This is a genomic window from Bacillus sp. CFBP9009 (genome assembly GCF_036541465.1).
In the GTDB taxonomy this organism is placed as follows: domain Bacteria; phylum Bacillota; class Bacilli; order Bacillales; family DSM-1321; genus Peribacillus.
Map to the genome: position 1 here is coordinate 1 of NZ_JAZHFU010000011.1, position 115,343 is coordinate 115,343.

Annotated in this window: 106 protein-coding genes and 3 pseudogenes; 29 read left to right on the top strand and 80 right to left on the bottom strand. The window is 40.8% G+C overall.

The annotated features are described in order from the left end of the window. Positions 1–123 precede the first annotated feature (123 nt). Positions 124–1,725 carry a bifunctional metallophosphatase/5'-nucleotidase gene (locus tag V3595_RS20795; protein WP_485909230.1) on the bottom strand — a complete coding sequence of 534 codons (1,602 nt, stop codon included), beginning with the start codon at positions 1,723–1,725 and terminating at the stop codon, positions 124–126. A gap of 380 nt (positions 1,726–2,105) precedes the next feature. Here V3595_RS20795 and V3595_RS20800 point away from each other — a divergent pair, with 380 nt between their 5' ends. Beyond that, complete coding sequence (locus tag V3595_RS20800) at positions 2,106–3,518, top strand: PQQ-dependent sugar dehydrogenase (protein ID WP_485909232.1); 1,413 nt, start codon at positions 2,106–2,108, stop codon at positions 3,516–3,518. A gap of 67 nt (positions 3,519–3,585) precedes the next feature. On the opposite strand, the gene V3595_RS20805 is transcribed toward V3595_RS20800, so the two are convergent. The 3 genes from V3595_RS20805 to V3595_RS20815 all read right to left on the bottom strand — a co-directional run bounded on the left by V3595_RS20805 (position 3,586) and on the right by V3595_RS20815 (position 5,165). Continuing rightward, positions 3,586–4,140, bottom strand: coding sequence for a hypothetical protein (locus V3595_RS20805; RefSeq protein ID WP_485909234.1), 555 nt, complete (start codon positions 4,138–4,140; stop codon positions 3,586–3,588). Positions 4,141–4,294: 154 nt separating this feature from the next. Next, positions 4,295–4,678: a cupredoxin domain-containing protein gene (locus V3595_RS20810; protein ID WP_485909236.1), complete on the bottom strand. Its 384-nt coding sequence runs from the start codon at positions 4,676–4,678 to the stop codon at positions 4,295–4,297. 124 nt (positions 4,679–4,802) lie between these two features. Then, entirely contained in the window at positions 4,803–5,165 is a 363-nt protein-coding gene (locus V3595_RS20815; RefSeq protein ID WP_241593607.1) for a group I truncated hemoglobin, read from the bottom strand. A gap of 306 nt (positions 5,166–5,471) precedes the next feature. On the opposite strand from V3595_RS20815, the gene V3595_RS20820 reads away from it, so the two are divergent. Further along, a complete protein-coding gene (locus V3595_RS20820; RefSeq protein WP_485909238.1) occupies positions 5,472–6,218 on the top strand; it encodes an ABC transporter ATP-binding protein in 747 nt (248 codons plus the stop codon). Then, positions 6,215–8,179: an ABC transporter permease gene (locus tag V3595_RS20825; RefSeq protein ID WP_485909240.1), complete on the top strand. Its 1,965-nt coding sequence runs from the start codon at positions 6,215–6,217 to the stop codon at positions 8,177–8,179. Before V3595_RS20820 ends, V3595_RS20825 begins: the two co-directional genes overlap by 4 nt. A 22-nt stretch (positions 8,180–8,201) precedes the next feature. Here the strand turns inward: V3595_RS20825 and V3595_RS20830 are convergent, their stop codons facing one another. Together V3595_RS20830 and V3595_RS20835 are read right to left on the bottom strand one after the other, a co-directional pair. Next, the gene (locus V3595_RS20830) at positions 8,202–9,200 is read right to left on the bottom strand and encodes a sensor histidine kinase (protein WP_485909242.1); all 999 of its coding nucleotides are present in this window, start codon (positions 9,198–9,200) and stop codon (positions 8,202–8,204) included. Beyond that, positions 9,197–9,871 (bottom strand): response regulator transcription factor, encoded by a 675-nt coding sequence (locus V3595_RS20835; protein WP_350301570.1) that lies wholly within the window; start codon positions 9,869–9,871, stop codon positions 9,197–9,199. Before V3595_RS20835 ends, V3595_RS20830 begins: the two co-directional genes overlap by 4 nt. A gap of 547 nt (positions 9,872–10,418) precedes the next feature. Here V3595_RS20835 and V3595_RS20840 point away from each other — a divergent pair. Both V3595_RS20840 and V3595_RS20845 read left to right on the top strand, forming a co-directional pair. Beyond that, positions 10,419–10,631 (top strand): hypothetical protein, encoded by a 213-nt coding sequence (locus V3595_RS20840; RefSeq protein WP_101224302.1) that lies wholly within the window; start codon positions 10,419–10,421, stop codon positions 10,629–10,631. Between the two features lie 591 nt (positions 10,632–11,222). Further along, positions 11,223–12,095, top strand: coding sequence for a DMT family transporter (locus tag V3595_RS20845; RefSeq protein WP_485909245.1), 873 nt, complete (start codon positions 11,223–11,225; stop codon positions 12,093–12,095). 175 nt (positions 12,096–12,270) lie between these two features. Here the strand turns inward: V3595_RS20845 and ggt are convergent, their stop codons facing one another. Further along, positions 12,271–13,848, bottom strand: a complete 1,578-nt coding sequence (gene ggt, locus V3595_RS20850; RefSeq protein ID WP_485909246.1) for a gamma-glutamyltransferase — start codon at positions 13,846–13,848, stop codon at positions 12,271–12,273. Positions 13,849–14,120: 272 nt separating this feature from the next. On the opposite strand from ggt, the gene chrB reads away from it, so the two are divergent. Both chrB and chrA read left to right on the top strand, forming a co-directional pair. Then, complete coding sequence (gene chrB, locus V3595_RS20855; RefSeq protein ID WP_485909248.1) at positions 14,121–14,708, top strand: chromate efflux transporter ChrB; 588 nt, start codon at positions 14,121–14,123, stop codon at positions 14,706–14,708. Continuing rightward, on the top strand, positions 14,708–15,259 hold the full coding sequence (chrA, locus tag V3595_RS20860; protein WP_485909250.1) for a chromate efflux transporter ChrA: 552 nt from the start codon (positions 14,708–14,710) through the stop codon (positions 15,257–15,259). The genes chrB and chrA overlap by 1 nt, the downstream gene beginning before the upstream one ends. Before the next feature lie 35 nt (positions 15,260–15,294). Here chrA and chrS read toward each other — a convergent pair whose 3' ends face one another. Continuing rightward, positions 15,295–15,771, bottom strand: a complete 477-nt coding sequence (gene chrS / locus V3595_RS20865; protein ID WP_034315019.1) for a chromate efflux transcriptional regulator ChrS — start codon at positions 15,769–15,771, stop codon at positions 15,295–15,297. 903 nt (positions 15,772–16,674) lie between these two features. On the opposite strand from chrS, the gene V3595_RS20870 reads away from it, so the two are divergent. Genes V3595_RS20870 through V3595_RS20880 form a run of 3 tightly spaced genes read left to right on the top strand, consistent with a single transcriptional unit; the run spans position 16,675 to position 19,265 of the window. Next, the gene (locus V3595_RS20870) at positions 16,675–18,066 is read left to right on the top strand and encodes a HAMP domain-containing sensor histidine kinase (protein ID WP_485909252.1); all 1,392 of its coding nucleotides are present in this window, start codon (positions 16,675–16,677) and stop codon (positions 18,064–18,066) included. Further along, the gene (locus tag V3595_RS20875; RefSeq protein WP_485909254.1) at positions 18,044–18,721 is read left to right on the top strand and encodes a response regulator transcription factor; all 678 of its coding nucleotides are present in this window, start codon (positions 18,044–18,046) and stop codon (positions 18,719–18,721) included. Before V3595_RS20870 ends, V3595_RS20875 begins: the two co-directional genes overlap by 23 nt. Before the next feature lies 1 nt (position 18,722). After that, positions 18,723–19,265, top strand: a complete 543-nt coding sequence (locus V3595_RS20880) for a TVP38/TMEM64 family protein (protein WP_485909256.1) — start codon at positions 18,723–18,725, stop codon at positions 19,263–19,265. 233 nt (positions 19,266–19,498) lie between these two features. Here V3595_RS20880 and V3595_RS20885 read toward each other — a convergent pair whose 3' ends face one another. The 14 genes from V3595_RS20885 to V3595_RS20950 all read right to left on the bottom strand — a co-directional run bounded on the left by V3595_RS20885 (position 19,499) and on the right by V3595_RS20950 (position 36,565). Next, a complete protein-coding gene (locus V3595_RS20885; protein WP_485909258.1) occupies positions 19,499–20,056 on the bottom strand; it encodes a hypothetical protein in 558 nt (185 codons plus the stop codon). A gap of 68 nt (positions 20,057–20,124) precedes the next feature. Next, complete coding sequence (locus V3595_RS20890) at positions 20,125–21,354, bottom strand: FAD-dependent oxidoreductase (RefSeq protein WP_485909260.1); 1,230 nt, start codon at positions 21,352–21,354, stop codon at positions 20,125–20,127. An 85-nt stretch (positions 21,355–21,439) separates the two neighbouring features. Continuing rightward, the gene (locus V3595_RS20895; protein ID WP_336863083.1) at positions 21,440–22,288 is read right to left on the bottom strand and encodes a fumarylacetoacetate hydrolase family protein; all 849 of its coding nucleotides are present in this window, start codon (positions 22,286–22,288) and stop codon (positions 21,440–21,442) included. Between the two features lie 20 nt (positions 22,289–22,308). Next, entirely contained in the window at positions 22,309–23,427 is a 1,119-nt protein-coding gene (locus V3595_RS20900) for a cupin domain-containing protein (RefSeq protein ID WP_485909262.1), read from the bottom strand. Positions 23,428–23,550: 123 nt separating this feature from the next. After that, positions 23,551–25,257 (bottom strand): acyl-CoA dehydrogenase family protein, encoded by a 1,707-nt coding sequence (locus tag V3595_RS20905; RefSeq protein WP_485909264.1) that lies wholly within the window; start codon positions 25,255–25,257, stop codon positions 23,551–23,553. Positions 25,258–25,261: 4 nt separating this feature from the next. Beyond that, entirely contained in the window at positions 25,262–25,681 is a 420-nt protein-coding gene (locus V3595_RS20910) for an acyl-CoA thioesterase (protein ID WP_230177431.1), read from the bottom strand. A 25-nt stretch (positions 25,682–25,706) separates the two neighbouring features. Beyond that, on the bottom strand, positions 25,707–27,254 hold the full coding sequence (locus V3595_RS20915; protein WP_485909266.1) for a class I adenylate-forming enzyme family protein: 1,548 nt from the start codon (positions 27,252–27,254) through the stop codon (positions 25,707–25,709). 272 nt (positions 27,255–27,526) lie between these two features. Continuing rightward, on the bottom strand, positions 27,527–28,702 hold the full coding sequence (locus V3595_RS20920; protein WP_485909268.1) for an acetyl-CoA C-acetyltransferase: 1,176 nt from the start codon (positions 28,700–28,702) through the stop codon (positions 27,527–27,529). A gap of 186 nt (positions 28,703–28,888) precedes the next feature. After that, the gene (locus tag V3595_RS20925; RefSeq protein WP_230177216.1) at positions 28,889–29,665 is read right to left on the bottom strand and encodes an enoyl-CoA hydratase/isomerase family protein; all 777 of its coding nucleotides are present in this window, start codon (positions 29,663–29,665) and stop codon (positions 28,889–28,891) included. Positions 29,666–29,685: 20 nt separating this feature from the next. Beyond that, on the bottom strand, positions 29,686–30,540 hold the full coding sequence (locus tag V3595_RS20930) for a 3-hydroxyacyl-CoA dehydrogenase family protein (protein ID WP_260356811.1): 855 nt from the start codon (positions 30,538–30,540) through the stop codon (positions 29,686–29,688). A 150-nt stretch (positions 30,541–30,690) separates the two neighbouring features. Then, positions 30,691–32,901, bottom strand: a complete 2,211-nt coding sequence (locus V3595_RS20935) for a helix-turn-helix domain-containing protein (protein WP_485909271.1) — start codon at positions 32,899–32,901, stop codon at positions 30,691–30,693. A gap of 78 nt (positions 32,902–32,979) precedes the next feature. Next, on the bottom strand, positions 32,980–33,435 hold the full coding sequence (locus V3595_RS20940) for a DUF3237 domain-containing protein (RefSeq protein WP_485909273.1): 456 nt from the start codon (positions 33,433–33,435) through the stop codon (positions 32,980–32,982). A gap of 64 nt (positions 33,436–33,499) precedes the next feature. Further along, entirely contained in the window at positions 33,500–34,858 is a 1,359-nt protein-coding gene (locus V3595_RS20945) for an MFS transporter (protein ID WP_485909275.1), read from the bottom strand. Positions 34,859–35,572: 714 nt separating this feature from the next. Beyond that, on the bottom strand, positions 35,573–36,565 hold the full coding sequence (locus V3595_RS20950) for an alpha/beta hydrolase fold domain-containing protein (RefSeq protein WP_485909277.1): 993 nt from the start codon (positions 36,563–36,565) through the stop codon (positions 35,573–35,575). Between the two features lie 837 nt (positions 36,566–37,402). On the opposite strand from V3595_RS20950, the gene V3595_RS20955 reads away from it, so the two are divergent. Then, complete coding sequence (locus V3595_RS20955; RefSeq protein WP_137019316.1) at positions 37,403–38,179, top strand: SurA N-terminal domain-containing protein; 777 nt, start codon at positions 37,403–37,405, stop codon at positions 38,177–38,179. A gap of 57 nt (positions 38,180–38,236) precedes the next feature. Here V3595_RS20955 and V3595_RS20960 read toward each other — a convergent pair. From V3595_RS20960 to V3595_RS21000, 9 genes and pseudogenes are all read right to left on the bottom strand, one after another. Further along, positions 38,237–38,502 (bottom strand): annotated as a pseudogene (locus tag V3595_RS20960) (IS3 family transposase); the annotation flags it as partial. Then, positions 38,459–38,758, bottom strand: coding sequence for a helix-turn-helix domain-containing protein (locus V3595_RS20965; protein WP_485909279.1), 300 nt, complete (start codon positions 38,756–38,758; stop codon positions 38,459–38,461). The pseudogene V3595_RS20960 and the gene V3595_RS20965, both read right to left, overlap by 44 nt. Positions 38,759–39,112: 354 nt before the next feature. Then, complete coding sequence (locus V3595_RS20970) at positions 39,113–39,388, bottom strand: iron-sulfur cluster assembly accessory protein (protein WP_137018076.1); 276 nt, start codon at positions 39,386–39,388, stop codon at positions 39,113–39,115. 24 nt (positions 39,389–39,412) lie between these two features. After that, positions 39,413–39,838 carry a protein-tyrosine phosphatase family protein gene (locus V3595_RS20975; protein WP_485909281.1) on the bottom strand — a complete coding sequence of 142 codons (426 nt, stop codon included), beginning with the start codon at positions 39,836–39,838 and terminating at the stop codon, positions 39,413–39,415. A gap of 51 nt (positions 39,839–39,889) precedes the next feature. Then, complete coding sequence (arsA, locus tag V3595_RS20980) at positions 39,890–41,659, bottom strand: arsenical pump-driving ATPase (protein WP_485909283.1); 1,770 nt, start codon at positions 41,657–41,659, stop codon at positions 39,890–39,892. Between the two features lie 26 nt (positions 41,660–41,685). Then, positions 41,686–42,051 carry an arsenite efflux transporter metallochaperone ArsD gene (gene arsD, locus V3595_RS20985; RefSeq protein ID WP_485909285.1) on the bottom strand — a complete coding sequence of 122 codons (366 nt, stop codon included), beginning with the start codon at positions 42,049–42,051 and terminating at the stop codon, positions 41,686–41,688. 85 nt (positions 42,052–42,136) lie between these two features. Beyond that, positions 42,137–42,556, bottom strand: a complete 420-nt coding sequence (arsC, locus tag V3595_RS20990; protein ID WP_063593232.1) for an arsenate reductase (thioredoxin) — start codon at positions 42,554–42,556, stop codon at positions 42,137–42,139. A 32-nt stretch (positions 42,557–42,588) separates the two neighbouring features. Next, entirely contained in the window at positions 42,589–43,887 is a 1,299-nt protein-coding gene (locus V3595_RS20995; protein ID WP_485909287.1) for an arsenic transporter, read from the bottom strand. An 18-nt stretch (positions 43,888–43,905) separates the two neighbouring features. Next, on the bottom strand, positions 43,906–44,247 hold the full coding sequence (locus V3595_RS21000) for an ArsR/SmtB family transcription factor (RefSeq protein ID WP_485909289.1): 342 nt from the start codon (positions 44,245–44,247) through the stop codon (positions 43,906–43,908). 413 nt (positions 44,248–44,660) lie between these two features. Between V3595_RS21000 and V3595_RS21005 the strand changes: the two are divergent. Then, positions 44,661–45,064, top strand: a pseudogene (locus V3595_RS21005) (DUF1259 domain-containing protein). A 168-nt stretch (positions 45,065–45,232) separates the two neighbouring features. Here the strand turns inward: V3595_RS21005 and V3595_RS21010 are convergent. The 13 genes from V3595_RS21010 to V3595_RS21070 form a co-directional block, all read right to left on the bottom strand. Continuing rightward, on the bottom strand, positions 45,233–46,621 hold the full coding sequence (locus V3595_RS21010) for an FAD-dependent oxidoreductase (RefSeq protein WP_485909291.1): 1,389 nt from the start codon (positions 46,619–46,621) through the stop codon (positions 45,233–45,235). Between the two features lie 67 nt (positions 46,622–46,688). Next, a complete protein-coding gene (locus tag V3595_RS21015) occupies positions 46,689–47,144 on the bottom strand; it encodes a MarR family winged helix-turn-helix transcriptional regulator (protein WP_137018069.1) in 456 nt (151 codons plus the stop codon). 72 nt (positions 47,145–47,216) lie between these two features. Beyond that, complete coding sequence (locus V3595_RS21020; RefSeq protein ID WP_137018068.1) at positions 47,217–47,414, bottom strand: hypothetical protein; 198 nt, start codon at positions 47,412–47,414, stop codon at positions 47,217–47,219. 23 nt (positions 47,415–47,437) lie between these two features. Beyond that, complete coding sequence (locus V3595_RS21025; RefSeq protein ID WP_485909293.1) at positions 47,438–47,923, bottom strand: arsinothricin resistance N-acetyltransferase ArsN1 family A; 486 nt, start codon at positions 47,921–47,923, stop codon at positions 47,438–47,440. 169 nt (positions 47,924–48,092) lie between these two features. Beyond that, positions 48,093–49,508 (bottom strand): SpoVR family protein, encoded by a 1,416-nt coding sequence (locus tag V3595_RS21030; RefSeq protein WP_485909295.1) that lies wholly within the window; start codon positions 49,506–49,508, stop codon positions 48,093–48,095. A gap of 162 nt (positions 49,509–49,670) precedes the next feature. Then, entirely contained in the window at positions 49,671–50,750 is a 1,080-nt protein-coding gene (locus tag V3595_RS21035; protein WP_485909297.1) for a YkvI family membrane protein, read from the bottom strand. Positions 50,751–50,902: 152 nt separating this feature from the next. After that, the gene (gene menC / locus V3595_RS21040; protein WP_485909299.1) at positions 50,903–52,015 is read right to left on the bottom strand and encodes an o-succinylbenzoate synthase; all 1,113 of its coding nucleotides are present in this window, start codon (positions 52,013–52,015) and stop codon (positions 50,903–50,905) included. 13 nt (positions 52,016–52,028) lie between these two features. Next, a complete protein-coding gene (locus V3595_RS21045) occupies positions 52,029–52,823 on the bottom strand; it encodes a GNAT family N-acetyltransferase (protein ID WP_402901688.1) in 795 nt (264 codons plus the stop codon). Next, positions 52,816–53,964 (bottom strand): M20 peptidase aminoacylase family protein, encoded by a 1,149-nt coding sequence (locus V3595_RS21050; protein ID WP_485909393.1) that lies wholly within the window; start codon positions 53,962–53,964, stop codon positions 52,816–52,818. Before V3595_RS21050 ends, V3595_RS21045 begins: the two co-directional genes overlap by 8 nt. Before the next feature lie 69 nt (positions 53,965–54,033). Further along, the gene (locus V3595_RS21055; RefSeq protein WP_485909302.1) at positions 54,034–54,876 is read right to left on the bottom strand and encodes a MurR/RpiR family transcriptional regulator; all 843 of its coding nucleotides are present in this window, start codon (positions 54,874–54,876) and stop codon (positions 54,034–54,036) included. Between the two features lie 511 nt (positions 54,877–55,387). Then, positions 55,388–56,269 (bottom strand): radical SAM/SPASM domain-containing protein, encoded by an 882-nt coding sequence (locus tag V3595_RS21060; protein WP_101224318.1) that lies wholly within the window; start codon positions 56,267–56,269, stop codon positions 55,388–55,390. A gap of 239 nt (positions 56,270–56,508) precedes the next feature. Next, positions 56,509–56,829, bottom strand: a complete 321-nt coding sequence (locus V3595_RS21065; RefSeq protein WP_485909304.1) for a DUF3889 domain-containing protein — start codon at positions 56,827–56,829, stop codon at positions 56,509–56,511. Positions 56,830–56,878: 49 nt separating this feature from the next. Further along, positions 56,879–57,847: a M14 family zinc carboxypeptidase gene (locus V3595_RS21070; RefSeq protein WP_485909306.1), complete on the bottom strand. Its 969-nt coding sequence runs from the start codon at positions 57,845–57,847 to the stop codon at positions 56,879–56,881. 132 nt (positions 57,848–57,979) lie between these two features. Here V3595_RS21070 and V3595_RS21075 point away from each other — a divergent pair, with 132 nt between their 5' ends. Continuing rightward, the gene (locus V3595_RS21075) at positions 57,980–58,222 is read left to right on the top strand and encodes a YhdB family protein (protein WP_048689737.1); all 243 of its coding nucleotides are present in this window, start codon (positions 57,980–57,982) and stop codon (positions 58,220–58,222) included. 129 nt (positions 58,223–58,351) lie between these two features. Here the strand turns inward: V3595_RS21075 and V3595_RS21080 are convergent, their stop codons facing one another. From V3595_RS21080 to V3595_RS21090, 3 genes are all read right to left on the bottom strand, one after another. After that, positions 58,352–58,879, bottom strand: coding sequence for an NADPH-dependent FMN reductase (locus V3595_RS21080; protein WP_485909308.1), 528 nt, complete (start codon positions 58,877–58,879; stop codon positions 58,352–58,354). A 156-nt stretch (positions 58,880–59,035) separates the two neighbouring features. Next, complete coding sequence (locus V3595_RS21085; protein ID WP_485909310.1) at positions 59,036–60,766, bottom strand: phospho-sugar mutase; 1,731 nt, start codon at positions 60,764–60,766, stop codon at positions 59,036–59,038. 156 nt (positions 60,767–60,922) lie between these two features. After that, the gene (locus tag V3595_RS21090; RefSeq protein WP_350301542.1) at positions 60,923–62,470 is read right to left on the bottom strand and encodes a GNAT family N-acetyltransferase; all 1,548 of its coding nucleotides are present in this window, start codon (positions 62,468–62,470) and stop codon (positions 60,923–60,925) included. A 190-nt stretch (positions 62,471–62,660) separates the two neighbouring features. On the opposite strand from V3595_RS21090, the gene V3595_RS21095 reads away from it, so the two are divergent. Together V3595_RS21095 and V3595_RS21100 are read left to right on the top strand one after the other, a co-directional pair. Then, a complete protein-coding gene (locus tag V3595_RS21095; protein WP_485909312.1) occupies positions 62,661–63,098 on the top strand; it encodes a disulfide oxidoreductase in 438 nt (145 codons plus the stop codon). Then, entirely contained in the window at positions 63,098–63,568 is a 471-nt protein-coding gene (locus V3595_RS21100; RefSeq protein WP_485909314.1) for a thioredoxin family protein, read from the top strand. The genes V3595_RS21095 and V3595_RS21100 overlap by 1 nt, the downstream gene beginning before the upstream one ends. 68 nt (positions 63,569–63,636) lie before the next feature. Here the strand turns inward: V3595_RS21100 and V3595_RS21105 are convergent, their stop codons facing one another. Next, entirely contained in the window at positions 63,637–64,056 is a 420-nt protein-coding gene (locus tag V3595_RS21105; protein ID WP_485909316.1) for a DUF5365 family protein, read from the bottom strand. A gap of 232 nt (positions 64,057–64,288) precedes the next feature. Between V3595_RS21105 and V3595_RS21110 the strand changes: the two genes are divergently transcribed. Continuing rightward, complete coding sequence (locus tag V3595_RS21110) at positions 64,289–65,200, top strand: RluA family pseudouridine synthase (protein WP_485909318.1); 912 nt, start codon at positions 64,289–64,291, stop codon at positions 65,198–65,200. Between the two features lie 345 nt (positions 65,201–65,545). Here V3595_RS21110 and V3595_RS21115 read toward each other — a convergent pair whose 3' ends face one another. After that, positions 65,546–65,800 (bottom strand): GlsB/YeaQ/YmgE family stress response membrane protein, encoded by a 255-nt coding sequence (locus tag V3595_RS21115; RefSeq protein ID WP_170946860.1) that lies wholly within the window; start codon positions 65,798–65,800, stop codon positions 65,546–65,548. Positions 65,801–66,276: 476 nt separating this feature from the next. Next, the gene (locus tag V3595_RS21120; RefSeq protein WP_350301537.1) at positions 66,277–67,107 is read right to left on the bottom strand and encodes an aldo/keto reductase; all 831 of its coding nucleotides are present in this window, start codon (positions 67,105–67,107) and stop codon (positions 66,277–66,279) included. A 384-nt stretch (positions 67,108–67,491) separates the two neighbouring features. Here V3595_RS21120 and V3595_RS21125 point away from each other — a divergent pair, with 384 nt between their 5' ends. From V3595_RS21125 to ald, 6 genes are all read left to right on the top strand, one after another. Beyond that, the gene (locus V3595_RS21125) at positions 67,492–68,490 is read left to right on the top strand and encodes an anion permease (RefSeq protein ID WP_485909320.1); all 999 of its coding nucleotides are present in this window, start codon (positions 67,492–67,494) and stop codon (positions 68,488–68,490) included. 238 nt (positions 68,491–68,728) lie between these two features. Next, positions 68,729–69,349 carry a DUF47 domain-containing protein gene (locus tag V3595_RS21130; RefSeq protein WP_350301535.1) on the top strand — a complete coding sequence of 207 codons (621 nt, stop codon included), beginning with the start codon at positions 68,729–68,731 and terminating at the stop codon, positions 69,347–69,349. Between the two features lie 15 nt (positions 69,350–69,364). Continuing rightward, positions 69,365–70,363 carry an inorganic phosphate transporter gene (locus V3595_RS21135; RefSeq protein WP_048689777.1) on the top strand — a complete coding sequence of 333 codons (999 nt, stop codon included), beginning with the start codon at positions 69,365–69,367 and terminating at the stop codon, positions 70,361–70,363. Positions 70,364–70,492: 129 nt separating this feature from the next. After that, complete coding sequence (locus V3595_RS21140; protein WP_241663382.1) at positions 70,493–71,749, top strand: PucR family transcriptional regulator; 1,257 nt, start codon at positions 70,493–70,495, stop codon at positions 71,747–71,749. A 49-nt stretch (positions 71,750–71,798) separates the two neighbouring features. Further along, positions 71,799–72,620, top strand: coding sequence for an EcsC family protein (locus tag V3595_RS21145; protein ID WP_485909323.1), 822 nt, complete (start codon positions 71,799–71,801; stop codon positions 72,618–72,620). A 170-nt stretch (positions 72,621–72,790) separates the two neighbouring features. Beyond that, positions 72,791–73,924, top strand: coding sequence for an alanine dehydrogenase (gene ald / locus V3595_RS21150; RefSeq protein WP_053533925.1), 1,134 nt, complete (start codon positions 72,791–72,793; stop codon positions 73,922–73,924). A gap of 294 nt (positions 73,925–74,218) precedes the next feature. On the opposite strand, the gene V3595_RS21155 is transcribed toward ald, so the two are convergent. Together V3595_RS21155 and proC are read right to left on the bottom strand one after the other, a co-directional pair. Further along, entirely contained in the window at positions 74,219–75,586 is a 1,368-nt protein-coding gene (locus V3595_RS21155; RefSeq protein ID WP_485909325.1) for an FAD-binding oxidoreductase, read from the bottom strand. An 83-nt stretch (positions 75,587–75,669) separates the two neighbouring features. After that, positions 75,670–76,476: a pyrroline-5-carboxylate reductase gene (gene proC, locus V3595_RS21160; RefSeq protein ID WP_485909327.1), complete on the bottom strand. Its 807-nt coding sequence runs from the start codon at positions 76,474–76,476 to the stop codon at positions 75,670–75,672. Between the two features lie 287 nt (positions 76,477–76,763). On the opposite strand from proC, the gene V3595_RS21165 reads away from it, so the two are divergent. The 4 genes and pseudogenes from V3595_RS21165 to V3595_RS21180 all read left to right on the top strand — a co-directional run bounded on the left by V3595_RS21165 (position 76,764) and on the right by V3595_RS21180 (position 81,025). Then, positions 76,764–78,329, top strand: a complete 1,566-nt coding sequence (locus tag V3595_RS21165) for an MDR family MFS transporter (RefSeq protein WP_485909329.1) — start codon at positions 76,764–76,766, stop codon at positions 78,327–78,329. Between the two features lie 109 nt (positions 78,330–78,438). Further along, positions 78,439–79,065 (top strand): DNA-3-methyladenine glycosylase, encoded by a 627-nt coding sequence (locus V3595_RS21170; RefSeq protein WP_485909331.1) that lies wholly within the window; start codon positions 78,439–78,441, stop codon positions 79,063–79,065. A 278-nt stretch (positions 79,066–79,343) separates the two neighbouring features. Beyond that, positions 79,344–79,421: pseudogene (locus V3595_RS21175) on the top strand (hypothetical protein); the annotation flags it as partial. 428 nt (positions 79,422–79,849) lie between these two features. Further along, positions 79,850–81,025 carry a C40 family peptidase gene (locus V3595_RS21180; protein ID WP_485909333.1) on the top strand — a complete coding sequence of 392 codons (1,176 nt, stop codon included), beginning with the start codon at positions 79,850–79,852 and terminating at the stop codon, positions 81,023–81,025. Positions 81,026–81,712: 687 nt separating this feature from the next. Here the strand turns inward: V3595_RS21180 and V3595_RS21185 are convergent. The 3 genes from V3595_RS21185 to V3595_RS21195 form a co-directional block, all read right to left on the bottom strand. Next, positions 81,713–81,916, bottom strand: coding sequence for an FbpB family small basic protein (locus tag V3595_RS21185; protein ID WP_485909335.1), 204 nt, complete (start codon positions 81,914–81,916; stop codon positions 81,713–81,715). Positions 81,917–82,234: 318 nt separating this feature from the next. Next, the gene (locus V3595_RS21190) at positions 82,235–82,399 is read right to left on the bottom strand and encodes a hypothetical protein (RefSeq protein WP_485909337.1); all 165 of its coding nucleotides are present in this window, start codon (positions 82,397–82,399) and stop codon (positions 82,235–82,237) included. A gap of 412 nt (positions 82,400–82,811) precedes the next feature. Beyond that, entirely contained in the window at positions 82,812–84,485 is a 1,674-nt protein-coding gene (locus V3595_RS21195) for an alpha-keto acid decarboxylase family protein (RefSeq protein WP_485909339.1), read from the bottom strand. Positions 84,486–84,731: 246 nt separating this feature from the next. Between V3595_RS21195 and V3595_RS21200 the strand changes: the two genes are divergently transcribed. Beyond that, positions 84,732–86,135 (top strand): sigma-54 interaction domain-containing protein, encoded by a 1,404-nt coding sequence (locus V3595_RS21200; protein ID WP_485909341.1) that lies wholly within the window; start codon positions 84,732–84,734, stop codon positions 86,133–86,135. Positions 86,136–86,224: 89 nt separating this feature from the next. Here the strand turns inward: V3595_RS21200 and cobT are convergent, their stop codons facing one another. From cobT to V3595_RS21220, 4 genes are all read right to left on the bottom strand, one after another. Continuing rightward, positions 86,225–87,271 carry a nicotinate-nucleotide--dimethylbenzimidazole phosphoribosyltransferase gene (cobT, locus tag V3595_RS21205; RefSeq protein WP_485909343.1) on the bottom strand — a complete coding sequence of 349 codons (1,047 nt, stop codon included), beginning with the start codon at positions 87,269–87,271 and terminating at the stop codon, positions 86,225–86,227. Positions 87,272–87,403: 132 nt separating this feature from the next. After that, on the bottom strand, positions 87,404–87,949 hold the full coding sequence (gene lepB / locus V3595_RS21210; protein ID WP_402901769.1) for a signal peptidase I: 546 nt from the start codon (positions 87,947–87,949) through the stop codon (positions 87,404–87,406). Between the two features lie 251 nt (positions 87,950–88,200). Further along, on the bottom strand, positions 88,201–88,908 hold the full coding sequence (locus tag V3595_RS21215; RefSeq protein WP_485909345.1) for a nitroreductase family protein: 708 nt from the start codon (positions 88,906–88,908) through the stop codon (positions 88,201–88,203). Between the two features lie 114 nt (positions 88,909–89,022). Beyond that, positions 89,023–89,439, bottom strand: coding sequence for an RrF2 family transcriptional regulator (locus V3595_RS21220; protein ID WP_137019683.1), 417 nt, complete (start codon positions 89,437–89,439; stop codon positions 89,023–89,025). A gap of 276 nt (positions 89,440–89,715) precedes the next feature. Between V3595_RS21220 and V3595_RS21225 the strand changes: the two genes are divergently transcribed. Continuing rightward, positions 89,716–90,669, top strand: a complete 954-nt coding sequence (locus tag V3595_RS21225; protein ID WP_485909348.1) for a bile acid:sodium symporter family protein — start codon at positions 89,716–89,718, stop codon at positions 90,667–90,669. Between the two features lie 404 nt (positions 90,670–91,073). Here V3595_RS21225 and V3595_RS21230 read toward each other — a convergent pair whose 3' ends face one another. Together V3595_RS21230 and V3595_RS21235 are read right to left on the bottom strand one after the other, a co-directional pair. Further along, complete coding sequence (locus V3595_RS21230; RefSeq protein ID WP_485909350.1) at positions 91,074–92,384, bottom strand: amidohydrolase family protein; 1,311 nt, start codon at positions 92,382–92,384, stop codon at positions 91,074–91,076. A 187-nt stretch (positions 92,385–92,571) separates the two neighbouring features. Next, positions 92,572–93,549, bottom strand: coding sequence for a zinc-dependent alcohol dehydrogenase family protein (locus V3595_RS21235; protein ID WP_485909352.1), 978 nt, complete (start codon positions 93,547–93,549; stop codon positions 92,572–92,574). 188 nt (positions 93,550–93,737) lie between these two features. Between V3595_RS21235 and V3595_RS21240 the strand changes: the two genes are divergently transcribed. Beyond that, entirely contained in the window at positions 93,738–94,076 is a 339-nt protein-coding gene (locus V3595_RS21240) for a YmaF family protein (RefSeq protein ID WP_485909354.1), read from the top strand. A gap of 97 nt (positions 94,077–94,173) precedes the next feature. Here V3595_RS21240 and V3595_RS21245 read toward each other — a convergent pair whose 3' ends face one another. The 19 genes from V3595_RS21245 to V3595_RS21335 all read right to left on the bottom strand — a co-directional run bounded on the left by V3595_RS21245 (position 94,174) and on the right by V3595_RS21335 (position 115,250). Next, complete coding sequence (locus V3595_RS21245; protein WP_485909356.1) at positions 94,174–94,965, bottom strand: ABC transporter ATP-binding protein; 792 nt, start codon at positions 94,963–94,965, stop codon at positions 94,174–94,176. A gap of 15 nt (positions 94,966–94,980) precedes the next feature. Further along, positions 94,981–95,994 carry a FecCD family ABC transporter permease gene (locus V3595_RS21250; RefSeq protein ID WP_485909358.1) on the bottom strand — a complete coding sequence of 338 codons (1,014 nt, stop codon included), beginning with the start codon at positions 95,992–95,994 and terminating at the stop codon, positions 94,981–94,983. Continuing rightward, positions 95,991–96,995, bottom strand: a complete 1,005-nt coding sequence (locus V3595_RS21255; protein WP_485909360.1) for a FecCD family ABC transporter permease — start codon at positions 96,993–96,995, stop codon at positions 95,991–95,993. Before V3595_RS21255 ends, V3595_RS21250 begins: the two co-directional genes overlap by 4 nt. An 85-nt stretch (positions 96,996–97,080) precedes the next feature. Continuing rightward, on the bottom strand, positions 97,081–98,049 hold the full coding sequence (locus tag V3595_RS21260; RefSeq protein ID WP_485909362.1) for an ABC transporter substrate-binding protein: 969 nt from the start codon (positions 98,047–98,049) through the stop codon (positions 97,081–97,083). Positions 98,050–98,638: 589 nt separating this feature from the next. Continuing rightward, positions 98,639–99,865 (bottom strand): MFS transporter, encoded by a 1,227-nt coding sequence (locus tag V3595_RS21265; protein WP_202312110.1) that lies wholly within the window; start codon positions 99,863–99,865, stop codon positions 98,639–98,641. Between the two features lie 214 nt (positions 99,866–100,079). Further along, complete coding sequence (gene hisD / locus V3595_RS21270; protein WP_485909365.1) at positions 100,080–101,348, bottom strand: histidinol dehydrogenase; 1,269 nt, start codon at positions 101,346–101,348, stop codon at positions 100,080–100,082. 63 nt (positions 101,349–101,411) lie between these two features. Continuing rightward, entirely contained in the window at positions 101,412–102,650 is a 1,239-nt protein-coding gene (locus tag V3595_RS21275; RefSeq protein WP_053536252.1) for an ester cyclase, read from the bottom strand. A gap of 57 nt (positions 102,651–102,707) precedes the next feature. Then, positions 102,708–103,523 (bottom strand): HpcH/HpaI aldolase family protein, encoded by an 816-nt coding sequence (locus V3595_RS21280; RefSeq protein ID WP_485909367.1) that lies wholly within the window; start codon positions 103,521–103,523, stop codon positions 102,708–102,710. A gap of 30 nt (positions 103,524–103,553) precedes the next feature. Then, a complete protein-coding gene (locus V3595_RS21285; RefSeq protein WP_485909369.1) occupies positions 103,554–104,252 on the bottom strand; it encodes an alpha/beta fold hydrolase in 699 nt (232 codons plus the stop codon). Between the two features lie 2 nt (positions 104,253–104,254). Beyond that, the gene (locus tag V3595_RS21290; protein ID WP_485909371.1) at positions 104,255–104,878 is read right to left on the bottom strand and encodes a cupin domain-containing protein; all 624 of its coding nucleotides are present in this window, start codon (positions 104,876–104,878) and stop codon (positions 104,255–104,257) included. A gap of 53 nt (positions 104,879–104,931) precedes the next feature. Next, entirely contained in the window at positions 104,932–106,365 is a 1,434-nt protein-coding gene (locus V3595_RS21295) for an aldehyde dehydrogenase family protein (protein WP_485909395.1), read from the bottom strand. A gap of 4 nt (positions 106,366–106,369) precedes the next feature. Then, entirely contained in the window at positions 106,370–107,557 is a 1,188-nt protein-coding gene (locus tag V3595_RS21300; RefSeq protein ID WP_485909373.1) for an iron-containing alcohol dehydrogenase, read from the bottom strand. A 35-nt stretch (positions 107,558–107,592) separates the two neighbouring features. After that, positions 107,593–108,399 carry an SDR family NAD(P)-dependent oxidoreductase gene (locus V3595_RS21305; RefSeq protein WP_485909375.1) on the bottom strand — a complete coding sequence of 269 codons (807 nt, stop codon included), beginning with the start codon at positions 108,397–108,399 and terminating at the stop codon, positions 107,593–107,595. A gap of 171 nt (positions 108,400–108,570) precedes the next feature. Next, complete coding sequence (locus V3595_RS21310) at positions 108,571–109,596, bottom strand: LacI family DNA-binding transcriptional regulator (RefSeq protein WP_485909377.1); 1,026 nt, start codon at positions 109,594–109,596, stop codon at positions 108,571–108,573. A 776-nt stretch (positions 109,597–110,372) separates the two neighbouring features. Continuing rightward, a complete protein-coding gene (locus V3595_RS21315; RefSeq protein ID WP_485909379.1) occupies positions 110,373–111,218 on the bottom strand; it encodes an HAD family hydrolase in 846 nt (281 codons plus the stop codon). Between the two features lie 118 nt (positions 111,219–111,336). Further along, complete coding sequence (ulaA, locus tag V3595_RS21320) at positions 111,337–112,605, bottom strand: PTS ascorbate transporter subunit IIC (RefSeq protein WP_485909381.1); 1,269 nt, start codon at positions 112,603–112,605, stop codon at positions 111,337–111,339. A 31-nt stretch (positions 112,606–112,636) separates the two neighbouring features. Beyond that, complete coding sequence (locus tag V3595_RS21325) at positions 112,637–112,903, bottom strand: PTS sugar transporter subunit IIB (protein WP_048883161.1); 267 nt, start codon at positions 112,901–112,903, stop codon at positions 112,637–112,639. A gap of 17 nt (positions 112,904–112,920) precedes the next feature. After that, on the bottom strand, positions 112,921–113,187 hold the full coding sequence (locus V3595_RS21330; RefSeq protein WP_241591474.1) for a PTS sugar transporter subunit IIB: 267 nt from the start codon (positions 113,185–113,187) through the stop codon (positions 112,921–112,923). Beyond that, positions 113,184–115,250, bottom strand: a complete 2,067-nt coding sequence (locus V3595_RS21335) for a BglG family transcription antiterminator (protein ID WP_485909384.1) — start codon at positions 115,248–115,250, stop codon at positions 113,184–113,186. Before V3595_RS21335 ends, V3595_RS21330 begins: the two co-directional genes overlap by 4 nt. Between the last annotated feature and the right edge of the window lie 93 nt (positions 115,251–115,343).

Genomic DNA, 115,343 nt, shown 5'->3' on the forward strand with positions numbered 1-115,343 from the left:
AGGTAAAATTAAAAGGCATGAGCCCGGTAGATTACCGGGTTCATGCCCTCAAGGCTGCCTAAGTAAATAAAGTGTCTAACTTTTTGGGTTCACTTACTTATGCAAGTCCTTGTATTTTCCCCTTCATTCTTTCACTGAAGGGTGAAAAATTTCGTGGGGATACTTCTGTTGGATATAGCGTATTAGTGCAGTGACAACTTGCGGACCGGATTCTACGAGTCTACCTTGTTCAAATGCAGTGAAGTTATCACCGCCTGAAGCCAAATAATTACTAACCGCTACTTCATATTCGTTGCTTGCCTGAATCTCTTGACCCTTCATGTCTTTCAGCGCAACAATGCGGCTGCCAATTGGAGCATCGGGGTCCCAATTATACGTTAAACCCACCGTTTGCAACCTATTTTCATAATCCTTCGTCCACTGCTGTTCTAAAGCTAGTTTTATTTGGTCACCTGTTAAGATTAACTTACTGATACTATGACCCAAAGGCAAGCCTGTATAAAGGTCTTCTACAGTGATTTCCCCTTTTTTTAAACTTTTCCGCATTTCGCCTTGATGGACAAAAGCTATATCTACCCCCATGGCTTCCCGCTCAGATTCTGCAATCATTTTCGCTAATGCGGATTCACCGTTTGCATCTTGATTTCGTTTGATTTCTTCAGGCATTTGTCCTATTACCTGATTAAAATAGCTCCCCAATCTTTTTCTATATTTATATAGAAGAGCAACCGTTTCTTTATCTGGTTTTATATGATGATGTGCAGTGACAATAATCTTTGCTTGTTTCTTAACGATATTTTTAGTATGTGGGTCAATTTCAAGTTTTACTTGAGAAAAAGCTTTCCCATTAGAATAAGCTTGAACGATCAGTTTACCGGCTGCAACGGTATTGGCATATTCATGGCTGTGACCGGCAAAAATGACATCGACCTCATCATCGATTTTTGGAGCCATCTCCACTAAAGCTCCACTGGAATTTGCTCCTGCCTTATCTGATTTAGCTGAATCATGTGCCAGTACAACAATTACCTTAATCCCTTTTTCCTTTAAAATCTTAACGGTTCGGTTAATAGCTGAAACTTCATCCGTAATTTCTACTTCTTTTCGATTTTCAGGTGCCACATACAGGTTGGTCTCTTTTGTTACCACCCCGATAAATCCAATATTAATTCCGTCAATTTGTTTAATAACATACGGTGGTAACAAGGGAGTACCCGACTTTCTATTTATTATATTTGCAGAACTATAAGAAGTATTGGCACCTTGAAAATAACCTGTTTTTTTATTGAATCCTCCATAAATAAGACGTTTCATTTCATTTACGCCTTGGTCCAATTCATGATTTCCAGGTGTCCCGACATCAACGTGCAGAAGGTTTAAAAATTCAATCGTGGGTTCGTCTTTAAATTGAGAAGAGATTGGAGGACTTCCTCCTACCATATCACCTGCATGAACAAGTAGTGTATTTGGGTTTTCTTGTTTATATTTTTTTAAATGGGCAGACAGGTATTCAGCCCCACCTGCCATGGTTCCTGAAACCATTTGATATTTGTTTAGTTGGCCGTGAAAATCATTAACGCCTAACAATTGTACTTGAATGTAGCGGTTGGATGTGGAATGATTTGTTGTGGAATGATTGGATGTGAATGCTGAGATTTTATAAGTTACGAAAATGATGATAAATACCAAGATGAACAAAGAAGATATGGCCTGAAATTTTGACAATTTCCGATCCCTCCCTCTAGATGTAAATTAAGAATAACTCTTGAATTTTATATCCGTATAAAGGGACCGTGATTTTTTGTTATATTTCATATAATAATTGTTAAGTTAACCCAGTACATGCATATCTTTTTAAAATACTCATACGGCTTAACATTTAGAAATCTGTTAAGATTTTGACTAGCAATAAATCCAGTTTTATTTAAAAAGGCACCAAATTTTCTACCCATTAAACCATAGTACTTGAATTTATCCTCATTCTTAAAAATTAGTTCAACTAAATGTACTCCTTTAGTTAGATTCCCCGGCCTAATTCGGTACTAATGGACGGCTCTAATCATATTCTTATAAAAAGAAAACAATAAGAAGAGGTGCAAAGTCAGTTGATAAAAGTTAAGGTTGGTTTACGTCCCATTGTAAGTAAAATAAATTTACCTACTGTTTTGAAAACAACCATACTTCCAGGTGACTCAATTGAAAGATTATTTATTGCAACCCAGATAGGAGAGATCTTTTACATAGGAAACGGAGATATAAGGACTTTTTTAGATATTCGCCCGCGAATCCTGAAACTAGGTGCTTCTGGTGGCGGATATGATGAACGGGGATTGCTGGGGCTAGCGTTTCATCCCGAATTTTATTATAACGGTCTGTTTTATCTTCATTATTCAGTAGCTGGAACACAAGGACCAGGTGCTCTTCCTGAATCTTTTAAGCCTGATCCGTGTGATCCCAAGACTTTAAACCTAAGGTGGATAAATAGAGAAACACAATATGATCATATTGATACAATTGAAGAATGGATTTTACAATCGAATGGTCAACCCCAAAAACGACGGACATTACTTAACTTAAGAAGACCATTTTCAAATCATAATGGGTTCAATAGTTTAAACTTTTCACCTGAAACAGGAAAACTTGTTTTAACAACCGGAGATGGTGGATCAGGCTATGATCCATTTAACTTAAGCCAGGACGATCTAGAAATCGCTGGTAAAATAATTGAAATTGATGTAGGTAAGAATATGTACGTCAATGATCCACCCATTGTCACACGTTTCAATGAACTTCCCACAACCATTCAGGAAGCGCTCATGGTAATGGCCAAAGGGGTTCGCAATATACCAGGCATTTCATTTCAAAGGTTTTATAATCAGTATATTAAATATGCGGGAAATGTCGGCCAGAGTATGGTCGAGTCGATTTTTTCATTTGTTCATTATAAACCAATGCCGGTTACTCAGCTTATTCAAGCTTCTTTCATGAATTCTGAACCTGACAAAGAAGGATTTATTAACTTTGGCTGGCGAGGTTGGGAAGGTGCTTTTCCTGCTTCGATTATAAAAGGCTGCACTGAAAATCGGAATTTGGATGAAAAAACAATTGCTTATTACAATGAAGCAGTAACACTTTCAGGGAGTCGTCTTCAGCCTTTAACTAGTTATTTTCATAAAGATACCAGACCCGATAAGTTTGGGGGAACTGCACTTACAGGAGTGCAGGCCTATATGGGGAAAAGCATCCCTGGTTTAACAGGAAGCGTTGTGTTTACCGATCTTGCCCGGAAAGAATCTCACCCTCAGGTTAGAGGGGCTCTAGCTTATACTACCGTTAGGCCAAATGGTGAACAAAATGATTTTAGTGTGATACAAACCGATTATGATTTTGGGTCTCAATCAGCTTATTATGTTAATTTGGGAACGAACCTGGATCAAAGCAGATTATATTTAGGGGTTTATGGCTCTATGAAAGTGACTAATTTCAACCAGGGTACTGTTTTTGAAATTGTTCCCTGAATCATAACTATAAAATTCTTGATAATTCTCTTATGAATCGAAATTAAAACCAAGTGATGGAGAATCACTAAATTATAATCATTTTTAATCTTTTAAAAATGATTAAAGCAATTTCAACCCATAACCAGCTATAAATGAAAGCAAATATAAAGCCAGTTATAAGAAATGAAAAGGAAACAGCGACGGCTGGACCTAAAACCGGAAAGTGAAAAATAAATATTAGACTCAGAATCCCTAACATTAAAAGAATTGCACCAGCAGCAATAATACTTAATCTCTTCCTAAAGAAGTAAAAAGATGCCCCTATGCCAAGTCCTAACAATCCTGTTGTAAAAGGAAATACAATCAGTTCAGTTGGCTGTAGGATGAATAACAACATAATTGTCAGAAGGTAGGTCATCACTCCATATGGAATGGAAAACATGGAACATAACAGAATAGGTGCAGTGGCTAGTGGACTTATAAAATATCCTATACCTGGTAAAAAGCCAGCAGCAGCCTGTAGAATAGCAGCAATACAGGCAAAAATAGATCCTAGAATGAGCTTCATCGTTTTTTTATGTTTATTGAATATTATTTGAGATAAACGAACCTCATCAGAAATAGGTTTAAAAAAATACACCTTTCCACCTCCTTCCATTTGGTTTATACGATACGATACATTATATTACCATTTATTAGAGGTGGAACAATTATTAATAATCCAAACATCAATTTCCTGTGTAATGAAAAATAGCTTAATAAATAAAAAAACAAGGCCTTATTGGCCCTGCTTTTTATTTGACTATTACTTTCCCAACCATTCCTTCCTGGAAATGGTACCGGCAAGTCAGTTCATATGTACCGGGCTGTTTCGGTTGCACGGTAATGGTTTTTTCTTTACCTGGCTGGACCTCGGCGTCAATTCCGAGCTTTTCCACTGTGAAGGTGTGTTCTTTTGTACCTTTGTTTTTCAATATCAACGTTGTGGCTGTTCCATTCGGAATAGTGATGACTTCCGGATTAAAGTAATCATCGTTCAACTCGACCTCAATCGATTTCACCGTAGGCTGAGCTACAACACCGGATTCGGCAAATACGCCGAGTGAGCCTAGAGTTGTCACAACTACAAACATTGCAAGCACAACAACCAATCCTGTTACCCGCTTTTTCACAGACATTCGCAATCCCTCCTTCCCTAACACTATTTTTTCTAATCCATTAAAATATTATTACTATTAATTTGGTTGCAAAGGAGAGCTGCTAGTCAGCTCCTTTGCAAAACACCTGATAGCTCAATAACAATCATTTATACAAGATATCATCTCTTAGTGTAGCAACTTTAGTTAAAGCTGTATCTATGTCAGCTTCATTCACTCCAAAGTGAGCTAGTGCATCGTTAAGATGTTTTACAATGGCATTAAAATGGTCTGGTTGCAGATTCAATCCTTGGTGAGCTTTTGCCATGGATTGTCCAGAATATTGTTTTGGACCACCTAATGCAAAACTAATGAACTTTGTTTGATGACGGCGTTGCTTTTCCATATCCGTCTTTTCAAAAAAATGATTAACTGTCTCATCCTTAAGAACCAATTCGGAGTAAAAATAGTCCACAACTTTTGCTATCGCTTCTTCCCCGCCGACTTTTTCATAAAGTGTTTGTTCCATATATACACTCCTAACTTGTAATTAATAGAAGTATTCTTTGTAGAAAATTTGTTTTTATTCCTTATCTTTCAATTTAATCCCCTTTTGCTGAGATTCACTTATCCCTCTTTATTTCAACTTGTTGCTACCAAGTTGCTGAAAATGCATAATTGATTTAGGAAATTCCATTTATTACATTCACTGTTCACACGATAATTTCACATATTCAAATTGTAATGTGACAAAATTGTAATCTTACTTCCTGTTACATCTATGGTGGGAAAAGGGATGAATTTTATAGTATGTAACATGAGGAGGAGATTTACGTTGAAAAAAGTATTACAAACTAAAAACTTATCTAAATCCTATGGAAAGGCACAGGTTTTAAAAAATATTGACCTTACCATTACTTCGGGTGAATTCACGGCTATTATGGGGCCATCCGGTTCAGGAAAAACCACACTGATGAATGTGCTCTCGACAATTGATAAATTTTCTGGCGGGGAGGTCTGGCTTGAAGAACAGGCCCTGTTGGATTTAAACAAAAAAGCATTGCGTACATTTCGCCAAGAACGAATGGGGTTCATCTTTCAAGATTACAACTTGCTTGATACTTTAACGATAAAAGAGAACATTATCCTGCCCCTTTCATTAAGGAAATTTTCTACGGATGAGATGGAAAGACGACTGAAACCAGTCATTCAGGCATTGAATATTGAAGAAATCCAGGATAAATACCCTACAGAAGTTTCTGGCGGTCAGAAACAACGGGCCTCATCTGCGCGCGCCATTATTACAAACCCTGCGATTGTCTTTGCAGATGAACCTACAGGCGCTCTTGATTCGAGATCAGCAACACAATTATTGGAACAGTTATCGACCTTAAATGAAACGTTTCAAACGACTATTCTTATGATTACACACGACTCCTATGCCGCAAGCTTCTGTAAACGTGTTATCTTCTTGCGTGATGGAGGAATCGTAAACGAGCTTTATAAAGGTGACCAAAGTCAAAGTGACTTCTTTGATCGAATCCTTCACATCCAGAGTGCCATGGGAGGGAATCAAAGGTGAACTTACTGAATATGACTTTCCGGAACGTTCAGCGCAATTTCCGTGTTTATACGATTTATTTGTTGGCCATGATTACTGGTGTGATGGTCCATTTCACCTTCTCATCACTAATGTATAACCAGGATATATTGGATGTACTCAATAATAAGGAGAGTTTTCAAACGGGGGTGTCGATTGCCTCAGTGGTCATCTTCCTCTTTATCATTTTCTTTATTCTTTATGCTAACTCTTTCTTTATGAAGCAAAGAAAAAAGGAATTTGGACTCTATTTGCTTCTAGGTATGAAAGAAAGCCAGATTACACGAATGGTTTTCTTTGAAAATTTGCTCATTGGATCATTCTCGCTTGTAATTGGAATACTTCTTGGCGGTCTGCTGTCCAAGTTTTTCGGTATGGCATTAATGAACTTAATGCAATACGACAATGTCATTACGCTGAATTTTCCTTATCAAGCGATCGGCTCGACAATCATCCTGTTTCTCTTGTTAGCGATCATTGCAAGTATCCAAAGTTTCTTCATGATCAGTCGTGTACAACTCGTGGAGTTGTTTCATGCCAAAGAAAAAATGGAAAAACCGATACCGTCTTCGTTCATTATGGCAGCTTTGTCATTAGTGTTATTAGCAACGGAATTTTTTCTGATAAGCCAGGGCAAAGAATCAAGCATATGGAAAGAACACGTAACTTTTGCCATGATTGCTGTCACAGTCGGCATGATCGGCGGAACGTATTTGTTCTTCCGTCAGTTCTCCGGCTGGCTGCTGCATAAGATTCGCCAGAAGCATAATTTCCATGAAGGCAATCGGGTATTGTGGATTTCCTCATTGCGCTTCCAAATAAGGTCGAATACGTTAAACCTTACCTTCATCTCTTTGTTCAGTGCGACCATTATTTTCTTGATTGGATTCGTTTCGATCAATTATGCTGTCCAATTTGAAGCTGTCGGCAGGAATTTACCGAATGATATTGCGTTTCAGTCATTGGATAAGGAAACTAACGAGAAAATTGATGCTAGAATAAAAAATTCCGACCACTCAATAGAGTATCACAAAACTTTGGAAGCCTTAGTAGGAAAGCCAAATACAAACATGGACCTTGCTTTTGAGAACCCTGAGTATTTTTCAAAGGACGTTTTTCTTTTTCCAGAAAAAGCATATAACGAAATCATCTCATTGCGTGGAAATCAGGAGGAAATCCATTTAGAAGATATGGAAGCTGTAACTCTGTCACAAGGAACAGATTCCCCAAAATCCTTCCCCTCCGATCAGCTGCCACGTTTTAAAGTGAATGTAAATGAAGATATCACTCTAAAACTAATAGAGAAGAAAGATTACGCATTATTAGGCTGGGCCAGCGACCCTGTTCAATCCATGTTATTAAAGCCCGCAGTCCTGATTATTTCAGATGAGGCTTATCAAAACTTAAAAAGCAAAGCCAAAACGATCCCTTTTGAAATTTATGAAATTGAAAATGAGAAGCAGGCTGAATCTTTATCAAGTGATATACATGCCATTGTTACGAAGAAGCCCGACACTTACTATTCTTCATTTGCTGATGTGTATTCAAAGCAAATAGAAGGTTCATCTTTAATGTTATTTGCAGCTGCTTTCCTGGCTGTCATTGCCCTGTTTGCATTGGCCAGCGTCATTTACTTTAAACAATTGCGGGAAGCAACGGAAGAACAGAGACAGTATTCCATTCTGCGAAAGATAGGAACCGCAGACCGTGAATTGAAAAGCGTGATTCGTAAACAACTTCTCTTTGTTTTCTTCCCTCCGCTAGTTTTAGGCATTTTGCACAGCTGGCTCATTTTAAAATACTATATCCTGGATTCTGTACAAGATTTTCCGCAGCTCACTTCGATGCTCTGGTTCATCTTTGCAATATACTTTGTGATTTATGTATTGTTTTATCTGTCTTCTGCGAATCTCTACTACAAAATCGTAAATCAGAAATATTAATTAAAAAACGCAATGGCCTTCATCAAGGTCTCATTGCGTTTTTTTGCATAATGAAATAGGGATCGACATTTTTGGGAAAGTGCATGACAAATTCCGTATACAAACCTGTTTCAGAGGTGCACGTGATATAGTGGCCAAGTTTATTGGATAACTGCTGTGCTAAATATAACCCCATCCCTGTGGATTTTGTGTAGGTACGTCCGTTGGATCCTGTAAAACCCCTATTGAATATCCGTGGTAAATCCGTTTTTTCTATACCAATTCCATTATCTCTAATGATCAGCTGCTTTTCTTTTAAATCGAAACCTGTCTCAATCTTTATTTCCCCTTCTTCTTCCGTATACTTCAAGCAATTTGAAATTAATTGATTCAGGATAAATTGCAGCCACTTGGGGTCACTTTGGATGGTAGTTGGTTCTATCTGTAACTGCAGGCGGATTTTCTTGGAAATAAATGTTTTGGAATGAGTTTTTATGACCTCTTTAACCAATTGGTCCAAATCACAATTCTTGATGTCATAGTCTTGATTGAAGCTATCCAACTTTGCATAATAAAGTGCTTGATCCACATAATGCTCTATCCTTGATACCTCATCATGAAAGCTCTTGGCATCGATCTCTGTCTGCTCCATCAATCGCAGCACCGAGATGGGTGTCTTAATTTCATGAAACCACGATACAATAAAATCGTAATACTCGCTTTGTTTCTCATGAATCAGATTGAGAGACCTTATTTGTTCCCTTTCCTTCTCTTCAATCAACTGCTGTAACGAGGCTGCCTCTAAAGAAAGGTTCTCATGATCTTCGTCACCCATGGCTCGTATCGCGCGTAAATTTTGCTGATACCGGTACAAAAAGAAAATGATCAATACGAAAAGAGTTAATGCCCCAGTATATAGAAAGGTGTTCCAGTTCCATGTCATATTGGGGTCAGTGTGATAGACGGCAGAAACCATACAAAAGACAAAAACCAGTAAAAAGATATAAGGCTTCTCATGTTTTAAAAATTGTATGAACCTCATTCAATCAGATACCCCATTCCTTTACGTGTCACAATAAAGTCTTCTAATCCAATTCCAGAGATTTTACGCCTTAATCGATTTACATTAACAGTCAGTGTATTATCATCGACAAACTGTTCATCATTCCAAAGAGCTTGCATCAAGTCATCTCTTGATACAATTTTACCGATTCTGCGCATCATCAATTGCAAAATGATGAACTCATTACGTGAAAGTTCAATGGACTGTTCCTCATATTGGATAGTTGAGTTTGTTACATGCAAAGACAAGTTCCGGTGCGTTAATTTTAAGTTATGTCCATTTTGATAAGTATAATTCCTCCGTAACAATGCACTGATTTTTGCTACAAGAACATCTAAATCAAATGGCTTCTGTATAAAATCATCCCCTCCCATATTAATGGCCATGATGATGTCCATGTTTTGATTTCTAGAGGAAAGGAACAGTATGGGCACACTTGAAATTGCACGGATTTGCTGACACCAATAAAAGCCATCAAAGGTTGGCAAGTTTATATCCAATAGTACCAAATCAGGCTGGAATTTCTCAAAATCATCTAAAATGTGGTCAAACTCCATAATCCCCACAACGTCATATTTCCACTTTGTTAGCGTATCAGCCACTATTTTTCTAATTTTTTCATCATCTTCAACTATCATAATTTTAAACATAACAATCTCCTATTCATGGACTGGATCGATAAAGGTTTAAATTCTCTATAATATCATAATGCTAATTATTCCAAACTCCTGTCATTTATACAATATGTCACTCAAGAATATGACCCAATCAAAGAAACTATAGAGAAGGAATGCGATAGTGACACCCTGTCCCCCCTTTTAGGGGTTGTACAATTTGAATGTTTTTCCTCTCCAGGCACTCGCTTTCCGCGGGCGGTCCGGGAGCCTCCTCGGCGCCTTTGCGCCTGCGGGGTCTCCCACACCCGCTCCAATCAACTTGTTTAAACTTTTAGATAGAACCCTTTTGTCTACAAACTGAGCCAAGCGACTATAGTGTTAGTCCACAATATTTTTATCAGCAATTAATAACCACTAATGGGTAATTACTTCTCCTATTTTTCGAGTATGCACTCAAACAGAAGGACACCCAAAAAACTGTAGACATTAATTTTAAGATAAAAAAGTTACCAGATTGCCCAAAAAATAAGTATAAGATTGTAATAGAGTGGATAAACTAATAAAAAAGGAGTGGGAGATTATGGAGACTAAAATTAAAGAAGGAACGAAAGAAATGTGGAGCGAAATTAATGCATGTATAACGCGGAAAATTAATGAAAAACATGATTTATCTTTTCAAAAGAAAAGCAATGATAATTATATGAATCTATATATTCAAACAGCCGTATTACACACCCTATTTGAACTATCAGATGAGTTCAGGAAAATTGAAAGAAAATATAACGGATTGTGATGCTTCCGGAAAGGTCATGCACCAAATTTAACTTAATGGTGGATTAGGATTAAACTCTTTAAGGGAGCTCTTTAATCCTAATCCACCTTTTCTTTCCAGCTATATAACTTACATTATTAGCTACCGACAATTTGACCAGCATTATTACTGTACCATTTGCTTCCCTTCCCTATGAATCCCTCTTTTTATCCCAACCAGAATCCATTATGCCAAATAGAAACCCCACCAGTTGTTAATAGGATCAGGTGGGGGTTTTCATGTTTTTCAAGTTTTAGTATACTATCTTGATTGACGGATAATCTTAATGGTACGCTAGCTTTAATACTATTATTTGTTGTTTTATCAATCTAAAATCTTGTATATTTAAATGAGTATATTTTGTAACTTACTGATGTTTGAAACGAATGATCAGTAGCAGCTCGGAATAGCTAAAATCATTGAAAATAAATATTTTTTGAAAGTGAGCTGAAAGCCGATGATGTGGTCACCACTATTCGAAAATGATGTACCTGCAGTTATTCTTCCTTAACGGCAGAAAAATTGCATCTCCGTTAAGGACTGGAAATGTTTAGTTAAAACGGAGGGTACAAAATGAAAAACACTATATTAGGTTCTTTATATTTATCACTCGCTGCTAGCATTTGGGGCGGGATGTATGTTGTGGTAAAAGTTGTGGTAGACGTTGTTCCGCCACTTGAATTAGTATTATTACGATATGTAATTGCGATTTTTGCATTGCTGACAATTGGTTTTATAACAAAACAATCTTGGCGAATTGAAAAACGAGACTGGCTTTTGGTTTTCATTATAGGACTTGTTGGAAACACAATTTCCATCGTAACCCAGGAAGTCGGTACACTGCTATCGACTGCACAAATGGGAGCTATCATTACTTCCACAACACCTGCATTTATGGTGATATTTGCACGTATCGTTTTAAAAGAAAAGATCACTATCAAGAAATCAATTTCTGTAATTTTAGCGACGATCGGAGTCGGTATCATTGTCGGGAATGCCCATATCGGCTCATCTCACCAACTTGGGGGCCTATCACTGCTTATTGCTGCCTTAACTTGGGCACTTATGTCTGTTCTAATTAAACGTGTCCCTGGGCAATATTCACAAATTGTTATAACGACCTATGCAGTGCTTGTGGCAATTGTCTTTTTAACACCTGTTACGATCAGTCGATTGGATGAGCTTGATTTCCAAGCAATCATGCATCCATCCATATGGGGCGGCCTATTATACTTGGGCGTTATTTCCACAGCATGTGCCTTTTTACTGTGGAATCGCGGACTGCAAATGCTTACCGCTTCAAGTGGTGGATTATTTTTCTTTTTACAGCCTATAGTCGGTACTTTTTTAGGTTGGTTAATACTAGGTGAACAAATCGGCTTGTCTTTTTGGATCGGCACAATATTAATTTTTATCGGTGTGTTATTAGTCATTCGGGAAGAATAACCCACATTAAAAAGTTTATTAGAGTTATATATTAAAATGTACCCTATAGAGCGGTCTCTTTAAAAAAGGCTGCCTATAGGGTTCTTTTTATGTTAAAAAGGGAGATTGGGAAAAAGTTTTTTTGTTTGTAATTTTTTTCATTATTCCCTTTTGTCTTATTAAGAAGGAGAAACCTTCAAGAACAGACCGCCGCACCGTCCCCACGCGGATCGACCCCGCCTTTGAGGAAGTTATGCTCATCAATCCGAATTGCTTGTGCATGGCCCATCAACCCATCGAATTCTTCCACCACTTCGACATGATGTCCCCTTTCTTTCAGTTCATCAACCGCCTCCTTTTTGACGCGGCTTTCGATTTTCAACGACTCGCTATCTTCACCCCAGGTTCTTCCCCAGACGAATCGCGGTTCATTGATTGCAGCTTGTGGGTCCATTCCGTAATCTATCATCCTGGTAATGATAGCAGTCTGTGTTTGCGGCTGTCCTTCCCCACCCTGAGTACCATATAAAATGCTCGGTTTTCCATCTTTGCAGGCTATTGCCGGCATCAATGTATGGAATGAGCGCTTGTTAGGTTCGAGTGAGTTGACATGATTGGAATCAAGCGAGAAAAACGATCCTCGATTTTGTAACATGACCCCTGTTTGACCGGCAGTGACACCAGAACCAAACTCAAAATAAAGGCTTTGAATAAAGGAAACCGAGTTTCCATCTTTATCGACCACTGCGGCATAGGCCGTGTCACTTCCCATTGGTGGACTCGTAACTTTCTCGGCATTTGTCTGAATTGATGATGCTAGCTTCGCTGCATATTGCTTATCTAGCAACTTATCTATTGGAATATCAAAGAATTCAGGGTCTGTAAGGACTTCGTTACGATCGCGGAAACCTGCTTTTAGAGCCTCTGCCAATAAATGATAGTATTCAGCAGAACCATGACCAATGTTGTCAAAGTTGAAATTCTCAAGAATATTGAGCGCCATCAGCCCGACGAACCCCTGAGAATTTGGCGGAACCTGATAAATCGTATAATTTCGATACTGAGTCGAAATGGGTTCTACCCATTTTCCATGGTGATCAGCGAAATCCAATACGGTTAACAGACCCCCTTGCTCTTTCAAATAGGATACGATTGCTTTTGCAAGTTCTCCATTATAAAAGACATCACGGCCTTGATCAGCAATCAACGCTAAGCTTCGGGCAAGATCTTTTTGAACAAACCGTTCACCTACCTCCGGAACTTGCCGACCCGGTGCATATATTTCAGCTGTTATCGGTTCCGTCGAAAGCCAATCCCAGTTCTTTTCCGTATACATCACTTGATTTTTCGTAATCGGAAAACCATCTTCAGCATACTCGATCGCCGGCTCGAGAACTTCAGCAAAAGTGAGTGTTCCACATTCTTTCAATATCTCATCCCAGCTGTCTACCATCCCCGGAACTGTAATTGCGCTTCTTACCCCGCGAAAAGGGATTTTCTTTTCACCTCTATATGCATCACGATTGACATTGCTCCCTGAGCGTCCGCTTCCATTGAAAGCACGAATTTTCCCGTCCTTCTTTTCATATGTAAGCCAGAAAGCATCTCCACCGAGTCCGGTCATATGTGGATAAACTACACCCAAACAGGCACTGACTGCCACTGCCGCATCAAAAGCATTCCCCCCTTTTTCAAGAATTTTGTGCCCTGCCACCGATGCTAAATAGTGTGGGGTCACCACCATACTTTTCGTTCCAATTATCGATTGGTTCATAAATCTACTCCTTCTTAATTATTTGATTTTTCAAAAAATTAATGTTAATTGTATTATAACCGGTTTGGTTTTTTTTGGAAATCAAAATCCCTCTTTAAGACAAAAAGTTGTTTTTCTTCATTATCATCAGTCTATTTAATTAGTAAATACCATTTATACATTCATTACGTAAATATCATTTGAATTTTATATACATTTCGAAAGCATTTTTGTTATCATTAATTCATAATCATGGAATGAATTCTAAATTTTTAAAAAAGGGAGGAATCGTTTTGAAAAATCCATATACGGAATTAACGGTTGGGATGATGAGAACGGGGATTTTAGGTTTTGGCGGCGGGCCATCAGTCATCCCGCTCATCCGCCACGAAGCCGTTTCCCGTTATCACTGGCTCGACGATGATGAATTCGGGGACACTTTAGCGATCGCCAATACACTCCCAGGACCGATTGCCACTAAGATGGCAGCATATCTTGGTTATAAATTAAAAGGCTGGCCGGGAGCCCTCGTAAGTGTAGCCGCTCACGTTTTACCTTCATGCTTTGCGATGGTTTTCTTGATTGCATTCATTAATGTTTTAAGTAATTCAGCAATGATCAGCAATATGATCGCTGCTGTCATGCCGGTGGTTGCCGTCATGCTTGGCCAAATGGCTTATGAGTTTGGCGAAAAGGCGGTAAAAGGTTTAGGAAAGATGCTCGGAATCACCTTTTTTGCGATTTCCTTTTTACTTCTGCAGATCATTTCCCTGCATCCGGGTATCGTCATAATGATTTTCCTTTTATATGGGGCGTTCCATTTTAAATTAAAGGATAGATTGAAAAATAAAAAGGTTGATAGGAAGGAGGAATCCGCTTAATGGGTCTTATAATCCCAATTGGAGTCGCTGTTTTTCTGGCGTTTTTCATAGCCAATATTCTTGGTTACGGTGGAGGTCCAGCCTCGATTCCGCTAATGTATGATCAAATCGTCACCCGTTATGGCTGGCTTGATAATACCGAGTTCTCACAAATGCTTGCGTTAGGAAATTCACTCCCAGGACCGATCGCCACGAAAATAGCCGCATATGTCGGATATGATGTATATGGATGGCCAGGATTTCTAGCTGCATTGGCAGGCACGATCATCCCTTCAGCCGTGGCTTTGATATATTTATTAAAAATCCTGAAAAAATACAAGCAATCGCCTATCGTAAAAGGCATGTCCCTGCTTGTGCAGCCCGTGATTGCAATCATGATGTTATTGCTCACCTGGAATATGGCCGCGGATGCCGTCGGTTCCATCGGCTACATCCATTCAATCGTCATCGCTGGTTTGGCATTCTTGGCTTTAGGTAAATTCAAGATTCACCCCGCATTCGTAATCATTCTTGCCTTTGCGTATGGCGGCTTTATCATCCCGCTCACATAATAAAAAAATCCACCTATATAGGGGGATTTTTTTATTTAAAGCTTCATGCCCATCCGGCTTTTATAACGTTTAATGAGAATTTGGCAATCAACGCTGACAACACCGACTACCGCATACAGCTTCTCATTGAGAAAACGTTCCATCTCTTGATTATCAGTAAAGATTCCGTGCATATGGAGTTTACTCGGACCGGTCATATGATATAAACTCGTTACAGCCGGTTCACTTTCTAATTGCTGTGCGACCGATTCCAGATATTTTGGCTCTACCTCAACGTTAAAGAATGCCGAGACATGGATGCCGACCTTAGCTGGATTTATGACCGCAGTAAACCTCTCGATCACCCCGTTTTCAACAAGATGATTAATTCTCATCTGAACCGCAACTCTGGAAAGCTCCACTTTCTTCGCTAAGTCGGTATACGAAATTCGTGCATCTTCATGTAAAACCGATATGATTTTCTTATCGATCTCATCAACTTTCAAGCTGGGAATCTTAAAGTCCTCTGCCATCCTACGTAACTCCTTTTCGACTTCTTTATTCCATTATCGCAGAGAACACCACCGGATCACAACAATCTTCCTTTTCACTTCTAATAAAGGCAGAAATTTTTGGGCAGCCCTAATTTTCCCCTCTATTTGCATATGAATGTCCATCATATATGTAGTTTTTCAAACTTAAGATGCAGCATTTCATCCAGCTGAGTGCAGCCGCCAAAAAGATGGAATTCGATAGACTCAGGGCCGGACAAATGACGGTACCTCCGACACTCCCTTGAGTTCCAGACTGCAGTCCCCCTCCTACTTCGAAAATTGGAAGGCGGGGGTTTTACAGCCCGTTTAATGCAGGATAATAGTTTATGAATTTCCAATGGACACTTCCTCAATCCTTTGTTTGAAAGGTTTTTGCGATATTTTTGTATTCCTCATCATTGAGAATGCCCATTTTTTTGAATAATGCGGAATAAGCCATTATTTTTTTCTGCGTACGGTTTGTACAATTCATATGGATCAGCTCCTTTTTTACATAGTATTCATTTATGACAAAATGTTTCCTTAATACAAAATATTTTGAATAGCCTAAATAAAAAACTGCCCATTTTCCCGGCAGTTTCAATTTATTATAGGTTTAATTAAAATAAGAGCAGTCTACAAAAACTCAAGTATGAATGATCATCATCTATTTTTAAATAACCACTTCCTAAAGTGTTATTGCACGGAAAAACCTGATTCCCGCATTACCATATACAAGACTGAAAAAATGCAGTTTGGGTCCATTAAAAATATTGTCTCTCTTGCAACAAGTCATCATTCGGATTATCGTTGTTTTAGAGATGCGAAGAAATTGAAAATACTGCATACTTTCTTCATACTTTTTCGCTAAACTGACTTTATTCCATAAGAGGGTGAATGCTCATGAAAATCTCCTTTAAGCTCGGACTATCTATATTTGTTTGCATTTTTTTGATGGAAACCGTTTCGATGATTTACTTGCATAATAAAGTGATCCATTCCCGTATCAATCAAGAATTGGAATCACTGAAGGCCCGTGGCAATAGTCATCGTGATGTGTTGGAAATCACGTATTCCGACTCTACCCTTCAGCATATCGGCCTGATGGAATACCATACCGATACAGATGTCGTGATTACGAACACAAGAGGAGATATTCTGATATCTTCCGCAAAGGTAAATGGGGGAATGAAAAAAATCTTGGCAAAAAACATCCCGCAACTCTCCCGAAAAGGTATGGTCATCCAATCAAGTTGGAAGGATGAAAGATATATTGCAACCGTTACGCCATTTATCAGTGATAAAGAAAAAAAAGGCTATGTTTATATGTTCAAAGATACTAGAGATGTTGAGGATTTAATCGCACAATTGAATAAGCATTTCCTTTTTGCGACTGCATTGCTCCTTTTCTTCATGCTTATCACCATTTATTTTCTATCAAAAGCTTTGACTAGACCTCTTATTTCGATGAAGGAAGCGACAACCAAACTCAGCAAAGGAAATTTTTCAGTGGCTGTGCCAGTACGATCTCATGATGAACTCGGGGAGCTTGCCCAATCCATTCAAAGCTTGGCTAATGAATTGAACTATTTAAAGAAGGAACGCAATGAATTTTTGGCAAGTATCTCTCATGAACTGCGCACGCCGCTAACTTATATCAAAGGGTACGCTGATATTGCCCGCCGGAAAGACTTGAATGTTGCCGAACGAACACGATACTTAGAGATCATCCATGATGAATCCGAACGATTAAACAGATTATTGGACGAACTATTCAATATGGCTAGAATGGATGTAAATACATTCGGCATATCAAAAGAAACCGTCCAGCTCTCTTCATTCCTGCAAAACATTCATGAAAAAGTGCTGCCGGCTTTTGCAAATGAAAGTATTCAATTGAATCTGGAATGTAAGGATGATTTATTTATAGATATAGATCCCTCGAGGTTTGAGCAAGTCATTCTTAACCTGCTCGATAATGCGCTGAAGTACTCGAACAAATATACAGTCACCACTATCAAAGCCACTGAATGCCTTGGCAGGATTTCCATCTCCATAATCGATCAAGGGGTTGGCATTCCCCCTGAAGATATCCCCCATATCTTTGATCGTTTATATCGTGTCGAGAAATCACGCGCCAGAGATACCGGTGGATTCGGATTGGGGCTCTCCATCGTCAAGCAATTAGTGGAGATACAAGGAGGAACCATTTCGGTTAAAAGCAACTTGGAGCAAGGAACGTGCTTCACTATCACATTTAAGGAGATAACAAATGAAGACAATAGTTCTGGTTGATGATGAACAAAGAATGCTTGATCTATTAGAGATATACATTAAACCTCACGGATATACATGCATGAAGATGAAATCTGGACATGAAGCCTTACAGTTCTTAGCGCATAAACATGCGGACATAGTCCTTCTTGATGTAATGATGCCTGAGATGGATGGGTGGGAAACGTGCGAAAGGATCCGATCGTTTTCCAACATTCCCATAATCATGCTCACCGCCCGGGATGCTGCACAAGAAATGGTGAAAGGGTTGAAAAAGGGCGCAGACGATTATATTACAAAACCGTTTAATGAAGATGTTTTACTTGCCAGAATCGAAGCAGTGACGCGGCGAGTGCATAATCAGAATGATACTGTGATCTTTAGGGGGCTAAAATTAAATGAATCCGCTTATGAAGCACATTATGATACCAAAACAATCCCATTGACACCAAAAGAGTTCTCACTGTTGTGCTTGTTTTTAAAATCACCAGATCAAGTTTATTCCAGAGACCACTTGCTTTCGACCATATGGGGATTTAAATCGGATACGGAAGATCGGACAATCGATTCCCATATTCGAAATATTAGAGAGAAATTGCGTCATGCCGGTTTTCCAGCAGATCAACACTTGAAAACGGTCTGGGGCATCGGGTATAAATGGAGTTCTGTGGATTGATATGAATTTCATTTCTGAGGCATTACTATCCAGCGGCCCTTTTTCCATTGCTGTAAGTTTAGTGTTCAATATATTGATTAGCGTGCTTGGTTTTATTCCAAGCGTATTCATCACGGCCGCCAATATCACCGTATTTGGATTTGAAAAGGGATTGATCCTTTCTTACATGGGGGAAATTGCCGGTGCAGTGGTCAGCTTTTGGTTATATCGAAAGGGCTTTCAAACATTCCAACCGAAGTTCATGAAGAACCGGTGGGTCATGAAGCTGCAAAAGTCACAAGGGTTTCATGCATTTTGGATGATCCTGATGCTTAGGCTCCTTCCTTTTATACCATCTGGCGTGATCAACCTAACAGCCGCATTAAGCAAGACGGGAATGATGATTTTCTTCCTCGCTACATCCATCGGAAAACTGCCTTCCCTCCTTGTCGAGGCGTATTCGGTGACACAAGTATTGGAGGCATCGGACGATGTAAGGATTGTTTTGGTACTGTTGATCCTGGTAATCGCAGTCGTTTATTACTTTAATAGGAATAAGTTATAATCCGAATCTAACAAGTTGTTCTTAGGCATATAACTATTCGTATATAAAACTGAAGCGAAAACAAGGCTGCACCAGATTATCCGTTTCTGGCAACCTTGTTTTCTTATTGAAAGATGGTAGTCTTCAAAAGTCTCTGTTTGCAATAGTATCTTAACACTACAATATGTGTTATCCGGTATGTGTGAGTAGGTGATATTAGCACGCAAACATCACTATCATGTTTGCTTCTTAAATTATAGAAGATAAAATGTATTTCCTTCAGGACCGAGCGGCAGATGTCCATCTTCAAGCAATTCTACAATAAAGGAAAATGGGTTTTCTTCACCAGCAAGTTCAGCTGTACAAGCAAGAACACTTATATACATGGCATGGCCAACGAGGAACTTTATTGCTTTTTCATCCCTAAATGCGTTGAATGCATGTTTATATGCTCCATGAAAAACGGCCTCCGGCACTTTGTCGACGATATCTGCAAGCAGCTTTTCATTTCCAGCGGCATCGATCTTTTCCTTAAGTTGATCTGGTAATTCCTTTAGAACTTCCCAAAGTGTACTTCTTTCAAACGAAAGACAGCTGATTGCCTCTGAAACCTGAGTTGCCGAAAGCCACTTTATTTTATATTCACTGACGCCAATTGCGTTCATAAACTGATCTACTTTTTTCTCTGCTTCATTACACTTTACCCCGACTTGTGAATACCAGTCTATGGAAGTAAGTCGCACAATCATTTCATTGGCAGACCGTGCGTCCGTACCGTACTTTTCTTCATTGATTATTCCGGCTAAAGCCATATTAGTCCGCTCCTTTCATACCTCCGTTTTATCAGGCTGACTGGGATTCCCCTGCCGACCAATGTCTGTTAATATTTTGTTGTCAGTTCTGGAGGACCAAATTTCGGTCCATATGGGCCTTCATCGAGCCAGCGTCCCAGTCTTGGAACTATGGATACGAGGGATGCTGCAAGTTCACGCTTTAAGTTCATTTCAGGGGCATCCCCTTGAAGGTGATGCAATGCAGTGGTTGATCCGTCACGGTTCCACTTTGCGGCAATACGTCTTTCGGTGGCAACTGCATCAATTGCTTCTTTTCGCTCCGTTTCAGAGTTAGATTGAAGCGCTTTCTTAATCCCCCGTACAGAAATAATTGCATCCGGTACTCCGGAGTTTAATCCACGGGCACCAAAAGGTGCAAATAAATGGGCTGCTTCACCGGCGAGAAGAACTCGCCTTTTTTCATCTGTAAAGGAATTGGCAACGACCTGATGGAAACGATATGTAGATACCCATGTAATACGCTCAGCATATTTAGCATCCATCACTTTTGGAAGCCACTTTTTGACACCCTCGATATTTGTATAGTCATCCGGATTGTCCCCTTCTAAAAGCTGAAGGTCCACCCGCCAGCCACCTTTAAACGGAACAAACATCACATTCCTTCCTCCCATTGCTGGGTGTTGATAATGAAATGTACGCTCAAGCGGCAGGGGATTTTCCTCATCCTCTTTTACATCAACTACAAGGAATGTATCTGCCGTTCGCGGTCCTTCAAATTTTAAACCAGCCTGTTCTCTTACAACTGAATGTGATCCGTCACTGCCAATAATGTATTGTGCTTCCCACACTTCACCGGATTTTGTAGTCAATCTCACCCCAGCACCGGTAATATCCAATTTTTTCACTGGTGAATCCCAAACGAACTCAACACCAGCGTCAAGACAGGCATCATAAATGTGGTTTTCGATATCATCTTGGTGCAATGCCGTGAAATGGGGTAATTTATTTTGATCGGTATTATCCGTAAATCCATAATTACGGACATATACTTCTTTTCCTTTATAAAGTGTTCGCTTAACAGGCCAAATGATCCCATTGCGCCCCAGTGTGAACCCCAGTCCTTTCGAAATTTCTTCCAAAAGTTTTAGAGTTGCACTGTGCATATAGATCGCCCGGCTACCCGGACGAGGACGTCCGTGCGGATCCGCTTCTATTACTACAGAAGAAATTCCTTTTTGCTTCAATGCAAGACCTGCAACTAAACCAACCGGGCCAGCGCCAACAACTATTACATCGCATTTATTTATTTTTTCCATAGATTAGATTCTCCTTATTTAATATTTTATGATTATTTGTGGTTAGAATTATAAGGCAAATAGACATTTTCAGTTTTACAATTCCTTAAACTTCACCGGCCAGTTTAACATCTACGGTGAATTCACCAATTTTGTCAATTTTAATGCGGACACAATCCCCCTCTTCAATCGGACCAACTCCTTCAGGGGTACCCGTTGCCACAATATCTCCAGGAAGGAGCGTCATATTATCGCATGCCACTTCAAAACATTTGTAACAATCGTAAATGAGATGTTTTGTACTTCCATCCTGACGCACTTCATCGTTCACCCATAATGTCATGGCCAAGTCATTTGGATCTTCGACTTCATCGGAAGTCACAATCCATGGTCCGATCGGAGTAAATGAATCAAACGACTTTCGCCAGGTCCGCTCTTCATTGCCCCGAATGGAAATATCCAATAAGGCAAAGTAACCAAAGATATAATCTTTTGCCTCTTCCACCTTTATATTTTTCGCCTTTTTACCGACCACATATCCAAGCTCAGCTTCATGGTCCGTACGACGATCCTTATAAGGAAGTAAAATGGGATCGGAGGGGCCAGATAGGGACTCAGGTGATTTCAGAAACAAGGCAATTTCTTCGATTGTCCTAGGTGCGTTGTTGAATATTTCATTCATTTCTTCTTGATGTTTTCGATAGTTCACAGGTGCAGCCCAAATTTTCCGTGTACTTGGTACGGGGGACTTCAATGTCACCTCGTTCAATGAATACGAAGTTCCTGTTTCCGCTTCCCGATTCATTTCCTCTTTTAGTTCATTAAAATTTTCAACGAGCTTGAGGAAAGAAGAATTCGGGTCAGCTTTATCCCACCCTGCTACTTTTGATACATCTGTTACACGGTCTCCCATTACCACTCCAAGTAAATCGTCATTAAAAATAGCAATCTTCACAATACCTCCCCCTTCTCTTCTCAAACGGTTCCGTCAGGAATAAAGACTTTTTTCACTACCTGGTGTCCATCATTTTCTTGGTATCCCTCGCTGAATTCAAGCTCTAGTTTTTCCATGACGGGTTTGTCATTGAAGGAGAATAGGAACACATCTTCTGATCCCGTGTTCACATGCTCATGATTGCTCCATGGTGGTAGAATAAAGAAATCTCCTTTTTCCCATTCAAACTTCTGACCATCAATGACCGTATAGCCTGTACCTTCAAGAACATGAAAAATTGCGCTGTGAACATGTCGGTGCGCTTTCGTTTGCTGACCTGGTTTCAGCTTTTGCATCATTGTGCCAATGCGGGAATCAGCAGAGCCACCTGTGGTTGGGTTAATATATTCAATCGCATATCCGTCAAACGGGTCAAAATCTGCTTCTGTCATCTGATTAAGCAAATATTTAACACGATCGAATTTGTAACCGAAAATTGGTGATGGATAATCAGGATTTGATTTTTCATTTAGCTTTTTGAACGCTCCCATTGAAAATTGCTGATTAGCATAGTTTTCTGGTGCTTCCATCGGGTAAGACTCTTCCTCATAAGGCTCAAAAAACGATGCAGCCATCGTGCGGACGAGACCGACATCTAGCCCATCCATCCAAAACATCGGCTCTATCCCTTCATGCTTGTGCTCATGCCAAGTCCAGGCCGGCGTCAAAATCATGTCTCCACGTTCCATATACGTTTTCTCTCCATTAACCGCCGTGTATGCCCCGTCCCCTTCAATAACAAAACGGATCGCAGATTGTGAGTGATGATGGGAGGGGGCGCTCTCACCAGGTAGCAGTAGCTGAATGCCAGCATATAAAGTATGTGTCCCATAGCCAACAAGACCTCGCTTCAGCAGGCTCGGATTTTGAAGATACACTACACGGCGTTCTGCGTCTTTCCCCGGCTCCAGCAATTCCCCTGCAGTCAGCACATATTCACGGATGGATTTCCACTTCCATAAATACGGCTCTACATCATGTACCGGCTCTTTGGTTACCATATGGCCAAGGTCGTACCATAGAGGGCCAAGATTTCTTTTCTTCATTCCTTCATAATACTGATCTAGCTTTTCCTGTGTATAAACTACACTTTTAGCCATTCAATTCACTCCTTTTAAAATAAATTCATGATTTGAAAGCGATTCCATAATTAAATCTAATAATCCAACTTTATTTACCACTCCCAATTATCTCGGTAGCTGATCAGGTATCTGCACTAATAACTAAGAAACATATTTTTCAGCTTTAATAATTACATCCGCTATTTTACGCTTCACTTCCACAATATCTTCCGGGCAACTCATGATAAGACGGCCAGCAATCCGCGAAAATGCTTCATCATCACCGAGATGATTTAGAATATTTAAGGCTCTGATGGCGACCATTTGGGATGTTTCATGTATAAATACTTTCGTATAAGCAATTTTTTGGCTGTTTTTATCTTTCCCTGTTATCTGCACTGCTTTTTCCGTTCGTAAAATGGAGCTTTCCGCCGAATAAATTCCGATGACTAGGTCCGCGATAAATGCAGCTGTTTCCTGTTCTTGATTTAGATTTATCAGGTCGTTCTTCCGAACAGACTCTATTGTAGAATGATAAAGCTTTTTCATCAGCTGAAGTGTCTGCTTTTCACGTAGCAGCGTCCCCTCGTCAACATTTCCTTTCTTACTAGGAAATTCATAGGTTTTCAGTAATGTTGAAGCAATCAGGGTCCTATTAATTTCATTCGTACCTTCAAAAATCCGATTAACCCTGGAATCACGATATAGTGACTCTATTTCATATCCTTCCATATATCCATATCCACCGTGGATCTGCAAGGCTTCATCTACGATAAAGTCAAGAACTTCCGTGGACATAACTTTGTTAATCGAACATGCTAAAGCATAACGGGAAATCGTTTCACAAAAGTCATCGGAGCCCGTTTGTTTCATATTTGCAAACCCTTCCTGCATCGCGCCTGCAGTTCTATACACTGAACTTTCATTAGCGTATGTTTTTATAGCCATATCAGCCAGTTTATTTTTGATTAAGTTGAAGCTGGAAATAGGCTGGCCAAATTGCTTCCTTTCATTGGCATAGCTAACTGCTAGCTCAATCGATCTCTTTGCAGTTCCCAATGAAGTGGCTGAAAGCTTATGGCGGCCGATATTCAATACGTTAAACGCAATAATATGCCCACGCCCTACTTCACCAATAACATTTTCAGAAGGTACTCTTACATTATCCAAAATAAGAGAACATGTGGAAGACCCCCGCAACCCCATTTTCTTTTCTTCAGGACTAATGGAGACTCCTTCGTAATCTCTTTCAATAATGAAAGCAGTAAACTTTTCACCGTTCACTTTTGCATACACAATAAATAGGCCAGCGATAGAAGAGTTGGTAATCCACTGTTTTTCTCCATTTAAAATGTAATATTTCCCACATTTCGAAAGTGCCGCTGTTGTCTTTGCACTCATTGCATCCGTGCCGGATGAAGGTTCGGTTAATGCATATGCAGCTATAGTCTCACCAGATAACATTTTTGGGAGATACATCGCCTTTTGTTTCACAGTTCCAAAATAGGCAATTGGCAACGCCCCAATTCCGGTTTGCCCTCCAAATGTAATGGAAAACGAACGGCCAAGCGCCATTTTTTCAGATATGATGGACGCACTGACTTTGCCAAGCTCTAGCCCGCCATCTTGCTCTGGAATATCTGCGCTGATCAGCCCGAGTTCACCTGCCTCTTTGATAAGACGCACTGTTTCATCAAACTCCTGGTTTTCTATGTTTCCTATTGCAGGATAAACTCTGTTCTTCACAAATTTCCAAGTCATCTCTTCCAGCATAATATGTTCATCACTAAAATCTTCGGGTGTGAAAATTTCGTCAGGAAGGATGTCAGTATTCAAAAAATGTTTAATTTCCTTTTTTTCCGTAAGCATGTATTCACCTCTTCATAGACTGGTGGGTTTTCGGCATCATTTTTTTTCGGATATCTTCAGGAACCGGTAGCGCCTTCGGTTTACCCTCAAATGATGTCCAGGCACGTAATTCATACCCTTCAGCTACTATTTGTTCGCCTCTAATAAAAGCATGTCGCAATTTAAATACTTTGTTTTGTAATTCTTCAACTGTACTTTGCACAACCACACTATCCTCAAAGAAAAGAGGACATTTGAAAATGCAGTTAGCTTCTAATAAAGGGACACCAATTTGCTGTTCTGCATAAAGTTTGGAGGATGGATACCCTAGGGCTGACAAATATTCATGAGTGGCTTCATCCATCCATTTATAAAAGTTGGGATAAAACACTATTCCTGCTGCGTCCGTGTCACCCCATCTTACCTGGAACGAATATTCTGCTATCATGTTAGATATGCTCCTTTCAATTTCAGACTGGACGACTGACCTTCGCATCCATTTGATCAAGAAGTCTCGATTTTTGGATTTTTCCGCTAGCCGTCATTGGAAAATCCTCAATGAACATGAGTTTTTCCGGGACTTTATAATTTGCTATTTGTTTCTTTACAAAGGCTTTAATTTCACCTTCTGAAATTTCTGTTCCTTTTTTTAGCTGAATGAACGCGCACACCACTTCACCAAGCACTTCATCTGGAATGCCCACGACTGCAGCAACCATTATGTTTGGATGTTTGGTCAGCACACTTTCAATTTCCTGAGGATATATGTTATAGCCCCCACGGATTATCATTTCTTTTTTTCTGCCTACAAAATGCAGATATCCTTCTTCATCCTGCACACCTAGATCACCGGTATAGAACCAGCCTTCCCGATCTAGAACATCGTCCGTATGTTCTTGCATTTTGTAATAGCCTTTCATTATCCCAAAGCTTTTGAGGGCTATCTCTCCTGTTTTCCCTAATGGGATTTCAAGCCGGTTTTCATCAACAATTTTCAACTCAACCCCAGGAATCGGTTTTCCTAGTGTCTTCGTTATTTTCTGTTCGTCATCATCATAAGGAGTCAATGTAACCGTAACCGTTTCCGTTATCCCAAATGATTGACAAAGTTTTATGCCCATGCGATCTCGTATTTCCTTGACTTTACTTGGTGGAATTGGAGCAGATCCCACCATGCCTGTACGCAATGTCGACAAGTCGTAACTATCAAAATCCTCCAGTTCCATTTCTTTAATGAACATGGTCGGTACACCCATCTTTATCGTAACTTTTTCTTGTTCAATCAGTTTAAGAGTTTCACGGGGATGATATTTTTCCTGTAACACCATTCGTGCCCCGGCGGATACGCCGCAAAACAAGTTGCATGCCATGCCAAAGATATGAAACAGCGGCGCTGATACAACAAAAACGTCCTCTTCAGTACATCTAAGTTCCCCTGCCAATGTATTCGCGGATTGTACCACACCTCTATGCGTGATCATAACGCCTTTTGGCACGCCCGTTGTCCCGGACGTATATAAAATACAAAATAGATCGTTATTTACATCAATTTCTGCTTCCATTACATCACCATCGGTTTGGTCCTCATATGGATGGAGGCCATCCCGTGTGAACCGTACAGAGATCAATGACGGCACAATCGACTGCGCTTCTTTTAACCCAAAGTTTTGATCAAATTCTTCCGTCACTATCAACGCTTTCGGCTCGGAATTCTTTAAGATGTATTCGACTTCATGTGTTCGATATTTATGGTTAAAGGGGACGATCACCGCCCCAATTTTGGCTGCAGCAAAAAATATAACCGCTGTTTCATACCAGTTGGGCAATGACACAGCAATCCGGTCCATTTTTTTTATGCCCAGATTGTAGAGTGTCCCGGCAAACCGTTCCACATCCTTTTTCATTTCATGGTAGGAGACCCGTCTCTTCAAATCATATATTGCTTCTTTATCCCCATTAGCTGAAACAGCACGCTCCAATAAGCCGTAAACTGTCAAAAGATTCTGATCTTTTTCCATATACTCACTCGCTCCCGTATGGTTCTAAAAATCTCGCCATTTTTCCTGCCTCTAAATGTGATTTTTTTAACCAGAAACTTGTTTTCCCTTTTAACTTTAGCCTACATTAACTTCTATTTTCAGCATGAACGCCTCGTTATGGAATCCTAATCCCAATGACCATGAATCCCTGCATTTTCAGCAATTATTTCGTCATTTGAACACAGAATCCTTTCAATCCCTGGAAAAGGACTACCTTAAACTTTGATTATACGGTTCTATAAATCACAACTTTATAATGCTTCCCAAATTGCCGCAATTCCCTGACCCCCGCCAATGCAAACAGCTGTTGCCCCATATTTTTTATTTCGTCTTCTCAATTCATAAATGAGTGCGGTTACGATTCTTGTTCCGCTCGCCGCTAGCGGATGCCCCATTGCAACTGCCCCACCGTTTACATTTCCTATTTCAAGGTCAAAGCCTAATTCTTTTTGACAAGCAAGGTACTGAGCTGAGAATGCTTCATTGATTTCAATCAGATCTAAGTCTGCGATTGTTAAGTTAGCTTTTTTTAATGCACTTTGAATGGCCGGAACAGGTCCAATCCCCATGTATTTTGGCTCTACTCCTACTACGTCCCAGGAAACAAGTCGAGCAATCGGCTTCAGTCCTTTTACTTCCGCATAGTCACTTGAGGCGACAATGACTGCCGCTGCCCCGTCAACCATGCCACTCGCATTGCCTGGTGTAACTACCCCGTTTTCAACAAATCTCGCCTTCAGTTTCCCAAGCTGTTCCATGCTAGTTTCCCGAATGTGTTCATCGTCTTCTATGACTTTATCGCCTTTTCTGCCTTTCACGTTCACAGGTACAATTTCTTCATTTAAATAGCCTTTTTCTCTTGCAGCAAGGGCACGTTCATGGCTTGCGAGAGCGTGCTGATCGACTTCTTCCCTGGACAGACTATATTTGGCAGCCAAATTTTCAGCGGTTTCACCCATTGTACATTCTCCATAAGTATCGTATAGGCCGTCCCATACCCAGTCTTCTACAACAGGCGCCCCTAGTTGACTTCCCCATCTCATTCCGCGAATTACATGCGGTACCTGACTCATGCTTTCAGTTCCACCTGCTAATATGACATTCGCTTCTCCTGTTAAAATGTAACGAGCCGCTGTTAAAATAGATTCAACACCCGTTCCACACAGTCTATTAATGGTCAATGCAGGGACGTGAATCGGGGTACCAGCTTTTAACCCAACATGTCTCGCCAGCAAATGGGCATCTTTGCTTGATTGCTGCACATTCCCGAATACAACTTGATCGATATCTTCACCAGAAACTTTGGCTCGCCGTATGGCTTCTTTTGCGGCAAAGACGCCTAAGTCCGTTGCTGTGATATCACGGAATGATCCGGAAATTTCAGCAAATGGCGTCCTTGCTCCTTCTAACAATAAGATTTCCTTCACTTCATTCACCTCATTTTAATTTTTTATTTTTAAACCTGATAATCAATACTCGTAGTTTTGGGCGTATAATTTTGCCTCATGTTCCTAGCTACCACCATTAAATGTTGGAATCTACAGTTGAAAACCTTTTTAATTGCCTTCATATCTACGTTTATGGGTTTTACTTATCTAGTGTTGCTTCACTGTTTATCTTCCTGAATAAATTGGTTCTCTTTTTTCAACGAAAGCCTTAAGTCCTTCTTTCCGATCTTCCGTTGAAAATGCATTGCCAAAGCAAACGCTTTCGATAATCAAACCCGATTCAAGGTCAGTATTGCCTCCTGCATTGACTGCAGTCTTCACCATTTGAAGAGCAACTGGTGGTTTTTTTGCCAAGTTCCCGGCCCATTCCTTCGCTGTCTCCAGCACCTCACCAGCTGCGACCAATTTATTGACGATATGCAAATCCAATGCCCGTTGCGCATCGATCATATCGCCGAAATAAAGCAGTTCTTTGGCAACACCCTGTCCGACGATCTTCTGTAGCCGCTGGGTACCGCCTCCCCCTGGAATGATACCGAGGCCAACTTCCGGGAAAGCAAACTTCGCACGATCGGAACTTATACGCAGGTCACAGGCAAGCGCGAGCTCGAGACCCCCACCCAGCGCCATTCCATTCAACGCAGCAATGACCGGCTTTGTCACATTCTCAATTTTCGTAAATACCGTTCTGGATGTCTTGTTCATCATATTGATTCCGACAAGATCAAGACTTGCCATTTCATTGATGTCAGCTCCTGCAACGAATGCTTTCTCTCCGCTGCCAGTAAGGACAATCGCTCGAACATCTTCATTGGCTTCAAGCTCATCAAATACGATTGAAAGTTCTTGGAATACCTTTGTATTCAATGGATTGACGGGCGGCCGGTTAATGGTTACAACCGCGATTTTATCTTCGATTTCACACAATAAAAATTTATACATTCAATTCAACCCCATTCTTATTATTCGTAGTCGTAAAACCCAGCGCCTGTCTTCTTACCGTGTCTCCCCGCCCTGACTAGCTGTTTCAGAAGAAGAGGGGGAGCAAAATGATCATCGTTGAATTCCTCTTTGAAATACTCCATCACATGGTACCCAATATCCACACCCGCAAAGTCCTGCAGTGTGAATGGACCCATAGGATAGTTCAAGCCTAGCGTAACGGCCTTATCGATATCTTCAGCAGAAGCCACGCCTTCTTCAAGCAGCTTGATCGCCTCGATAAACTGTGGAATCATGATCCGGTTGACAATGAATCCCGGCGTATCTTTTTTCACCTCCACCGGCTCTTTGGTCAGCTGTTTAGAGAGCGCTTTCAATTCCTCTACAGTTTCATCGCTTGTCTGATATCCACGAACCACCTCTACAAGTTTCATTAATTGTGCAGGATTAAAAAAGTGCATACCAGCCACCCGTTCCGGATGTTGTGTCGCTGCTGCAATTTCTGTAATCGACATCGATGATGTGTTAGTTGCCAGAATCACGCCTTCACGAACGATTTGGTCGAGTGCAGAGAACACTTCCTTTTTTAGATTAAGGTCTTCCAGAACGGCTTCAATCACGACGTCCGCGTCTTTCATTTCTTCGAGGCGCGTCGTGGTTTGGATGCGTCCAAGCGTTTCCTGTTTTTGGTTTTCCGTCATTTTTCCCCTTGCAACACTTTTATCCATAAACTTTCCAATTCGTTTTATTGCATTTTCCAAATAGCTGTCTTCAATGTCACACAAGATAACGGTAAACCCATTCATTGCCGCTAGATTCGCTATACCTGAACCCATTGAACCTGCACCAACTACCCCGATTGTTTGAATTGCCATCTCTCCATCTCCCGACTATATAAAATTATCAATATTCTGTAAATTAATTATAACCTTGGTAATCTTAGGTTTGTACCTACAAAATGAGGGAAAAAACTATAATTACTTCGGCTATTTTGTAGGATAAAAAAACAGCCTATAAAGGCTGTTTTAGATAAGTCCACCATTCATATCATAAAGCTTTAATGCCATCATCAAATTAAACCGGACTTCAGCGTCATTTAATTCGGCATCCAGAAGCAATTCGATCCTTTCAAGCCGGTATATGAGGGAACTCCGATGAATATAAAGTTCTTCAGCCGTACCTTTTACATTCCCGTTATTTTGAAGGAAAACATGGAGAGTATTGAACAAATCGATGTTTTTCCCTTCTGAATATTTGATAAGAGGCCCTAGTTGACTCTTCACAAATAAATCAATGGCAGTTGAATGACCCAAATGATGGAGAATGGTATAGGAACCGAGGTCTTTAAAAAGTGAATAGCCAGTGTTTTCGAACCGACTACTAACTATATTCAATGCCTGAACGGCCTGCTGATAGCTCACATAATAATCCTGGATATTCTCCGTTTCACTCCCGACCCCCATCAGTACTTTACATCCGATAAATCCCTTCGCGACCCAGCGCTGAATACTTTCAAAAAGCGTAGCCCAAAACTTTTTCGGCTTATTCCCTTCCATTTCAGTTGAAACAAGTAGAACAAACTTTTCGTCATGTGATGCAGATATAAAAGTGCGATCGAGCTCCGACAGATGAGATTTTATTGAATCCCAAACAAGCGTTTTTTTCGTCTGCTGTTCAAGAAGATTGCTTCCCTCCATTTCACTTCCATCAAGCTCAATGGACAAAACAGCCAACCGATGGCGGCTGAACAGGTCCCATTGAAATAAGTTTGCATATTGGATAATGCTTTCTTCATTATCAATTTTTTCTGTCAGCAATTTGCTAATGAAGCTATCCTTTGCCTGTTCTTTTGCATCCAGGACGAGCTTTTGCTTTATAAACTGGATTGAGCAAATATTCCGAGCTAAATCGACCGTCAGACGGTCGAACTCATCCATTTCTACACCAGACCTGCGAATGGCTAGGTAGCCAAGTAAATTGCCACCGCCACTAACTGGCCAGAATGAAAAATAATAGTCTGCGCTAGTGGGATCTTGCATAGTGATAAGCTCGTTCCCTTTTTGGTTACCAAGTTCTTCTTTTGCTCTTTCAGCCAACTGATGTGTATATAGCGGACCACCTTCATGTCCATAGTCGAGAACTGATAACTCCCGCATAAACCGGTCAAATAAGATGACCGAACTTTGAAATATTCCGCCGAGCATGGTTGTGATTCCATCAAAATTGTCAACTTCAACGGTTTCTTTTACAAGCGCTTGCTGAGAATCCAAAAGAAATTGAAGCCTGTGTTTATGATCTCTTTCGCTATGATATAAACGAGCATTTTCGAGCAAAGCAGCAACGTGTTTGGACAACAGCTCCAACATTCTCAAATCATCTTCTGAAAATACACCTGTCCCTTCGTTCCCAACATGTAGGACTCCTATTGGTTTCAGATCATTGAAAAGAGGAATCGTTAGCTGATTCCCACCAGGTGTTTCCAGAAAGGGAAAGTAGTCTTTCAGCATATAATTGTCTTGGATCATGATTTTGTGTGCGTATTCCATCTTCCCGTAAGCAGGTTGTTGGAAAACAAAACAGTTTTCTTTCTCATTATATAAATAAATGCACGCAAAGTCGGCATTGGTCCCTTTTCCTGCCCTAGACGTCAGTTCGGCGATATGCTGTTCAAGAGGTGCATCGAGTGAGAGGTTTTTGCTAATCCATTCAATGCCTTCTATTTTTTTCAGCTGTGTTTCCTTTTCCCTCGCCATTGCCATGGCAACTGCCATGTCCTTTCCAAATTCCTCGAAGTGAATTTCCATATCCAAAAGCGGGACGAAGCTTAAGAAACCAACTATGCAGAAGCCAAAATGGTGAATGTCGTCTTTGAGGGGGACAGTAAACCATGTTTTAATGTTGGCCTTCTTCAATACTTTTGCCATATGGCATTTTTCCGGCACTTCCGCTGTTTTATACGTCATACTTTGCCGAAATAATTTGGAGGAACAGTCATCTGTGGAAAATGGAAAGGCCTCGGTTACAGAAGGTATGTTGCCGCTCCACGCTTTCGGTAAAAGCTGCCCGCCCTCTTCTAACACGACACCAACAAAATCGCAGTAAAGTTCAGAACGAAAGGAATCGGTCAAGTACTGCAGTGCCTCTTCTTCGGTGTCAATCTTAATCAGATAACGCGATGTCTTTCGCAAATGGTTATCTACTTTTCTCATTAATTTCTCTCTTTTACTGCTAGACAAAACCCATCCCTCCTTCCTAATTCTCCCTAATCCTATTGTAAATGAAGAAACACATAATGAAAGAGGGAAAACCAAAAATCATAGTACCTGATAAAATTTCATCTGCACTTCAGAAGGTCTTCTTATGCCTTCTCCTACAAAAATATTTCGATTTAAAAAAGCATATTCTTCACTCCCTGTCTCAAACAAGGGAGCCGTTTTAAAATAATAAGATCCAATTGGAACCTCTTCCCCTTGGATGATACGGTCAATAATTTCTTTGGGACCATGCCGGTAACCTTTGTTCACAACATAAATAAGCACCCCCTCCTCTGTTTGAATCGTATAATGGGCAAGTGCCTCCGTCATGCCGTCATATCGAATCATCTGGTAATCCGCGCCACCCGGTAAAACAATTCCTTTTATCCCAGGTCCGGAAAACGTTCCACCCGTTATAGGAATGACTCTTCTTATACCCGTTCCCACATCCCCTACTTCAATAGGATCGTCCACATGTATGTTTGCCGTAAAAATATGCTTCAGGTTTATGCTCATTTCCTCTTCCCCTTCCTCTCAGTCGTAAATCCCGAAGAGAGTATCTCATCGGGATTTATGAATATTATTTAGCGGCATTCAAACGATCTTCTGCCGATTCAGGTTTGTCCGCTTCCTTATTATAATTACCATGCTTCTCCTGAACGAACAGCATCGCGAATCCCCCAAGCACAGCTGCGCTTGCAATTGCTGCGAAGTTATACTGGGGCTGCAAGTTCATTGTAAGAAGAATACCTACGAATGTTGGAGCCACTATCCCCCCCATACGTCCAAAAGCCATGGTACTGCCTAGGGCCGTGGAACGCATTTCAGTAGGATAATACTGGGAAACAAATGCATTTGACATATTCTGTACACCCACCGATGCAGCACCTATTACTGAAATCAGGCCATATGCGATAAATGGACTGTTCGTGAAGCCGATGAGCGACAGGGCAATCGCACCACAGAAGAACAGGGGAACAAGTACTTTCTTAAAGCCCAGTTTATCCACCAATCGGCCAAATACGATGGTCCCTACAATAGCTCCGATTTGCATGACCGCAATAAAGGTGAGGCTTGATTTAAGGTCATAACCAGCCTGCATCATAAGGCGTGGAAGCCATGTATTCATCGAGTAAATCAAAATAAATGCGCTGAAGCAGGAAATCCAGAACATTACGGTGCTTATTGCACGTTTTTGTTCAAACAATTTTATAACAGGTGAACCTGGTGTTCTCTCATCAGGTTTCTTAAGTTCTATTGCCTCTTTCACGTTTATTGTTGGATCAATCTTGGCAAGAACTCTCTTGGCTTCTTCCACTCTACCAGTTTGAATTAGGAAGCTAACAGATTCCGGTATGATTTTGATTAACAATGGAAAGAACAAAAGAGGGATTCCCGCGAGCCAGAAAACGGGCTCCCAGCCAACAGTCGGCAGAAGCGACCGGCTTGTAAGTGCAGCTGCTATAGCTCCAACCGAATAACCACAAAAAACGAATGACACGAGAGCAGAACGGATGTGCTTAGGTGCAAATTCAGTGGTCAAGGCAATAACATTTGGCATGACTCCCCCTAGGCCAATACCTGCAATGACCCGAAAAATTATAAACATTGTCGGTCCATTGGCGAACCCAGATAGCAGTGTGAAAAAGCTGAAGAGGAAAATGGTCAACAAGATAATTTTCTTCCTGCCCAATTTGTCTGCAAGTAACCCGAATACGATTGCGCCGGCCGCTGTCCCCATTACCGTATAACTACCAATTGCCCCTGCTGTCACATCCGATATTCCCCATTCCTTAATAAGGGATGGAACGACAGCCCCGTAAATGACAACATCATATCCATCAAACAAAATGACGAGAAAAAGCCAGAAAACAAGCCAAATATGGAATGAATGGATCCGGCTTCCGTCAATTACTTTCATTGGGTTAATCAACTTCATTATTATTGCCCCCCTTTAAATTTAGATTTCATTTAACAAATCGTATCCTGCACCAATAGGAAACGCTTTCATTTTTTTGTAACCTCTGTTCCCTCCTTTTTAAGTATCTGACTTTTCCGTAATCTAATTTTATTAGCTGGCGGTAAGGATTGTTAGCCACTTAATGTAGGAAAAAAGAAGTTTATTTTCAGTTATTATGTAGTCTATTCGGATAGTGCAACCTATCCTAACTAGTAAAACAGTTTAGTGATATATAAGAAAGAAGACGTTCGCTAATTTAATTTGCACAGTTTTCTTCTTAGACTTCAATCATTCGACTAATTTTTATAGTGTTTTGGAAAAGCAGGGAACTCCGTTTTCAAATCTCCCTTGATCCTAATCTCTTTCGATTCCTAAACAATTTATAAGGGGCGTGCCCCTATGGCTACTAACCTTGTTTGTTATGGCCTTATCAGTATCTTCTACCGAGTCTACTATTCATTTGAAAATTGCTTGTTAGTTTCGTATTAATGTTTATGTAGAGTTTTTTCTTTCTACTTTTTCGTTTGATTTCAAATAGACTGCAAAGCTTTTCTGGAAGAAGAGCTTTGCAGACTTTTTGTTTCTTGTTTTACTGAGATAAAAATTTCGTATTTCCATTGGAATCCACTGCACACTAAGAAATCCTTCCGTATGATTCACGGAAGGATTTAGCTTCAATTCATTTTTCTCTCTTTAGTTCTTTTTATTTTCTTTACCTTTTACCTGTTTATCTAAGAAGTTAATCAAGATTTTCATGACTTTTGGTTGCACCCAGTGAGTTCCACCATGGCCAGCACCTTTTACAACATAATAAGTGGAATCAACCCCTTTGTTAATTAAATTTTCGTGTAATATTTCAGTTTGATTTGGTGAAACAAGTGTATCTTTATCTCCGTGCATGATTAAGAACGGAGGTGCATCCTTAGTGATATATGTGATGGGGTTTGCTTTGGCTGCTTTTTCAAGATTATCAAAAATCGAACCACCAGGGCTCATTACGGAAGGTCCATTTACCCACATACCTTCTGGTGCGGAAGGAGATTTGTGAAGGGCCTGAATCTCTTCTGAAAAGCCATCTCCAACTCTCGTTAAGTCAGAAAGCCCATATAAATCGATAACCGCTTTCACATCACTGCTTTGATCTAGATTTTCCCCTTTATCGAATTCCGCCAAACCATTTGTTATTCCAGCAAACGCAGCAAGATATCCGCCAGCTGAACTACCCATTACAACGATATTATCAGGGTCGATATTAAATTTTTCAGCATTGGCACGCAGGTAGCGTATGCCCGCTTTCACATCTTCAAGTGGTGAAGGGAAGGTACTCTGAGGCGTAACCCGATATTCAATACTAGCGACAACGTAACCTGCCTCTGAAATGGTCATTCTTTGTTGTACAGACTTATCGTTATTAGCTGACATGAATCCACCTCCTGGTACAAATACAACTGCAGGAAGTGGTTTTTTACCTTCAGGCTGTAATATATCCATTTCTAGTGGAACATTGGAATCACCATAAATAGGTTGCTGAGAGTAAACAACATCTGAAATTAAATTAACAGAAGGTTCCTTAATAGGGACTTCTAACATTTTAGCCTTGTTGTCAGCTGCACTAGCAAGTGGAGTAGCAACAGCAAGAATACCAACCATTAGTAAAGAAAGAAAGGGAGCCTTTTTTATTTTCATTCAATTATCCTCCTAGAATATATTTTAAAGATTAATGATAATAACCCATAGCATGTATTGATTTATTTGAGCGCTTACATAATCTACACTCTTACTCAACCACGTCCATGAATTGTATCCTCCTTTATTAGGACCAAACTGTAATGGAAGCGCTGACAAATCAACAGATAGTCTCTTAAAAATTGGAGTTTTTTCCTTGTCTTTATATTAATAACATGCGTGTAAAATTGTTAGCCGCTTTCTGTAGGAAAAAGGAAATGTGTTTTTGTATGTTTTGAATACTAACCTGGAAGAGAAAATATTCCCTTCTTTTCAAAAGAGATTCATCGAGGGATTTACTTATCTCTAAAATCTCCTACAGGAAGCTTTCAATCAAATGTATATTTATAATAAACTACTGATACAAGGGTTCTGTCGACTAAGTCTTTTGTCAAAATGCTGGTGGAACCGCTGATATCGATCGATGACGAAAACACACATGTGGAAATTAAGTAGAGATTTAAACCGCTTAATTCCTAGAAGAGTATCAAAGAATTTTCTGAAGAGTCTTTCTTTTACTAAACCAATTTACAGTAGTTACGTTTTTTGATTAAGAGATAGATTACAAGTTTCTGACTGCCCACCAGGTATAGTCTTCGCATTCCCATTAAGAATTTCCCATTTCGAAGGGTAAATGGGTTCATTTCCGCGAATGTTACACTTATATAATGAGATGATGCCTATACTATCTTCCTGTTTTCTGGAAAAAAGAATGAATTTATTGTGTTTTAATGGGAAATTCCTTTATAATGCGCATTAGATGATTTTTTAACATTGAATACGAGAGGAGACTGAAATATGAAGAAACTATTGTACCCAATCATCATTGGATTATTGGCAGTTGTTCTGACGGCTTGTGGTTCGAACGATGAAGCTGATAAGAAAAATGACGAGAAAGAGACTAAAACAACTGAGAAAGAAACGGCTAAAGCAACTGAGGAACAGCAAAAACAGATGGAAGAAATGCAGAAGAAACTAGACAAGCAAAAGGTGGATGAAAAGAAAACGGTGGCCATCGTCAATGACGAAAAAATTTTAGGCGCGGAATATAATACCGTGTTGTCCACCACACAAATGCAGATGCAGCAATTCGGACAAGACCCGACAACCAAGGAGGGAGCCAAACAAACTAAAGAGCAAACGCTCAACTCTTTAGTGGGGCAAACATTGCTGCTTCAAGCAGCTGATAAAAAGGGCTACACAGCTTCCAAGGCCGAAATTGATAAGCAACTTGCCGAAATCAAAAAGCAATATGAGAGTGAAGAGAAATTCAAGGAAGCGATGAAGCAAGCAGGACTGAGTTCGGAAACGCTGAATGCTCAGATTGCAGAGAACATCCCATATACAAAGTACGTTGAAAAAGAGATTAAAGTGGAAGAAGCAACTGATGAAGAAATCCAAAAGTATTATGACCAGGTTGCAGAGCAAGCTAAAACAAGCGGACAGAAGGTACAGAAACTCGAAGAAATGAAGCCGCAAATCAAGGAACAACTAGAGCAGCAAAAGAAACAAGAAAAGCTTGTGAAGCATGTGGAAGAACTTCAGAAAAATGCCAAGGTCGATATTAAGATTTAATGATGAAAAGAGCTGCCAATTTTGAAGTAAATCCAAAAAGTTAGACACTTTATTTACTTAGGCAGCCTTGAGGGCATGACCCGGTAATCTACCGGGTCATGCCTTTTAATGTTACCTTGATTCGTTGATGATTTTAGTAATGGATATATTCTTCTAGTTCTTGTTTGAAATGCTCCATGCTTTTAAATTCTTGAAGATAGAGTAATTCGGATTCCAAAGAAGTTTTCAATAAGCGTATTATCGAGACAATTTCCTTTGCGGGACATGCTTTGTGTAACGTTATGTTTTTTCAAATAATGAGAGTATCGTTTCATCTGATAATGTCAGGCATTCAACTTTTTTTAGATAGGCATTCTCTGCACGTAAGTATTCTAATTCGGCAAGAAGTGCTTCTTGAAAGCTATTAGCTGGCGATTTTTTCTTAGTATCTTTTTTCATGGATAGACACCCCTTTTTCTCTGGTTTAAGAGCGTCTAGACCTCCTCCCTTAAACTGATTTGCCCAATTCAAAAGTGTAGAATCGGAAGGGAGGTTATAATGTACAGCGGTCTCGTTGATCGATGCCCCATATTCGTTCATATATTTAAGTACCTATAGTTTAAAGGGCAGAGTGTAATTTGTATAGGATGAAAAAAGTCCTTCCACCCTATGCGACCCATCTTTTCAGAGGGGATAAACCTACATTTCTTTCTTGAGCAATGGATTTATAGGATTTTTCCCCTTATAAGTACTCTAAAACTGCATTTGATTTTTCGTCTATCGTATATTTAGTCAAAAAAACTGCACCTCCAATTGTTAGATGTTGTCTAACAATTGGGGTGCAGTTCAAAATTGGCTGCTCTTTCATTATGATCTTTGGTCGGCCTACTAAACGCATTAACCGTTTTAAGGTCACTCTGGTATTTGCGGGATTATAACCAGCCGCGCAATTTCTTAACAACAACTGCTGCCGCCAACCAATACCAATCCTGCACCCTCTTGATTTTCTTCTTTGTCTAAAGTTAACTCCTCAGTTCCGGTAATCTGTGAATCGATAGCCACTTTGATTCCATTAATAGTTTTAATATTGTCAGATTCCTGCGGTTCATCTAAAGATATGGTAAATTGTGGTCCACAACAACCAGCAACAGAAGTAAGACGAATCCCTCCTGCACCTTTTTCATTTAAAAAGTTTTCAAGTAATTCTTTTGCACCATCTGTAATTTTCATATTAAATCCTCTCCATTTCTCTTCCTATGCATTAGGAAATATTCTTTTTAATGCATCCTTCATTTCTGGTTTCACCTTAATTTTAGGACGTGCGGTTTTAGCCATTTCATCTGCTTCTTTAATCGTATTTGCCTTCCCCAAAGTCAACAAGGTTCCAACCGCAACGGTTCCCGTGCGATTGCTTCCTCCCGCACAATGAAAATACACTTTCTTTCCTTCATTATATGCTTTTACGACATGAGCAATCGACTTTTTAATAGATTCATCTTGGTGTTCAGCATCATCTACAATGGGACTATGCAGTCGGCTATACTCCGTATCGTCAGGCGCTTCTGCACGCAAATCAAAAATAATATCGGCTTTCTCATTTTCCATCATGTCTTTCACATCATCTGCGCCACCGATGAAAATGCGATCTTTAATTAATTCATGGTAAGTCTTTGTGGTCATTATATCCATCCTCCAATTTAAATGACTTACTCCAGTCAGAGGTACAATCAATTAGTTACTGTAATCTTTCAGCTTTTCATACCCAACCTTTTCCTCATGCATCCAAGGGATGATTACACATTTCTCAGATGACTTTTCCTTAACTTCATGAATCCATTCTTTTTCTGCCATTGCCTTCCCGCTTAATACAGGGTCTGCCGTATTAGTAGCATATAGACTCTGATTAATTACCCACCACTGTGGGTTGATATTTGCCCTTCTTAAATCATCTTGTAATCGGGATGCTTCTAACACGGGTGTGGCTTCGGCAAGTGTGACGATCACGACGGAAGTTTCTTCTGCATTCCTAATTTGAGGAAGTAATTTTTTTACACTCTCAGGGACTTCACCCGTTGACTTGGCTATCTCTTTACTATAAGACTGTGCAGCATCCAACAATAACAACGTGTGACCCGTTGGAGCTGTATCAATGACGACTATTTCATTTTCTGATTTAGCGACCACTTCAGCGAAGGCTCGGAATACGGCTATTTCCTCTGTACAAGGGGAATTAAGATCTTCCTCTAAATAAGCGAGTCCTTCTTCATCTAGATTTTGGCCAGCGTTCTTTATGACATCTGCTTTGTATTTTTCGACTTCTTCTTTTGGATTAATACTGCTAATCGTTAAGTTTTGATTAAATTGACCATTTTCGAATTGGTAATTCAAGTGTCCCGCAGGATCGGTTGTCGTTAAGTGCACACAGTGCCCCTTCTCAACTAAACCAACAGCAATCGCTGAAGCAATCGTTGTTTTCCCCACTCCACCTTTCCCCATTGTGAAAATAAGCTTTGTATTATTTGATGAGAAATCAGTGATCATTTCCTTCAATCTTGGAAGATTCGCTGTTTCATCGTCATATGTCACCATCTTTGATGGGATCGTGTACTGTTTAAATAAGTATCGTAAATTGTCTATACCTGTTAAGGAAAAAGAAACAAACGGTAACGAATAAACAGCAACCTGTTTTAAATGTTCTGGTATGTGCTGTAATGCGTTTCTTTGGCGATGATAAAAGGCGGATGACACTTCATCTTCTTCAAGGTGTGTCTGAAGAAGCCCATTCACGATAAGTATTTGGTTTTTCACGCCAATCTCTTTGAGTTCATTGAATGCACGGTCTGCTTCTAATAAGGATGAGGCGTCAGGTCTTGTTACCAGGATTAAAGTGGTTTTACTTGGATTGGAAAGGACCTCCACGGTTTTAGAATAAAGGTCTTTTTTGTCCGCCAACCCTGATAAAGGACCTAAGCATGACGCACCGTGTGTGCTTTCTTCCAGGAATCCACTCCATGCCGTTGGAAGCTGTAAAAGCCTTAACGTATGCCCAGTTGGAGCGGTGTCAAAGATAATATGGTCATACTGATTGACTATGTCAACATTAGTCAGCAAATTGGAAAACTCATCAAATGCAGCAATCTCCACCGTACATGCTCCTGATAATTGTTCTTCCATGGTCGCAACGACGGAATCAGGTAGCTTCCCTTTATATGGACCCACCACTTTGTCACGATACGCGTTCGCTGAAGCTTCCGGATCTAAATTACTGGCAAATAAATTTTCAACACCAGGTACGGCTATGGGTGTATTGGTTAGACTGATTCCAAATACATCTTGTAAGTTGGAAGCTGGGTCTGTGCTGATGAGCAACACCTTTTTTCCACTATCGGCTAATGCAACAGCAGCGGCACTGGCAGTCGATGTTTTTCCTACCCCACCTTTTCCCGTTAAAAATAAAAAGGGTGTTTGAATGACATTCTTCGGATTGAAAGATTGAAACATGCTTTTTCCCCTTCTTTCTATCTATCTTATTTCAGTTGATTTAAATCAATGGAAAGACGAGCTTTTGGCTTTTCATTTAACTCTTCAGGTTTTACTTCAAACCATTTCCCAAACTCTTCGTTCGTTGGATAACTTCCCTCTTTTACAATCTGATTATTGACTAAAATAATTGGCAAGACGTCAGGTCCTTTTTCATGTAAAGCTTTATTAATCTCAGGGTTGTCTGCGAACTTAGCAGGATCATTGGTCAATTGATATCGTTGAATATCAACCCCCTTTTTCTCCAAAGAATAAACAGCAGATGCCACCCTTGTTAATTCAGGATCAACACTCGGTCCACATACGCCCGTTGAACAACACATTGCAGGATCAAAGATTTCCACTTTCATCATTTGTTCTCTCCCCTTCATATATAATCATTTACTTATGCTATGGATAAAACGAAAGCCGAGTGATTACTCGGCTTTTCAATTTTATTTATTCACCCGTTTTAGAGAAACGTGCAATTCTTTCTCCTATTTCATCACGAACACGTTGGAAGGTAGCCCATTTTTCTTCATCTGTTCCTTCCGCTTTTGCGGGGTCATCAAAGCCCCAATGTTCACGTCTCACATGCGGTGGCGTCATTGGACATTTGTCTGCCGCATCGCCACATAATGTGACCACAAAATCGGCATTATTTAAAATGTCAGGGTCAATGATATCGGAAGTTTGATTGGTAATATCCATTCCAACCTCGTTCATCGCTTTAACAGCATTCGGATTCAAGCCATGTGCTTCAATTCCTGCACTTAGCACTTGCCATTCGTCTCCTAGATATTTCTTACCCCATGCTTCAGCCATTTGGCTTCTGCAAGAGTTACCTGTACATAAGAAGTAAAGTGTTTTTTTAGCCATGCTGTTTCTCTCCTTTGTTTGTAAGTAAGTGTTTAATGAATGATTTGCAACCATATATATAAGCCAACTAATGTGATGAACAATGTTGGGATGGTTAAGATGATACCCGTTTTAAAATAGGTTCCCCATGAGATTTTCACGCCTTTTAATGAAAGGACATGCAGCCACAATAATGTAGCCAAGGAACCAATCGGTGTAATTTTTGGTCCCAAGTCCGAACCGATGACATTTGCATAAATCAAGGCTTCTCTTATGGCCCCAGTTGTATTCGTATCTGATATCGCCAGTGCATCAATCATTACGGTTGGCATGTTATTCATAAGCGATGAGAGGATAGCGGCTATGAAGCCCATTCCAATTGTTGCTACAAATAATCCTTGATCGGCGGTAACTTGGATTAAATCCGTTAATACATTCGTCAAGCCAACATTTCGCAGGCTGTACACCACTACATACATACCAATTGAGAAAAAGACGATTGCCCATGGTGCGCCTTTGATAACGGTTTTCGTGTTGACCGCTGGACTCCTTCTAGCCATCATGAGGAAGAAGATGGCGACAATGCCTGCAATGATGGATACAGGAACCTCAATAAATTCACTGGCAAAATAACCAACCAGCAATATTCCTAATACGATCCAGGACAGCCTAAACATCCTGTGGTCTTGAATGGCTTCCGCTGGTTTTTTAAGCTGTGATACATCGTAATTTTTCGGTATGCTTTTACGGAAAAATAGATATAAAACCAAGATGCTTGCTACAAGTGCAAAGATGTCCGGTACGATCATTCTTGAGGCAAACTCGGCAAAACTGATATTGAAAAAGTCTGCGGATACAATATTTACAAGGTTACTCACCACTAAAGGAAGTGAGGTTGTATCGGCAATGAACCCACTGGCGATGATAAAAGGGAAAATCATTTTATCACTAAATTTCAAGGCCCGAACCATTGCTAATACAATCGGGGTAAGGATAAGGGCGGCTCCGTCATTCGCAAAAAAAGCAGCCACAAGAGCACCAAGGATACTTACATAGACAAACATCCTTACTCCATTTCCCTTGGCGGCTCTCGCCATATGCAGTGCTGCCCATTCAAAAAATCCTATCTCGTCCAAAATAAGCGAGATGATGATGATCGCGATGAAGGCGAGTGTTGCGTTCCAGACTATCGATGTCACGTCTATGACATCAGTAAAGTCCACCACTCCAACAAGTAAGGCCAAAACCGCACCGCCACAAGCTGACCATCCGATTGACAATCCCTTCGGCTGCCAGATGACGAGAATGAGTGTTAATAAAAAGATGATAACTGCCAAAATAACTGATCCCACTGAAGTAGTACCTCCTAGTTAGTCACAACAAATCCGTTTTCCTTGTGCTGTTAAGTTTTCTAATTTAAAGTTTTGACTTGGCAAATCCTTGATGACCGTCTGAATAAATGTGTAATGGGAAGAAGACGGGTTTAACGAGTAAAAAACCCATTGTCCCCTCCTCGCTTCATTCACGATCCCGCTATCTTTCAACTTTCGTAAATGCTGGCTGATAGCTGGCTGGCTCATCTCGAATAGGTCCACAAATTCACAGACACAGCATTCATGCTCAGCCATGATCTTAATCATGGTCAAACGGGTTTTATCACCTAGTAATTTAAGAATGTTTGCCGCGGTTTCCAAATCTAACGCTTCATTCATAGCTTTTCATCCCTCCTAGCACAAAGTAAATAAGTATATGCTTATGTGATTATTCATCATCATTGTATAAGCATATTCTTATTTAATCAAGTAATAAATATTCAACGATATAATTTTAAAATTTAGTCTGCTTAAAAGATGTTTCATAAAGTGTGTTGTTGATGAACTAACGGGGCAGGATTGTTCATTAATATTGAATTCAAAGTTCGAGAAATTTATTTATAAATTATTTGCACAATTTTTCATGTCAAAAAATAAAAAAAGAAAAGATCGTGCTTAGTATGTAAGTAACTGTGACCCAATAAGGTTTGTTATTTCCGCTCATTTGCCCAATCTTAAATAATCCACTCTCATACAATAAAACCAGATTACTAAAGGGTACAAATGGTTTTAAATTATAAGGAGTGAATATTATGGGTAAGGACTCAAAAAGGGATTTATGTAGTGAATTTGCAAGGATTCTTGACGGTGATGCAAGTTTTATGAACGGAGTATGTCTAGTTCAAAGATTTAGAGACATACCATTTAAAATACTTGGAAGGAGAACTAATTCACCGTAGTAAACCCTCAATTTTTCACCTTTGAGAATTTAGATAGTAAAGGAAATGCACTAAATCTAGGTGAAACAGTTCTACTTCAAGACGAGGTAAATCCATTGTTAACAGAATTAAGAAAAAGGGACCTTATTGTAACAGCAGTTCATAATCACTGGTTGTTTGAAAACCCTAGAGCCATGTATATGCATTTTGAATCAATCGAACCACCACTGGAATTTGCTCGAAAAGTTCGGGAAGCATTCAAAGTTTTAAAAGGTTAATTTGAAAAACAATTTAATCAGGAGCTGGAATCAGCTCCTTTTGTTATGAACTAACGGGTGCGTGTTCCAGATGGCAAAAGAAGACACAATAAGTGGTCCGACTATCCGAAAATAATTTAATAGTGCATCTCGAAATAAAAAGTATCATATAAAAAGACCAGTCTGACTTCAGACTGGTCTTCTATTTCTACAACAGGAATTATTTTTTATTTCCAATCTCACTGGAACAGGACTGCCACAGCAAGAAGCATCCTTTGATTTAGTTGCTGGAGCATCAGAATCGCAGCAACTGGATGCGAGATTCACACTGCAAACTCCTGTTTCAGGAAGTTGCAAGCGCACTTCTTTTGCCCCTTCGACATCCCCTGTCAGATAAGCCACCACGGAACGGACTTGTTCGTAGCCTGTTGCCAGTAAGAATGTAGGTGCTCTTCCGTAACTCTTCATGCCAACAATGTAGAAGTTCTTTTCGGGGTGCCGTAATTCCTGTTCACCATGCGGCCGCACCGTTCCGCAGCTATGGATATTAGGGTCAATAAGCGGAGCAAGCGCTTCTATGCTTTCCACAGCCGAATCAAGGTTTATCCTTATTTCATTTAAAAAGGATGTATCAGGTCTGAAACCCGTACTCACAACGATCTCATCAATCTCACCGATTGTGGTTTCTTCTCCGTCAAGTTCCCCCACAACAGTGATTTTACCGTTTGCTGGATAAACTCCGCTAATATGAAAGGGAGTAAGGATGTTGATTCGTCCAGACTCCACTAATTGCTGAATTCTAATGCCAAGTTCTCCGCGAGCTGCCAAGCCGTCGTTTTCTTGCCCGCCGTACACATCGTTGATTTGTTTTTTACGAAGGACCCAGTAGATCTTGGTATCCGGAAACTTTTGCTGTAAGGTTGCGAGATCCAATAGGGCATTTATTGCAGAATGTCCGCTCCCGATCACCATGATCGATTTATTTTGATATCTATTTTCCAATTGGACGACGTTTGGAATGCCATAGTGAATTTGATTGTGTAATTTTCTCTCGGCATTCGTCCAGATACCATTGGAAAGGATCGGGTTTGGATTGGTCCAAGTACCTGATGAATCAATCACTGCTTTCGCTTCAATGACTGTTGTGTCACCATTCACTTCTACATAGAGTTGAAAGGGAACCGTGTCTCGTTTTCCTGTTTTCAATTTATCATGAGCCTTTTTGGCAATACCTACTACTTTTGCTTGTAAGATGATCTTTTCTTTTATTTCTGGAAGGTTACTCAACGGAAGAAGGTACTCTTCCACCAGTTCGCGACCTGTTGGCAAAGCTTCTTGGTTGGGTGAAATCCACCCAGACTTCTCAAGTAATTCCTTTGCTGTTTGATCGATGTTATACTGCCATGGGGAAAACATTCTGACGTGTCCCCACTCCAGCATGCTGGAGCCAACCGAATCCCCCGCTTCCAATACGATAAACTTCTCTCCTTTTTTCAGTAAGTGAGCGGCAGCGGCAAGCCCTACAGGACCCCCGCCTATAATGGCTACCGGCAATCCTCTTTTATCAAATTGAACCATCATTATTCCCTCCTATATTTTATTCCCTCAAAAAAGTTGTAATTTGCAAGTATTATTAAAAATTATACTACCCCCAAGGAGTAGTACAGCATACGGAAGACTTCAGCATTTTATCATTAAGCAATTTCAGCGAACGCACCACGGATTCCTTTTCAAACTCATTCATTGTCTTGAAGATTTCATTCAAGTAATCATTCATTTGCTGATCGATTAATTGATTGACCTTCATTCCTTCATCGGTCAGAGAAAGAATAGAAATTCTCCGATCTTCAGCATCTTGTGTTTTTGTGACCAAATTCAATTTTATTAAGGATTGGATTTGTCGGCTGAAGGTCGTAATGTCCGTCCCCAGTGTTTCTGCAATTTGCTGGATGGAAGAGTTGTTTTGTCGGTTTATTTCATACAGGATATGGCTTTGAACGAGTGAAATTTCAATTCCATCTGCACTGCAGCAATTTTTATTCAATAATCCAAACCGCCTAGTCAAGAGTTGGAAGAGACCTCTAAGGTTTTCATTTTCCATTACTGTCACCTCACTTTATTTATATGCTAATTATTTGTAATTTACAACTATTTGATTCAACTATTTTTTCATTTATCCTTTTAGCTTATTAAAAGCTGCCATGAAATTTCGGTGAGTTTGCTCGCCATAATAACACGCTTCACCTTTAAAAAAGTTTGTTTCAATGAATTCTTTTGCCTTTTCCACCATAGGTTCACGAGAAGCTAAAACCAGCTTGAAATAAGCATCAAAATAACCAACAGACAATACGCTTGAATGGTTTACTGTCAAAAACCTCCTACCCCCTAATTGTTTTAAAGTAATTTCTCCATAGCCATCACATCGACAAATTCCCCGTCTAAAATTCCATGGTTCTTAAACACTCCTACTTCGCGATACCCCCGTTTTTTGTACAATCCTTGACCAATCTGGTTAAAGGGAAAAGTGAATAACACAATTTTATTGAAGTCATTTTCTTTTGCGAGCTTTTCGATTGATTGCAGCAATAAACCGCCAATCCCTTTTCCTCGATGATCTCTTGAGATATAAACGGATAAATCGGCAACCCCATTATAAGCACTACGATTGTTATATTGATTCAAGGAAGCCCATCCTACGATTTCCCCTTCTTGTTCAGCGACAATTACCTTATATCGACCGCTGTGTTTGGCGAACCACTCCTCTATGTAGTCTTGATCCTTCAGTTCCGTTTCTAACGTGGCAATTCTATCCTCAATCCCTTGATTGTAAATTTCTTTGACCGAGCCCATGTCTGTTTCGATCGCTTCACGAATTATCATATCTTTCCCCTTTCGTTTGCCACATGAGTTTTTCAATATTCTATAGTTGATTTATAACATTGATAGTTGCAAATTACAAGTATTATGATTTTTTTATGCAAAGTAATTCTTAACGAATAATAGAGCTTGAAACAAGAAAACTGCCGAGTGACCGGCAGTTTTTTCAGCTTTATAAATATTTCCGGTGAATACCTTTTCCATCATAGGAAAACAGGACTTCTTTTCCTTCCATGACTGATTCCATATGCACGGGGCGGCCCCAGAGCTGATAGATATATGGCATGACTTTTTCGAGATATTTCAGATCCAGTTCAATATCTTCATACCAATGTTTTAGATAAAGTTCCCCATTGCGCATGAAGTCCCCATCATTTACTGTGATATAGGGGAAACCGCCGTTAACCCTCATACTGACGAGTTGATCACGAACATGTTCCCATGACTTATCGACGATTTTATAATCCTTGCCCTGCTTTTGGAATAAGTACATATCCTCCCGCATGACCAGATCTTTCGTCAAATAATTGCGGAGAAAGGAAATATCCGATTCGATTTCCCTGACTTCGAACATCTTTTCCCGGCCAGATCCAGGCTTGACGCCCAGCCTGATCATTTCTTCGGTTGGATTATCATAGCGTTCTTCAATATCTTCAAGCACTTTCAAGCCGAGATAATAAGGATTGATGCTGGTCCGTGAAGGCTGAACGACGCCTGCGTTCAGTTTCGCGAATTCAATGGCTTCCCCTGAGGATAGATCCAATTCACGGATTATGCGCTGATGCCAGTAGGATGCCCAGCCTTCGTTCATGATTTTCGTTTCCAGCTGCGGCCAGAAATACAGCATCTCTTCCCTGATCATCGTCATGATATCCCGTTGCCAATCGGTTAAATCCCTGCTGTACTGTTCTATGAAAAGCATAATATCCTTTTCAGGCCTTGGCGGGAATTTTTTTCTTTTTTTAATGTTGGATTTCATCGGTTTATCCTTATTATCAAGGTTCCATAAATCATCGTATTGTGTGGCTGTCGGTTTTATTTCCTCTTCTTCTTCCTCATCCTCCATCGTCCAGGCAAGCTTTGGTCTCATCAGCGACGGATCGATATGTTCTTCAATGGCTAAAAGTGCATCAAGGAAGGTTTCCACTTCCTTTTTGCCATGAAGGATTTCATATTCACGGATTCTTTCTGCCGTTGCCGACATACTTTCTACCATATCTCTCTTAGTATTATTGAAACGTATATTATTCTTAAAGAAATCACAATGCGCCAAAACGTGGGCAACAATCAATTTATTTTGTACTAGTGAATTGGAGTCCAGCAGAAAAGCGTAACAAGGATCAGAGTTAATGACCAGTTCATAGATCTTACTTAATCCAAAGTCGTACTGCAGCTTCATTTTATGAAATTGCTTCCCAAAGCTCCAATGAGAAAAACGGGTAGGCATCCCATAGGCACCAAATGTATAAATGATTTCTGAAGGACAAATTTCATAACGCATCGGGTAAAAATCCAACCCGAACCCCGTTGCTATTTCGGTAATTTCACTAATGGCATATTCCAGAGCCTTTTGCTCCGCTTCATTCATCCGATATCCCCCTTGTCTTCCGCCTTTAAACTAATGTATGAAAAAAAGGAGGAAAAATGCCGTGATCATGAGAAAGGTCCTCGATAACAGAAAAAAAACACCTCCATGAAGAAGATGTCTGGCCAAAAGTTTCGTGCAGTTTTGCACTCAATCCCTTTGATATTAAAATTTCGCAAATTCCGTATTCATAGCCTCTTTTTTCGTTTTAGAACGGATCCAGGAAATGATGAGCGCTGCAATGATGACAAAACCTAAGTATCCTGTGACTGGGTATACCGTCCCAACCAATTTAATAAAGCCAACGAAACTTGCAAGGAAAGCGAGAATCCCGACCATAATCACGGATATTTTAAAGCGTTTCGTTTCGGCAGGCACCAACCTGGCGGTGAACGCATACAGCATCCCGACAGAGGTATTATAAATCATTCCTAAAAGGATGATTGATAGGATATATCCCAACCATGGAGAAATCTGATTCGCTAAATGAAGGGTAGGCATTCCTGAGCCTTCTATGCCCTTCAAGTCGGACATCATCCCCAAATTGATCAAGAATAGCAGGATCCCCAAACCTATACCTCCTAGAATTCCTCCCATACCAGCCTCTTTCTTATTCTTGAAGGTCCCTCCCATTACGGCTAGCATGGCAATTCCGGCAGTCATATTATATGAAACATAAAGTAATGAACCCATCATCCAATTCCCGGTTGCAGCCGTTCCTTTACTTGAAGATGAAATGATTTGATTGAAACTTAGATCGGATGTAAAAAATGAATAACCTGAAATGATGATCATGATAACGAATAAAAACGGTGTGACGGCACTAATGATGGACATTATTTTATTAACATTAAGTAAAAGCGTACCAATCGTGAGCACCGTCATGACGATTGCACCGACTATGCTTGGAATCCCGAATTGTTCCTCAAAAATCGTTCCGGAACCGGCAATCATGATGACTGTAACGCCAAACAAGAAAAATGTGATGATAATATCGACCACCCTGCCTATATAGCGGCCACAAATATGATCGATGATGCTTTTATGGGAGCGTGTTTGGAGAGTGCTCCCCAACTGGGTAACTTGCATGCCTAAAAACGCGAATAAAGCTGTCGCCACCACAATTCCCAATACACTGTAGATTCCAAAACTCGTGAAGAACTGTAATACTTCTTGTCCTGAAGCGAAACCTGCTCCAATGATGATCCCAATATATGCTCCTGCAAGATTTATGCTGTTTTTCATATCAAATACCACCCTAATTATATGATTATTCTGACAATTTAAGTTAAAAGAAATATGTTCCCTTTCATCATGATCCTGTTCTTTAATAGCCTCCCAGCTTCAAGTTAACGGGCCGATGTCCATGAAGCCGGGAGTTTCTTTTATTCCAACTCTTATTTTTTTGTATATTTTTTACTATAGGAAGTGAATTCATCGACAGCAGCATAATCGACTTCATAGCCAATGCCTGCCGCCTTTGGAACGGTTATGACCCCATCTTCCACTGTAACCTCTGGTTGGATGATGTCTTTATGCCAATAATTCGAGGATGCTGCCGTATCACCAGGCATCGTGAAGTTATCAAGTGTTGTCAATGCGATATTATGGGCACGCCCGACACCAGATTCCAACATGCCTCCGCACCAAACCGGTACATTCCTTTCTTTACATAAGTCATGTATTTTCATTGCTTCCGTTAAACCGCCAACCCTGCCGATCTTAATATTAATGATTTTACAGCTTCCCAATTCAAGGGCTTTTCTTGCATCTTCGACGGAATGTATACTTTCATCTAAGCAAATCGGTGTTTTGATTTCCGCTTGTAATTTGGCATGATCGACAATATCATCTGATGACAAGGGCTGCTCAATCATCATTAAATCAAATTGATCAAGTTGTTTCAGTAATTCGATGTCTTTCAGCCGGTAAGCGGAGTTTGCATCTGCCATGATCGGAACATCGGGATATCGATTGCGTACTTCCCTGATTACATCTACATCCCAACCTGGTTGTATTTTCATTTTGATTCTTTTATACCCATCCTTCAATCCAGCTTCTATCTTCGCCAGTAATTCAGGTACCGTTTTTTGGATGCCGATACTGATTCCAACATCGATTTTTTCCAGTTTTCCGCCTAAAGCCATACTTAATGGAATATTCTTTTCTTTCGCATATAAATCCCAGATGGCTCCCTCGATTGCCGATTTTGCCATATTATTTTTACGAATATGCGAGAATATATCCGATACATCACGAGGATGCTCTATTTCTTTATCCAATACAAGCGGAATCAGGAAATCCTCCAGCATCGTCCAATTGGTTTTTATGGTTTCTTCGTTATACCAAGGTGCTGAAAACGCCACAGATTCAGCCCAGCCCGAAAGCCCTTCTCCATTTTTCACTTCCACAAGAATGAACTCCTTATCCACAAACGTTCCAAAGCTTGTTGTAAAGGGAGCTACCAAATCCATATTTAAATGACGTAGACGCACTTCTGTTATTTTCATCCCGATTCCCCTCTTATTCTTGTTTTTTTAATAAATAGTTTTGAATGTTTTCACCTTGTTCCCGTTCGATCCCGGCTGCAACATATCCTTTGGCAAAAAGAGCTTTGAATAATTCACCGGTTTTTAACCGCCAATCAATCGCAAGGCGAAGATCAGCTTTTTTGATTTGTTGAATATCTGTCGGAATGGGTATAGCGATCACCTCGGCATTGGTTTCGAAATGATAATCCTTGATGTAAGGAAAGCCTTGGTCATTCATTGCTGTGGTTACGATGTGTATGGCTTTATCAGGAAGCCGAGTCTCTTCCTTTGCTTCCTGCCGTATATTCCATTCCACCATGAATCGATCAGTGGACAGTCCTTCATTGAGGGTATCCTTCATATTTCCATAACAATCTTCCATATATGTAGAGCAAACAGCTTTTAGCTTACCGATATTCAAGTTTGCATTCACACTTTCCAATGGATCATACGTCCATGTGATCAAGTCGTAGCCTTTTTTGAGTGCTTCTTCTTTTTGTGCAAGTTTAAGTAATCTGCCGTAGCCCATCTTTTGATGGTCCGGATGGATGGCTAACATATGTGAACAAAGATATACCCTTCCGTCATTGAATCCCGGGAAACTGTATTGAAACCCGACTAACTGGCCATTGATATAGCCGCCTAAAACAAGCCCGCCGTTTTTGACTGCCGTAATCGTCTGATGAATGGGAACGCAATCCATACCCCATACGAGGGCTTCCAGTCGCTGCACTTCTTGTAAATCCTCAAGTGTGGATAGGGATTTAATGATTAATTCATCAGTCATGTAAGTGGCCCCCATCTCCATATTTCTCGAAAGTCAGTATGGTGGCTTTGGCCAGGATTTCAATTCCCGATAACAAAGCATCTTTGTTGAACGTCATGTTCGGATGATGGAGCCCTGGTGCCAAATCACAGCCCAATCCAAGCATCGTCGCTTTGAGTTCAGGTCTTTTCAACGTATAAAAATGAAAATCCTCTCCTCCGGTTGTAATGACAGGCGCTACCAGATTTTCTTCCCCGAGTGTATCGGTTATCGCTTCAGACATTATTTCCTGGGCTTGATCGTTCACGGTTGCTGCAGCAACACAGGTTCCCGGTTCGAGTTTCACTTCGACTCCATGGACAATGGCCAAAGACTCTGCAACCTTTTCCACCTTTTTGGTGAGCTCTTCCATCACTGCATTATCCTGTGCCCGTAAATCCAATGAAAAAGTGGCTCTCCCCGGGATGATATTGGAACTTTCGCCGCCAGCAAAAAACTGCGTCATTTTTACGGAATAAGGGATGGACGGATTGAGATGGATTCCATTTAACAAAGTGATGAATGCCGCTCCAATCTCGATGGCATTTTGCCCTTGATGCGGTCTGGCTCCATGCGCATCAGTTCCCGCTATTTCACCTTTAATGAACTGAGCGGCTCCATGGACAATGGCAGGCGCCGCTTGCCCATCCTTAACTTCCTCAACCGGTCTTAAGTGCACTCCATATAGGAAATCGACATCATCCAATACCTTTTCTTCAATCATCTTCAAGGCACCCGTACCTTTTTCTTCAGCAGGTTGAAAAATGAATTTCAGCTTCCCACTAGGACGAAAGTCCATTTCCTTCAATACCAGAAATACTCCAAGTGCCAAGGTCATATGACCATCGTGTCCACAGGAATGATTGGCTTGAAACGTCCCATGCACCTCCTGCCAAAGTGCATCGATATCCGATCGTAACCCGACCGTGAAATTCCCATCCCCGATTTCCCCAATCACTCCTGTACAGTCTTCGAATGTTTTCACCGTACACTGATTCTCCGTTAAAATATTTGAAATGAAAGCTGTCGTATTCACTTCATTCCAACTCGTTTCAGGATTTGCGTGTAAATGGTCAAAAATATCGAGTATACGCGGCCTTAATTTTTCGATAGATTTTGTGATATCCATTTCTGTCTCCCCCTTGTATCCCGGTTTAATCGGCTTGTTCACCAAACTGGTGGAAGTTTTATCTCAAAAGAAATAATCGTCTTGATTGAACGCATCATATATAGCTTTTCTTTCTTTGAAACCCTGTTCGTCTTTAATCGATACACCGGCTACTAAACTATTCAATAAGGAGAATAACACCGGTGCCGTATCGATCGTGGAAGTCCTTGGTGTTGAAATGGGCAGTAAAATGTCAGTGTATTCAGCAATCGGAGCCAGTTCGGAATCCGTAATCCCAATTACAAATGCACCCGCTTTTTTGGCCATTTCCGTTATTTTCACAGTCTCTTTAACATAGCGGTGAAATGAAATGGCTACAAAAACGGAATTTTCAGTCATTTTATTCAAAAGTAAAAATATATCATCAGTATCAGGCCGATATAAATGAACCTCTTCCCTAACAAGCCTAAGTGTAAAGGTTAACCAATGTGCTGCCGAAAATGATAAACGGTGTCCGGATATCAAAACATTGTCAGCTGCCGCCAATTTATCGACTGTTTTGGAGAAATCTTCATTTGATAAATTTTTCATTGTCTTTTCGATGCTGATGATATCCTGCCCCATCACTTGAGCCATGAAGTTTGGCTGACTCGCGGCTTCAAGTTTTGAAGAATGATATTCATTCAAACTGCTGCTCTCGTATATCAACTGATTGCGAATAAGCTTTTGAAGCTCAGCATATCCACTTAACCCTAATGAATAGCAAAAGCGGATGATGGTCGTTTCACTCACCCCAATATCCTTTCCGAGCTTTTGAGCTGAAGTGACTGCAAATGTATGTGAATGCACTAACAAGTATTTTGCTACCTTTTTTTGACCAGTAGATAAACCAGGGAATACTTCTTTAACTTTTTGCTGTAAATCCATAAAACATCCCCTCTGAAACAAGATATGAATCCAAAACTTTTTATATGACAATATGAAGTTTTCACTTCAACAATAATAGAGAGTATTTTATCACGGGACTTTTAATAAAACAATAATATTCTGAATTTTTAATAAAAAAGAAGGAATGCTTCAAGCACAAAAAAAACCACGGAGATGGACTCTGTGTTTCAGTTTGGCGGCAAAATGGGGTTCAGAGTCCGAATAGTGAGGTGAAGGTCGAAAAAAAGTCGTGAACGGCCGAATACAGTGCGGGGTAGGTCGAATACTGTGCCTCAACGGTCGAATACGGTGTGGTTTAGGTCGATAAACTGCGTCAACGGCCCAAGACAGTCGGCGGAAAGGGATTTTAAATCAACGTCCACAAAAGAAAGGGAGCGGATTTCTGAAATCAACTGAACTGTTTAAATAAAAAACTGCAGGCAAACTGAGTTTTCATCGAGTTTGCCTACAGTCTGAAACCACGAAGATGGACTCCGTGGTTTTCCTTCATTTATTTTTTATGACGCTTTGCATAGCCGCATCGTTTGCATAATTCTTCAACTGCACATCTTCTTGAAAAACCGTCATACATATTTTTCGCCCGTTCACCATTTAAAATGTCTTCAAGTGATGTTTCGAATATATTTCCCAGCGGTATTTTGCCTTCACTATCCAAGCAACAAGGTACGACTGTACCATCCACCAAAATGCCTAATTGATCTCTAAGGGCATAGCAGAAAATATTTTCATCGATAATGTCACGGTCCAATTCCGGCCACTCGAATTTTTCGGCCATGTTTATATAAACCCGGTCCCTCAACTTTATATTATTCTTTTGCTGAAGAGCTTCACTTAAGCGAATATCCAATGAAAGTTTCTCCTCAAGCATGCTTAGAATATCGTCGTTCAGGCCATTACTCGCTTTTAATTCATCCGTATCCATATTCCATAAACGAATGGCACAAATCACTTCACTTTTTTCATTTGCTTCATTTATGAAATCGGCAATATTACTGACATAAGAGTCAAGACTATTGCTCGTATCGTTTGCCTCAAAGCTATGAAGTGAAATATTCACCTGCCGAAGGGCTTTTTTGGAGAGCAGCTTGTCTTTGACCTTTTGAATCAAAGTACCGTTCGTTGTAATATTAACCTTCAGGTCATTTTCAGCACTGATATCCAGGAATGTACCCAAATTTTTATTTAAAAACGGTTCACCCATCAGATGAAAATAAATATGATCGGTGTGTGGTTTGATTTTCTTGATTACATCCGTAAACCCTTCAGGATCCATGAATTTCAGGGTCCTTTGCAAGCTGGAGCTAGGACAAAAATTACACTTCAAATTACATATATTCGTAATTTCCACATAAACTTTCTTAAACTTTCTCATTTTCTAATACCCCTACAATCAAGCTTATTGTTTCAATCTGATACTAACTATACTTGTTAGCTGCTCATAAATGCAATGAAAACTTCATGGAAGCTGAACGGCTGGCATCATTCCCCATTAGCAGCTAATCCGATATCCACCATTTTCCGGACAACCTTTAAACGAAATCAGAAAAAAACATCTTCTCGAGATGAAGATGTTCTGTTATGCATCCCTTAAGTTTTCCGTTTGTTCCGATCTCACTTTCCTTTTTGTTCTGTGACCTTCAAACTAAGTAATTTTTCATTTTTTAAATCATGTTGTACAGTCACGATGACATTGAACTCCTGACCTTTATTCTCGACCAAAAATCTGAAATCGTCTTCGACTAGATTTTTCGCTACTGTTTTTCTGCCCTTATATTCGTAATCGGTAATCTCAACTTCAGGATAATCTGCCTGCACAACTGTAATCGCAATCTTTCCGTATTTTTCGTAATCGGGTTTTTGGGCTTGTGCTGAAATGGCCCCTGCTTGCATAATCAAAAAAATCCCCATTAGCATCACGATGACTTTTTTCAAAATCTTTTCCTCCTCATACTTTCCAATTAGTATTATTATGTAAAATTGTTCAGTTGTTATCCAGCTGCTTCGCTTCTTTTACAAGCATGATTCCAACTAATCGATTCCTCTCCCACTCCTCAGGAAACACAGTCAATGGCGGATTGGTTTCATCCACTAAATAACTAAGTTCAATCGTCATTCCCGGGCGGCGGAATTCAGTTATGAACCAATCGGTATATCCGCTTCCTACCGCTTCTTTTTCCGGAAAGGTCAGTTCATATCCAGTCAATTCGGCAGTCTTTTTGGCAATGCCATAATCCCTCGCCATATTTTTCCGTTTATTATTGTAATGCCAAAAGATTTCCCTTCCTGAGGTATGATAGGAAACGGCAATAAGGGGATCGATCTCCTTCGTGAAATCCGTAAGCGCTATTACTTCAGCTGCTTCAAGTGGTTGTCGGCCCTTATAAAATTGATAAGTCGGTTTTGTTTCATGACTCATGACTTCTTTCCATCCAGCCGGATACTGCCTATTTAAATCAATGCCTTTAGCGTTGGCTTTCCACCGGGACCAATTCCTGCTATATCGGTTCATCTTCCATACCGCAGCCTTTTCAAGAACATTTAAGTTGGATAAATCTCCTTGCTGGATGCTGACGCCATCTGGATTCAACATCGGGATGAACCAGATGCTCACCTCATCCAATGATTCCGTCCGATATTCTCCAACAGGTTTGCCCGCTCGATAGGCGGCTGCATATTCTTCAAGCATGCTAATTAAAAGTTTGGAGCTGAGCCATTCCCGCCCATGATGTGATCCCACCAGCAAAATCGATCTTTTTCCTTTTCCTAACCTGACTGCCTTTATATTTTTTCCCTTTTCAGTTTGTCCGATTATTTGAACGTCCAATTCATACTGCTTTTGGATTCCTTGCAGATCCATTTCCATCTGTTCAGGGGAATACACTTCTGCCGCCAAAGATGGTTCAGGGAAAAAAAGAAGCACCAGTATTCCAATTACCATTATTTTTCTCATTTACTCACCTTTTATTTTTATTCAGGTAAAAAGCAACAACCGCGGTCCAAATACATCGCCACTTATTGTAAGGAAATGTTCTGTCATATCTGAACAAAATACAAATAGCTCCTTAATAAGGGGGAGAAGAACATGAGGATTGCTGATTATGATCAGGCATTGTTTCACACACACCGTTCTGATTGGGACAGCTTGTTAGTATTGATGGTTCGAACGAAAGATCACTTTCTTTCAAAAAAAATAGAACATTTTTTGCACGCTTACAGGTTTGAGCATGATTATCAAATCGTTCAATCCCAGCTGTATGCACTGCTTCGTTATCTGGATCATGCGGCAGAAAAAACAAGTGATTATTTAAGTGAACTTCCAAGCTAAAATCAACTATAGTTTTTGCAAAACGGGAAAAATTATACAAGAGGATTAATTTTCGGGGATATAACTTTGGCTGGTGAAACCCTATAAAAACAAGGAAGGGTCAGGTATTAATACCTGACCCTCATTTCATCATTTTTTGATTGCAGCATATGCCGTTGCATACATTTTAAGCTCTTCAATCATACCTTCTACAAGTACTGCAGATTCTTCAAATAAACCATCATTTTCGTAATCGAAGCAATGCGGATCCAGAACCAATTGTTTGGCGATCACATTTGCATAAAGGCTTCGACCCACTGTCCTCATGGAATTTAAGGCATTGATTCCGCCTTTTCCTCCGCCAGAGACAGCCAATAGAGCTACTGGTTTATGCGTGAATTGTTCACTGCTTAGAAAATCCAAGGCATTTTTCAAGGCTCCGCTCATGGAACCATGATATTCCGGAGTTGTCAGAATTACGCCATCAGCTTCCTCGATGCTTTTCCGAAGACCTTGAATCACTTCCAATTGATATTGCTCACCTTCACCTGAATATAAAGGGATTTCGTTATTGCTTAAATCAATAAGTTCCGCTCCGTATTTCTTGGATATGTAGCGTGAGGCAATCCCCGTACGCCCTTGTTTACGTGGTGAACCATTAATGATTACTAATTTCATGAATTAAACCTCCATTATTCCCGATGTTTTCCGAGATCAGTCGCCAATACAGTATACCAAAACCGAAACGGAATTTCCTAGAATTTTGATTTTTCATGCAACTAAAAATCAAAAAAACGAAAGACCGAAGAAGTCTTTCGTTTAGCTTTCATACATTTAAACCAATGCTTCAATCTTGCTCATGAAATCTTCCATGACTCCCGATAACTTGGACTCAGCTTCTTGCATTGATTTACCTTGGACACCGAAATAGAATTTAATTTTCGGTTCAGTGCCTGAAGGACGCAGGCAAACCCATGTACCATCCTCAAGGAAATACTTCAATACATTTGATTTCGGAAGCTCGATCAATTCTTCACCATTTGAAAGTAATGTACGCTTCTTGCTGCTTTGGTAATCCTCTTCAACGACTACCGGAATGCCAGCTATTCGGGAAGGAGGATTTTGACGGAATTGATTCAATATTCCTTGAATCTGTTTCGCTCCCTCAATGCCCTTTAAAGTCAATGAACGCAAACCTTCCAAGTAAAAGCCGTACTTTTCAAACACATTCAGCAACCCTTCATATAGGGTCAATCCCTGCTTTTTATAATGGGCACAGACCTCGACAGCAAGCACTGCAGCTTGAATGGCATCCTTATCACGTGCAAAGTCTTTAATCAGATAACCGTAGCTTTCTTCATATCCGAACAAAAAGCTGCTTTCACCGCTTTCATGATACTGATTTATTTTCTCGGCGATGAACTTAAACCCGGTAAGTACATCAACCGTCTTCAAGCCATATGACTCGGCAATCGTCCGCCCGATTTCTGAAGTGACGATCGTTTTTAAGACGACTCCATTTTGGGGAATCTTCCCTTTTTCTTTTTTCTGGGACAGTAAATAATCCAGGAAAAGGGCACCTGTTTGATTTCCAGTCAAGACAACATATTGGCCCATCTCGTCTCTCACGGCAATTCCAAGCCGGTCGGCATCTGGGTCCGTTGCTATCAATAGGTCCGCTTCCACCTTGTTACCAAGCTCGATGGCCATTTCAAATGCAGCTGGTTCCTCCGGATTTGGAGACTGAACTGTCGAAAAATCCGGATCTGGCAATTCCTGCTCCTTAACGATATGCAAATTTTGATACCCTAAGCTTTGCAGTGCCCGCCTGACGGATTTATTAGCCGTTCCATGAAGCGGCGTAAAGACGATTGAGACATCTATTTCCTCGGCAAGCTGCGGGTTCTCGGGGACTGTAAGCAACGCGCGATTATACGCTGCATCCACTTCCTCCCCAACCATTTCGATGAGGCCCTGCCCTTTAAGGACTTCAGCTTCTTCAACCTGAATTTCAAGCTCGTTTTCAATGGCATTCACGTAACTGATAACTTGATCCGCCGCTTCCGGTGGCAATTGTGCCCCATCTGACCCATAAACCTTGTAACCATTATATTCAGGCGGATTGTGGCTTGCCGTGATGACGATTCCAGCAAAAGCATTCAGCTCGCGAACCGCAAATGACAATTCTGGAGTTGGACGCAATTCATCGAATAAATAAGCCTTCACCCCAAATGTTGCCAAGGTCTTAGCTGCTTCAAGTGCAAATTCCGGGGACTTATGTCTTGAATCATAAGCAATCACAGCCCCTCTTCCTTTCGCTTCTTCCCCAAACGAAGAGATATATTGAGCCAACCCAACCGTAGCCTTCCTTACAGTATAAAGATTCATCCGGTTCGTTCCCGCTCCGATTTCCCCGCGCATTCCGCCTGTTCCAAACTCTAAATTCTTATAAAAGGCATCTTCGAGTTGTGCTTCATCCCGCTGCATTTCCTCAAGGAGGACACGTAATTCCCCATTTAAATTCTGGTACCCTGCCCAAGTGGTGTATAAAGATTTCCAATCCATCTCCAACATCTCCTCCCAAACGCCTCATATTTGTAATTATTATGTATCTGCCTTACATATACAAAATTATCACATTTATTCCAATAAATGAAGTAAAGGCTCGTAATGAAAAGAACCTAATCCAGCATTCTTCACATCACGAGCTCGTTTACCTCTTTATTTTTGGCCATCTTTGTAATGCAGGTGGTAAATATCATGGCGGCGATCCTTCAATTGCTTTACAGTACCAGACTGACGCTCCCGCCTTAAGATTTCCAAATCGACATCGCCAATCAGGACCATCTCAAGGTTCGGGCTGGTTTCCCCGACTATGCCGTCACGCGCAAATTCGAAATCCGATGGAGAGAAGATTCCCGATTGGGCATATTGGATATCCATATTTTCCGTTTGCGGAAGATTTCCGACCGTTCCGGAAATGACGGTGTAAATTTGGTTTTCCACAGCACGGGCCTGGGCACAATAACGAACTCGCAGATAGCCTTGCCTGTCTTCTGTACAAAATGGAGTGAATATGATTTTGGCTCCCATGTCAGTAGCAATCCGGGCGAGTTCCGGAAACTCAATATCATAACAAATTTGTATGGCGATTTTTCCACAATCCGTATCAAAGACACGAACGCGGTCACCTGCGTTAATACCCCACCATTTTCTTTCATTCGGTGTGATATGAATTTTATATTGTTTTTCAATCGTCCCATCACGACGGAATAAATAAGCGATATTATAGATATTGTCATCATCTTCTTTAACGAAATGGGAACCGCCGATGATATTGACGTTATACCTTACAGCTAAAGTTGTAAACAATTCAATGTACTGCTCCGTAAAATCCGACAGTTTCCGGACAGCCAAGCTTGGTGATCTTTCATTCAAGAAAGACATCAGCTGGGTGGTGAACAATTCCGGGAACACGGCGAAGTCCGCATTAGCATCCGAAGCAACATCGGTGAAATATTCGACTTGGTTAGCGAAATCTTCGAATGAATCGATTTTACGCAGCATGTATTGCACGACGCAGATACGTACCGGTTCCGATGTTTTATAATACCGTTTTGTTTTTGGCTGATAATCGACGTTATTCCACTCCATGAGCGTAGCATACTTATTCGATTGCAGATCATCCGGCAAGTAATTCGGATTGATCCTCATAAGCGTGAACCCATTTAAAAGCTGGAACGAAAGAACCGGATCATATATTTTATGCAATTGCACTTCTTTCACGTATTCCCTTGGTAACAGTTCATCCGCATGTTTATGGTAATTGGGGATCCTTCCCCCGATAATGATGCTTTTTAAATTCAAATGGGCAACAAGTTCTTTCCTTGAATCATACAGTCTTTGGCCAATTTTCATCCTGCGGAATTCAGGATGGACCATGACCTCGATTCCATATAAATTATAACCGTCCGGATTATGATTCGTGATGTATCCATTATCGGTTACATCATCCCATGTATGGCGGTCATCATATTCGTCAAAATTAATAATGAGGCTGGAACATGAGCCAATCACTTTTCCATCATATTCAGCCACAAACTGCCCCTCTGGAAAAATTGCCAGATGGCTCTCAAGCTGATCTCGCTTCCAGGGAACCATTCCAGGAAAGCAACTCGACTGCAAAGCAATTATTTCATCTATGTCTCCTAGCCTCATATTACGTATTTCCATTATTTTTTCATATTTATGCAGGTCCAAATTAGGCATTTTCCTCAGACTCCTTTAATCTCTTCCATAAGAATTATACCCCTTATTCAAAAATTAAAACAACTGAACCTACCCATGGATTTCAAATAAAAACATTCTGAATGTCCGTTAAAAGAATATATATTTTACATACGCGGTCCTTACATACTATACTTTTCATGAGAGTAAAAAGAGATGGGGAAGAGGAACCATGAACAATACAAAACGCAATGTGGAAAATTTATTATTTGTAGCCTGGGCTGCTTCCATCATTGCTATGTTTGGAAGCTTATATTTTTCTGAAATCAAGCAATATGAACCTTGTGTGCTCTGTTGGTATCAGCGGATCATCATGTATCCTTTTACGATCATATTAGGAATTGCAATCATTCGAAAAGATTATTGGATCAGCTTTTATACGATGATATTATCCGCTATCGGTGTATTCATTTCCACGTACCATTACTTGATACAAAAGGTTTCATTCTTTTCTGACCACACCCTTGCATGCGGAAGGGTTCCATGTACAGGTCAATATATAAACGTATTTGGTTTCATCACCATCCCGTTCCTAGCCTTGACTGCATTCATCATTATTTTCATATGCAGTTACATCATATGGACAAGATCCAAGGAGGTTGCAGCTTAATGAAGAAAATGGCTATATTTTTAGTGATAATCGTAGCGATATTTGTCCTGATGGGCGTTTTTACAAACTTGAAAAAAGAAGAAAAATCAAAAGGAAATCCGTACGGTAAGGATAAGCTTAAACCCGCTACTGTCGATCAGCTGGATGACCCCAATTATCAAAACTTGATCCTGCCGGAAGAATTGGAGCAGGACCTCCAGGATAATGAAGATGTGACCGTTTACTTCTATAGTCCTGAGTGCCCGCATTGTCAAAAAACCACGCCAATCGTGGCTCCTTTGGCAGAAAAGCTGGGAATCGATCTAGTTCAATACAATCTTTTGGAGTTTGAACAAGGATGGAGCGATTATGGCATCAAAAAGACTCCGACCATCGTTCACTATAATAATGGCAAAGAACAAGAACGGATCGTTGGCTATAATGATGAGGAAACGTTCGAGAAATGGTTCAAGGACCACGATATTAATTAAGGATGGAAAAAATGAGCCGGCCCTAACGGAAATGCTTCTCCCGTTATAGCCGGCTCATTTTTTTTGCCTTATACTAAATATTGATTCGCCACCTGGATGTCCATCATCTGCATCTCATTATTCGCTTCATGGTTTATACTTGAAAAATGGTCATAATAAAAGGGGAAGAATATTCCGCATTCATTCAATAGAGTGATGTTATGTTGGAACAATTCTTCAGATTCAGGTTCCATCACTATAAAATCTTCTCTCTTTTGTTTGTCTAATATAGACATAAGGACTTGAAGACATGTCATTACTTGAAATGCGTCTCTTAATGTTGCCAAGTAAGTAACAGAACTTTGATTGGGCTCTAAAACGCCAATCTCGCGAAAATGAAGAATTTCACTTTCCGTAAAGTATTTTGGAAATACAGATTCGTAGAAACGAGAAACGAGACTCGCTATTTCTTGCTCTTGTTCTTCCGTTGAAGAAAAGACCGTCTTCACTAAAAAAACCACCTTTTTTCAGATCCGTTAGACCTATCTATTATATGTATATTCTAGGACAAGCGATTTCTTTCCCACTAGAATAACATAAATATTGTAAAAAATATGTGGTAATTTCCACCACGAAAATTTCAGCAATAGGTCCAAGGTTACTTTTTCATGACTAATTCTTAATTATTATATATTTTTTTCATTTAATCAAAACCAAAGCAGTCGAAAGTAGGAGTTTTTATTGGAAAATTTCAGAATAACTAACCAACATTTAATAATTGATGTTCTCCAAAGTTGGAATGGATTAACATTGGAAAAGCTTTTTAGGGAGCGTTGGAAGGCCCCAAAGAAATTAGTGCATGAATGGAGGATGAGTAAAGAAGTGACAGTGAACGGGAATTCCGTCACATGGTCAACTATCCTTAATGAAGGAGATACGATAAGCATTCCCTTATTGGATCACGCTGAAAATGAAACAGTACAAGCTGCAGACTTAGGAATTTCCGTCTTATATGAAGATGATGTGTTGTTGATAGCCAATAAACCGGCTGGAATGGATACCCATCCTTCTCAGCCGGGTGAAGCACACTCCCTCCTCAATGGTGTCGCGCACCATCTTCAAAGTACCGGCCAGACCTGTATTATCAAGCATATTCATAGGCTTGATAAAGATACCACCGGTGCCGTCCTTTTTGCCAAACACCGCCTCATTGGGTCCATGCTGGATAGAATGTTGGAAGAAAGGGAAATCAAGCGGACTTACCTAGCTTTAGTCGAAGGAAACATTAAAAAGGATGAAGGCGAAATCAAAGAAAAAATTGGCCGCGACCGCCACCATGCCACGAGAAGAAGGGTTTCCCCTACAGGCCAGACGGCAATCACCCACTATCGGGTGCTCAACCGCGATACCAAGAAAAACTTGACGCTCGTCAGCTGCACCCTGGAAAGCGGCCGAACCCATCAGATCAGGGTGCATTTCAGTCATTTGAACCACCCATTGGCCGGAGATGCCTTATATGGCGGAAAAAGGACATTTCCACGTCAAGCCCTTCATGCAAGGAAAATTGAATTCATCCATCCCATTTCAGAAGAAAAAATGATCGTTGAAGCTCCTTTCATTGATGAACCTGAAATATTCGATGTCACCATTTAAACAAAAAAACACCGTTCCATTTCGGACGGTGTTCCAGTTTGTAGACAAAAGGGGGTTCTATCTAAATTTTTAAACATAGTTGATTGGAGCGGGTGTGCGAGACTCCTGCGGGAATAGCGAGTCCAAGGGAGACCCCACAGGCGCAAGTGCGCCGAGGAGGCTCCCGGACCGCCCGCGGAAAGCGAGTGCCTGAAGTGGAAATCAACGTCCAAATTTGTACAAGCAAAAAAAAAATGTAGACAAACTCGATTTTCATCGAGTATGTCTACAGTCTGAAACACCGTTCCATTTCGGACGGTAGCATAAAAAATAGCTGGCCACTTGGGCCAGCTTTATTTTTTTTATTTATGAAGCTTTTCTCATGCCTTTTAAGATAAGGCTTAAGATGAAGACAAATACGATTGCACCAATCAATGCTGGAATTATAGCGAAATCTGCTACTGAAGGTCCCCAGTTCCCAAGAATTAAAGAACCTAACCATGCACCAACAAAACCAGCGATAATGTTACCGATAATTCCAAATGGTACGTCACGTCCAACGATCATACCTGCTAACCAACCAATGATACCTCCGATAATTAATGACCATAAAAATCCCATAATATATTTCCTCCTTCAAATTAGTTATTTTTTCATTTCTGCAGCAGACTCCAAGAAATCAAATCACTTCCATATTGTCATGCCATTTTTCAGTTATTTTAACTTTTACATTCAAATGGTATGATGCCGATTAGCACGATATCTAATGAATGTGAATGCTTTAGTTATTGGGTAGAGTTAGCTAGCTATAGCCCTTGAGTAACTGATTGGACAATCCTCATGTTAGTGAATTTTTTCTTTTTGTTTGCCGCTGTACTCATTATTTTCCCCGTTTAAATAATCTAAAACCTAATTTTTTTAAAAAATATTTGGCAACGAAAACAGGATTATCAGACATATTAAACGGGTATACCATAGGCTTTAACTTTGTCACATTGTTAGTATAAGCAGTAACTGTCTCAAATATGTTCATAAAGGAAAAAGAAAAAGGATGCCCCAATTATCGGGACACCCTTCTATTATTTGCAGCATTCTTTTTAGAACAAAAGTTCATCGGGATTGCTGCCGAACCGTTCATTTTTGTTCAAGGCATCTATTTGATTCATTTCATTCAGGCTTAATGAAAAGTCAAATACCTGTGCATTTTCCTCGATACGGGACGGCGTAATCGATTTAGGTATTACAACTAGATCATGTTGTAGATGCCATCTAATCAACACTTGCGCTGAACTTTTCCCATGCTTCTTCGCTATATGATTAATTGTCGGCTCTTCCAATAGGTTCCCTCTGCCTAGCGGGCTCCAAGATTCAACCTTTATTTCATGTTTTGCACAGTAATCACGAATTTCGACTTGAGTCAAAAGTGGATGCAATTCAATTTGATTGACGACCGGCTTCACTTCACTGTTTGCAAGTAAATTTTCCAAATGATGAACATGGAAATTACTTACACCGATTGATTTTACCTTTCCATCCTTATAAAGCTTTTCCAAAGCCCTCCAGGTTTCCAGATATTTATCTTTTCCCGGCCAGTGGATCAAGTATAAATCCAAGTATTCCAAGCCAAGGCGATTTAAACTATCATCAAATGCCTGGAGCGTCGTTTCGTATCCTTGCTCTGTATTCCACACTTTAGATGTAATGAACAATTCTTCACGAGGCACGCCGCATTCACGAATCGCCTGACCAACACCTTCTTCATTTTCATAAATGGCCGCCGTATCGATCGCACGATATCCAACTTCGATCGCTTTCTTGACAGACTCAACCGTTTCATTGCCGTTTTTCACTTTAAATACACCAAAACCCAACTGTGGCATTTTAACTCCATTATGTAAGGTGATCGTTTCCCCAATGTTTGAAATCATTCCATCATTCCCCCTTACTTTTATTTTCCAATTATACATCCCTCCACCTTCTATTTCTAACCATAAGCCTCGGGATTTATAGAGTTCCTTAAACGAAACGCACCCATTTATATATAAAAAAGGAAACATTTTATTTTTTAATCATTCACTAAGTTAAATATTTTGTAAAAAAATGACGAAACATCTATCCTTATAGATATGAAATTCGTTACAATTGAATAGTTCGACTTAAAACCAAGTAAAAAAGAAGGTGTCAGCTTTTAAAGAATAATCAAACGTAAAACTCCCATTCTAAATATTGAGGAGTTGCAAACTGTTTTGCGCCCATTCATTGGCCAAAATCCATATACACTTTACACTTGAAATCAAGGGAGTCCTCCATGTATGAATAGCATACTCATCTTAACAGTGCTAATTATTATTTTTGCTTTGGTCTTTGACTTTATCAATGGTTTCCATGATACGGCTAACGCCATCGCTACAGCAGTATCAACCAAGGCGCTTAAACCACGTCATGCAATCATCATGGCTGCGGTCATGAATTTATTAGGAGCACTGACCTTTACCGGTGTTGCGCATACCATTACGAAGGATATCGTAAATCCTTTCACATTGAACAATGGTTCTTATGTAATCCTTGCTGCACTAATTTCGGCCATAATATGGAATTTAATCACCTGGTATTTTGGCATTCCAAGCAGTTCCTCCCATGCGATCATTGGTTCAATAGCGGGAGCTGCCATCGTGGCTAGTGGATTCGATGCGATTAAATGGAGTGGATTCACTAAAATTGTACAAGCATTGATTCTATCTCCCATCCTTGCCTTTACGCTTGGATTCATTGTATACAGTATCTTCAAGGTAGTATTCAAAAATAATAATTTAGGAAAAACCAATAAGCGATTCAGGAGAATACAAATTCTCACGGCTGCCATCCAGTCTTATACACATGGAACGAATGATGCTCAAAAATCCATGGGTATCATCACGATGGCTTTGATCGCTAACGGATATGCCTCTACCTCTGAGGTTCCTTTCTGGGTACAATTATCCTGCGCAATTGCCATGGCGCTTGGTACATCTATCGGAGGTTGGAAGATCATCAAAACCGTTGGCGGTAAAATCATGAAAATCCGTCCGGTTAATGGCGTTGCTGCCGATATGACTGGAGCAGCCATCATTTTCGGTGCAACCTTCCTGCATATGCCGGTCAGCACGACTCATGTCATTTCTTCTTCAATACTTGGGGTCGGTTCTGCACACCGCATCAAAGGGGTAAAATGGGGAACCGCAAAAAACATGTTGGTCACTTGGTTCATTACATTGCCAATTTCTGCTTCCTTATCTGGAATAATTTACTATTTGATTACTTTATTTTTATAGAACCTTTTGCCTTTCCATATCGGAAAGGCTTTTTTTTTTACAAATCCCCCTTATAAATGCAAGGTTTTTCCCTTTTTTTAATTTTCCTTGTTTTTTTATGTAAAGTTTTATTAAGATTTTGTAAATTTTCGTCGAAAAACCTTCACGGATACTACATGAATTCGTTACAATCAATTTGTTAATACTAAGCGTACGACTAAAGTGCGTAAATTTGCATGACTAATTGGGAGGCTTTAACATGGCTTTTAAATCAAAAAAAGACAAATTCGCTGTAATGCTTTTTAACATCGCTCAAAACCTTAAAGAAGGTGCTGACTATTTCGCGGATTATAAACTCAAGAACATCTCCGATCTCAAAGTATTTTCAGATACGATGAAAGACTTTGAGCATAAAGGCGATTCAATGGTTCATAATGTGATCAAAGAGCTGAACAATGCTTTCATCACTCCTATCGAACGGGAGGATATCCTTGAATTAACCATGAGAATGGATGATGTCATAGACGGTTTGGAACACTGTGCGGCATTATTCGAAATGTACTCAATTGTCAATGCAGATGAGTATATGCTTAAGTTTGTGGATGCAATCAAACAGTGTACGTATGAGATTGAAAATGCTGTCGATACACTATCCACTAAAAAATTGCCAATGATTCGTGAACATGCAATAAAAATTAAGGATCTTGAATCCGTTTGTGACGGAATTCAACGTCAATCAATCAAAAACTTGTTTACTGTTGAAAAAGATCCAATCAGGATCATTCAATATAAAGAAATTTACGAAAGCCTTGAAGAGATCGCAGATCACTGTCAAGCGGTGGCCAATACACTTGAAACAATCATAATGAAAAACGCCTAAGGAGTACCCCAATAAATGGATACTTTATTAATTATAACAATATTAATCGTTTTCTTTGCTTTAGCATTTGACTTCATCAATGGTTTTCATGATACAGCCAATGCAATAGCGACTGCTGTTTCAACAAAGGCCTTGAAGCCTAGGCATGCCATCATCATGGCAGCCGTCATGAATTTCGTCGGAGCCATGACATTTACTGGAGTGGCGAAGACCATAACGAAGGATATCGTGGATCCGTTCACGCTTCCGAATGGTTCATATGTAATTATGGCTGCTCTACTTGCCGCTATCATATGGAACCTTCTAACGTGGTATTACGGAATACCAAGCAGTTCCTCCCATGCATTGATTGGTTCGATTGCTGGTGCAGCCATTGCTGCAGCAGGATTCGCTGGAATTAACTGGGGAGGATTCATGAAAATTCTTCAAGCTTTGATCTTCTCCCCGCTAATTGCTTTTGCAATCGGGTTTATCGTATACAGCATCTTTAAAGTTGTCTTTAAAAACAATAACCTGACAAAAACAAACCAAAGATTCCGGACTATACAGATTGCTACTGCAGCACTTCAATCGTATACCCACGGAACGAACGACGCACAAAAAGCGATGGGTATCATCACGATGGCCCTTATTGCAAATGGTTATGCATCAAGTACCGATATCGCCTTCTGGGTCCAGTTCTCCTGTGCGCTCGCAATGGGACTTGGAACTTCCGTCGGCGGATGGAAAATCATTAAGACCGTTGGCGGCAAAATCATGAAAATCCGCCCGGTCAATGGTGTTGCAGCAGATTTAACCGGAGCCTTTATCATTTTCGGCGCGACTGTAATACACATGCCAGTCAGTACAACCCATGTTATTTCGTCTTCAATCCTTGGTGTTGGATCTGCGCATCGTGTCAAGGGCGTAAAATGGGGAACGGCAAAAAGAATGATCATCACTTGGTTCATTACCATTCCCATCTCGGCAACATTAGCTGGTTTGATTTATCTTTTAATTAACTTCCTATTCTAAAATAAAATCCCTTCCGGTTTCCATCGGTAGGGATTTTCTGTTTTACAAAGGATTTATCTATGCTTATTAATAGGAAATCGTTTAAAATTCAAGGAGAAGGAATTTTTTTTAGCGAGGGGCAAAATAAAAATGAAGGAATTCGAAAAAAATAGAGATATTTTTAAAGACCTTTATGGAGATATGATGGAGTTTGCCGATAGAATCAGTTCTGTTTTAGGGTGCCCCATTACAATCGAGGACGGTAACCACCGCTTACTTGCTTATAGCACACACGATGATACTACGGATCAGGCTCGTATCATGACCATAATCGGAAGACGTGTCCCTGAGAAGGTCATCAACAGTTTATGGAAAGATGGCTTCATCCCCGCGTTGTTGAAAGAAGATGCCCCCATTAAAATTGGGGCCATCAATGATGTCGGGCTCGGTAACAGGGTTGCGGTTTCCATCCGAAAAAATAATGAAGTACTTGGTTTCATTTGGGCTTTGGAAGTAAATGAACCTTTCTCCGAAGAAGATATGAAATTTCTGCAATTCGCTGCCAAGGAAGCGAAGAACCAGTTACAGCAATTGCAATTGAAAAAGAAAAGGAAAGAAGCCGGTCATCAAGAGTTCCTTTGGCGCATGTTGACCGGGCATTACCAAGAAGAATCGGAAATAATTGAAAATTATAAGAAATTCTCCATCCATGTTCCAGTTGTTTTTTCCATATTGGTATTTGAATTTCCTAAAGAAATCAATCGCGAAGTGGAGCGCTACATTTCATACATGTTAACGACCACTCAAAAGATAAACAGTTCCTTATTTGCCATTGACCATAACAAACTTATTCTTTTCGCGGGAGCCAACCAGGAAAACAGCCCTTCTTTCACTTCATCCATTTATGAGTTCATTCCTTTTTTCATTCTGGAGATGAAACGGCGTTTCGGTGTTGAGCATATCCTTGGAACGGCTGGCAATATGTATAAAAACTTAATGGACGTTAAATCAAGTTACGAAGAAGCTCAATACACCCTAAAAATGAAGAATATATTCCCTGATGACATGAAACTCATTTTACATTATGAAGAACTTGGCATGTTTCAAATGATTGAATCACTCGCAAGCAACAAACAGCGTCGTGTTCATCCTTCCATTCTTAAGCTAAAAGCATACGACATGAAAAATCAGACGGAATTGCTGCAAACACTAACTGTCTATCTTGAGAAAGACTGCAACCCAAACGAAGCTTCAAGAAACCTTCATATCCATGTGAATACATTGAATTACCGATTAAAAAGGATCTCGGAAGTGGGAAATATCCGGTTAAAAGACCCGATTCAAAAAATGTCCCTCTTTCTTAACATTAAACTTAATCAATATGATGAATTCTTCAAGAAAAATTAATGATATATTCCCTGATATGGAATACTAGAAGTGTGGAAAGGTTGATCTTATGAAATTTGAAACAAAAGAAGAACTTGAAAAAGAATTAGCAATCATAGATAAATGGGAGAAGGATCAGAAAGGACTATGGTTTTGGGAACGTATAGGGCGGATCCCCTTCAAGCTATTGGATAAGTTGACACCGGATTTCATTCAGAAAAAATTGGGTGTCATGCTTGATGAAATCGGCAGCTACATTCAGAATGGCGGAAAATATTTAACGAAAGAAGCTCATATTCTAAATCAGCTGCAAGCCAAGAATCCCGAGTTGAATATTACTGCCCTGGAAGATGTTTCAAGCATACCCCTCCATATCATGGATAGCGTGAGTCAGGATATTAAAAATTCAGGCAGCAAATTGGCAACGGTTCAAGGTGCCACTACCGGGATTGGCGGAATCTTCACCTTGGCCATCGACATCCCCCTTCTTCTCGGCATGTCGATCAAAACCCTTCAGGATATCGCCATCACATATGGCTTCAATCCTATGGACCGCCAAGAACGTATATTCATCGTCAAATGCCTGCAATTCACAACATCGGATATAGTCGGCAAAAAGGCTCTATTAAATGAATTGTCGAAAATGACCCAGACTGATTCCCAATCAAAAAGGGAAATAGCATCAGAACTGCAAGGATGGCGAGAAGTCGTTTATACATACCGTGATCAGTTTGGCTGGAAAAAGCTTTTGCAAATGGTTCCTGTTGCCGGAATAATATTTGGCGCCCTTACAAATCGTTCCATGATTGCCGATATAGCCGATACGGGAATCATGCTTTATAAGAAAAGAAGGATTCTAGAACGCATTCAAGAACCAATTGCAAAGAATTGAATTCAGCTTTAATTGGGTTTTGATCCTGCAAATCCATGTTTTTTGAAACTGCGTTTGTGGAATTCCACAAATACACCTTTTTCATTTTTCTGATTTCCACATACTAACTGTTTCTTTTTCCAACTATACTTGTGATACAAATAGTAAAACATATTATTGGAGGGATTAAGATGAGAATAGGAATTCCAAAAGAGATTAAAAACAATGAAAATCGTGTAGCTATCACTCCAGCTGGGGTCGTAGCATTAGTCAATGCAGGACATGAAGTATTAATCGAAATGAACGCAGGTCTAGGAAGCAGTTTTACAAATGAAGCATATCAAGAAGCTGGTGCTGTTATAGTCGAGGACGCTGCTAGCGTTTGGGCAAGCACAGAAATGATCATGAAAGTAAAAGAACCTATCTCATCTGAATATAAATATTTCCGAAAAGATTTAATCCTTTTCACTTATTTACATCTTGCGGCAGAACCGGCACTAGCTCAGGCACTAAAAGAAAGCGGTGTCTTGGCCATTGCTTATGAAACGGTTGCAGTAAACCGCACACTTCCTTTATTGACACCAATGAGTGAAGTTGCAGGACGCATGGCTGCACAAATCGGTGCTCAGTTCCTTGAAAAAAATAACGGTGGTAAAGGAATACTCTTAAGCGGAGTTCCTGGAGTTAAACGCGGTAAAGTCGCTGTTATCGGCGGAGGCATGGTTGGAACGAATGCTGCTAAAATCGCTATTGGATTAGGCGCAGATGTTACCATTCTTGACTTAAGCCCAGACCGCCTTCGTCAACTTGATGATATTTTCGGAAATGAACTGACTACACTCATTTCCAACCCTTATAATATTGCAGAAGCAGTCAAAGATGCCGATTTGGTTATCGGTGCTGTATTGATTCCAGGTGCTAAAGCTCCTAAGCTCGTTACTGAAGAAATGGTTAAATCGATGTCTCCAGGTTCAGTCATTGTCGATGTTGCAATCGACCAAGGCGGTATCTTTGAAACGGTCGACCACATAACAACACATGATAACCCTACTTATGTTAAACATGGAGTAGTGCATTATGCAGTGGCGAATATGCCAGGAGCAGTGCCTCAAACTTCTACAGTTGCTTTAACTAATGTAACAGTACCATTTGCACTTCAAATTGCAAACAAAGGCGCCATCAAAGCAATCCTTGAAAATGATGCCCTTGCAAAAGGCGTCAATGTTGCGAACGGTGAAATCACGTTCGAAGCAGTTGCCACAGACCTTGGCTACAACTACGTAAGTGTTGAAAACGCCTTAAACCCAAATAACATTAACGCTTAATAAAAAATAAGACTCCAGAATCTTGTCTGGAGTCTTATTTTTTTTGGACGAGAACCTCGATGAAGCTGTATGTCTTCATACGTTATGTGGATCAGGCCGGATTATCTCACACAACGGTCGAATTAACCGGGGTTAGGTCGGATTAACTTGCACAACGGTCGAATTATGTAGAGTTAGGTTGAATTATCTGCTCGGACGGGCGATTTTTCCGAATATAAAACATCTGCCACTACATAATCAAGTCTGCCCTTTCCCCGGTTGATGTTATTAATCTAACAAAATAGAATATTCCTCTTAATCTATAAAGATCTTCCCAGGATTCATTATTCCTTTCGGATCCAATGCCTGTTTGATCGTTTTCATCACTTCGTAAGCTCCTCCATGCTCCCTTCGCTGATACTTCGATTTTCCAAGGCCAACCCCATGTTCACCCGTACATGTACCGCCTCTGGTTAATGCATATTCGACGATTTCTTCATTTAACCTCTTCGCTTCTTTAACTTCTTCAGGATTTTTCAGATCGATCATGAACAATACGTGATAATTCCCGTCACCTACATGTCCTACAACCGCCCCCTCCACTTTGGATTGTTCGACTTTCTTCCTTGTATCCAGTATGGCATTCGATAATTCATGAAGGGGCACACTAACGTCGGTCACCATAAGCTTCTTCCCCGGGGCGCTGTGAATGAATGCGTACGCGAGATTATGGCGCGCTTCCCATAAGGCATTCCGTGCTTTTGAATCAGTTTCAAACTGGATATCCCCACAGCCAAAATCACTTACGATTTCCTTGGCAAATTTGACGTCCTGTTCCAGTCCGGCAAAATTCCCATGAAACTCGAGGAATAAAGTTGGTTTGACTTCATAGGATTTGTCCATGAATTGATTAACTTTTTTTATGGACTCGGCATCAACCAATTCAATTCGTGCAATCGGAATACCAGCAAGCATGATCCCATTAACCGCAGATACTGCCTGTTCGACGGTTGGAAATGAGGCTCTCCCGGCCATTGTGACTTCAGGAATGCCATACACCTTTAATGTCAGTTCAGTAAATACACCCAGCGTACCTTCAGAGCCGACAAACAAGCCATTCAAATGGATGCCTGAAGATGATTTTGTCGCTAAGCTTCCGGAATGAATCACTTCACCGTTTGCTAAAACTATTTCCAAATCCCTGACTTGATCGCGCATTATCCCATATTTGACCGAGGTCGTCCCACTTGCATTCGTAGCTGCCATCCCTCCCAATGTAGCATCGGCACCAGGGTCGACGGAAAAGAACAAACCGTATTTTTTTAATTCTTTATTGAGCTGCGTCCTAGTCACACCTGGTTGGACCTTCACAAGGAAATCATTTTCCCTGATTTCCAATATTCGATTCATCAAGGACAAATCCAAGGAAATGCCCCCTTTGACTGGAACGACATGCCCCTCCAAACTTGAACCTAATCCAAAAGGAATGACCGGTATTTCATGCTCATTCGCATAACGCATGACTGCGCTTACTTCCGCAGTATCTCTTGGATATATGACCATATCCGGTAGGTGCGGAGTGTGATATGATTCATCATGGCTGTGCTGCTCCAATAATGTTTCATTCACCGTTACCTGTTCTTCCGTCAGAATCTTCCTTAATTCTTCTATATAACCATTCATTATGCAGCCTCCTCTTTTTTCACCAAACATTCTGAAAATGGCAAACGGACGAGATTGCCCGCTAATAGGCAATCCATCTTTCTTCATTTACTGAAACCTTTCGTTTTATCCGTGCAGGCCTTCATTGCTTGCAAAATGCTGGATCTTAGCTGATTTTCTTCTAAAGACGCTACCGCAGCTATCGTTGAACCGCCCGGCGTGCAGACATCATCCTTTAAAGCAGCAGGATGTCTTTCCGTTTCCAGTACCATTTTAGCAGCTCCCATTACAGCTTGTGCTGCCATTCGGTATGCTTGTTTTCGTGGAATGCCGTCACGGACCCCTCCATCAGCCAGCGCCTCGATGAACATATATACATAAGCAGGCGACGAACCGCTGATGGCCGGTACTGCGTCCATCAAATCTTCATGCAGGATTTCCGTTTTACCGAAACTATTCAGCAGTGCAGTCACATCCTCTATATCAGCATCGGTAATTTGATCATTAATGCTCATGGCAGTCATGCCTTCACCGACAAGCGAAGGAGTGTTTGGCATCGTCCGGACAACCTTCACTCTTTTTCCGAAGCTGTTCTCAACTAGTGTTACAGTGATCCCTGCCGCCATAGTAATGATCACAGCGTCTTCTTTAACATGATTCTTCACTTCTTCAATCACTTGCTTATGCATGGCAGGTTGGATTCCTAGAAAGAGAAAATCGGCAAAACCGGCAACCTCTTTATTATCCAAGGTACCTTTAACCTTATATTTCGTGGTGATTTTAGTTTTGGTCTCCACACTTGCAGTACTGACCATGATCCCTTCAGGTGAAATGACCTCTGCAAGCAGCATGCCCTCAAGCATTGCCTCACCCATTTTGCCGCATCCAATAAACCCGATTTTTTTATTCATATCTTACACTTCCAATCATAAGTTCATCTATATTCCTTCTTATTATATCGGATATGATAAATGGAAACACGTTGGAGATATTAATAAGGAAGGATTTGGTGGTTTCTGGTCGAATTACTTAAGTGATATGGATGTATCTTTAAATCCACCTTTACGCATTATAGTCATGCTATTGAATTTTTTTGCAAAAAAAAAAATGTTGACTAAATGGTCATTAGAGATTTATAATTTTGACCTATTAGTCACAAAACGAATAAGGAATACAGTTATAGGAATGGAGAAATGCTATGCAATTGGAAAAAAAAGCGGTCAATACCAAGCTTGTCTTAGCAGGATTGATCATTGGAATGTTTTTCAGTTCATTGGAACAGACGATCGTCGGTACGGCCATGCCGACAATTATCGGGGAATTGAATGGTTTTACCATCTTTGCATGGGTAACGACTGCCTATTTAATAGCCTCAACGACTGTTGTACCCATTGTTGGAAAGCTATCTGATTTATATGGCAGACGTTCCCTTTATCTGCTTGGCACGATCATATTTACGATCGGTTCGTTTTTATGTGCCACAGCCACTTCGATGGAGCAATTGATCATCTACAGGGGTCTGCAGGGAATCGGCGGCGGGATGATCATGCCTTTATCCCAAACGATAATCGGAGATATATTCTCTGCGGAACAAAGAGCCAAATGGCAGGGTGTATTCGGAGCCCTTTTTGGTTTAAGTTCTGTCCTCGGCCCTTTCCTGGGAGGCCTGATCGTTGACCATATCAGCTGGCATTGGATCTTTTTGATCAATGTACCGACGGGCTTACTATCTGCCATTTTGATTTATGTAGGATTGAAACATGAAGCGATAAGGAAAACAGAGAAAGTGAATATCGATTATCTAGGGATTTTCACCTTGATTCCTGGTATTGTCCTGTTACTGCTTGGCTTGACCTTCGGTGGTGATAAATTCGAATGGTTATCATTAGAATCTCTCTTGATTTTCGGCAGCACCATTGTCTTCATTGCCCTATTCATCTTTTTTGAAAGAAGAGCGGTCGAACCGATCCTTGATTTATCCCTTTTTAAAAATAGAGTTTTTTCCACCACGAATATTTTGGGATTCTTGCTTGGCCTTGGCATGTTCGGGGCAATCATGTTCGTCCCGCTGTTCATGCAAGGCGTATTGGGAGTTTCACCAACAAAAGCGGGGTCGACCATGACTCCGATGATGATCGGTATGATTCTTTCCAGCATCATTGGCGGGCGGTTACTGTTGAAATTCCGTTTTCGTACCGTGCTTACCTTTGGAATGGTCTTTGCGACGCTTGGCTTTTTCCTAATGAGCATGATGGACGGCAGTACGACTATATTCACTGCGTACTCATTCATGGCCATCCTTGGAATAGGTATGGGTCTTGTCATGCCGACATTGATGATTGCCGTTCAAAACGAATTTCCAAAATCGCAGCTAGGGTCGGTTACAGCGGCTTCGACATTCTTCCGATCAATAGGAGGAACGATGGGCATCACGATTTTGAATGCTGTCATGAATCACAATCTCCAGCAAAATATGGATGATGCGGTCGTAAGTCAAAAGGACCCTATATTGCATGAGGCACTGAAAGCATTAGCCGATAAAACGGATGCGTTATTCAACATCATGCTTTATCCTGAAAACCTTAAAATGCCCGCAGAAGTCAGCACTGTCCTTGTAAAAACGATTGAAAATGCTTGGATCGATGCATTCTCTAGTGTTTTCATCACCGGTATCTTTTTTGTTTCCGCGGGGATATTAGTGGCACTTTCCGTGGGTTCGGGCCGAATCAAAAAAGATCAAGAAACGGAAAAGGAATTAGGCTAAAAAAATGCTCGGGACCGGCTGATATAATCAGCCGGCCTTTTTTTCCCTTCATGTTTCTTTTTCATTGATAAGGGAATTTTACCTGTATGAGACTAAATGGAGTGATATCATGAACAAGATAAACGATTCAATTTTACCTGCGGATTTTTATCAGCAGCCCACCCTTGAACTGGCAAAATCCCTTCTTGGCTGCCTGATTGTAAAAGAAACAGCGGATGGAACCGCTTCTGGATTCATTGTTGAAACAGAGGCCTATATTGGACCTGGTGACAGGGCCGCACATAGTTTTGAAAATAGAAGGACAAAACGAACGGAAGTGATGTTCGGAAATTCCGGTTTGATCTATACATACGTCATGCACACACATACACTGGTCAATGTCGTAAGCGGAGGGCCTGAAAATCCGGAAGCCATTTTAATCCGGGCGGTTGAACCCTATTCAGGGCTTGAGTTAATGCATGAAAGACGAGGAATTGCCGATATTCGTAAATGGACCGATGGACCAGGGAAGCTAACAAAGGCACTGGGCATCACCATGGATGATTATGGTCGATCTTTTACGAATCCCCCGCTGTATCTAGCTGCCGGAAAAAAGCCTGAACACATATCCAGCGGCCCCCGCGTCGGAATCGACAACTCCGGGGTAGCAAAAGATTACCCTTGGCGCTACTGGGTTACCGACAACCCGTTTGTATCACGTAAAAACCTAATTAATAAAGCTGTACCGAAAAATTAACCATGATTTTATCCCCTCTAAGTGAACAGTGTAAATTCTGTGGATGTTACACAACTTGAGGGGGATTTTACAATGTCCATAAGCATCCCGAAATCTCAAAAAGTCGTGAATGAAGCATTAGACACTAGCCCAAAAGGAACGAAGGTTACGTTGCAATTCAATTTCCTTAATCCCCCTCCCTATTAAACTTCTAGCCTATTACCCCAGTAATATTAAATTGACTTCCTTCCATTACAAACCTACTATAGTTAAGTCAACAATATGGAAGGTGGTTTATGATGAACGTTCAGGCACTTTTACAAATGAATACGATTTTTATTAGTATCCCAATTGAATCCCTTCCCTTCATTTTACTGTGAGTCCTTATATCTGGAATCATCCAAATATTTATTTTTAATCCTTATATTACCATAAATTCCAGAAAACCATTCCCCTGTTCAAAGTATCATCACATAGTAAAATCGCTGAACCTGACCCTATGTTTATAGGCAATATTAAAAAATAAATCATGGAAAGGTAAGAATATTATATTATTCTTACCTTTCTTTTTAATTACCTCAAAACTTCCATTTATGAAATCTCTTTTAGCCTAGTTATCTCTTTATGCGATATTAAGGATACTGCCCTTCCACTTGAATCCACACAATGTGACAGATCTGCAAAATAACCTGAGAAATGACGAAAAAGTTGAATTTTATTTAAATGGGTCATGTTTTTTATATGCCTTACCTTTATAATATAAATGCTACATATTTTTTTACCACATCAGGAGGAACTTTCCTAAATGAACAATTCGAAAAACTCTTTCATTCTTGCTGGAACCATTATAGGTACCCTTATCGCCGGCACTTCTGCTTATGCTGGTTCTTATCAAGTTAAATCAGGGGACACCCTTGATAAAATCTCTAAAGCTAATAATACAACTGTCCAACAATTAAAATCTCAAAACCATTTGACTAGTAACCTTATTTTTCCCGGCCAAATCTTGAAATTTAATACTCTTAACACTAAAAATATAGATAAAACCGAAAAATATGTGGTTAAACTGGGGGATACTTTATCTAAAATTGCTAAAAGATACAACATTTCACTTAGTGCCCTGCTTAAATTAAACACTAACATTTCTAATTCGGATCGCATTTATATTGGCCAATCCATCCGTGTTTCCGGACAAGCTCCTGCATCCAGCTCTACGGCTAAAAACAGTACTTCAAATGCTACATATACAGTCAAATCCGGGGACACCCTGGACAAAATTGCCAGAGTCAACAATATGACTGTCCAACAATTAAAGACTAAAAACCATTTGACTGGTAGCCGTATTTTTCCCGGTCAGGTCTTGAAGGTTAATACCCTTACCAGCACTTCGGATAATAATAATAATAATAAAAATACAACAGACGTTTATGTGGTTAAATTAGGGGATTCCTTATCAACCATCGCTAAAAGATATAACCTTTCCCTTAGTGCCTTACTTAAAATAAACCCTAATATATCTAATTCAGATCGTATTCGTATAGGCCAAACCATCCGTGTTTCAGGGAAAGCCTCGGCATCTTCGATTAATAAACCGTCCAAATCGACCAAAGCGGATCAAGTTCTGGCAGCTGGCGCTAAATACATGGGAGCCAAGTATGTTTACGGTGCGAGCACTTCGCGCACTGACGTATTTGATTGCTCTTCGTTCACATTAAGGGCATTCAAAAGTGCAGGTGTTTCCTTGCCTCGAAATTCAGTGGCACAATCACACGTTGGTACAGCTGTATCTTCAAAAGCCCTTCAAAAAGGGGATTTAGTATTTTTTGATACCAATAATGATGGAGTAATCAACCATGTAGGAATTTATGCCGGTAACGGTCAAATGCTCAATGCTTCTACATCTAAAGGTGTATCCTACGCTAACATTAACAATTCTTACTGGGGACCTAGCTTTGTGAAGGCAGTCCGAGTACTTAACTAAATGTGATGGCAGTAAACGATAAAGAGCAAAAAGCGTGTTGATAAAAAGATCAAACACGCTTTTTTGTGTATCATGATGTCAAATAGCCGCCAACTGGTGTGATATGGCTTTTAACCCTTCTTTTTGAATCCATCCTAACTCTCGCATTAACCTATGCATATCTAATCGCTTAATTAAGGTGTTTACTGATACGGACTCCTTCCACGCTGGATAATCCAAATGTGGTTTGTTATTTATAACTGGAAATGAAATGTATTTATATTTAATTCGTTAAAGTATTAAGTCTTTTTTTATAATTGATTTTACGATTAAAAATACTTAACACACTTAAAAGTATTGCAAGACATACAAAATAAACTAAACCTTCACTAGTAAACCCAAATTTATAAAAGATAATCGTAGCAATGATAAACACACCAGTTAAAAGTATTTTATAAGCCAATACTTACTCATTATCATCACCTCTTTTTTCATTTTAATAATCTGAATAGGTAGTTTTAGTTAAACCATTAACATTCTTCACTTAATAATATACAAATTTAAGCTAACCTTTTTTATCCGCTCTTTCCTCATACCTGGCGCATTAACCTTTGCATCTCCATAATCGCATAATTAAGTTGTTTATTGATACGGACTCCTTCCAAGCTGGATAATTCCTTTCGTTGGGCTATTTCATCCTTCTTTTTTCTATGATAGACCACCGTTTGTTGTAATAACCAGGCTCTTCTTAATAACATTCTCTTCACCTGCCTGTTTTGTTAAATGTCTTTCCTGCATTTCCATTTGCTTTTTATGGACTTTTTCTTCTATTCGATCTATGAACAGCTGATTATTGTTGATATTTTCTTTATTCGACTCTATTAACCGCGCTAATGATACATTTTTACGCATTTTTTCGCCCCAATATTTACAGAAATCGCCAACCGTAAAAAAATAGTTTTCTCTACTTAGGAAAATCATTTTCCCTACTACTTAGTGACATTTTCATAATACTATTAGTTTAAAAATTCTTGGTTTCAATTTTGAAATGACAGGTACCAATACTGGTATTGTCATTCTGGAACTTGCCATTCTTGTCCTTGATCGGGCCGTGCAGTATTTACATTGCCAATAAAAAAAGGCCTTCATCGCAGAAGACCTTTCAGACTGTATACTAATAAGAAGAGCAAGTTCGCCTACAGTTTTTACTAAAAACGTTCCAGCTTGATTTCAGAAATCCGCTCCCTTTCCGCCTGCTGTCTGCCACATCAAAGCAAGCGCCTGTGGGGTCTCGGCTAGCCAGTTATTCGGCAGGAGTGTCGCATAATTCTTCAATCTAGTAAGGATTACAGTAAAAACCATCAAGGCCGGAGCATAGTATTCGAACAGCTGCACTGTCTTGGGCCGTTGACGCAGTTTATCGACCTAAGCCTCACTGTATTCGGTCGTTCACGCACTGTATTCAACCTATCCCGGACAGTATTCGACCGTTGATGCACTTTATTCGACCTACCCCGTACATTATTCGACCGTTGATGCACTTTATTCGACCGTTCACGAATTTTTTTCGACTTTCACCTCATTATTCGGACTCCGAACCCCATTTTGTCGCCACACTCGATGAAGAGCAAGTTCACCTACAGTTTTTACTAAAAAAACGTTCCAGCTTGATTTCAGAAATCCGCTCCCTTTCCGCCGGCTGTCTGCCACATCAAAGCAAGCGCCTGTGGGGTCTCGGCTAGCCAGTTATTCGGCAGAAGTGTCGCATAATTCTTCAATCAGGGGTGAGTGCATTTCGAACATGGAATTACTTTAGTTTCTCTTGCTTTTCAAGATACTGCCTCATTTTTTTCAAATAATCCGGTGCATCCATTTGATCTTTCACGACCAATTCTATAAGGCAAAGTTTATCGGCGTTCATGTCCTGAGCATTTGTAATGGCATCATCCAGTTCACCATTCGTCTCGACTCTTGCTGTGAATGCCTCTTGACCAAACGCTTCAGCCAGTTTTGTATAATTCCACTCAGGTATCTCGTTGTATTTCTGTTTTTCTATATCGACTTTTACATTTAAGAATTTTTCTATCGTATAGCCGTTATTATTGAGGATAAAAACGATGGGCTTACAGCCGTTCTCCAGCATCGAGCTTATTTCCTGTGCTGTCAGCTGTATCGAGCCGTCCCCGGTAAACAAAAGAACACGCCGGTTTCTATCCGCTATACAAGCTCCGAAAGCTGCGGGGGTCGCATAACCGATGCTTTGCCAGCCTCCCTGTGCAATATAGGTCGCCCCTTTCGGCAATCTGACCTGTGACATGCCATAAGAGAATGTTCCTGTTTCCGTGACCACAATGTCATTTTCCTTCAACATTTGCTGAATTCGAGGATAATAGGAAGCCGCTTCCAGAGGTGCTGACGGGTCTTCCACCATTGTGTCATACGGAAACGAGATGTTTCCGATAGATTCGTTCTGCCGGTAGCCAATGTCCTGGAGCTCACTTAGAATTTCCTCCGCCCTGACATTCATATAACTGGCTGCTCCCACTTTTAATGTGTCAGGTTGAATTTCCACCATTTTCAACGGGTCAAGCTTTGCTGTACCTTTGGAAGTATTGACGTCTGACCAAACAGCACCAACAGCTACGATGAAATCCGCTTCTTCAACAGTCTGAGTTACATCCTTACTTCCGAAAGCTCCGCCGTATACACCAATATACTGGGGATGGCTTTCATCAAACCCGCTTTTTCCCTGCATTAACGAAGCAACCGGAACATTTAAACTCTCAGCGAGCTGCAGTACGGGTTTCTGCAAGTTATAACGAAGTGTTTTTACGTCGACAAGCAGAACCGCTTTATTTACATATTCTAACATGCCTTTTATATGCTTAACTGCTGACTGCAAAGCATCGACATTTGTTTTGGCCACATTTTCAGAAACCTCACTGTGGGAAATCAACAGTTTTTCAACGAGATCGATAGCCACTACCAAATAAACGGGCTTTTTCTTTTCTTTCGCGATTCTGATTGCAGCCGGTATCTCCCTAGCTGCGTTTTCTGGTGTAAGGATCGCCGTATAACTGGTGATATGCTCATAAACCTTACGGAAAACATCAAAATCTCCATCCATTAACGTATGATGGGCAAGCTCCTTCTTCTGTTGCATCATGGACTTTGGCGAGCCGACTATATGGATGAGCGGCACATTTTCACTGTACGCTCCAGCGATTGCATTACATGCGCTCATTTCACCGACACCAAAGGTGGTGATCAATGCCGACATGCCCTTCACCCGGGCATAGGCGTCCGCTGCGTATCCAGCATTGAGTTCATTTCGTCCATTAATAAACTCAATCCCATCATAATCTTCCAAAGTATCTAGCAATGAAAAATTATAGTCTCCGGGCACACCAAAAATCTCTGTAATGCCTTCTGCTTTTAAGCAGTCGTATAAATATTGTCCCAAGGTTCTGTTCAAAGCCAATTCAATCACTCCTTCAATCGATTACTCTTTACTTTATTTATACCCAAACATAAGTAGGTTAACCGTAAGTAAGGTAGTCCGCTACTCTATTACTCTAGTTTTAGCTTTGATGGATGAAGTGAGTGAGATTATAGCAGGCATGCTTTCATAAATAATTCAATTCCAAATCAAAATATCTGAAAATTCTTGATTCACCTCTGTTTTTGATTTATATTTGAATCACCGGAAAAGTGGATAAGGGGGAAAATGATGAGTGATAACAATGTCAAAAGAGTTTTGGAATGCATCATCAACACATCCAATAACAATATTACCGTGACCGATGAAAAAGGATTCATTTTATTCACGAATCCAAACCATTGGTGGATATATGGAATCGAACCAGAACATTATCTTGGGAAATCCGTTTACCAGCTCGAAACGGAAGGAATCCTTTCACCGTCGATTTCCGCCATGGTATTGAAAGAGAAAACACCTATCCAGATCATGCAGCAAACGAAGACGGGAAAAATCGTCATGTCGACTGCTTATCCCATCTTTGATGATAATGGTGAATTGATTCGTGTCGTCAGCTATGCCCAAGATCAAACTGAAATCAGGAACCTCCAGGATCAGTACGGTCAATTGGAGAAAAAGATTCAGGAATACCAATCGGAGGTCGAGGAGCTTAGGGAACAGGAGGAGCTGATCTATCGCAGCAAGGAAATGCGGCAAATCGCGAAAACGATACACCGTGTTTCCAAAACGGATGCCACAGTCATGCTTCTTGGGGAATCCGGTGTGGGAAAGAGCGTCTTCGCCCGCAGGCTGCATAATCAGAGTTACCGCAGCAAAGAGCCATTCATCGAAGTCAACTGCAGTACCATCCCAGAAAGTCTCTTTGAATCCGAAATGTTTGGTTACGAAGCGGGATCCTTTACCGGTGCGCAGAAGCAGGGGAAGCAAGGGCTGGTGGAACAAGCTGATAACGGAACCTTATTTCTGGATGAAATCGGGGAGCTTCCCCTGGATATGCAAGTGAAATTATTAAATGTCCTGCAAGAGAAGACCTTTAAAAGAGTGGGCGGAAAAAAAGAGCATAAGATAGATTTTCGGCTTGTGACGGCAACCAATCAAAACCTTGAGGAAATGGTGGAAAAGGGAACATTCAGGCTAGATTTGTATTACCGCTTAAATGTGATTCCGATCCAAATACCGCCATTACGCGAAAGAAAAGAAGACATTGCCATCTTAATCAATCATAATCTCGAAATTATCAACAAGAAATACAAGACAGATAAGAAGTTGCACCCTTCCACTTACGAAATACTGATTCAGCATAAATGGTCAGGAAACGTGCGTGAATTGGAAAACCTGATTGAACGGCTCATTTTGACCTCGGAAGACTCCATCATTTTCCCAGGCTTTCTCCCCTCCCATTTCCATGGACAAGAATCTTTGGAGAAAATAGATGATACCCTAATGATCGACAATATGATGGTTGATGATAGTGATCTCAATACCGCCCTCGAACAAGTCGAAAAATGGATGATGATGAAAGCGAGTAAACAATGCAAGTCCACATATGAAATGGCTAAATTCTTAGGTATCAGCCAGCCTTCTGTCGTCAGGAAAATGAAGAAATATAAAGATCATCTGCCCATTAAGTAACAGTGGGATGAAAGAATGTTTCACTATAGTATCCTCCTTTTTTTAACCTGTATAAATAGGAGACCAGCGTATCGAAGGTCTCCTTTTTCTTACTTATTTGACACGCCTGCAGATTCAAATGTTGCCATTTCTTTAATGACCAATGTTGCTGCCTTAAGGATGGGGTATGACAGGGCTGCCCCTGTTCCTTCCCCGATTCTCATTCCCAGGTCGAGGATCGGCTCCTTGCCAAGCAGTTCTATGGCCGTTCTATGACCAGGTTCTGCAGATCGATGTCCAACAAACATATAATCGGCTGCACGTCCGGAAATCAGGTTTGCCAATACGGCAGCCGTGGTTGTAATGAAACCATCAACAAGAATGGGTATACGGTTATTCGCTGCAGCAAGCATGGCCCCTGCCATACCTGCAATTTCGAATCCACCGATATTCATCAAAATATTGATTGGATCATCCGGATTAGGATTTCTTAATGAAATCGCTTCTTCAATGATTCTTCGCTTATGTAAAATGCCTTCTGACTTCAATCCTGTTCCCTGCCCCACTAGTGATTCAACGCTTTTCCCGCTTACGATGGAGATGATGGCGGTACTGGATGTCGTATTTCCGATTCCCATTTCACCAAGAATCAGGCAGTTCACACCACGGGCAATCATTTTCTGTGCACGGTCATATCCAATTTCAAGCGCTTGAATTACTTCTTCCTTTGTCATCGCCTCTTCCTTATAAAAGTTTCTAGTTCCATTGCGGACTTTTCTCGAAGTTAACCCCGGTGCCTCGATATCTGCATCGATCCCTATATCAACAATGTCCAAGTAAGCGTCTATCGCCCGGCTTAATACATTGATGGCGGCACCGTCATTCAGGAAGTTGAGAGCCATTTGTTCCGTCACTTCTTTTGGATAAGCCGAAACCCCTTCTTCCGTAATTCCATGGTCGGCCGCAAACACGATAACCCCCGGTTTCGAAATGTCCGGAAATGCCTCCCCTGTCATCTTGGCCAGTTCGATTATCCATTCTTCAAGCCGGCCTAAGCTTCCATGAGGAACCGTCAGCGAATCGACATGTCCTTTAACCTGCCGTCCCATTTCTTCATCCAGCATCGGGATGGAGATGGCAGCTAACCCATTCGTCATATTAATACCCCCAAAAATCCAAAATGAAAAACCTTAACCACAGGAAAAGGTTCTTATCCATCATCTGCTATAAATACAACTTAGTCCACATAATTATCCTCTAAGCTTTCACTTGTACTCACTGTGATCCATTCACTTCGGCACTCCTATTTCATTTAGTGGGTAGATACGAAATTTCACTTTGCCCACAAGTGATTCTTCAGAAATAAAACCAAATCTTCTTCCATCCCAACTGTTCCTCCGATTATCCCCCATGACAAATAAATGACCCGCAGGTACCTTGGATTTCCCAAGTAAATCACTCAGGCTGAAATTCTCCGTCAGATTTTCTTCAGGCGGAATTTCCCCTTTTTTTGTTTTCAAATATGGTTCCGTATACTTTTTCCCATTGATATATAAGACATCATCTTTCATTTCAACACTGTCACCTGGTAAACCGATCACCCTTTTTATATAATTCTCTTCCGCGTCCGGAGCATAAAATACGACCATATCGAAGCGCTCCGGCTTTCCGATTTTAGCTACCACGATCCGATCATCATTCTCATAAGTCGGCTCCATTGATTCACCTTTTACTGTGACTGGCGTAAATAAAAACTGTTGGCAAATGAACACGATCATTAAAGCGAATAAGATGGCTTTCAACCACGAAAACACTTCACTTTTCATATTCTTCATAAGGACTCCCTCCCATCCATTGTGAACGGCTAAACCAATTATTGGCTTGCAGCGCAATTCTTTAGCTCTGTTTATCCCCTTAAATATCCTTTTGCGGTCGGGGACTTTTGAGGAGACATTCCAAAGAAATATCTGGAAAAATTGTAACATATCCATTTATCGCTTGCGAGATTAAATCATTTTCAATGCCAATCTCAAACAATGAAAAAAAGGATAGCGAATTTCAGCTATCCTTTTACTACGTTTTTTCCTCAGTATTTATTCCAAGTCAATATAGTATCGAGTGGCAAACGGACTTTTTCAAACCCTGCTTTAGTTCCTTTTCCAATGGAAATTAACATGACAGGCTTGAAGTTTTCCGGTACATTGAATGCATCGACAAATTTGGCTTCATCAAACCCTCCCATTGGGACTGTATCGTATCCTTTTGCTTTTGCAGCCAACATGATTTGCATGGAAACCAAGCCACCGTCAATCATGGCTACACTTAAAGCCTTTTCAGCAGAAAAGTTACCGTAATTATGCAGAATAGAGGCTACATATGGCTCTTTGATTTCATTCTTCATGATCCCTTTATTGACTAATTCACCATAAATCCGCTCTGCATTTTTGTAACCTTCTATATCAGCTAAAACGGCAATGACAGCAGATGCATCGACGATTTGTTGTTGGTTATTTGCGATGGGAAGCAATTCTTGCTGGGTTTGCTTATCTTGAATCACAAGGAATCTCCATGGCTGCAAGTTGGAAGAAGATGGTGCTTGAATCGCAATATCCAGAATTTCACGAATTTCTTCTTCAGTCATCACGTATTCAGCATCGTACTGGCGAACAGATCTCCGTTCTTTTGCTACCGTAATGAAATCCGTATCATTAAGGACTTTGGGCTTTTCAACCGGTATATTCAATTCTTTCGATTTATTTAGGTACTCTTCTTTACTCATTATATTTTTTGTCATTTATAATGACCTCCATTTAACTGTATTTAATACAGGAACAGTATATAATGCATACTGTTCTTTTGTCAAATACAGTTTAAGAAAAACGAAACCATGTCAGTTTCGTTTTTCACATTAAGATTTTGATAGTAAGTCAGCAATCGTCTTTTGTTCCAAGCCTTGTATAATCCAGCTCTCCATCTCGTTTTTTAAACCGCATAACGCTTCTCTAGAAGATGGATGAAAGCATTTTTTATCATTCACATCAAGAAAGCCTTTTGAGAAAGGTTCTGATTTAATTGCAGAGTATATATCTGCAAGAATGATTTGTTCGGGATTTTTGGCAAGTGAATATCCCCCATCCCTGCCCTCCTTCGCTTGAATCAGCCCTGCCTTCACTAAATTACTTAATATTTTTCTAAGAAAACCTGACTCCGAATCAAGCTTAACGGCCAATTTATTACTATTACATAATCCATCATGATCAGCAAGAACAAGCAGGGCTTGTACGGCAAGACTAAACCACATAATACTGGAAACCTTTTCTGACATTTCTTTCACCTCTCTCCTCTACTTTAAACTATTTTTCAATGAATATACAACGATGCATCGAACAATCCTGCCTAAAACCTCTTTTTAATGAACCCTCACTCGTGGAAAGCTTGAAGCCCTTTTGGAACGATGCGAGTTCCAGGGCAGTGATAGTAATCCATTTTTAAAAATCCAGAAAAAAATATATAGACAAATTTCTTGTCTTACAAATTATTTTTTTAGGAATATGGTAAACTTACTTAATAGAATTTACTTTGCTCAGGAAGTGGATGAATCATGCTGAAAACAATAAATGTACAAATGGATAAAATTATGCCCCTTATCACGCCGATAAGCGTGGTTATTGGGGTATTATTGGCCGAACATCTAAAGGATTACACCTTTCTTGTCCCATGGATATTTGCCTTCATTACCTTTTCCGGAAGTTTAGGCTCTAACTTTAAATCTCTTAAACAGGCAGTCACCCACCCTTTACCTGTTTTCATCGTATTGATCATCCTTCATATGCTTATGCCTGTTTGGGCTTTTGGACTCGGCCATTTAGTGTTCCATGGTGATGCTTTCACGATTACCGGCCTAGTCCTGGCTGTAGTGATTCCAACCGGTGTCACCAGTATGATCTGGGTATCCATTTATAATGGGAATGCCGTACTTGCCCTAACCATCATCTTGATCGACACCCTACTCTCGCCATTCATCGTTCCTTACAGTGTTTCCCTTTTTGGAGGCGGTTCGATCGAAATGGATTTGGGTTCGATAGTGAAAGGATTAATCGGTATGGTCGTTCTTCCCTCCATGCTTGCCATGTTCTTGAATCAAGCTACAAAAGGGAAGATACAATATACACTATCCCCCCGCTTAGCTCCATTTTCCAAGATAAGCGTTGGAATCGTAGTCATATTGAACAGTTCAAAAATCGCGCCTTACTTAACCCATTTCGATAAGAAATTAATGATCATGGCCTTCTTGGTTTTGTTCATAGCTGCTTCTGGGTATGCCATTTCTTGGATGGTCGGTGCATATTTAAGATGGGATAAGGCGGATATCATCACCTTGACATTTACAGGCGGCATGCGAAACATCAGTGCTGGAGCCGTTCTTGCAACCGCCTATTTCCCTGCTGCCGTCGCGGTACCCGTTGTACTTGGCATGCTGTTTCAACAAATGCTTGCCTCCTTTTTTGGCTATGTCATGGAAAGGCATTTCCATCGTGATGTGAATGAAGGGTGATCCGTCGAAACAACTTGATTGGAAGATAGTGTATAATTAATACATAGATCTTCATACGGTGGTGAAATTCATGATCCATGCTGTCAAAGATTTTTTATCCAGCTGCTTGCTGATTACCAGTTGGTTAATATTTGCGGTCTTTTTACCGGCTTCCTTTGTTTCCATATTTCCAAGAAACTGGACTCACGACGGGTTTCTAAGTGTTAAGATCTATTTATTCTACAATACTAGCAGTAATTTTTTTTGAATGCCATTTGATACGAATTACCCCTTACTAAAACGACCCAATTTATTCCGACCTGCAACCAGATTAATTCGACCTACAACCAATTTTCGTCCCTTAACTTAATCCATAAAAAAAGGAGCTGCAAATGGCAGCTCCTTCTTTAGTTCTCACATCTGCATTATCGTGATAAGGTACCTTGCAGACGATTTGTTTCGGCGATTACTTTTTCTTCATCGATCGTTAAGCATTGGCCATCTTTCACGACGTTTTTGCCATCAATGTATACATCACATACATCATTTCCGCGTGCTGCATAAAGCAGGTGCGAATAGGCTTCACTCAATGGCTGAAGATGTTCTTTGTCATATGGGTAAATGGTGATGAAATCTGCTTTTTTACCAGCTTCCAGTGATCCTGTATGACCCATGCCTACTGCTTCGGCACCCATTCTTGTGGCCATGGCCAGTGCCGTTTGGGCAGGGAATTTAGTGGCATCCTTATACATTCCTTTTTGCAGTAAAGCAGCCGTCCTCATTTCTTCGAACATATCGAAGTTGTTATTGGATGCGACGCCATCTGTTGCAACTCCCACTTTAATGCCTGCATCAAGAAGGCTGACGACATCTGCTATTCCAGATCCGAGCTTCAGGTTACTGATTGGATTATGGGCAACGCGAACATCATGCTGTTTTAGGATCGCCCGCTCTTCATCATTGAGAACCACTCCATGTGCCATCACGGTAGGCTGATCGAACAGCCCTAGTCGGCGAAGGTGCTCGACAGGACGGGATCCGTAACGTTTTTCGATGTCGAGGATTTCAAAGTCCGTTTCCGATACGTGAATATGCACCATCAAATCATTCTCTTTTGCAATCCGTGCACTTTCCATAATCGCTTCAGGTGTGCAGGCATATGGACTATGTGGTGCGACCATTGTAGTCAGGCGGCCATCGGCAAACGTTTTATAGTTTTTTGAAAACTGCTCAGCCCCCATGAGGTTCGCTTTTTGATCTTTTTCCGTACCCAAGCTGAAGATTGTGTAGGAAAAGGCTCCGCGCATTCCTGTTTCGCCTATCGTCTCCATGACAGCACCTGCATCTATTCCATTAGGATTAAACATATCCGAAAATGTCGTGGTTCCTGATTTCATCATTTCCATGATGCCAAGCTGTGAACTTACAGAGGCGATTTCCGTTGTAAACTGGCTTTCGATTGGCCATATTTTCGTTTCAAGCCATGGCTTCAGCAGCATATCGTCCCCGATACCGCGTAAAAGGGTCATTACAATATGCGAATGGGCATTCACAAGGCCTGGCATAATCCATTTCCCGCCAAGGTTGACCACTTGATCTGCATCTGCCAATTGTTGTTCATCATGCTGGCCGATGTAGGATATGGTATGATCTTGTACAATCATCATGCCGTTTTCAAAGATTTGATTTTCCTTGTCCATAGTAAAAAATGTAGCATTCACATATATTGTTTTCATAAGTATTTCCTCCAAAGTCGTATCATGTATCAACATGTTCTATTCCGCATTCTAAACTAGCACCTTACAGGTAATCAAGTAATTCCATATTATCAGGGGACATTTCCATTTACCTTAGGAACCTATTGGAAGTGCTCCAAGATGAATGCGTCCTTCAATTACCACATAGTGGATGCCCATTGCAAAATCAATTGCTTAAAAAAATCTTCCCTCTATTGCCAGTGACAATCATGGCTTCTTGCACATCTTGAAGACCATAGTAGGAATCCGGCATCATGAATTTCAACCTTTTATCAGCGATGAACCCCATCAAAAGATTAAACGTTTCATGCCAGGTTTGAACGGAAGCCTGCTGATTCCAATGCCGAAGATGAAACATTTTAACATTCACTTTTGTCCTTTGGGAAATTTCCGCCCAATTTACAGACTTCCCTGATAAAAGGCCAATCGTTAATAAGATGCCATTAGGCCGAACGCAAAAAGCGAGCTCTGAGCCATCGATGCCGCCTACTGAATCTATGGCCGCTTTCGCTCCGCGCCCATTCGTCATTTCCATCACTGTATCATGCAATGATGATCGGGACGTATCGATCACATATGAAGCACCAAGTTTAAGCAGTTCTTCCGTATACTTATTGTTTCTCGTTACAGCAATCAGCTTAAATCCAAGAATTCTGGATAACTGGGCAAAGATGCGGCCAATGGAAGATCCGCAGGCATTTACGAGTAAAACATCATCGGGTTTCAATGTTAATACTTCTGTACAGATTAGCCATGCGGTTATCGGGTTTATATATAATTGCGCTGCTATATGGTCCTCAAGCGAATCTGGAATGATGATGGCCAGCTCCGCAGATGTTTTAACATAATCCTGCCAGGTCCCTTCACCGCGCAAAGGCAGAACACGCTTGCCTATTAGCTCTTTCGAAACCGATGGACCCACCTCTTCGACAATGCCGACCCCTTCATAACCAGGTATGGAAGGCAAGGGAATTCGGTGGGAATATGCACCGCGAATGGGCAGCAAGTCAGACGGGTTAATGGGACGTGTGGTCATCCGAACGAGGACTTCCCCGTCTAAAGGTTTTTGAATAAGTTTATTTTCAACTTTTAAAACCTTTTGCGGAATCCCAAACTCATAGAATTTAACACATTTGGCTTCCAAGATACTAAGTCTCCTTTAATATATAAGTCTATCTATTCTATCATTTAACTGTGGAATTATTTTATTATGATTCTGGTTTTCCACGTTTTAATCTCTCCTTCCATAAATTTGTCGTTAAGAATCTTTTTGTTGTTCCAAGCATATGGTTTATAAAACGTTTTTTTATTTATGTACAAGGGGTGAAGAGATTGAATAAGGTAGGAAAAAATGATTTTGTATCTGGGTTTGTACCACATCATAATCATGGATCTGTTGATTATACTTCCATAGCGGACGGCCATGTCCATCAATGTTTAGATGTAACATCCCCGCCAATTTCATCACAAGAGGGAGGACATATTCATTACACTGAAGGATATGTGTTATTTGAGGATGGACATTCCCATTATTATAAGGCATATTCGGGACCACCCATTCCGGTTGGAAGTGGAATGCACGTTCATTATTATGATTTTTATACAACGGAAGATGATGGGCATAGACATAGAATTAAAGGGGTCGATCAACCTGCTCCAGGAAATAAATAAGAACAAAAAAACATCAGGGGGATGGGAAATCCCCCTGATGTTTTTTTGCCTCCGATAGACTCTAAATGCATCTCTAACTTTATTAGAAATAGTTTTTCTAATGATCTTGAGATAAACCAATTGGAATGCATAGAGGAGTGTGATCAACAGGATTTTCAATAATACAGCATTCCAGTCTGAAGACGTCCTTGATCATCTCTTTTGTGAATACCGTTTCAGGCGTTCCCTCTTTATAGATTTTTCCCTTCTTGATGCTAATCAGATGATCGGCATACTGTGCCGCTTGATTCAAATCATGCAGAACCATGACAATCGTGCGTCCATAAGTTACGTTTAAATCGCGCAGTAATTCCAATATTTCAATTTGGTGCGCTAAATCTAGATAGGTTGTCGGTTCATCTAACAGTAAAAGGTCTGTTTCTTGTACCAAGGCCATCGAAATCCATGCTCTTTGCCTTTGTCCTCCAGATAATGCATCCAATGTCCGATCAGCAAACTCCGTCATTTTTGTTGCTGATAATGCACGGTCGACAATGGCATGATCTTCTGGAGTTTGTCTGGAAAATAAGCCTTTGTGCGGATGCCTGCCATAATAGCATAGTTCTTTAACGGTTATATCTTCAGGAGCTTCCGGAGCTTGGGGTAAGATAGCCAATTTCTTTGCCACTTCCTTGGAAGATTGCTGATGAATGGCTTTTCCATCTAAATAGATCGTGCCTTGCTGTGGCATTAGTAATCTAGCTAGAGACCGTAGAATGGTAGATTTGCCACAACCATTGGAACCAATGATTATACTTATCTTACCTTCAGGAATTTCTAAATCGATATTATCAATGATTTGAGTTGTCCCATAAGAGAGCGAAAGTTGCTCTGCTGATAATGTTGTCATGATCTCCAGCCTTCCTTATGTTATTTTTCTTTCACGACGCAATAGATATAAAAAATATGGTACACCAATCACCGCAGTGATAATTCCGGCAGGTATTTCTATTGGAGGGAATAATCCTCTTCCAAGGCTATCGGCAACGAGTAGAAAGATAGAACCAAAAAGTGCTGAAGCAGGAAGTAAAACCTTGAATTTTGACCCTACCACTCTCCGGGCAATATGGGGGGCAATTAAACCAATGAACCCGATGGAACCAACCGCTGCTACACAGACTCCGATTAATATGACAGAAACGCTTAACAATATATAACGCAGTAATTTTGATCTTTCACCGAGACCTGTAGCTATATCGTCTCCAAGACTCAGTACATCCATTTTAGACGTCAATGCAATCAATACAGGTACAAGCACAAGACATGGAAGCAAAATGAATACTTGATCCCATCCTCTTCCCCATAGACTGCCGGTCAACCACAGCAATGTCGTGTTTACATCATCCGGGAACTTAACCATGAAATACTCTATGCCAGCTTGACATATGGCCCCTAAAGCAATTCCGACCAAAGCTATAGTATTTGGCTGAGCTCCTTTTTTATTAACAAATATCATCAAAATTGCCGCCATGACCGCCGCTCCGATAAAAGCTGAAAGAGGCAGTATGATAATGGGCGATTGCGGAAATAAAACAATGACAATAACAGCTGCCAAACCGGCCCCTTTTGTTACCCCAATCACATCTGGAGAAGCCAAAGGATTTCGAAGGACACCTTGAAGAATGGCTCCAGCCGTTGCCAATCCAGCCCCCACTATCACGGCAATTAAAATACGTGGTATGCGATAGTTGTGCAGAATAAATGCCTGACTTTGCATGCCATTTCCAAGGAAATTTTGGAGAATTTCTAAAGGTGAGATATAAATGGCCCCTAAGCCCAGGCTCACCATCGATAAAAGCAGCACGGTAACCGTCAGCAATAGGATAATAGAATAAGGGGGTAAATTTGATTTCAACCTAAATGTCCGTTTTAATTTCATTGCTTAATATTCCTCCCTCTCTTCGCTAAATAAAGGAAGAATGGCGCACCGATTATAGCTGTTACGATGCCTACCGGCGACTCAAAAGGATAAGCGATGAACCGTGCGAGAATATCTGCGTAAACTAAGAGTAAAGCGCCGAATAATGCAGAGAAAGGGATGATTCTTCGGTAATCACCGCCCACCATTCTCCTGACGATATGAGGAATAATCAATCCCACAAATCCCACTGGGCCTGCGACGGCAACTGAAGATCCTGCCAAAATGATTACCAATATTCCTGCTAAAATACGGATTCGGTACACCCGCTGCCCAAGCCCCTGCGCCATATTTTCTCCTAAGACAAGGATGGAAACAGATCGAGAGAACAAGACAGCAACAAGTAGCCCGAAAATAGACCAAGGAAGGATCATGTTTACGTGCGCCCATGTCTTTCCATTAATAGACCCGACTAACCAATAGAGCACATCTTTCGCTTGTTCATTAAAGATGATCATGCCTTGCGTTAAGGAAGATAAAAAAAAGTGAACAGCCATTCCAGCCAATGCCAGCTTTACTTGGGTCATTCCTCCTCCCGAAGCAAAAGAATAGACTGCCATCCCTCCCACTGCTGCACCAATGAATGCAAAGCAAACTAGAGAGACGGAAGAAAGGTTAGGAAAGAAAACAAAAGCTGACACAATAAAAAATGAGGCACCGGCATTAACACCAAACACTTGTGGAGAAGCTAATGAATTCCGGGTAATAGCCTGCATGAGAGCACCCGCTACCGCTAAATTAGCACCGACCAACGCTCCAACTATAGCTCGGGGCAAACGAAGAGTCCTTATAATAGTCTGTTCCTTGGACGAGTCGACCTCAAAAAAGGACTTCAAAACCATTGACACATCAATATCTGCCGCTCCCACAGAAATACTCGTCAGGACGCCTAAAATTAACAAAACGATTCCAACGATAGCTGTACATAAAACTTTCAGTTTACTTCTAACTACAGTTTCCATTGACTATACAACACACTTCCTAACTAAATTTAAACCTAATGGAAAGCGAAGTAAGAATGGGATCTCTTACTTCGCTTTTGTTCCTCTATTCTTCACCAAGCATTTTTAAAGTGTCTTTAGCAATGGCCTCTGCGGATACAACACCACGGTATCTCGTCCATAAATCTCGATCAACACTATACACCTGTCCGTTTTTTACAGCCTTCAAGTCTTTCCAAAGAGGATTGTCTTTCCACTCATCAGTAAGTAACTTACCCTCATTGTTCGCTAAAAGCAGCACATCCGGATTAATCTCGACAAGCTGCTCCAGATTCATCTCGGCATGTGGCAGTTCCTGCTGAATGGCATTTTTCAATCCCATGCGCTCAAGCAATTCTCCATCATAAGAAGAAGAAGTATGAGCTTGGAATGAAGTATCACGTACAACTGCAGGTAAAACCGTCATATTTGAATCAACAGTAAGTTTTGCTTTAAGTTCCTTAATCGTTTTTTCATGCTCGCTCAATCTTTTTTCTGCAGCATCTTCCTGATTTACTGCCTTTGCAATCGTTTTAAAAGAATCCAGATTTTCTTGATATGTAGATTCCCGACTTTTTAAGACAACGGTAGGAGCAATCTGCTGTAGTTCTTTATAAATCCCTTTATGCCGCTCAGCATCTGCAATGATTAAATCCGGCTGTAAAGAACTGATAACCTCTAAATTAGGCTGCTCACGTGTTCCCACGGAAGTATAATCCATTTCTTGACCAACAAGTTTTGTAATCATATCTTTTTTGTTGTCATCTGAAATCCCGATAGGTTTTATCCCTAGGGCATTTAAAGAATCAACGAAAGATAACTCAAGCGTAACTATTTTTTTAGGAGTGTTTTTAATTTCCGCTTCTCCCATTTCATGCTTAATCGTCCTTACTTCTTGATTACTTGTTTCGGCAGATGTCTTCTCTGCTTCTGTTGTTTTTTGAGAATTATTACATCCTGATAACACCATCATAATCGTAAATAACAGGATGAATGCTCCTCCCCCAAATGTTCTTACTTTTCTAGATTCTCTCATTTTTTGCACCCTTTCCGTCATCTATACCTACTTAACTTCTTATCTGACTAACACATTCATAATTGAAAATGATTATCATTATCCTGTTGTTATGATAAAGTCATAGATTGATACCGTCAATATTAATAAAATTTTGTGAATAAAAATCATTATGGCCATTAAGACAACCTGCATGCATTTTATTGATAACGAGAAATACACATGCCATGATAGTCTTAAACTATCATAGTGTAGCAGTTAACAAAAAAACGAACTAATATTGCAGATTGTGGACTTCGATGAAAATCAAGTTTTCAGTTTTTATGAGGGTTTATAAAACCTCGAACGTCGATTTCCACTCTAGGCACTCGCTTTCCGCGGGCGGTCCGCGAGCCTCCTCGGCATTCGCCTGCGGGGTCTCCCCTTGACGCGCTTTTCCCGCAGGAGTCTCGCACCTTCCGTTCCAATCAACTTTGTTTTGAAATTTCAGGTCAAACATTTTTTGTCTACAAACTCAAATATTAACTAATTAGTTTTATTTAATATAGGATCCGACTCAAACTAAAAAAGAGCAAACCCGTTAAGGTCTGCTCGTTCCTGTTTCAAAGAATCATTTTCTATTAATCAGCATCTCTTCAAGAGGAAATTCTTCATTAGAAGCTTCTTTTTTTGAGCGTTTTATGGAGGTTTTGATAAGAATGGTTGAAGCAATTGATAATGCCCCCATGATCAGGTAACCTGTGGATCTTGAAAACACTTCAATCAAGATGCCAATTAGGACGGGTCCCAAAAACATTCCAGCCGAATATAAACTTTGGAACAGGCCCATTCTCGTAGATTGTTTAATCTCCGGGATATTTTCAACAGCCCAGGAAGTGACGACCGTAAAGATCAGCCCGTAACCAAAACCTTGGAATGCCTGCAATAGAAAAAGCATCGTTAAATTTTCAGCATAAGGAATCAATATGATGATGACCCCTTGTAATACCGCTCCCAAAATCGCCGTATTCATTAAACCGATTTTTTTATAAAAAAGGGCTCCGCATAATCCTGCGGCTAAGCCATATATGATCAGGTGTGTGTTTGCCAGCATGCCAATCAATAGCGGATTTGCTCCAAGGTCGGTTGCAACTAAAGGTGTGAACGTATCCCTTGTTCCAATGGTGACCATCAAAGCAATCGTCGCCAAAACGGAAATGACCCAGATTTTTTTATCGGTGATTTGCTCGACAAGTATTTTTTTATCGTATTTTACTTTTACCCCTTTAATACTTAGGTCTTTTGTGAAAAATGTTAAAACGAGTGCAAGTATGGCGGCGGCCACCGCTACTAAAAAGCTATACCGATACCCATAATTATTGGCCACTACTGCACCGATGGTTGTCCCTAGTATGGAGCCAACTGGCGATGCAACACCCAATATCGCCACTGCTTTTGCAGCTTCCTTCACACCAAAATAAGAGGCGAACATAACATTGTAAATAACCCAGGTGGAACCAGTTAAACCATCCGAAATTTTCCCAAGGTACAATGTGGTAGCATTTGGTATAAAAAAGGCTAGCGTCCACATTACAATCGTTATCAGCAACCCGATTTGGATAAACAATCTTCGTTTATGCAGCATATCCGAAAATACACCTATCGGAAGTCGTGTCAATAAGGCCACAATCCCTGAAATTCCGATTATACTGCCTATAATAACTGAATCGAACCCAAGATCTTTAGCATAAGAGGAGATAAATGGATCAAATGCGGTAATGGTGACAAAGAACAACAAGCTAATGATAAAGAATAAGATGGTTTCTTTCCGATTATTAATTTTATTAGTTTTGTCCATATATTCCACCCTTTCATTCCCCTCCCTCTCGTCCCACTGGACAGAAAGGCGATGCTATTAGTATTTACACATATTCTCATATATTTTCCAGGGCTAAAATCTAATCTGCAGATACAGCCCATCCACCTGGAACTCATTTCAGGCAGAATGGGAGTATCCATTTCTTCAAGGGCTGCAGCATGTCCTTAATTGAATGCGTTTTCAGCAATCATAATCATTTAGAAGCACATTCTGTCAACCTGACTGTGGCCGATAATTTATGGCCTTCCAAGCCTTCGATTTCGGATTGATCTTCCGCATGGGATGCCAGGAATTGAATGCCTTGACCTGTGATTTCCTGATGTGTCATGACCTTCACATAACTTCCTGCCCAAAGTCCCCCTGTATATCTTGCTGCCTTTTGAGTCGGCAATGTATGGTTCGTTCCAGAGACTTTGTCAGAGAAGACGACGGAACTGCCTTCATCAAGGAATAATGATCCATAATTATTTAGTTTATCCATCAATTCGCGGCTATTTTTGATATGCAAATGTAGATGTTCAATGGCATAATCATTGCAAATATCCAGTCCTTCTTGTAATGAATCTGCATAAATGATTTCCCCTCTTTTTTCCCATGATTCGTGTGCAGGGGAAGATGGTGAGAAGGTTTTCAAAAAGCCTTCGATTGCTTTTTCTGTTTCTTCGGCAACCGTTCTGGACGTTGTGACAAGAATGGCCCGTGCGTACGGATCGTGTTCTGCCTGGGCAAGTAAATCGGCCGCTATTTTCTGAGGTGAAGCCGAATCATCAGCAAAAACCATCACTTCACTTGGTCCGGCAATAAGGTCTATGCCCACTTTACCGAACACTTGACGTTTTGCTTCTGCTACAAACCGGTTTCCTGGTCCAGCGATGATATCCACTTCCGGGATGGATTCGGTTCCATATGCCATGGCAGCGATGGCCTGCGCCCCGCCAATTGCAAAAATGTCTGTAGCACCGGAGCGGATCAAGCCATATAAAACGGCCGGATGGATACCGCCTTCATAATTGGCCGGGCTTGCTGCAACGATTCTTTTTGCTCCTGCTACCTTTGCCGGTGCAACGACCATGGGTCCTGATGATAATAACGGGAATCTCCCCCCTGGAACATAAGCCCCCACCTTTTCGATCGGTACGATTCTATGACCCATCTTAATACCCTCGCCAAAATCCTTTTCGAATGGTGTGAGGCAGCTCAACTGTGCTTTAGCAAAATCGGATACTCTTTCCACGACTCGATCGATCAGCACCTTTACCTCTTCTGGAAGAGTCCTGATACAATGCTCGATCTCCTCTTCACTAACCCGGACCGGACGATCGGAATCACCGTATTTTTTTTCATATTCCCGTACGGCATCATCCCCGCCTGCTTTTACATGTTCAATAATCGACTTCACCGTTTGTTCCACGTCATGTGAAGAGGTCTGTTCAACTACGTCCGCTTTTTTCATATATTCCATCCTATTTTCCCCCTAATCGTTGTTTAGTGAAGAGACGGCTGCAGCACAGCCGTCAACTGGCAATCATGATACGCCGGTAAAATTCCCATCATCCATTGTGGATTCACCATCTTGTTGTGATTCGTTTTCATCTGGCAAATAGATTTGACGCAACACTTCCATTCCATCAAACAATAACCATTCCTCTGAAATTTTTTCATTACGGATTTTATAGTGGCTGATGCCGGCAATATCAATGGCTTTTCCGCTAGGGGCTCCGAAGTATCCCGTTCCTTCGTGCACTCCTTGTATTCTCCAGCGAACCGCTACATCCCAATCACTGTCAGAGCCGCGCCTATTACAAGTTACCCTCTCAAGAATCACCTTCCCATTCGGTATGGAGGCAAAGAGGCTCATGAACATTCCTTGAATTTCACTTACTCCGATTACATCCTTGTTGCAGACATAATGAACGACTGCATTTTCCTCATAATATTCCCGAACAAAGTTAAATGAGCGCCGAGCCCAAATTCGATTGAATACAAGCTGCATGAACTCCCCTATCTCGAACTCATCGGAGGATGGCGTGAATAGTTTGGGAGGTAGCCCCGTTTCTGCTGTCTCTTTAAATCCAAACTGTATAGCAGGAGCAAGCTTCTGCGTACTCTTAGCCATTTTTTTAGCAAATTCGACCGGATCCAAGCCAAGTTGCAGGACAAGATGATATGTATCCATCACAAGCCATTCTTCGTATATCTTATTATTTAAGATCATACAATCAGCGCTTGTTCTGAACATCACTTTCTTTCCGGTGGCAGGACCGTATAAACTATCTCCAAGGTTCGTTGCAACTGAACGTCCCCGGTGTGAAGTGAAAAATCCTGCTTCATCATCCCCTGACCAGATTACACTCCATCCAAGCCCTTTCCGATCCGGAAAAGCATGCAGTGTTTGCAGCGTACCTGAGATGACTTCGTTAACCCCATGGCTATTGATCAACCCTTTATGAACGGATATGCTTGTGCTATACGTATCGTATATAAGTCCGATGTCTTTCTCTTTCCAGATTTGACGTGTGATTTTCACGATATAATCAACGATGTTGTTGTATTCCGGGTCAAAGCCGTTCATTCTCTGTTTCTTTTGATTCGTTTCTTCTATATTAATGTAATCATAATCATCTTTTGTATCGAGCATATTAACGTCTTCAGCATCCGCATAGAAGATGAAGTTCGGTGTTTTCTTGACCGGTTGGCTTGCATTCATTGTTGTTTTTTCTTCTTTTGGAGCTACTTGCACTGAACCTGTCTTTTTTTCTGCCATTATTACCATCCTTTTCGTATAAAGTAGTTTCGTCAAAATGCTGTACTTCTTGTAAAGTCATTTAACAGATTGAGTGGCCTTGCTTGCTGAGACAACATCATTTAACGCTGACGTAATCACATTATTCAATATGACCCCGACATATTGGGCGCCTTTGTCAAAAGCCGCATTAGCGGCAGTACTGTTACTAGCAACGGTACCAATTGGCATATCGAGCTCTTTCCCTTTTATGAAAAGTTCATCGATGACCTTTTGCACTTCAGGATGACTTGCCCCTTCTAGTTGGTATCCCATGTTCACCGAGAGGTCTGTAGAACCGATAAATGCCAAATCAATACTAGGAACTGTTGCAATGTCTTCAAAATTGTTTGCTGCAGCTTGCGTTTCAATATGCACAATTATCATAACATTTTCATTACTCTCATCTAAATAGGGTTTTCCGCCATCTTTTCCGTAACGCGCCGGTCTGGTGGAATACGATACTCCTCTATTTCCATATGGAGGGAATTTAGCCCGCTTAACTACCTCAAGTGCCTCTTCTTTTGTATTGACCATTGGTACTTGTACACCTTTTGCTCCACGATCTAAAGCCTTTTGAATACTGGAAGGGTCATATGAAACCCGGACGATCGGGACAACCCCAACAGAATCTGCCGTACGGATAATGTTTTCAAGCTCTGATGCACTGAATGCACCATGCTCGTCATCTATTACGACGAAATCAAAGCCGGCATAACCGAGCATTTCGACTAATGGCGGGGAATTTATCCCCAAAAATGCACCAAGAACTTGTTCCCCGCGTTTGATTTTTTCCTTTATGGCATTATTCTTCATCGTCTTCCCTCTCTTTCTGCAGACTGTATCTCGTTCCATGCTGCAAAATCACGTCCAGTTCCCGGCACTTCAATTACCTGACAACCATTTCCTCATTGCAGCGCTCACTTTTTCAGGCTGTTCTAACGTACTTAAATGACCCGAGTGACTTATGATTTCAAGACTCGCCGCCGGGATGTTCTCTTTTAGAAATTCAGACATATGAACAGGACATACCCTGTCTTCCTTTCCTGCCAAAATCATGGTCGGACATTCAATAGCAGCAAGGATGGGCCGTTGGTCAGAGCGCGTCATCACGGCTTTTAACTGATTGATATACCCTTCTTTGCCGACTTTTTCAGCCATATCGATGATCTTTGAAACTAATGCTTCATCATTTCTCCGGTCTGGATGGATTAACACCGGGAGAAGATGATGGAGTGTAATATCGAGAAATTGTCCATTATTCGCCATTTCGATTAACCTCTCCCAGCCTTCGATTTGTTCCAGGCTAGGAGGATTTGGATTTGTATCAAGCAATGCCAATTTCATGACCCGTTCCGGTGCTATTTGCATGATTTCCAGCGAAATGATGCCACCCAGGGATAAGCCTGCAAGTGCAAACTTATCAGGTGCCTCTTCCAATACCGACTTTGCGATTCCTTCTATAGTATCAGACTTCGATACATCACAGACTTTCACATCTGCTAGATCTGATAGGTTCACCATTTCCCATAGACGCTCATCACAAAGCGTACCCGGAAGCAAAATGAGCGGTACTTTACCCATCCTTATTTTTCACCCATTTTCAATTTATCGGCAATTTCCTTTTCAAGTTCTTCAAAGTTATCGGGTTTAATCATTTTGCCTAAATCATTGGCAAAGAATCCATATTCAGCTGCATCCTTGATCACTTTTGGCGACCAGTAAGGGTCTTTTCCATCAAATACTTTATGTTGTTCAAGAACGGCGAAGATCCAAGCATCTTCTTCACTTATGTTTTCGAATCCTCTCCATAAGCCTGGCGGTAATGAAATTAAATCCCATTGATCGATGATCGTTTCGCCATCAATTTGATCAGGACCCTTCCCCCAGTAGAAACGCCATTTTCCTGAGAGAGGAAGGAAGGATTCAATGTAATCATGCGTATGGTAAGCAGGGCCGTTTCCTTTCTGGGCTTTCACCATTCCGATTTGAAAACCATGCGGCTCGGTAATTTCAGGTGTGAAATTATCATTTTCACTTGCTGTATCCCCAATCAATGTATAGTTGATACGTTGATGACCCGGAATGATACTATCAATGAACATTAACGGTATTCCTTTTGATTTCATTTGATCAAAACGGACGATCCAATTGTTTTCCATTTCCTCATTCGTTACCGCTTTTTTTACTTTAGGTTCTTGTACTGACATTTTAATTTCCCCTTCCGTGTTCGTTAATTTTTTTATTTTCATGACCGCGCTATTTAGAGAGTAAAGACGGCTAGTTTTAATTCAGTCATTTCCTCGACTGAATACTTAATCCCTTCCCTGCCAGTCCCGCTGTTTTTCACTCCGCCATATGGCATATGGTCCACCCTGAAAGATGGTATGTCATTCACGATGACACCTCCGACCTCAAGCCGTTCAACAGCATCAAAAGCTTTTGGCATCGAAGTCGTATAGACCCCTGCTTGGAGGCCATATAAAGAATCATTCACAAGGTCGATGGCTTCATCCCATGTTTTATAGGAATTGACTGAAACGATGGGGGCAAATGCTTCTTGGCAGCTTACTTCCTGTGTTGCCCCCGCATTCTTGATAATGGTTGGGTGAAGGATTGCACCTGTTCTTTGACCGCCATATGCGATTTCCGTTCCAGCGTTTCTAGCCGATTCGATCCACCCTTCCACTCGTTTTGCTTCATTTATACTGATTAATGCGGAAAGATCTGTATCTTCTGATTCTGGATCTCCAAATTTTAACTCCTTCGTCTTTTCGGTAAACTTTTGCAAAAATGACTCATATAAATCTTCCTGTACATAAATTCGTTGGACAGAGATGCAAACCTGACCTGAATAGGCAAAGGAACCTTCGACACAGCGCTGTGCAACGGCATCCAAGTCAGCAGCACTGTCGATGATGACAGCAGAATTGGAACCAAGCTCCAATGTCACCTTTTTCAAGCCAGCTCTTTCTTTGATCCCCAAACCGACTTCGACACTTCCTGTAAATGTGACCATTTTAATTCTCGGATCAGTGACCAATACGTCGCCGACGATGCTTCCTTTACCTGTGACAACATTCAGGGCTCCTTTAGGTAAACCTGCTTCTTCAAAAATTCTGGCTGCGGCCAATGCACTAAGCGGTGTCTGTGAAGCCGGTTTTAAAATGACCGAGTTGCCTGCAGCAAACGCGGGACCAAGCTTATGTGCCGCTAAATTAAATGGAAAGTTAAATGGTGTGATCGCAGCAATGACGCCGAGCGGTTCACGCTTTGTATAAGCAAAGCGGCCTTTGCCATTTTTAGCGGCATCCATCGGAATCGTTTCACCATGAATCCGTTTTGCCTCTTCTGCTGCAAACTTGTATGTTTCAATCGTGCGTAAAATTTCGCCCCTTGCCGCCTTTAATGGCTTAGCATTTTCCTTAGCGAGTATTAATGCACATTCCTCAAGTCTTTCCTTGAAAATTTCGGCTGCACGTTCCAAGATATTGGAGCGCTCAAGGGCTGTTAGCTTTTTCATTTCTTTTGCACCTTGTTCCGCACATTCTATCGCTTTTAGTACCGTCTCCTTTTCTGCCAAAGGCACTTGCGCGATCACTTTGCCGGAATAAGGGGACCGAAGATCGTAATGATCATTACCTTCCAGCCACTCGCCGCCGATGTATAATCTCTTTTTATCGGAATTTGTCTTGATCAAGTCAGTTTCCCACCCTTCCTTTAAAGGCGCTTTGATAGATTCCGAGAATCTTTTGTTCATTTAGCTTATAAGGAGTGTTCGATAGCAAGCGATCAATTTTGGCCGCCTGTTCCGCCAGCATCGGTAATGAGTCCTCTTCAATCCCAAGTTCTGATAACGATGTAGGTAAATCAAGATCCTCCAGAAGCTGATACATATAATCAACAACTGCCTTCAATGCTTTGCTTGGCTGTGATTTGAAATCACCCAGCTGTAAAAAGGACGCTACCTCCATCATTTCTTCCGTGCATGTCTTCCCAATCACTTCGAAAACGAAAGGCATTAAAAGGGCATTTGCGACACCATGCTCAATATGATATTTACCGCCTAGCGGATAGGCCAGTGCATGAACCGCCCCAACCCCTGCATTTGCTAGAGCCACACCCGCTAATGAACTTACCCAGCTCATTCCTGTCCGTGCATCCAAATCATTTCCGTTATGGACAGCTTTCGTAATGTTCGAAGGAAATAGTTTCATTGCTTTCTCTGAATAAACTTTCGTAAGCGGTGTAGCCTTGATGGCAATATAAGATTCAATGGCATGTGTAAAGGCGTCCACCCCTGATGCCGCAGTAACTCGTGCCGGGCAGGAAATGGTCAATTCCGGATCGATGATCGCTACATCCGGAAGGAATACCGGGCTTACGATCCCTCTTTTTACTTGCTGCTCTTCCTCACCGAAAATGGCATTCATCGTCACTTCCGAACCTGTTCCTGAAGTTGTCGGCAAAAGAATGCATTTAACCGTTCTCGATTTCACCACTTTTTCACCGTTTAGATAACTTGTTATATCGTCTTTCCCGCATAAAGCTGCTGTTGCTTTTGCTACATCCAGCGCACTTCCCCCGCCGATTCCGATGATTACATCACATTTTTCGGCATCTAGCGTTAGTACGGCCTCCTTCAATAGCTGAAACGTCGGCTCTCCCGAGATCTCCGTATATGTAATGGTTGGTACGGATAGAGGCTTAATATGATCCAACACTTTTTGAACAACGCCAACTTTTTCCAGACCCTTGTCACTTACAATCGCAACCTTCTTGGCTCCCAGCTCTTCGATTTCTTTTACTAACGTCGTAAATGCCCCAACACCAACCCGAAAAACTGTCGGCATTCGAAAATCTTGGATTATATTTTGAGCAATAGACATCATTCACCCTCCTTTTGAATACGTATTCAAAAAACTCACCAGACAGTCCAACCGCCATCGACCACCAATGTTTGACCTGTCATCATATCTGAACAATCTGATGCCAGATAGACCACGCCGCCAAATAAATCCTCCGTTTTAGCAAGTCTGCCAAGCGGAATCCTGCTCAATACTTCATCTTTGAACGTTTCATCTTCAAACATCTGCTTGGTCATCGGTGTTTCAATGAAGGTTGGAGCAATGGCATTGACATTGACTTGATGCGGTGCCCATTCTATCGCAAGCGCTTTCGTCAGCTGTGTAATTCCTCCTTTACTGGAGGAGTATGCAGCCCGTTTGTAATAACCGACGAATGCCATTTGCGAAGACATGTTTATGATCTTGCCTTTTTTTTGGTCGATCATATACTTCCCTGCCGCTTGGCTCGTAAAAAATACACTTTTTAAATTAATGTCCAGGACGGTGTCCCACTCTTGCGATGTCAACACTTCAGCTGGCTTTGCCACGTTTATTCCTGCATTATTTATTAAAATATCAATCTTACCGAAGTGTTTGTATATCCCTTCCATTACTTGTGCCGTTTCTTCAACCTTTGTTAAGTCAAATGAAACGGGTAAAACATTTACACCGGTTTGCCCGATTTCATGTGCTGCTTCTTCAAGTTGCTGTTTATTGCGGGCAACTATCGCTATATCGGCACCGGCCTGCGCAAGCAAATGGGCTAAGTCTTTACCGATTCCTTTACTTGCACCTGTTATGACGGCCACTTTACCGCTTAAATTAAATAAATGATTTATATCCAATCTATCACCTATCTTTACCTCATCGAGGCGATTTTTCATTTTGCATTTTGATTTTGAATACGTATTCAAAATGATGCAAAATACTTGTTAGCGATTACAAATTAAAATATAAACAACTTTCTGACTTTTGTAAATAGTGAAATTTTAAAAATTCCCGATTTTTATGAAAGTGAATACACATAAGGTCCGATCCAAAACCGGCCATTCCCCTTAATCTTTTACGGGGGCTGGCCCTGTTGTTTTACGGACCATCAGTTCAGGCTTAAGGAAAATTTGTATGGATGAAGATGATGTTTCTTTATTTTCGATGAGATAGATTAATTTTTCCAGAGCTGTTAAAGACATTTGATCCATTTGTTGGGATATTGTGGTCAGCCCTATGAATTCATTAGCGGACAATCTTATATTATCAAACCCAACAACCGATAAATCAGCAGGGATTTTCAAATTCAGGCTTGAAGCTGCATCTAGGACTGCGAGAGCCATCTGATCGGATGCGGCTATGATTGCAGTCGGCCTGTCCTTCTTTTTCAGCAGTTTTTTTGTAAATGAATAAATCTTGTCATAGGAAAATTCGCTATTGAAAATCAAACCTTCATCAATTTCATACCCGTTCTCCATCATCTCTTCTTTATAACCAACCGTTCGCTCATATGTTGCCAAGTATTTGGATGGGCCGGATATTTTCGCTATTTTTTTATGTCCTAATTTAATTAGATGCTGAACAGCGAGCCTGGCACCTTTATTATTGTCCATTACGATAAAATTAACGTCCTTGATATCGAGGAAACTATTATATAATAATACGGGAAATCCATTATCATGTAACTTTTTAATTTTTTCAGTATAATTTTTACTAACGCTTGTAAGGATGATTCCCTCTACCCTTTTGCCAATCAGCAAATTAATGGCTTGTTCCAAGTTTTCATCTTTATGGCCCGTGTTGTAAACGATGACATCATATTTTAATTCTTGTGCCCTTTCTATGATGACTTCCGCCGTTTCGGCAAAGAATGGATTTGAAATGCTCCCCAATATCAACCCTATTGATTTGGTTCTTTTTTCAACGAGGCTTCTGGCAATTTCATCTCTTGTAAATCCCAGTTCATTAATTACAGCAAGAACCTTGTCACGCGTATTTTTCTTAATATAGGGGTAATCATTCAGCACCCTGGAAACGGTTGATTGTGAAACACCCGCTATTTTGGCCACATCTTCTGTCGTCACTCTCTTCATGCTTCATAAATCCTTTCTACGTCTAGTAATTGTTATCCTAGGAAACTAATAACGTATTTATATCAATATAAACATTATGATTTCCCTTTAATATATCATAATATTTAAAATTTTACTTCCAGTTATGGAACTGTTTTGGGTTTTGGATTGCGTCAGGTTGTACTTTTCGTAAAATATGAGGATTTAAAGTAAGCGTTTGTTGCTTATCTTATCCTATAGGAAAAAGAGCCGATCTTTAAAGATTGGCTCCAGACGTAGACATTGCATACAATTTTAAAAAACGTTCGGCGTTGATTTCAGAAATCCGCTCCCTTTCCGCCGACTGTCTGCCAAGCCTCCTCGACGCAAGCGTCTGTGGGGTCTCGGCTAGCCAGTTATTCGGCAGGAGTGTCGCAAATTTCTTCAATCCATTGAGGGTTTCATAAAACAGTCAAAAACCCATTAAGGAATCTTGTCCTAATATCATGGTCGGGGTGTCCGCCCCCCTTATGTCGACAAAGTAGTATTAATTGAGTTGCCTGTAATTTTAAATAACGGTCGGAGTCATTTCAGAAATCTGCTCCCTTTCCGCTGACTGTCTGCCAAGCGTCTGTGGGGTCTCGTCTAGCCTGTTATTCGGCAGGAGTGTCGCACATTCCGTTCCAATTAACTTTGCTTTAAATTTAGATGGAACTTTTTTTGACAGTCTTTTTTCTGTTTTAAAATAGAGGGATTAAAACTTGTGGTAATCAGGATTTACATCACAAAAGATTGGATTTTCTTTGCCCTTCCAGGTTTCAGTGAAACTTAGCCTTTAAAAAGCGATACAGTCCATCTTCTCGATATGAATACTCCGTCACTTCATCGGCTTGTTCTTTGACCAGGTCAGTGGCGTTTTTCATGGCAACGCAATGTCCGGCGAGTTTAAATAGCGGAAGGTCATTTTCGCCATCACCTACTGCAAGGATATTTTCGGGTGCTAGCTGAAAATGTTTCAGCAACAGTTGAACGCCTGTTGCTTTTGTGATGCCTTCCACGGTCACTTCTACATTATGATGAGTGGAGGAAGCTGTGGTAAAGGCATTGTACTGCTTGATTTTCCCCAACTCCGCTTTCCATTTTCGAATCATATTCATTTCATTGCTGAAAAAGTAGATTTTGGCGACGCTGCTTATATCCAGTTCTTCTGACCACCTTATTTTGTCTTCGACTGCATCCTGCCTTGATAGCCATTCATTTTCATCAACTGTCTCAGGTTTTGGTATCAAACCTTGTTTAACCATATAGTCTTTATCCTTAAGTAATGCCATCCGTGTTCCTTCGTTCGGATGAACTTCGTAAAAAATCTCTTCCGCACCTGCTTTTGCTACCAATTCCTCCACAAGTTCAGTCGACAGGGCGTGTTCTACTATCTGTTCCTTTCCGATGAATACGGACATTCCATTGGCGGTCACCATTCCATCGACTTCCATGCCGGACGGCAAAACGTCCCTCACTTCTTCCAGCGTTCTTCCTGTTGCAATGAAAATCAGTTTACCGCTTTTCCTAAGTTCGCCTATGTATTGTTCCAGCGTCTCATTCACAGTATTTCTTTCATTCAATGTCGTGCCATCCAAATCGAGCACAATTGCCTTGTTGGTCATGTAAATCACCTCAAAAATCCGAATGATGATGAAAATGCCAACAGCCCATTATCTAGAAGATGTTAGGCTGCTGGTATCATTCATTTATTTTGTTTCTGTCCCTTATTAGTATAACAGTTTAGGATAATCCTAAAAGTTTCATGACGCTTAGGATCAAGAGACCGACCACACCGAAGTCCGAATCACCAAATGTGGTCCCTTCAAACCCTACATCCCCCAAGAAGACCAGGAGTATCGCCGGCAGGAAACTGATGATGAGTCCGTTGGCAAAGGACCCGAGCATCGCTCCGCGTCTGCCTCCTGTGGCATTTCCAAATACACCTGCTGCAGCTCCGGTGAAGAAATGCGGTACAAGTCCCGGAACGATTACTTTCAATCCTAGTACCGGAAGGAGGAACATGGATAATAGTCCAGCCAGGAAACTGAATAGGAACCCGATGATCACTGCATTTGGAGCGAATGGAAAGATGGTCGGACAGTCCAATGCAGGTTTTGTATTTGGCGCCAATTTATCGGCAATCCCTTTGAATGCAGGGACGATTTCAGCAATTAACATCCGTACCCCTGCAAGGATGATATAGACTCCTGCAGCAAATGTTATCGCCTGGATGAAAGAAAATACGATGAAGTTCGAACCGCCGGATAATTCCGTTTCAATATAGTTCTGTCCGGCAAACAATGCGACGATCACGAAGAACATCGTCATCGTAAGCGATACAGCGACTGATGTGTCCCTTAGGAATCCTAAAGATTTAGGAACCTTGATTTGCTCTGTCGTTTTTTCCTTATTTCCAAACCATTTTCCAACAGTCGCGGATACAAAATATCCGATTGTCCCGAAATGGCCGATGGCAAAATCATCGCTTCCGGTAATCTTCCGTACGTATGGCTGAAGGAGGGCTGGGAACATCACCATGCATACTCCTAATATAATGGAACCGACCAAGATAAGCGGAAATCCGCTGAGCCCGCCGACCGATAGGGTGACTGCAAGTAAACAAGCCATGAATAAGGTATGGTGTCCCGTTAAAAATATATATTTAAATGGCGTGAAACGAGCTAACAAAACATTGACCACCATACCAAAAACCATGATTAGTGCAGTCGAAGTCCCAAAATCACTTTGGGCGGCTGCGACAATGGCTTCGTTATTCGGTATGACGCCTTGTACATTGAATGCATGATCGAACATTTTACTGAATATATCAAGGGCGCCAATGAGCACTGCCGCTCCCGCTCCAATGATAATGAAGCCCATGACGGTTTTTAGCGTTCCAGATACAACATCCGCACTGGATTTCCGCTGTAACAGCAGTCCAATGAGGGCAAACAGCCCTACAAGTATGGAAGGTGTACCCAAGATGTCATTCATGATAAGTTCCAGCATTGACTCTCCCCCTCTTCTTTATGTTTTCTTCTTATAGATGTGAAGCCAATTTCGATGTGATTTCAGGAATGCTCATCATGTTTTCCAGTGTGACGATCGTCCGGGTTCCATCATCCAGCTGACCGACAATATCCGCCGCTCCCAGAAAAATATCAGCTTGAACCGTTTTTGCGGATGCCAGATCCGTATGATCCACCTCGGCTGTCTTACCCATTTCCGTCAACGCTTTCTTCACATTCATCTCCATGATGAAGCTGCTTCCCAATCCGTTTCCGCATACTACCATGATTTTCTTCATATCAATCTCTCCTTTTTTTATCCTACATGAATTTCCAATTTAGATTTGATTTCAGGGATGCTCATCATGTTCTCCAGTGTGACGATCGTCCGGGTTCCATCATCCAGCTGACCGACAATATCCGCCGCTCCAAGGAAAATATCAGCCTGAACCGTTTTTGCGGATGCCAGATCTGTATGATCCACCTCGGCCGTCTTCCCCATTTCCGTCAATGCTTTCTTTACATTCATCTCCATGATGAAGCTGCTTCCCAATCCGTTCCCGCATACTACCATGATTTTCATTCCGCTTCCTCCTTCGAATATTTATGAACGTACTCCATAAGGACCGATTTATCTGAAGTGCTTAAGATTTCTTCTATATTGGCTGGTTCATTCAATAATTGAGTGAGCTGGATCAATGCCCGCAGATGCGAATCGTTATCTACGGCCGCCAAAATGATAATCAGGCGAACCGGTTTATCCGGCGCAAAGTCCACGGCTTCATCCAATTTAAGCAAACTCATGGATAAAGACCTGACCCCCTGCTCCGGACGTGCATGGGGAATCGCCACTCCAGGCGTTATCACTACATATGGTCCATTCGTTTCTATGGCCTCGATCATGGCATCCACATATCGTTCTTCGACGGTACCTAAGTCCACGAGAGGCTTGGCCGCGACTTGAATGGCTTCTTTCCAATCGGAAACTTGCTGCTGTAATTGAATGGTTTGCATATTGAGCAGTTCTTCTAACACAGGCTTCTCTGCCTCCTTTAAAGAAAATTGGGTTATTTTTGGTGTATGGGTATACACATTCGACTTCAAAGCCTTTTCAAGCTGATCCTGTTCATGGATGGTTGCATACTTGGAAATGATCTTTAATAAAGCTGCAACATCCACACTTTCCGTCGTATATCCATACAATTCCTGCATGACCTGCTGGCGCAATGTATGTTTGTCCTGCATTTCCAAAATGGGCGGTACAACGAATAATGCCGCTTTTGTTCTCATATGCACCGTCGAGAAAACAAGATCGTACGACAGTGGGTATTCAGCCGCGTTTCTTACGGACAGAACATCCAGGAACAATATATCCGGAAATAATTCCCTCAATGTATAAATGAGGATATTGCTGATGCCAATACCATTCGGGCATACGACAATCGCCCGTTTTCGATCATCCAATGTGGTCCCTTGCCTGCGCAGCCAGCCGCCAAAATAGATCGTGAAGTATGCAACTTCTTCTTCTGATACTGGACAGCCAATCTCTTTCTCCAACACCCACAGGGATTTTTTTGTCAAATGATGCAGTTCAGGATAGACCTTCTGCACCCGTCCCGTCATCGGGTTCATTTGCGGGAGACCATACCGCAGGCGATGATATGCCGGTTTAAAATGAACATATAATTGTTGGCATAGCTGCTCTTTGTCTTTCAGGTGAACAAATGCCAGCCTCTCGAACTCTTCCACGATTTCCTGCAAAAGGTGTTGAATGACTTCATCATCCTTAAGAGGGGAAATATCCTTCGTTCGATTCATGCTTAGTAAATGTAAGGTTGCGTATAAGTTTTCCGTTTCGCTCCATACTGATTGAAAGGCATTAGTTCTGGTCATATCCTCAACCAGTTTGTATTCTTCCGTCGCAACAAATGGCGCCCAGCTCTCGTCGGCCTGTAACTCTTCCCCTTTTCCTATGAGCTGATCTGTACATAGAAATAAATAGCTCAGTTCATGAAGCCGTTCATCCGTAAAGGTGATGCCCAATTTACGTTCGGCCCTTTCAAGCTGTAACCGGATCGAGCTGATTTGCTTTTCATGATTTCCCCATATGCACTCCATGATCAATTCACTATTGGGACTGTTCAGTACATCATGCACGAGACGTTCAATGATATATCTCTTTACTCGGCTTTCCCCAATCACCACATAGCCATCTTGTTTGGAATACTGGATCTTGAGCGATATGTCCCTGTTTTTCTCTTTAAGTCTTTTTAAATCCTTCAGCACCGTATTTCGTGAAAGCCCGGTGATCGTCTGGAAATGATAGACGGACAATTCTTCTGGGCTTAACAGGATCATGAGGTAAAAAACTTTTTCCCTATCTGTCTCTGAAAATATATAATTGCGTTTTGTCAGTTTTACATTCAATTCTTCATCCCTGATTGCTTCAGAAAAGGAGTAGCCCATTTCACGATTATATTGAATCGGTTGATATCCATGAAATTGGAGCCAGTCATTCGCTTTGCTCAATCCATATTGGATTTGCCTTCTCGTCAAACCTGTTTGGGCTTCAAGTTCTTTCATTTTTGAAATGGGCGAATGCTGTAATAGTTTTAGTAAATTGGCGCTTCTTTCATCTAAAAACATTCTCAATCCCTCTCCCTGCTTCTACGATATCTCACTTCTTATTAAAAATGTAGCGTTTCTAAGTCCGAATGTTGTCATAGGTACTGCACAATA

What these genes read in the sequence shown, in the direction of transcription:
- V3595_RS21070 (WP_485909306.1), bottom strand. Translation starts at nt 57,847, where the DNA reads ATGAGAAAAATAATGGTAATTGGAATACTGGTGCTTCTTTTTTTCCCT.
- V3595_RS21315 (WP_485909379.1), bottom strand. Translation starts at nt 111,218, where the DNA reads ATGACCAACAAGGCAATTGTGCTCGATTTGGATGGCACGACATTGAAT.
- V3595_RS20915 (WP_485909266.1), bottom strand. Translation starts at nt 27,254, where the DNA reads ATGGAAAAAGATCAGAATCTTTTGACAGTTTACGGCTTATTGGAGCGT.
- V3595_RS20870 (WP_485909252.1), top strand. Translation starts at nt 16,675, where the DNA reads ATGAAAATCTCCTTTAAGCTCGGACTATCTATATTTGTTTGCATTTTT.
- V3595_RS21215 (WP_485909345.1), bottom strand. Translation starts at nt 88,908, where the DNA reads ATGACAAAAAATATAATGAGTAAAGAAGAGTACCTAAATAAATCGAAA.
- V3595_RS20965 (WP_485909279.1), bottom strand. Translation starts at nt 38,758, where the DNA reads ATGAACGAATATGGGGCATCGATCAACGAGACCGCTGTACATTATAAC.
- V3595_RS20905 (WP_485909264.1), bottom strand. Translation starts at nt 25,257, where the DNA reads ATGCTTACGGAAAAAAAGGAAATTAAACATTTTTTGAATACTGACATC.
- V3595_RS21325 (WP_048883161.1), bottom strand. Translation starts at nt 112,903, where the DNA reads ATGAAGAAAATCATGGTAGTATGCGGAAACGGATTGGGAAGCAGCTTC.
- proC (WP_485909327.1), bottom strand. Translation starts at nt 76,476, where the DNA reads ATGAATAAAAAAATCGGGTTTATTGGATGCGGCAAAATGGGTGAGGCA.
- V3595_RS21135 (WP_048689777.1), top strand. Translation starts at nt 69,365, where the DNA reads ATGGATACTTTATTAATTATAACAATATTAATCGTTTTCTTTGCTTTA.
- V3595_RS21140 (WP_241663382.1), top strand. Translation starts at nt 70,493, where the DNA reads ATGAAGGAATTCGAAAAAAATAGAGATATTTTTAAAGACCTTTATGGA.
- V3595_RS20890 (WP_485909260.1), bottom strand. Translation starts at nt 21,354, where the DNA reads ATGGAAAAAATAAATAAATGCGATGTAATAGTTGTTGGCGCTGGCCCG.
- V3595_RS21030 (WP_485909295.1), bottom strand. Translation starts at nt 49,508, where the DNA reads ATGAATGAAGCGGAGCAAAAGGCTCTGGAATATGCCATTAGTGAAATT.
- V3595_RS20940 (WP_485909273.1), bottom strand. Translation starts at nt 33,435, where the DNA reads ATGAGCATAAACCTGAAGCATATTTTTACGGCAAACATACATGTGGAC.
- V3595_RS20925 (WP_230177216.1), bottom strand. Translation starts at nt 29,665, where the DNA reads ATGTATAAATTTTTATTGTGTGAAATCGAAGATAAAATCGCGGTTGTA.
- V3595_RS21255 (WP_485909360.1), bottom strand. Translation starts at nt 96,995, where the DNA reads ATGGAAACTGTAGTTAGAAGTAAACTGAAAGTTTTATGTACAGCTATC.
- V3595_RS20955 (WP_137019316.1), top strand. Translation starts at nt 37,403, where the DNA reads ATGAAGAAACTATTGTACCCAATCATCATTGGATTATTGGCAGTTGTT.
- lepB (WP_402901769.1), bottom strand. Translation starts at nt 87,949, where the DNA reads ATGAAGAATATGAAAAGTGAAGTGTTTTCGTGGTTGAAAGCCATCTTA.
- V3595_RS21120 (WP_350301537.1), bottom strand. Translation starts at nt 67,107, where the DNA reads ATGATTTCAAACATTGGGGAAACGATCACCTTACATAATGGAGTTAAA.
- V3595_RS21180 (WP_485909333.1), top strand. Translation starts at nt 79,850, where the DNA reads ATGAACAATTCGAAAAACTCTTTCATTCTTGCTGGAACCATTATAGGT.
- V3595_RS21015 (WP_137018069.1), bottom strand. Translation starts at nt 47,144, where the DNA reads ATGGAAAATGAAAACCTTAGAGGTCTCTTCCAACTCTTGACTAGGCGG.
- chrS (WP_034315019.1), bottom strand. Translation starts at nt 15,771, where the DNA reads ATGGCAGAGGACTTTAAGATTCCCAGCTTGAAAGTTGATGAGATCGAT.
- arsD (WP_485909285.1), bottom strand. Translation starts at nt 42,051, where the DNA reads ATGATGAAAGTGGAAATCTTTGATCCTGCAATGTGTTGTTCAACGGGC.
- arsA (WP_485909283.1), bottom strand. Translation starts at nt 41,659, where the DNA reads ATGTTTCAATCTTTCAATCCGAAGAATGTCATTCAAACACCCTTTTTA.
- cobT (WP_485909343.1), bottom strand. Translation starts at nt 87,271, where the DNA reads ATGACGAATGGGTTAGCTGCCATCTCCATCCCGATGCTGGATGAAGAA.
- V3595_RS21230 (WP_485909350.1), bottom strand. Translation starts at nt 92,384, where the DNA reads ATGAAAACAATATATGTGAATGCTACATTTTTTACTATGGACAAGGAA.
- V3595_RS21000 (WP_485909289.1), bottom strand. Translation starts at nt 44,247, where the DNA reads ATGAATGAAGCGTTAGATTTGGAAACCGCGGCAAACATTCTTAAATTA.
- V3595_RS21145 (WP_485909323.1), top strand. Translation starts at nt 71,799, where the DNA reads ATGAAATTTGAAACAAAAGAAGAACTTGAAAAAGAATTAGCAATCATA.
- V3595_RS21265 (WP_202312110.1), bottom strand. Translation starts at nt 99,865, where the DNA reads ATGGACAAAACTAATAAAATTAATAATCGGAAAGAAACCATCTTATTC.
- V3595_RS21085 (WP_485909310.1), bottom strand. Translation starts at nt 60,766, where the DNA reads ATGGATTGGAAATCTTTATACACCACTTGGGCAGGGTACCAGAATTTA.
- V3595_RS20835 (WP_350301570.1), bottom strand. Translation starts at nt 9,871, where the DNA reads ATGTTTAAAATTATGATAGTTGAAGATGATGAAAAAATTAGAAAAATA.
- V3595_RS21025 (WP_485909293.1), bottom strand. Translation starts at nt 47,923, where the DNA reads ATGATAATTCGTGAAGCGATCGAAACAGACATGGGCTCGGTCAAAGAA.
- V3595_RS21095 (WP_485909312.1), top strand. Translation starts at nt 62,661, where the DNA reads ATGAACAATACAAAACGCAATGTGGAAAATTTATTATTTGTAGCCTGG.
- V3595_RS21090 (WP_350301542.1), bottom strand. Translation starts at nt 62,470, where the DNA reads ATGCCTAATTTGGACCTGCATAAATATGAAAAAATAATGGAAATACGT.
- V3595_RS21330 (WP_241591474.1), bottom strand. Translation starts at nt 113,187, where the DNA reads ATGAAAATCATGGTAGTATGCGGGAACGGATTGGGAAGCAGCTTCATC.
- V3595_RS20900 (WP_485909262.1), bottom strand. Translation starts at nt 23,427, where the DNA reads ATGGCTAAAAGTGTAGTTTATACACAGGAAAAGCTAGATCAGTATTAT.
- V3595_RS21280 (WP_485909367.1), bottom strand. Translation starts at nt 103,523, where the DNA reads ATGGAACGAGATACAGTCTGCAGAAAGAGAGGGAAGACGATGAAGAAT.
- V3595_RS21225 (WP_485909348.1), top strand. Translation starts at nt 89,716, where the DNA reads ATGCTGAAAACAATAAATGTACAAATGGATAAAATTATGCCCCTTATC.
- V3595_RS21290 (WP_485909371.1), bottom strand. Translation starts at nt 104,878, where the DNA reads ATGTCAGTACAAGAACCTAAAGTAAAAAAAGCGGTAACGAATGAGGAA.
- V3595_RS20970 (WP_137018076.1), bottom strand. Translation starts at nt 39,388, where the DNA reads ATGAAAATTACAGATGGTGCAAAAGAATTACTTGAAAACTTTTTAAAT.
- V3595_RS21125 (WP_485909320.1), top strand. Translation starts at nt 67,492, where the DNA reads ATGAATAGCATACTCATCTTAACAGTGCTAATTATTATTTTTGCTTTG.
- V3595_RS21130 (WP_350301535.1), top strand. Translation starts at nt 68,729, where the DNA reads ATGGCTTTTAAATCAAAAAAAGACAAATTCGCTGTAATGCTTTTTAAC.
- V3595_RS21170 (WP_485909331.1), top strand. Translation starts at nt 78,439, where the DNA reads ATGAACAAGATAAACGATTCAATTTTACCTGCGGATTTTTATCAGCAG.
- V3595_RS20880 (WP_485909256.1), top strand. Translation starts at nt 18,723, where the DNA reads ATGAATTTCATTTCTGAGGCATTACTATCCAGCGGCCCTTTTTCCATT.
- V3595_RS21060 (WP_101224318.1), bottom strand. Translation starts at nt 56,269, where the DNA reads ATGAGAAAGTTTAAGAAAGTTTATGTGGAAATTACGAATATATGTAAT.
- V3595_RS21305 (WP_485909375.1), bottom strand. Translation starts at nt 108,399, where the DNA reads ATGAAAAATCGCCTCGATGAGGTAAAGATAGGTGATAGATTGGATATA.
- V3595_RS21275 (WP_053536252.1), bottom strand. Translation starts at nt 102,650, where the DNA reads ATGGCAGAAAAAAAGACAGGTTCAGTGCAAGTAGCTCCAAAAGAAGAA.
- V3595_RS21165 (WP_485909329.1), top strand. Translation starts at nt 76,764, where the DNA reads ATGCAATTGGAAAAAAAAGCGGTCAATACCAAGCTTGTCTTAGCAGGA.
- V3595_RS21220 (WP_137019683.1), bottom strand. Translation starts at nt 89,439, where the DNA reads ATGTCAGAAAAGGTTTCCAGTATTATGTGGTTTAGTCTTGCCGTACAA.
- V3595_RS21035 (WP_485909297.1), bottom strand. Translation starts at nt 50,750, where the DNA reads ATGAAAAACAGCATAAATCTTGCAGGAGCATATATTGGGATCATCATT.
- V3595_RS20815 (WP_241593607.1), bottom strand. Translation starts at nt 5,165, where the DNA reads ATGGAACAAACACTTTATGAAAAAGTCGGCGGGGAAGAAGCGATAGCA.
- V3595_RS20830 (WP_485909242.1), bottom strand. Translation starts at nt 9,200, where the DNA reads ATGAGGTTCATACAATTTTTAAAACATGAGAAGCCTTATATCTTTTTA.
- V3595_RS20840 (WP_101224302.1), top strand. Translation starts at nt 10,419, where the DNA reads ATGGAGACTAAAATTAAAGAAGGAACGAAAGAAATGTGGAGCGAAATT.
- V3595_RS21080 (WP_485909308.1), bottom strand. Translation starts at nt 58,879, where the DNA reads ATGAAATTAGTAATCATTAATGGTTCACCACGTAAACAAGGGCGTACG.
- V3595_RS21245 (WP_485909356.1), bottom strand. Translation starts at nt 94,965, where the DNA reads ATGACAACATTATCAGCAGAGCAACTTTCGCTCTCTTATGGGACAACT.
- V3595_RS21285 (WP_485909369.1), bottom strand. Translation starts at nt 104,252, where the DNA reads ATGGGTAAAGTACCGCTCATTTTGCTTCCGGGTACGCTTTGTGATGAG.
- menC (WP_485909299.1), bottom strand. Translation starts at nt 52,015, where the DNA reads ATGAAAATAACAGAAGTGCGTCTACGTCATTTAAATATGGATTTGGTA.
- V3595_RS21155 (WP_485909325.1), bottom strand. Translation starts at nt 75,586, where the DNA reads ATGAATGGTTATATAGAAGAATTAAGGAAGATTCTGACGGAAGAACAG.
- V3595_RS21045 (WP_402901688.1), bottom strand. Translation starts at nt 52,823, where the DNA reads ATGACTGATGAATTAATCATTAAATCCCTATCCACACTTGAGGATTTA.
- V3595_RS21075 (WP_048689737.1), top strand. Translation starts at nt 57,980, where the DNA reads ATGAGGATTGCTGATTATGATCAGGCATTGTTTCACACACACCGTTCT.
- V3595_RS20885 (WP_485909258.1), bottom strand. Translation starts at nt 20,056, where the DNA reads ATGGCTTTAGCCGGAATAATCAATGAAGAAAAGTACGGTACGGACGCA.
- hisD (WP_485909365.1), bottom strand. Translation starts at nt 101,348, where the DNA reads ATGGAATATATGAAAAAAGCGGACGTAGTTGAACAGACCTCTTCACAT.
- ulaA (WP_485909381.1), bottom strand. Translation starts at nt 112,605, where the DNA reads ATGCTGGAACTTATCATGAATGACATCTTGGGTACACCTTCCATACTT.
- V3595_RS21260 (WP_485909362.1), bottom strand. Translation starts at nt 98,049, where the DNA reads ATGAGAGAATCTAGAAAAGTAAGAACATTTGGGGGAGGAGCATTCATC.
- V3595_RS21100 (WP_485909314.1), top strand. Translation starts at nt 63,098, where the DNA reads ATGAAGAAAATGGCTATATTTTTAGTGATAATCGTAGCGATATTTGTC.
- arsC (WP_063593232.1), bottom strand. Translation starts at nt 42,556, where the DNA reads ATGGCTAAAAAAACACTTTACTTCTTATGTACAGGTAACTCTTGCAGA.
- V3595_RS20945 (WP_485909275.1), bottom strand. Translation starts at nt 34,858, where the DNA reads ATGAAGTTGATTAACCCAATGAAAGTAATTGACGGAAGCCGGATCCAT.
- V3595_RS21055 (WP_485909302.1), bottom strand. Translation starts at nt 54,876, where the DNA reads ATGGATTTACAGCAAAAAGTTAAAGAAGTATTCCCTGGTTTATCTACT.
- V3595_RS21010 (WP_485909291.1), bottom strand. Translation starts at nt 46,621, where the DNA reads ATGGTTCAATTTGATAAAAGAGGATTGCCGGTAGCCATTATAGGCGGG.
- V3595_RS20845 (WP_485909245.1), top strand. Translation starts at nt 11,223, where the DNA reads ATGAAAAACACTATATTAGGTTCTTTATATTTATCACTCGCTGCTAGC.
- V3595_RS20930 (WP_260356811.1), bottom strand. Translation starts at nt 30,540, where the DNA reads ATGGCAATTCAAACAATCGGGGTAGTTGGTGCAGGTTCAATGGGTTCA.
- V3595_RS21250 (WP_485909358.1), bottom strand. Translation starts at nt 95,994, where the DNA reads ATGAAATTAAAACGGACATTTAGGTTGAAATCAAATTTACCCCCTTAT.
- V3595_RS20975 (WP_485909281.1), bottom strand. Translation starts at nt 39,838, where the DNA reads ATGACCACAAAGACTTACCATGAATTAATTAAAGATCGCATTTTCATC.
- V3595_RS21310 (WP_485909377.1), bottom strand. Translation starts at nt 109,596, where the DNA reads ATGAAGAGAGTGACGACAGAAGATGTGGCCAAAATAGCGGGTGTTTCA.
- V3595_RS21300 (WP_485909373.1), bottom strand. Translation starts at nt 107,557, where the DNA reads ATGTCTATTGCTCAAAATATAATCCAAGATTTTCGAATGCCGACAGTT.
- V3595_RS20950 (WP_485909277.1), bottom strand. Translation starts at nt 36,565, where the DNA reads ATGAAAATAAAAAAGGCTCCCTTTCTTTCTTTACTAATGGTTGGTATT.
- V3595_RS21335 (WP_485909384.1), bottom strand. Translation starts at nt 115,250, where the DNA reads ATGTTTTTAGATGAAAGAAGCGCCAATTTACTAAAACTATTACAGCAT.
- V3595_RS21115 (WP_170946860.1), bottom strand. Translation starts at nt 65,800, where the DNA reads ATGGGATTTTTATGGTCATTAATTATCGGAGGTATCATTGGTTGGTTA.
- V3595_RS21185 (WP_485909335.1), bottom strand. Translation starts at nt 81,916, where the DNA reads ATGCGTAAAAATGTATCATTAGCGCGGTTAATAGAGTCGAATAAAGAA.
- V3595_RS20875 (WP_485909254.1), top strand. Translation starts at nt 18,044, where the DNA reads ATGAAGACAATAGTTCTGGTTGATGATGAACAAAGAATGCTTGATCTA.
- chrA (WP_485909250.1), top strand. Translation starts at nt 14,708, where the DNA reads ATGGGTCTTATAATCCCAATTGGAGTCGCTGTTTTTCTGGCGTTTTTC.
- ggt (WP_485909246.1), bottom strand. Translation starts at nt 13,848, where the DNA reads ATGAACCAATCGATAATTGGAACGAAAAGTATGGTGGTGACCCCACAC.
- V3595_RS21200 (WP_485909341.1), top strand. Translation starts at nt 84,732, where the DNA reads ATGATGAGTGATAACAATGTCAAAAGAGTTTTGGAATGCATCATCAAC.
- ald (WP_053533925.1), top strand. Translation starts at nt 72,791, where the DNA reads ATGAGAATAGGAATTCCAAAAGAGATTAAAAACAATGAAAATCGTGTA.
- V3595_RS20810 (WP_485909236.1), bottom strand. Translation starts at nt 4,678, where the DNA reads ATGTCTGTGAAAAAGCGGGTAACAGGATTGGTTGTTGTGCTTGCAATG.